The 114,763-nt window shown below is 58.2% G+C and carries 108 protein-coding genes, 1 other RNA gene and 1 pseudogene (2 of these 110 cut by a window edge); 64 read left to right on the forward strand and 46 right to left on the reverse strand.

Annotation, left to right across the window (positions count from 1 at the left end; translation table 11 throughout):
* From hfq to atpC, 9 genes are all read left to right on the forward strand, one after another.
* Positions 1-117: the end of an RNA chaperone Hfq gene (gene hfq, locus P4G45_RS03885; protein WP_348268365.1), read on the forward strand. Its footprint begins 231 nt before the window's first position; 117 of the gene's 348 nt are visible here — the last part of the coding sequence; its start codon lies off the left edge, out of view; the stop codon is at positions 115-117.
* Between the two features lie 74 nt (positions 118-191).
* The gene (gene hflX, locus P4G45_RS03890; protein ID WP_348269210.1) at positions 192-1,583 is read left to right on the forward strand and encodes a GTPase HflX; all 1,392 of its coding nucleotides are present in this window, start codon (positions 192-194) and stop codon (positions 1,581-1,583) included.
* Between the two features lie 343 nt (positions 1,584-1,926).
* Positions 1,927-2,397, forward strand: coding sequence for an ATP synthase F0 subunit B (locus tag P4G45_RS03895; RefSeq protein WP_348268366.1), 471 nt, complete (start codon positions 1,927-1,929; stop codon positions 2,395-2,397).
* 23 nt (positions 2,398-2,420) lie between these two features.
* Positions 2,421-3,128 carry an ATP synthase F0 subunit B gene (locus P4G45_RS03900; protein WP_348268367.1) on the forward strand — a complete coding sequence of 236 codons (708 nt, stop codon included), beginning with the start codon at positions 2,421-2,423 and terminating at the stop codon, positions 3,126-3,128.
* Entirely contained in the window at positions 3,128-3,667 is a 540-nt protein-coding gene (gene atpH / locus P4G45_RS03905; protein ID WP_348268368.1) for an ATP synthase F1 subunit delta, read from the forward strand. Before P4G45_RS03900 ends, atpH begins: the two co-directional genes overlap by 1 nt.
* A gap of 58 nt (positions 3,668-3,725) precedes the next feature.
* Complete coding sequence (gene atpA, locus P4G45_RS03910; RefSeq protein WP_348268369.1) at positions 3,726-5,282, forward strand: F0F1 ATP synthase subunit alpha; 1,557 nt, start codon at positions 3,726-3,728, stop codon at positions 5,280-5,282.
* A gap of 3 nt (positions 5,283-5,285) precedes the next feature.
* The gene (locus tag P4G45_RS03915) at positions 5,286-6,377 is read left to right on the forward strand and encodes a FoF1 ATP synthase subunit gamma (RefSeq protein WP_348268370.1); all 1,092 of its coding nucleotides are present in this window, start codon (positions 5,286-5,288) and stop codon (positions 6,375-6,377) included.
* Positions 6,378-6,429: 52 nt separating this feature from the next.
* A complete protein-coding gene (gene atpD / locus P4G45_RS03920; protein ID WP_348268371.1) occupies positions 6,430-7,872 on the forward strand; it encodes a F0F1 ATP synthase subunit beta in 1,443 nt (480 codons plus the stop codon).
* Between the two features lie 2 nt (positions 7,873-7,874).
* Positions 7,875-8,309: an ATP synthase F1 subunit epsilon gene (gene atpC / locus P4G45_RS03925; protein WP_348268372.1), complete on the forward strand. Its 435-nt coding sequence runs from the start codon at positions 7,875-7,877 to the stop codon at positions 8,307-8,309.
* A 130-nt stretch (positions 8,310-8,439) separates the two neighbouring features.
* Here the strand turns inward: atpC and aroE are convergent, their stop codons facing one another.
* Positions 8,440-10,026, reverse strand: a complete 1,587-nt coding sequence (aroE, locus tag P4G45_RS03930; RefSeq protein WP_348268373.1) for a shikimate dehydrogenase — start codon at positions 10,024-10,026, stop codon at positions 8,440-8,442.
* Positions 10,027-10,161: 135 nt separating this feature from the next.
* Here aroE and pgeF point away from each other — a divergent pair, with 135 nt between their 5' ends.
* The 4 genes from pgeF (at position 10,162) to dxs (ending at position 14,360) form a co-directional block, all read left to right on the forward strand.
* On the forward strand, positions 10,162-11,010 hold the full coding sequence (gene pgeF / locus P4G45_RS03935) for a peptidoglycan editing factor PgeF (protein ID WP_348268374.1): 849 nt from the start codon (positions 10,162-10,164) through the stop codon (positions 11,008-11,010).
* 196 nt (positions 11,011-11,206) lie between these two features.
* Positions 11,207-11,779, forward strand: coding sequence for a TIGR03118 family protein (locus P4G45_RS03940; RefSeq protein ID WP_348268375.1), 573 nt, complete (start codon positions 11,207-11,209; stop codon positions 11,777-11,779).
* 94 nt (positions 11,780-11,873) lie between these two features.
* Positions 11,874-12,182 (forward strand): hypothetical protein, encoded by a 309-nt coding sequence (locus P4G45_RS03945; RefSeq protein ID WP_348268376.1) that lies wholly within the window; start codon positions 11,874-11,876, stop codon positions 12,180-12,182.
* Positions 12,183-12,461: 279 nt separating this feature from the next.
* Positions 12,462-14,360: a 1-deoxy-D-xylulose-5-phosphate synthase gene (gene dxs, locus P4G45_RS03950; RefSeq protein ID WP_348268377.1), complete on the forward strand. Its 1,899-nt coding sequence runs from the start codon at positions 12,462-12,464 to the stop codon at positions 14,358-14,360.
* A 47-nt stretch (positions 14,361-14,407) separates the two neighbouring features.
* On the opposite strand, the gene P4G45_RS03955 is transcribed toward dxs, so the two are convergent.
* Both P4G45_RS03955 and P4G45_RS03960 read right to left on the reverse strand, forming a co-directional pair.
* The gene (locus tag P4G45_RS03955; RefSeq protein ID WP_348268378.1) at positions 14,408-14,956 is read right to left on the reverse strand and encodes an SRPBCC family protein; all 549 of its coding nucleotides are present in this window, start codon (positions 14,954-14,956) and stop codon (positions 14,408-14,410) included.
* A 96-nt stretch (positions 14,957-15,052) separates the two neighbouring features.
* Entirely contained in the window at positions 15,053-15,610 is a 558-nt protein-coding gene (locus P4G45_RS03960; RefSeq protein WP_348268379.1) for a fasciclin domain-containing protein, read from the reverse strand.
* 284 nt (positions 15,611-15,894) lie between these two features.
* Between P4G45_RS03960 and P4G45_RS03965 the strand changes: the two genes are divergently transcribed.
* From P4G45_RS03965 to murG, 12 genes are all read left to right on the forward strand, one after another.
* Positions 15,895-16,398: a DUF2127 domain-containing protein gene (locus P4G45_RS03965; RefSeq protein WP_348268380.1), complete on the forward strand. Its 504-nt coding sequence runs from the start codon at positions 15,895-15,897 to the stop codon at positions 16,396-16,398.
* 335 nt (positions 16,399-16,733) lie between these two features.
* Positions 16,734-17,174: a division/cell wall cluster transcriptional repressor MraZ gene (locus P4G45_RS03970; protein ID WP_348268381.1), complete on the forward strand. Its 441-nt coding sequence runs from the start codon at positions 16,734-16,736 to the stop codon at positions 17,172-17,174.
* A gap of 46 nt (positions 17,175-17,220) precedes the next feature.
* Positions 17,221-18,105, forward strand: coding sequence for a 16S rRNA (cytosine(1402)-N(4))-methyltransferase RsmH (gene rsmH / locus P4G45_RS03975; protein WP_373694157.1), 885 nt, complete (start codon positions 17,221-17,223; stop codon positions 18,103-18,105).
* Positions 18,106-18,328: 223 nt separating this feature from the next.
* Positions 18,329-18,853 (forward strand): cell division protein FtsL, encoded by a 525-nt coding sequence (locus P4G45_RS03980; RefSeq protein WP_348268383.1) that lies wholly within the window; start codon positions 18,329-18,331, stop codon positions 18,851-18,853.
* Between the two features lie 49 nt (positions 18,854-18,902).
* On the forward strand, positions 18,903-21,245 hold the full coding sequence (locus P4G45_RS03985) for a penicillin-binding protein (protein ID WP_348268384.1): 2,343 nt from the start codon (positions 18,903-18,905) through the stop codon (positions 21,243-21,245).
* Positions 21,246-21,289: 44 nt separating this feature from the next.
* Positions 21,290-22,783 carry a UDP-N-acetylmuramoyl-L-alanyl-D-glutamate--2,6-diaminopimelate ligase gene (locus tag P4G45_RS03990; protein ID WP_348268385.1) on the forward strand — a complete coding sequence of 498 codons (1,494 nt, stop codon included), beginning with the start codon at positions 21,290-21,292 and terminating at the stop codon, positions 22,781-22,783.
* Complete coding sequence (gene murF, locus P4G45_RS03995; RefSeq protein WP_348268386.1) at positions 22,780-24,156, forward strand: UDP-N-acetylmuramoyl-tripeptide--D-alanyl-D-alanine ligase; 1,377 nt, start codon at positions 22,780-22,782, stop codon at positions 24,154-24,156. Before P4G45_RS03990 ends, murF begins: the two co-directional genes overlap by 4 nt.
* Positions 24,157-24,199: 43 nt before the next feature.
* Positions 24,200-24,844, forward strand: coding sequence for a hypothetical protein (locus P4G45_RS04000; protein ID WP_348268387.1), 645 nt, complete (start codon positions 24,200-24,202; stop codon positions 24,842-24,844).
* Between the two features lie 126 nt (positions 24,845-24,970).
* Positions 24,971-26,107, forward strand: coding sequence for a phospho-N-acetylmuramoyl-pentapeptide-transferase (gene mraY, locus P4G45_RS04005; protein WP_348268388.1), 1,137 nt, complete (start codon positions 24,971-24,973; stop codon positions 26,105-26,107).
* Between the two features lie 507 nt (positions 26,108-26,614).
* Positions 26,615-27,970, forward strand: coding sequence for a UDP-N-acetylmuramoyl-L-alanine--D-glutamate ligase (murD, locus tag P4G45_RS04010; protein ID WP_348269211.1), 1,356 nt, complete (start codon positions 26,615-26,617; stop codon positions 27,968-27,970).
* Between the two features lie 35 nt (positions 27,971-28,005).
* Complete coding sequence (gene ftsW / locus P4G45_RS04015; RefSeq protein ID WP_348268389.1) at positions 28,006-29,097, forward strand: putative lipid II flippase FtsW; 1,092 nt, start codon at positions 28,006-28,008, stop codon at positions 29,095-29,097.
* Position 29,098: 1 nt separating this feature from the next.
* Positions 29,099-30,199 carry an undecaprenyldiphospho-muramoylpentapeptide beta-N-acetylglucosaminyltransferase gene (murG, locus tag P4G45_RS04020; RefSeq protein ID WP_348268390.1) on the forward strand — a complete coding sequence of 367 codons (1,101 nt, stop codon included), beginning with the start codon at positions 29,099-29,101 and terminating at the stop codon, positions 30,197-30,199.
* 99 nt (positions 30,200-30,298) lie between these two features.
* Here the strand turns inward: murG and P4G45_RS04025 are convergent, their stop codons facing one another.
* The 10 genes from P4G45_RS04025 to P4G45_RS04070 form a co-directional block, all read right to left on the reverse strand.
* On the reverse strand, positions 30,299-31,279 hold the full coding sequence (locus tag P4G45_RS04025; protein WP_348268391.1) for a YXWGXW repeat-containing protein: 981 nt from the start codon (positions 31,277-31,279) through the stop codon (positions 30,299-30,301).
* Positions 31,280-31,404: 125 nt separating this feature from the next.
* Entirely contained in the window at positions 31,405-31,716 is a 312-nt protein-coding gene (locus P4G45_RS04030; RefSeq protein WP_348268392.1) for a hypothetical protein, read from the reverse strand.
* Between the two features lie 46 nt (positions 31,717-31,762).
* Positions 31,763-32,755, reverse strand: a complete 993-nt coding sequence (locus tag P4G45_RS04035) for an NAD(P)H-dependent glycerol-3-phosphate dehydrogenase (RefSeq protein ID WP_348268393.1) — start codon at positions 32,753-32,755, stop codon at positions 31,763-31,765.
* Positions 32,752-33,363 carry a glycerol-3-phosphate 1-O-acyltransferase PlsY gene (gene plsY, locus P4G45_RS04040; protein ID WP_348268394.1) on the reverse strand — a complete coding sequence of 204 codons (612 nt, stop codon included), beginning with the start codon at positions 33,361-33,363 and terminating at the stop codon, positions 32,752-32,754. Before plsY ends, P4G45_RS04035 begins: the two co-directional genes overlap by 4 nt.
* Before the next feature lie 50 nt (positions 33,364-33,413).
* Complete coding sequence (locus P4G45_RS04045) at positions 33,414-34,670, reverse strand: competence/damage-inducible protein A (protein WP_348268395.1); 1,257 nt, start codon at positions 34,668-34,670, stop codon at positions 33,414-33,416.
* Positions 34,671-34,943: 273 nt separating this feature from the next.
* Positions 34,944-36,263 (reverse strand): Gfo/Idh/MocA family oxidoreductase, encoded by a 1,320-nt coding sequence (locus P4G45_RS04050; protein ID WP_348268396.1) that lies wholly within the window; start codon positions 36,261-36,263, stop codon positions 34,944-34,946.
* Positions 36,264-36,415: 152 nt separating this feature from the next.
* Positions 36,416-37,468 carry a gluconolaconase gene (locus P4G45_RS04055; protein ID WP_348268397.1) on the reverse strand — a complete coding sequence of 351 codons (1,053 nt, stop codon included), beginning with the start codon at positions 37,466-37,468 and terminating at the stop codon, positions 36,416-36,418.
* A gap of 50 nt (positions 37,469-37,518) precedes the next feature.
* A complete protein-coding gene (locus P4G45_RS04060) occupies positions 37,519-38,028 on the reverse strand; it encodes a phosphatidylglycerophosphatase A (protein ID WP_348268398.1) in 510 nt (169 codons plus the stop codon).
* 189 nt (positions 38,029-38,217) lie between these two features.
* Positions 38,218-38,433, reverse strand: a complete 216-nt coding sequence (locus tag P4G45_RS04065; RefSeq protein WP_348268399.1) for a DNA gyrase inhibitor YacG — start codon at positions 38,431-38,433, stop codon at positions 38,218-38,220.
* 86 nt (positions 38,434-38,519) lie between these two features.
* Positions 38,520-40,832: a GH92 family glycosyl hydrolase gene (locus tag P4G45_RS04070; protein ID WP_348268400.1), complete on the reverse strand. Its 2,313-nt coding sequence runs from the start codon at positions 40,830-40,832 to the stop codon at positions 38,520-38,522.
* A 178-nt stretch (positions 40,833-41,010) separates the two neighbouring features.
* On the opposite strand from P4G45_RS04070, the gene P4G45_RS04075 reads away from it, so the two are divergent.
* Complete coding sequence (locus P4G45_RS04075) at positions 41,011-41,802, forward strand: CAP domain-containing protein (RefSeq protein WP_348268401.1); 792 nt, start codon at positions 41,011-41,013, stop codon at positions 41,800-41,802.
* A gap of 136 nt (positions 41,803-41,938) precedes the next feature.
* Here the strand turns inward: P4G45_RS04075 and P4G45_RS04080 are convergent, their stop codons facing one another.
* From P4G45_RS04080 to P4G45_RS04100, 5 genes are all read right to left on the reverse strand, one after another.
* The gene (locus P4G45_RS04080) at positions 41,939-43,261 is read right to left on the reverse strand and encodes a VWA domain-containing protein (RefSeq protein WP_348268402.1); all 1,323 of its coding nucleotides are present in this window, start codon (positions 43,259-43,261) and stop codon (positions 41,939-41,941) included.
* 112 nt (positions 43,262-43,373) lie between these two features.
* The gene (gene rimO, locus P4G45_RS04085; protein WP_373694178.1) at positions 43,374-44,948 is read right to left on the reverse strand and encodes a 30S ribosomal protein S12 methylthiotransferase RimO; all 1,575 of its coding nucleotides are present in this window, start codon (positions 44,946-44,948) and stop codon (positions 43,374-43,376) included.
* Between the two features lie 181 nt (positions 44,949-45,129).
* Entirely contained in the window at positions 45,130-45,696 is a 567-nt protein-coding gene (locus P4G45_RS04090; RefSeq protein ID WP_348268403.1) for a PEP-CTERM sorting domain-containing protein, read from the reverse strand.
* A gap of 293 nt (positions 45,697-45,989) precedes the next feature.
* The gene (locus tag P4G45_RS04095; protein ID WP_348268404.1) at positions 45,990-47,129 is read right to left on the reverse strand and encodes an FUSC family protein; all 1,140 of its coding nucleotides are present in this window, start codon (positions 47,127-47,129) and stop codon (positions 45,990-45,992) included.
* A gap of 91 nt (positions 47,130-47,220) precedes the next feature.
* Positions 47,221-48,222 (reverse strand): pectinesterase family protein, encoded by a 1,002-nt coding sequence (locus P4G45_RS04100; RefSeq protein WP_348268405.1) that lies wholly within the window; start codon positions 48,220-48,222, stop codon positions 47,221-47,223.
* A 107-nt stretch (positions 48,223-48,329) separates the two neighbouring features.
* On the opposite strand from P4G45_RS04100, the gene ffs reads away from it, so the two are divergent.
* Together ffs and P4G45_RS04110 are read left to right on the forward strand one after the other, a co-directional pair.
* An RNA gene (gene ffs / locus P4G45_RS04105) (signal recognition particle sRNA small type) lies at positions 48,330-48,427 on the forward strand.
* A gap of 146 nt (positions 48,428-48,573) precedes the next feature.
* Complete coding sequence (locus P4G45_RS04110; protein WP_348268406.1) at positions 48,574-49,590, forward strand: beta-ketoacyl-ACP synthase III; 1,017 nt, start codon at positions 48,574-48,576, stop codon at positions 49,588-49,590.
* Positions 49,591-49,607: 17 nt separating this feature from the next.
* On the opposite strand, the gene P4G45_RS04115 is transcribed toward P4G45_RS04110, so the two are convergent.
* Together P4G45_RS04115 and P4G45_RS04120 are read right to left on the reverse strand one after the other, a co-directional pair.
* Positions 49,608-50,351 (reverse strand): VTT domain-containing protein, encoded by a 744-nt coding sequence (locus P4G45_RS04115; protein WP_348268407.1) that lies wholly within the window; start codon positions 50,349-50,351, stop codon positions 49,608-49,610.
* A 66-nt stretch (positions 50,352-50,417) separates the two neighbouring features.
* Positions 50,418-51,278: a menaquinone biosynthesis protein gene (locus P4G45_RS04120; protein ID WP_348268408.1), complete on the reverse strand. Its 861-nt coding sequence runs from the start codon at positions 51,276-51,278 to the stop codon at positions 50,418-50,420.
* A 56-nt stretch (positions 51,279-51,334) separates the two neighbouring features.
* On the opposite strand from P4G45_RS04120, the gene P4G45_RS04125 reads away from it, so the two are divergent.
* The 5 genes from P4G45_RS04125 to P4G45_RS04145 all read left to right on the forward strand — a co-directional run bounded on the left by P4G45_RS04125 (position 51,335) and on the right by P4G45_RS04145 (position 56,825).
* On the forward strand, positions 51,335-51,547 hold the full coding sequence (locus tag P4G45_RS04125; protein ID WP_348268409.1) for a DUF3565 domain-containing protein: 213 nt from the start codon (positions 51,335-51,337) through the stop codon (positions 51,545-51,547).
* Between the two features lie 151 nt (positions 51,548-51,698).
* Entirely contained in the window at positions 51,699-52,886 is a 1,188-nt protein-coding gene (dprA, locus tag P4G45_RS04130) for a DNA-processing protein DprA (protein WP_348268410.1), read from the forward strand.
* A gap of 212 nt (positions 52,887-53,098) precedes the next feature.
* Positions 53,099-55,918: a type I DNA topoisomerase gene (gene topA / locus P4G45_RS04135; RefSeq protein WP_348268411.1), complete on the forward strand. Its 2,820-nt coding sequence runs from the start codon at positions 53,099-53,101 to the stop codon at positions 55,916-55,918.
* Between the two features lie 29 nt (positions 55,919-55,947).
* Entirely contained in the window at positions 55,948-56,373 is a 426-nt protein-coding gene (locus P4G45_RS04140; protein ID WP_348268412.1) for a hypothetical protein, read from the forward strand.
* A 167-nt stretch (positions 56,374-56,540) separates the two neighbouring features.
* Positions 56,541-56,825 (forward strand): DUF427 domain-containing protein, encoded by a 285-nt coding sequence (locus P4G45_RS04145; RefSeq protein WP_348268413.1) that lies wholly within the window; start codon positions 56,541-56,543, stop codon positions 56,823-56,825.
* A gap of 53 nt (positions 56,826-56,878) precedes the next feature.
* Here P4G45_RS04145 and P4G45_RS04150 read toward each other — a convergent pair whose 3' ends face one another.
* From P4G45_RS04150 to P4G45_RS04205, 12 genes are all read right to left on the reverse strand, one after another.
* Positions 56,879-58,363 (reverse strand): ATP-binding protein, encoded by a 1,485-nt coding sequence (locus P4G45_RS04150; RefSeq protein ID WP_348268414.1) that lies wholly within the window; start codon positions 58,361-58,363, stop codon positions 56,879-56,881.
* Positions 58,364-58,503: 140 nt separating this feature from the next.
* Entirely contained in the window at positions 58,504-59,532 is a 1,029-nt protein-coding gene (gene ilvC / locus P4G45_RS04155; RefSeq protein ID WP_348269213.1) for a ketol-acid reductoisomerase, read from the reverse strand.
* 86 nt (positions 59,533-59,618) lie between these two features.
* On the reverse strand, positions 59,619-60,227 hold the full coding sequence (gene ilvN, locus P4G45_RS04160; protein ID WP_348268415.1) for an acetolactate synthase small subunit: 609 nt from the start codon (positions 60,225-60,227) through the stop codon (positions 59,619-59,621).
* Positions 60,228-60,236: 9 nt separating this feature from the next.
* Complete coding sequence (locus P4G45_RS04165; protein ID WP_348268416.1) at positions 60,237-60,734, reverse strand: hypothetical protein; 498 nt, start codon at positions 60,732-60,734, stop codon at positions 60,237-60,239.
* Positions 60,735-60,745: 11 nt separating this feature from the next.
* Positions 60,746-61,021 (reverse strand): hypothetical protein, encoded by a 276-nt coding sequence (locus P4G45_RS04170; RefSeq protein ID WP_348268417.1) that lies wholly within the window; start codon positions 61,019-61,021, stop codon positions 60,746-60,748.
* 13 nt (positions 61,022-61,034) lie between these two features.
* Entirely contained in the window at positions 61,035-62,789 is a 1,755-nt protein-coding gene (gene ilvB, locus P4G45_RS04175; RefSeq protein ID WP_348268418.1) for a biosynthetic-type acetolactate synthase large subunit, read from the reverse strand.
* A 105-nt stretch (positions 62,790-62,894) separates the two neighbouring features.
* On the reverse strand, positions 62,895-64,592 hold the full coding sequence (gene ilvD, locus P4G45_RS04180) for a dihydroxy-acid dehydratase (RefSeq protein WP_348268419.1): 1,698 nt from the start codon (positions 64,590-64,592) through the stop codon (positions 62,895-62,897).
* Positions 64,593-64,668: 76 nt separating this feature from the next.
* On the reverse strand, positions 64,669-65,307 hold the full coding sequence (gene leuD / locus P4G45_RS04185; RefSeq protein WP_348268420.1) for a 3-isopropylmalate dehydratase small subunit: 639 nt from the start codon (positions 65,305-65,307) through the stop codon (positions 64,669-64,671).
* The gene (leuC, locus tag P4G45_RS04190) at positions 65,307-66,743 is read right to left on the reverse strand and encodes a 3-isopropylmalate dehydratase large subunit (protein ID WP_348268421.1); all 1,437 of its coding nucleotides are present in this window, start codon (positions 66,741-66,743) and stop codon (positions 65,307-65,309) included. The genes leuD and leuC overlap by 1 nt, the downstream gene beginning before the upstream one ends.
* Positions 66,740-67,432, reverse strand: a complete 693-nt coding sequence (locus P4G45_RS04195) for a hypothetical protein (RefSeq protein ID WP_348268422.1) — start codon at positions 67,430-67,432, stop codon at positions 66,740-66,742. The genes leuC and P4G45_RS04195 overlap by 4 nt, the downstream gene beginning before the upstream one ends.
* 128 nt (positions 67,433-67,560) lie before the next feature.
* A complete protein-coding gene (gene leuB / locus P4G45_RS04200) occupies positions 67,561-68,670 on the reverse strand; it encodes a 3-isopropylmalate dehydrogenase (protein WP_348268423.1) in 1,110 nt (369 codons plus the stop codon).
* A 78-nt stretch (positions 68,671-68,748) separates the two neighbouring features.
* Positions 68,749-69,924 carry a 2-isopropylmalate synthase gene (locus P4G45_RS04205; RefSeq protein ID WP_348268424.1) on the reverse strand — a complete coding sequence of 392 codons (1,176 nt, stop codon included), beginning with the start codon at positions 69,922-69,924 and terminating at the stop codon, positions 68,749-68,751.
* Positions 69,925-70,044: 120 nt separating this feature from the next.
* On the opposite strand from P4G45_RS04205, the gene P4G45_RS04210 reads away from it, so the two are divergent.
* The 3 genes from P4G45_RS04210 (at position 70,045) to P4G45_RS04220 (ending at position 72,371) form a co-directional block, all read left to right on the forward strand.
* Positions 70,045-70,968: a LysR family transcriptional regulator gene (locus P4G45_RS04210; protein ID WP_348268425.1), complete on the forward strand. Its 924-nt coding sequence runs from the start codon at positions 70,045-70,047 to the stop codon at positions 70,966-70,968.
* Positions 70,969-71,073: 105 nt separating this feature from the next.
* Positions 71,074-71,574: a Spy/CpxP family protein refolding chaperone gene (locus tag P4G45_RS04215; protein WP_348268426.1), complete on the forward strand. Its 501-nt coding sequence runs from the start codon at positions 71,074-71,076 to the stop codon at positions 71,572-71,574.
* Between the two features lie 191 nt (positions 71,575-71,765).
* The gene (locus tag P4G45_RS04220; protein WP_348268427.1) at positions 71,766-72,371 is read left to right on the forward strand and encodes an outer membrane beta-barrel protein; all 606 of its coding nucleotides are present in this window, start codon (positions 71,766-71,768) and stop codon (positions 72,369-72,371) included.
* Between the two features lie 146 nt (positions 72,372-72,517).
* On the opposite strand, the gene P4G45_RS04225 is transcribed toward P4G45_RS04220, so the two are convergent.
* A complete protein-coding gene (locus P4G45_RS04225; RefSeq protein WP_348268428.1) occupies positions 72,518-73,222 on the reverse strand; it encodes a hypothetical protein in 705 nt (234 codons plus the stop codon).
* A gap of 76 nt (positions 73,223-73,298) precedes the next feature.
* Here P4G45_RS04225 and P4G45_RS04230 point away from each other — a divergent pair, with 76 nt between their 5' ends.
* The 10 genes from P4G45_RS04230 to P4G45_RS04275 all read left to right on the forward strand — a co-directional run bounded on the left by P4G45_RS04230 (position 73,299) and on the right by P4G45_RS04275 (position 84,738).
* Positions 73,299-75,791, forward strand: coding sequence for an LptA/OstA family protein (locus tag P4G45_RS04230; RefSeq protein ID WP_348268429.1), 2,493 nt, complete (start codon positions 73,299-73,301; stop codon positions 75,789-75,791).
* Positions 75,788-76,516, forward strand: coding sequence for an LPS export ABC transporter ATP-binding protein (gene lptB, locus P4G45_RS04235; protein WP_348268430.1), 729 nt, complete (start codon positions 75,788-75,790; stop codon positions 76,514-76,516). Before P4G45_RS04230 ends, lptB begins: the two co-directional genes overlap by 4 nt.
* A 152-nt stretch (positions 76,517-76,668) precedes the next feature.
* A complete protein-coding gene (locus P4G45_RS04240; RefSeq protein WP_348268431.1) occupies positions 76,669-78,387 on the forward strand; it encodes an RNA polymerase sigma-54 factor in 1,719 nt (572 codons plus the stop codon).
* A gap of 29 nt (positions 78,388-78,416) precedes the next feature.
* Positions 78,417-79,043, forward strand: a complete 627-nt coding sequence (gene hpf / locus P4G45_RS04245) for a ribosome hibernation-promoting factor, HPF/YfiA family (protein ID WP_348268432.1) — start codon at positions 78,417-78,419, stop codon at positions 79,041-79,043.
* Between the two features lie 43 nt (positions 79,044-79,086).
* Positions 79,087-79,992 (forward strand): RNase adapter RapZ, encoded by a 906-nt coding sequence (gene rapZ, locus P4G45_RS04250; RefSeq protein ID WP_348268433.1) that lies wholly within the window; start codon positions 79,087-79,089, stop codon positions 79,990-79,992.
* Positions 79,993-80,078: 86 nt separating this feature from the next.
* Positions 80,079-81,953, forward strand: coding sequence for an ABC transporter ATP-binding protein (locus P4G45_RS04255; protein ID WP_348268434.1), 1,875 nt, complete (start codon positions 80,079-80,081; stop codon positions 81,951-81,953).
* Positions 81,950-82,855, forward strand: a complete 906-nt coding sequence (locus P4G45_RS04260) for a YicC/YloC family endoribonuclease (RefSeq protein ID WP_348268435.1) — start codon at positions 81,950-81,952, stop codon at positions 82,853-82,855. Before P4G45_RS04255 ends, P4G45_RS04260 begins: the two co-directional genes overlap by 4 nt.
* A gap of 44 nt (positions 82,856-82,899) precedes the next feature.
* Complete coding sequence (gmk, locus tag P4G45_RS04265) at positions 82,900-83,559, forward strand: guanylate kinase (RefSeq protein WP_348268436.1); 660 nt, start codon at positions 82,900-82,902, stop codon at positions 83,557-83,559.
* A 95-nt stretch (positions 83,560-83,654) separates the two neighbouring features.
* Positions 83,655-83,864 (forward strand): DNA-directed RNA polymerase subunit omega, encoded by a 210-nt coding sequence (gene rpoZ / locus P4G45_RS04270; RefSeq protein WP_348268437.1) that lies wholly within the window; start codon positions 83,655-83,657, stop codon positions 83,862-83,864.
* A 22-nt stretch (positions 83,865-83,886) separates the two neighbouring features.
* Positions 83,887-84,738 carry a uracil-DNA glycosylase gene (locus P4G45_RS04275; protein WP_348268438.1) on the forward strand — a complete coding sequence of 284 codons (852 nt, stop codon included), beginning with the start codon at positions 83,887-83,889 and terminating at the stop codon, positions 84,736-84,738.
* 425 nt (positions 84,739-85,163) lie between these two features.
* Here the strand turns inward: P4G45_RS04275 and P4G45_RS04280 are convergent, their stop codons facing one another.
* Positions 85,164-85,628: a hypothetical protein gene (locus tag P4G45_RS04280; protein WP_348268439.1), complete on the reverse strand. Its 465-nt coding sequence runs from the start codon at positions 85,626-85,628 to the stop codon at positions 85,164-85,166.
* Between the two features lie 193 nt (positions 85,629-85,821).
* On the opposite strand from P4G45_RS04280, the gene P4G45_RS04285 reads away from it, so the two are divergent.
* From P4G45_RS04285 to P4G45_RS04295, 3 genes are all read left to right on the forward strand, one after another.
* The gene (locus P4G45_RS04285) at positions 85,822-87,162 is read left to right on the forward strand and encodes a Gfo/Idh/MocA family oxidoreductase (RefSeq protein ID WP_348268440.1); all 1,341 of its coding nucleotides are present in this window, start codon (positions 85,822-85,824) and stop codon (positions 87,160-87,162) included.
* 40 nt (positions 87,163-87,202) lie between these two features.
* Entirely contained in the window at positions 87,203-88,507 is a 1,305-nt protein-coding gene (locus tag P4G45_RS04290; protein WP_348268441.1) for a VCBS repeat-containing protein, read from the forward strand.
* A gap of 136 nt (positions 88,508-88,643) precedes the next feature.
* Positions 88,644-89,156 carry a hypothetical protein gene (locus P4G45_RS04295; RefSeq protein WP_348268442.1) on the forward strand — a complete coding sequence of 171 codons (513 nt, stop codon included), beginning with the start codon at positions 88,644-88,646 and terminating at the stop codon, positions 89,154-89,156.
* A 67-nt stretch (positions 89,157-89,223) separates the two neighbouring features.
* Here the strand turns inward: P4G45_RS04295 and P4G45_RS04300 are convergent, their stop codons facing one another.
* Positions 89,224-89,658 (reverse strand): VOC family protein, encoded by a 435-nt coding sequence (locus P4G45_RS04300; protein ID WP_348268443.1) that lies wholly within the window; start codon positions 89,656-89,658, stop codon positions 89,224-89,226.
* Positions 89,659-89,701: 43 nt separating this feature from the next.
* Between P4G45_RS04300 and priA the strand changes: the two are divergent.
* Positions 89,702-92,186, forward strand: a pseudogene (gene priA / locus P4G45_RS04305) (primosomal protein N').
* 39 nt (positions 92,187-92,225) lie between these two features.
* Here priA and P4G45_RS04310 read toward each other — a convergent pair.
* Positions 92,226-92,495 carry an HU family DNA-binding protein gene (locus tag P4G45_RS04310; RefSeq protein ID WP_121472085.1) on the reverse strand — a complete coding sequence of 90 codons (270 nt, stop codon included), beginning with the start codon at positions 92,493-92,495 and terminating at the stop codon, positions 92,226-92,228.
* Positions 92,496-92,724: 229 nt separating this feature from the next.
* Between P4G45_RS04310 and dcd the strand changes: the two genes are divergently transcribed.
* The 8 genes from dcd to P4G45_RS04350 all read left to right on the forward strand — a co-directional run bounded on the left by dcd (position 92,725) and on the right by P4G45_RS04350 (position 100,643).
* Positions 92,725-93,279, forward strand: a complete 555-nt coding sequence (gene dcd, locus P4G45_RS04315) for a dCTP deaminase (RefSeq protein ID WP_348268444.1) — start codon at positions 92,725-92,727, stop codon at positions 93,277-93,279.
* 76 nt (positions 93,280-93,355) lie between these two features.
* Positions 93,356-94,003: a response regulator transcription factor gene (locus tag P4G45_RS04320; protein WP_348268445.1), complete on the forward strand. Its 648-nt coding sequence runs from the start codon at positions 93,356-93,358 to the stop codon at positions 94,001-94,003.
* A 293-nt stretch (positions 94,004-94,296) separates the two neighbouring features.
* Positions 94,297-94,995 carry a lipid-binding SYLF domain-containing protein gene (locus tag P4G45_RS04325; protein ID WP_348268446.1) on the forward strand — a complete coding sequence of 233 codons (699 nt, stop codon included), beginning with the start codon at positions 94,297-94,299 and terminating at the stop codon, positions 94,993-94,995.
* An 86-nt stretch (positions 94,996-95,081) separates the two neighbouring features.
* Positions 95,082-96,026 (forward strand): lysophospholipid acyltransferase family protein, encoded by a 945-nt coding sequence (locus tag P4G45_RS04330; protein WP_348268447.1) that lies wholly within the window; start codon positions 95,082-95,084, stop codon positions 96,024-96,026.
* 8 nt (positions 96,027-96,034) lie between these two features.
* A complete protein-coding gene (gene lpxD / locus P4G45_RS04335; protein WP_348268448.1) occupies positions 96,035-96,943 on the forward strand; it encodes a UDP-3-O-(3-hydroxymyristoyl)glucosamine N-acyltransferase in 909 nt (302 codons plus the stop codon).
* Between the two features lie 19 nt (positions 96,944-96,962).
* Positions 96,963-97,580 (forward strand): hypothetical protein, encoded by a 618-nt coding sequence (locus P4G45_RS04340; protein WP_348268449.1) that lies wholly within the window; start codon positions 96,963-96,965, stop codon positions 97,578-97,580.
* A 131-nt stretch (positions 97,581-97,711) separates the two neighbouring features.
* Positions 97,712-98,902: a heparan-alpha-glucosaminide N-acetyltransferase domain-containing protein gene (locus P4G45_RS04345; protein ID WP_348268450.1), complete on the forward strand. Its 1,191-nt coding sequence runs from the start codon at positions 97,712-97,714 to the stop codon at positions 98,900-98,902.
* Positions 98,903-99,011: 109 nt separating this feature from the next.
* Complete coding sequence (locus P4G45_RS04350) at positions 99,012-100,643, forward strand: hypothetical protein (protein ID WP_348268451.1); 1,632 nt, start codon at positions 99,012-99,014, stop codon at positions 100,641-100,643.
* Positions 100,644-100,710: 67 nt separating this feature from the next.
* On the opposite strand, the gene P4G45_RS04355 is transcribed toward P4G45_RS04350, so the two are convergent.
* The 9 genes from P4G45_RS04355 to P4G45_RS04395 all read right to left on the reverse strand — a co-directional run bounded on the left by P4G45_RS04355 (position 100,711) and on the right by P4G45_RS04395 (position 108,587).
* Positions 100,711-102,057, reverse strand: coding sequence for an MFS transporter (locus P4G45_RS04355; protein WP_348268452.1), 1,347 nt, complete (start codon positions 102,055-102,057; stop codon positions 100,711-100,713).
* Positions 102,058-102,065: 8 nt separating this feature from the next.
* Positions 102,066-102,851, reverse strand: a complete 786-nt coding sequence (locus P4G45_RS04360) for a DUF2470 domain-containing protein (RefSeq protein WP_348268453.1) — start codon at positions 102,849-102,851, stop codon at positions 102,066-102,068.
* A gap of 84 nt (positions 102,852-102,935) precedes the next feature.
* Positions 102,936-103,148: a DUF5357 family protein gene (locus P4G45_RS04365; RefSeq protein ID WP_348268454.1), complete on the reverse strand. Its 213-nt coding sequence runs from the start codon at positions 103,146-103,148 to the stop codon at positions 102,936-102,938.
* 9 nt (positions 103,149-103,157) lie between these two features.
* Positions 103,158-103,916, reverse strand: a complete 759-nt coding sequence (locus tag P4G45_RS04370; RefSeq protein ID WP_348268455.1) for a hypothetical protein — start codon at positions 103,914-103,916, stop codon at positions 103,158-103,160.
* Between the two features lie 14 nt (positions 103,917-103,930).
* Positions 103,931-105,172 (reverse strand): VWA domain-containing protein, encoded by a 1,242-nt coding sequence (locus tag P4G45_RS04375; protein ID WP_348268456.1) that lies wholly within the window; start codon positions 105,170-105,172, stop codon positions 103,931-103,933.
* Between the two features lie 70 nt (positions 105,173-105,242).
* Positions 105,243-105,917, reverse strand: a complete 675-nt coding sequence (locus P4G45_RS04380) for a methyltransferase domain-containing protein (protein ID WP_348268457.1) — start codon at positions 105,915-105,917, stop codon at positions 105,243-105,245.
* Positions 105,918-106,005: 88 nt separating this feature from the next.
* Positions 106,006-106,629: a hypothetical protein gene (locus P4G45_RS04385; protein WP_348268458.1), complete on the reverse strand. Its 624-nt coding sequence runs from the start codon at positions 106,627-106,629 to the stop codon at positions 106,006-106,008.
* Positions 106,630-106,673: 44 nt separating this feature from the next.
* Positions 106,674-108,209, reverse strand: a complete 1,536-nt coding sequence (locus P4G45_RS04390; RefSeq protein ID WP_348268459.1) for a sigma 54-interacting transcriptional regulator — start codon at positions 108,207-108,209, stop codon at positions 106,674-106,676.
* Positions 108,210-108,278: 69 nt separating this feature from the next.
* A complete protein-coding gene (locus P4G45_RS04395; RefSeq protein ID WP_348268460.1) occupies positions 108,279-108,587 on the reverse strand; it encodes a tetratricopeptide repeat protein in 309 nt (102 codons plus the stop codon).
* Between the two features lie 134 nt (positions 108,588-108,721).
* Between P4G45_RS04395 and P4G45_RS04400 the strand changes: the two genes are divergently transcribed.
* The 6 genes from P4G45_RS04400 (at position 108,722) to P4G45_RS04425 (ending at position 114,048) form a co-directional block, all read left to right on the forward strand.
* Positions 108,722-109,243: an acyl-CoA thioesterase gene (locus tag P4G45_RS04400; protein WP_348268461.1), complete on the forward strand. Its 522-nt coding sequence runs from the start codon at positions 108,722-108,724 to the stop codon at positions 109,241-109,243.
* 50 nt (positions 109,244-109,293) lie between these two features.
* Positions 109,294-110,127 (forward strand): Mrp/NBP35 family ATP-binding protein, encoded by an 834-nt coding sequence (locus P4G45_RS04405; protein ID WP_348268462.1) that lies wholly within the window; start codon positions 109,294-109,296, stop codon positions 110,125-110,127.
* 44 nt (positions 110,128-110,171) lie between these two features.
* Entirely contained in the window at positions 110,172-111,257 is a 1,086-nt protein-coding gene (hrcA, locus tag P4G45_RS04410; RefSeq protein WP_348268463.1) for a heat-inducible transcriptional repressor HrcA, read from the forward strand.
* A gap of 97 nt (positions 111,258-111,354) precedes the next feature.
* A complete protein-coding gene (locus tag P4G45_RS04415; protein ID WP_348268464.1) occupies positions 111,355-111,924 on the forward strand; it encodes a nucleotide exchange factor GrpE in 570 nt (189 codons plus the stop codon).
* 78 nt (positions 111,925-112,002) lie between these two features.
* The gene (dnaJ, locus tag P4G45_RS04420; protein ID WP_348269214.1) at positions 112,003-113,124 is read left to right on the forward strand and encodes a molecular chaperone DnaJ; all 1,122 of its coding nucleotides are present in this window, start codon (positions 112,003-112,005) and stop codon (positions 113,122-113,124) included.
* A gap of 273 nt (positions 113,125-113,397) precedes the next feature.
* Positions 113,398-114,048, forward strand: a complete 651-nt coding sequence (locus P4G45_RS04425) for a hypothetical protein (RefSeq protein WP_348268465.1) — start codon at positions 113,398-113,400, stop codon at positions 114,046-114,048.
* 103 nt (positions 114,049-114,151) lie between these two features.
* Here the strand turns inward: P4G45_RS04425 and P4G45_RS04430 are convergent, their stop codons facing one another.
* A protein-coding gene (locus P4G45_RS04430) for an RsmE family RNA methyltransferase (RefSeq protein WP_348268466.1) crosses the window boundary here: on the reverse strand, positions 114,152-114,763 show its 3' portion. Its footprint extends 114 nt past the window's final position; the window shows 612 of its 726 coding nt (coding positions 115-726); the start codon falls outside the window, past its right edge; it ends in the stop codon at positions 114,152-114,154.

Here is a 114,763-nt window from a genome sequence, read left to right on the forward strand (position 1 = left end):
TCGGACAGCAGGCCCGAGTCCCGACCTGAACCGAGGACGGGCATCCCCCACCCATCGCCGGCTGCCAGCGCACCTTCGCCAGAGGCAACTGGAACCCAGGGTACTGTTAATCGTTGATCAAAACTGGAAGTAAAGACGTAATCGCAGCCAAGCCTGCGCGGCGTAGTCTCGTTGCCGCGCAGGAGGCTGCGATGGTTGCCGCGCGCAGCTCGCAGGGCGCAGGCCAGAACGCCGAACGCGCCATACTTGTGGCGGTGGAGTTCACCGGGGAGCGGCGTAAGCTGACCTCGGCGGCGCGGCTCGCTCGCAAGGCAGCTGCGGTCTCTGCGGACTCCGGACAACTCGGCTTCGATGAAGGCGAAGTGGCTAAGGTGGCTTCGGTGCGCGCTGTCGATTTGGACTTTGACGCTTCGCTGGCGGAGTTTGAAGAGCTTGCCCGCAGCGCTGGGGCTGAGGTAGCGGCGACGCTGATTCAGCGGCGTGCACGGCCCGATCCGGCGACGCTGGTAGGGCAGGGCAAGCTGGAAGAGATTGAAGGCGTTCTGGCCTCGACGGGCGCGGACCTGGTGCTGTTTGACCATGATCTGACGCCTTCGCAGTTGCGCAATCTTGAAGCAAAGCTGCCATGCCGGGTGATCGACCGGACACAGTTGATTCTGGACATTTTTGCGCGTCATGCGCGTACTCGTGAGGGCCAGTTGCAGGTGGAACTCGCGCAACTGGAGTATCAGCTTCCGCGGCTTGCGGGCAGGGGCAAGGCGATGTCGCAGCTTGGCGGCGGCATCGGCACAAGAGGGCCGGGCGAGACCCAGCTCGAGACCGATCGCCGCAAGATCAACCTGCGCATCGACCATGTGAAGGAACAACTGGAGGCGGTGCGACGGATTCGGCGGCAGCAGCGACAGCGCCGGGAGGCGGTTCCGGTGCCAGTTGTGGCGCTGGTGGGCTATACGAATGCCGGAAAGAGTACGCTGTTCAACGCGCTAACGGAAGCAGGGGTGCTGGAATCATCCCGCATGTTTGCAACGCTCGATCCGAAGCTGCGGCAGTTGCAGCTTCCCTCGCGGCGCAAAATTTTGCTGTCGGACACGGTGGGATTCATTCGCAACCTGCCGCACACGCTGGTGACGAGCTTTCGGGCAACGCTTGAAGAGGTCGAACGCGCGGAGATTCTGTTGCACGTCCGGGATGCCTCCAGTCCTATGATGGATGAGCAGAAAGCGCAGGTAGAAAAGGTTTTGAGCGAGTTGGACATCACGAAAAAGCCCGTGATTGAGGTTTTGAACAAGGCCGACCTGCTGACTGTGGCGGATCGGGAACAGCTGACGGAGGGAATTCTGGTCTCGGGATTAAAAAAGCAGGGTCTGGAGGAGTTACTGGCGGCGATCGACGATGCGTTGGTTGTCGATCCGCTGATTCGGGTGCGACTTCGCATACCGCAATCGGAAGGCTCCATATTGGCAGCGCTGGAGGCTGGGGCTGTGCTTGAAAAAAAGCGGTTTGAGGGCAATCTGGCCTATATTACGGCGCGTGGGCCTGCATCGTTGCTTAATCGCTTCAGCAGATTCACGGAGCGTATTTAACTAGCATAGGTCGCCTGAAGGGGAGCGGAGGTGGTGTCCCAGTCACGCGACCTATGTGACCCAGAATATAGGGTCCGGGTGGTATCTTTCAGTTTAACCCCTTCGGGGCAAAAGTCAAAGGCCGATTTTGAAAAGTCGCGCCATCGTGAGACGAAAGATTTTGCAGGTTGAGGAAATGGCAAGATTGGCTCCTGCTGGTTTGACACTGTTGTAAACGCTTTGCTAGAACTAGATGTATCGCATCGAGCAAGTCAACCGCACACTCAACACCAAGTTGAATAAGATCAGTGTGGAAAATCAGACTGCGACAGGACTTCTGAGCGGCTGCTGCCGACCCTAATTCATGGACGAGATACTCAACCAACTCGGTGGACTTGTGCTCGGCTCCGTGCCGACCATGATCTTTTTTATTTTGCTCGTCATCACCTATGGGCTTCTGGTGAGGCGTCCGCTGGACCGCATTCTCGCCGAGCGGCGCGCTCGTACGACCGGAGCGGTCGAACAGGCGCGAGGGGCCATTGCCGCCGCGGAGGCAGAGACCTCTGTCTACGAGGACAAACTGCGCCAGGCCAAGGCTGAGATCTTCCACGCCCGCGACCAGAAATTGAAGCAGTGGAACGCGGAGCGCGATTCAGCTATCGAGGAAGTCCGCCGCGCCACGCAGCAACGGATCCTCGCGGCAAAGCAGGACATCGAGCAGAGCGCCACAAGCGCCCGAGCGCAGATCGAGGGCATGAGCGCTGAACTCAGCTCGCGCATTCTGAGCGCGGTGCTGCCCGCTGGCATAAGGCAGCCGGAAGAGGTTGCCCAGTGAAATTTCAGGCCAGACTTTCCCCAATGAAGCGACTTCTCCCCTCACTGATTGTGGCGACGCTGCTTTTCGCCCCCGCCTTTCACGCAGTCGCACAGCAGGCCACGGCCTCTGCCGACGGCGGCCGCATGAGCACGCCCGAGGCGCAGTCTCCGGAGAAGAACCAACAGGAGAAGGACGAGAACGACGAGTATCGCCACTCCCCCGCGGTACGGGCTCTGGGCGCTAAGCTGGGCATGAACGCCGAGCAGGCAGCGACAGCGTTCACAGTTGCCAATTTCATTGTGCTCGCAATTCTGGTCGGCTGGTTCCTGCTCAAGACGCTGCCCAAGACCTTCCGTGACCGCAACACCGCAATCCAGAAGCATCTGGTCGATGCGCGCACTGCCACCGAAGAGGCCAGCGCCCGGTTGAATAGCGTTGAGAGCCGCCTGGGCAAGCTCGACGAACAGATTGCCGCTATGCGCGCCCAGGCCGAGAAGGATTCGGCACTCGATGAACAGCGCATCAAGGCCTCGGTTGAGGAAGAGAAGCAGAAAATTCTGCGCGCTGCCGAGCAGGAAATTTCCGCAGCAACGGTCACTGCCCGCAAGCAGCTTCAGCAGTACGCTGCCGACCTGGCCATTGAGCAGGCTGCACGCAAGCTTGTGGTCACGGCAGAGACCGACCGCCTGCTGGTGCAGGGTTTTGCCCGCCGTCTGACTGGCGAAGACTCGAAGGGCGGAGAAAACTAATGTCCGCTCTTACTCTTCGTTATGCCCATGCATTCGCCTCGGTGGCGGCATCCAACCATCTGGATTCAAATGCCGCCCAGCAACAGCTGCGCGACTTCAGCGAAACCCTCGCCGACAGTCATGAACTGCGGGAAGTCCTGATGAATCCGTCGATCGTCAATGAACAGAAGTTGAAGATTCTTGATGCTATTGTCAGCCGCATTGGCATGATCCCGCAGGTGCGGAACTTTCTCGCCGTCATTATGAATCACCAACGTCTTGCCGAGTTGGACGAAATCATTACGGAATACCACGAGATTGCAGATGAACAATCCGGTTTGGCGGAAGCCGAGATCACGAGCGCGCGTCCGCTGAATAACGAAGACCGCGTCGAGCTTGAGGCACAGGTGGCCAAAGTGGCCGGAGGCCGCGTTCGAGCAACGTACCGGGAAGATGCAGCCTTGCTGGGCGGGGCTGTGGTGCGCATCGGATCGACGGTCTACGACGGCTCGCTTCGGGGACAATTCCAGCAATTGAAGCGAAAACTGGTCAACGCCTGAGTTTCGTCAGCAACGACATCAAATTTTGAGATAGATACGAATCGAGTAGAAGGAAGACATGGCAAAGATCAAGGCTGATGAGATAACCGAACTGCTTCGCCAGCAGATTGAGAACTATGAGCAACGCATCCAGGTAGACGAGGTCGGCACGGTCATCTCGCTCGGCGACGGTATTGCGCGCGTCCACGGCCTCGACAAGGTCATGGCTGGCGAACTGATTGAATTCCCCCACGGCGTTGCTGGTCTCGCGATGAACCTCGACGAGGATCAGGTCGGCGCGGTGCTGCTCGGCGACTATACCGAGATTAAAGAAGGCGACCAAGTCAAGCGCACCGGCCGCATCATGTCCGTGCCCGTCGGCGAGGCCCTCATCGGCCGCGTGGTCAACGCGCTCGGCGAGCCTATTGACGACAAGGGCCCCATCAACACCGACAAATATCTCCCCGTCGAGCGCCTTGCTCCCGGCGTCATCGACCGCCAGTCCGTGCGCGAGCCCATGGCCACCGGCATCAAAGCCATCGACACGATGATCCCAATCGGCCGCGGCCAGCGCGAATTGCTGATTGGCGACCGCCAGACCGGCAAGACCGCCATCGCGCTCGACACCATCATCAATTCGGCGAAGAACAACCTCATCTGCATCTATTGCGCCGTGGGCCAGAAGCGTTCGTCGGTCGCGCAGGTCGTGCAGACGCTCGAAGAGTACGGCGCCATGGCTTACACCATTGTGGTCGCTGCCACTGCCTCCGAGCCCGCGCCCATGCAGTACCTCGCTCCCTTCGCCGCCACTGCCATGGGCGAATACTTCCGCGATAGCGGCAAGCATGCACTGATCATCTATGACGATCTCTCGAAGCATGCTGCCAGCTATCGTGAAATCTCGCTGCTGCTCCGCCGTCCGCCAGGCCGCGAAGCCTACCCGGGCGACGTCTTCTATCTCCACTCGCGCCTGCTCGAACGCAGTTCCAAGGTCTCGGACAAGCTCGGCGGCGGCTCGCTCACCGCGCTGCCCATCATCGAAACCCAGGCGGGTGACGTTTCGGCTTACATTCCGACCAACGTTATCTCCATCACCGATGGCCAGATCTTCCTCGAAACCGACCTCTTCAACTCGGGTGTTCGTCCCGCCGTCAACGTCGGCCTGTCGGTCTCGCGTGTCGGATTTTCTGCCGCCACTAAGGCGACCAAACAGGTAGGCGCCACGCTGAAGCTCGACCTCGCGCAGTATCGCGAGCTTGCCGCCTTCGCGCAGTTTGGTTCGGACCTCGACAAGGTAACGCAGCAGCAGCTGAACCGCGGTCAGCGTCTGACGGAGCTTCTCAAGCAGCCGCAGTTCCAGCCACTTTCGGCGGAGAAGCAGGTGGCAATTCTCTTCGCTGGCGTGAATGGATTGCTCGACGACGTGGAAGTGAGAGACCTTCGCGCCTTCGAGGACGGCTTTTATCCGTATCTCGAATCGGCGCAGGCGTCGATCCTTACCGATATCGCAACGAAGAAGGCACTCGATGACGATCTAAAGGCACGGCTCACTGTGGCCATCAAGGATTACAAGTCGAACTTTCTCGCCGGGATCAAGGATCAGAGAGAGCAGAAGGAAGCGGTCGCGGCTAAATAAATCATGGCAAACGTACTCGATTTACGGCGTCGCATCCGCAGTGTGAAGAACACGCGGCAGATCACGAAGGCCATGAAAATGGTGTCGGCGGCCAAGCTGCGCCGCGCGCAGGAGCGTGCCATGCTGGCGCGACCCTATGCGCAGATGCTGTCGAACGTATTGGAGTCGCTGGTACGCCGCACCGATCTCTACAACCCGCAGACCGGCGATGTGGTTCATCCGCTACTGGTCGAGCGGGAAGAGAAGAATGTTCTCGTCGTGGTCGTCGCCGGCGACAAGGGATTTGCCGGTGCCTTCAACTCGAACATCGTCAAGGCAGCGCAGGGCTTTATCGATGCTCGCCGCGCACTGGGGCAGACCGTCGATATCGAGCCGGTGGGGCGCAAAGCGCGCGATATGTTCCGCAAGCGCTATCCGGTGGCCAACTACGAGAAGAAGGAAGAGCACTACGACAACGATCTTGCGACCCACTTTGAGGTGATCCGGCATCGTGCGGCACCGATCGAGGTGACGGGCGACCATCCTACGATGCTGCTGAAGATCGAGATCGACGAAGTATCGGACATGGCCCACTCCATCATCGACCGCTATACGCGTTCGGAGATTGACTCGGTCTACGTGGTCTATAACGAGTTCAAGTCGGTCATCTCGCAGCGTGTCGTGGTCGAAAAGCTACTTCCGATTCGCAAGCTCGGCTCGCACGAGATTACTGTGGCCGAGGTCATGAGCGAAGAGCAGCGCGATGCGGCAGCTCATGCAGCGCGCACCGCGGGCATCACCATCACCGATCAAGGTGAGTCGGCGCTCGACGCCGAGGCAAAGAAGTTCGGCACTGCCGAGGTGGACTACATCTTCGACCAGGAGCCAGCACGGCTGTTCCGTCATCTGATGCCGCGCTATGTCACCACGCAGATCTTTCACGCGCTGTTGGAGTCGGTCGCGGCAGAACATGCCGCCCGCATGACGGCGATGGATTCAGCGACCAGCAACGCCGGAGATATGATCGACGCGCTCTCGCTCACGATGAACCGTGTGCGGCAGGCGGCGATTACGAAGGAAATTATTGAGATTGTGAGTGGCGCAGCCGCTCTGTAGACAACAGGCAATTTCTGTAACCAACAGGCAACTGCGGAAACGAAAGAGACTTATGGCAGACAACATTGGAAAAGTAATCTCGATCAGCGGCCCGGCCGTTGACGTTCAGTTCGAAGAGGCGCACATGCCGCCCATCTTCCAGGCGCTGCGCATCGTCAGCGAGGGCTTCGACGTTCCCACCCCGCTCGATGTCGTCGTCGAGGTACAGCAGCATCTCGGCGAAGGCCGCGTGCGCTGCATCGCGATGGTCGCCACCGAGGGCATGGTTCGCGGGATGAAGGCGATCGATACCGGCGCAGGCATCATGGTGCCGGTAGGCCGCGAGACGCTGGGCCGCGTGCTCAACGTGCTCGGGGAGCCAGTCGACGAGCTTGGCCCGGTCAACGCGAAGGTGCACATGCCCATCCATCGGCAGGCTCCCGCGTTCGACGAGCAGTCCACCAGCGAAGAGATGTTCGAGACCGGCATCAAGGTCATTGACCTCATCCAGCCCTTCCTTAAGGGCGGCAAAATCGGCCTCTTTGGCGGCGCTGGCGTCGGTAAGACAGTCATCATTCAGGAGCTCATCAACAACGTTGCGACCAAGCACGGCGGTTTCTCTGTATTCGCTGGCGTCGGAGAGCGTACGCGCGAGGGCAATGACCTCTGGATGGAGTTTCAGGAGTCCGGCGTTATTGACCTTAAAGACCTGCCCAAGAGCAAAGCAACGCTTGTCTATGGACAGATGACCGAGCCCCCAGGGGCGCGTCTCCGAGTGGCGCTCACCGGCCTCACCGTTGCGGAAAACTTCCGTGACGAAGAGGGTGCCGACACGCTGCTCTTCATCGACAATATCTTCCGCTTCACCCAAGCCGGTTCCGAGGTTTCCACGCTGCTTGGCCGTATGCCGTCCGCCGTAGGCTACCAGCCGAACCTCGCCACTGAGATGGGAGAACTGCAGGAGCGCATCACCTCGACCAAGAAGGGCTCGATCACGTCCGTTCAGGCCGTTTACGTACCTGCCGACGACTTGACCGACCCTGCGCCGGCGACGACGTTTGCCCACCTTGACGCAACTACGGTGCTCTCGCGTCCGCTGTCGGAGCTTGGTATTTATCCTGCTGTGGATCCTCTGGCCTCCACCTCGCGCATCCTCTCTCCGCGCATCGTCGGCCAGGAGCATTACGATGTCGCCCAGGGCGTCAAGAAGATCCTCCAGCGCTACAAGGACCTTCAGGACATCATCGCCATCCTTGGCATCGACGAGCTTTCGGAAGAGGACAAGATTACCGTCGCGCGGGCACGTAAAGTCCAGCGCTTCCTGTCGCAGCCCTTCCACGTGGCTGAGATCTTCACCGGTATTCCCGGTGCCTACGTCAAGGTCGAGGACACTATCCGAAGCTTCAAAGCGATCATCGAAGGCAAGCACGATGACATTCCGGAGCAGGCCTTCTATCTCAAGGGCGGAATCGAAGATGTGCTCGCCGCAGCAGAGAAGATGAAGCAGACGGCATAACCATGGCAGAGACAATCAGCAATACGGGGCAGTTAGCGGTCAGGCTGGTAACGCCGGACCGCGTCCTGCTGGACGCAACGGCAGATGCAGTCGAGCTGCCGTCCATGTCAGGCTATCTGGAGGCGCTTTACGGAGCGGCTCCGTTGCTTGCGGAACTCGGTGCAGGCGAGGTTCGGCTACACGGAGGCACCTCCGGTGATCAGAAGTTCTTCGTTGCGTGGGGATTTGTCGAGGTATTGCCGGAGCGTGTGACAATTCTGGCTGAGACTGCTCTTCATCCGGATGAGATCGATCGCAATGAAGCTCAGCAGGAGCTGGCTGAAGGCGAGAAGCTCTGGCAGGAAGCCGGTGACGACGGCGAGAAGTACGACGAAGCGAATGCCGTTACCCGCAAGGCCGAGGAGAAGCTGGCGTCAGCCGAGGGCAAGAGCCTTTAGCTTTCCGTCATTTCAATCGAAAAAGCCACCTCAAGACGAGGTGGCTTTTCTGTTTGTATTCTTTGGACGAAGGTCGCGTAAACAGCAGACCGATTAATCGAGGTTTCTCTCTTTCCTGAAAAATGCAATTTCAGGATGTTTTTTTCTTCGCTTTGGTGGGCGGCTCCGGGGCTTCCGGCGTGGCTTCCGCCTGCTGCCGCAGCGCGTGGATGACCACCCGCAGCATCTCCTCTTCGGGAGCCGGTTTGCCCGTCCAGATCTCGAACTGCCGCGCGCCTTGCTGCACAAACATCTCCACGCCAGTAATGATGGGAATACTCTGTTGCCGAGCCATTCGCAGCAGTGGCGTTTCGACCGGATTGTAGACAAGATCGAAGACCAGCTTGGTATTCAGATCTTTCGCTTCCAACATCTGCGCACCCTTCTGTCCGGCCATTCCAAGCGGGGTCGCATTGATAATCACGTCGAAAGAGGTCTTGGGCAATGCGTCTTTCTTGATGGTTTTGGAGCCGGACTGACGTGCCAGTTTCTGTGCCGTCTCCGGAGTGCGATTGAGGATAAACACGTCGGCACCCTTGTCCCGAACGCCGAAGACAGCAGCGCGGGCAGCGCCGCCCGCTCCCACAACCAGCACTTTGGCACCTCGGAGAGACAGCCGTTTTTCAAGCGGCCCGGTAATGCCGGCAACATCTGTGTTGAAGCCGTAAAGCTTGCCATCCGGCGCTCGTAGAACGGTATTGCAGGCGCCGATTTTCGTGGAAAGCGGATCGGTCTTCGCCAGGTGGGCCATGATCTCCTCCTTCAGCGGCATGGTCACGCTGATGCCCTGAATGGGGATCTCCTGCACAAGTTTGAGCAGGTCCGTAAGTTTTTGCGTTTGCAGAGCGAGATAGACGGCATTTACCGTTTCGCGGCGAAAAGCCGCATTCATCATGGCGGGAGAGAGCGAGCTGCCAATCGGATTGCCGGCCACTCCGTAGACCTTGGTGGCTGCATCTACCTGCTCGATGCGGTAGGTGTCGATGAGGGTGCGCGCGGCGATCTGGCCGGGACCAGTCTCTTCGCCAATCGTCGCGGCGGCAAAGGTAAAGGCGCTGCCAGCCCGGACACCAAGCACGCGGGAGATGATTCCAGCATCTCCCATGCAGATGCCGATGATGTTCGAGTGATCCTCCATGCGCTCGATGAAGCGCATGAGGGTCACATTGTCGTTGAGGGTCTTGGCAGTAGGAACGATCTTGTAGAAATCGGGATGGAACGGCTCAATGCGGTGATAGATGCCTTCAAGATCCTTGGTAGCGGAAAAATCGTGATGGCTGACAATGATTGCAATGCCTGTGTCGCGCAACTTCTGAAATTCGCCCTTCTTGAGGGCTTCTGCCGATTCTAGTTCGAGATCGACGATATGGAAGCCGCTTTCGGCTGCCTTCATGAGGATTTCGAGTTCGGCGGCGAGTGCGCCAGGGAACTTCCCTCCATTGGCTGCGCGTCGACAGGTTGCGATGCCAGTAGCGGCGGTATTTTCAGTGAAGAAATGCTTGAATTTAGGGAGAGCAGCAAGTGGCTTTTCGAGATAGTCGAGACGAAACTCGATAAAAGGGGTCTCTTTTACGACAGCGCTGGCTTTTTCAAGCATTTCGGCGGGCGTGGAGCCGGTTATAGCTACGCAGACTTTGCCGATACGGGAGCGGAGAAATTGGGGGGGTACGGTGGGCACATTCACTCTCATGTCTACAATCGCGGTATATTACAGTGCGATGGGTCAGGATGCAACTTTTGTTGAAAGAAAAGGGAGTTATCCGCGGTATGTTGCTGGTGCTTTGGACGCTGCGGGCAAAAGAAAGGTTATCACATGGCTGTTGGGAATAAAGAGGTAAGGATTGTGCAGGTTCAAGGGTGGAATTCCTATGAGTGGCTGCGGCATGGTTTTAGCAGGCGGGAGGGTGGCGTTTCCACGGTTTATGGCGGAAGCTCACTGAATCTTGGGTGGACGAAGGAAGATGATCCGACATTTATTGCAGAGAATAGACATCGTTTTTATGGTGCTTCTCAGGGCGATTCGAGGGGGAGAGATCAGTTTGAAGTGGTGACTTTGAAGCAGGTTCATTCAGTGGTGGTCCGGCCAATCCGTAAAGAGGATGGAGTATGGGAAGGGAAGTTGCAGACGACCGACGGAAGAGCCGTAATGGAGGGCGATGGGGCGGTGACCGACCTGCCGGGGGTGATGCTGGGGGTGCAGACGGCGGATTGCGTTCCGGTGCTGGTGGCGGATCTAAGCAAGCGAGTGGTAGGCGCGTTCCATGCGGGGTGGAGGGGTACCGTGGCACGGATCGTAGAGCGGGGAATTGAGACCATGCGGCTGGAATACGGATCGCGCCCAGAGGACCTGGTGGCAGCGGTGGGACCGTCGATTGGATCTTGCTGCTACGCGGTAGGGGAGGAGGTACGGTCTGGGTTTGAGTCTGGGTTTAGTTATGCTCGGGAGTTATTCATGGTGATGGGTGAGGGGCAGATGCATCTCGACCTCTGGGAGGCAAACCGGCGCCAGTTAATGGATGCCGGGGTGTCAGCAGAACGGATTACGGTGGTTGGGGAGTGTACGGCGTGCGCAGTTTCCGATGGGGGGAGGAAGTACTTCTCGCATCGAGCGGAGCATGGATTTACCGGACGAATGATGAGCGTAATTGGAGTAGTTGGGTAACGGAGGCGTGGGCGAGCAGGTGGGAATGAAATGACAAGCTGCTGACAAAGGGATGACATTTGCGGGTTGGATGTGAGCTTACTCTCGGTGTGTGACGCTGGGGTTACCGGATTTCGGCACCCGATTGGCGCACGAGGAGAACTCCATGACCAGCCTTCATAAGTCACAGTAGGCCTACGCGTCAGCCATATTGGGCTTGGCGCTCGCCATCGCGTGCTTCGGACAGAATGCGACTGCACAGACCACACAGCACTATAAACAGACGAACCTGGTGTCGAACCAGGCGTCGCTGGCGCCGACGATGGATGGCGCCCTGGTCAATTCGTGGGGCTTGGCCCGCAGCTCGACGAGTCCGTGGTGGGTGGCCGACAACGGAACCGGATTGTCGACGCTTTATAACGGTACCGGGGTGAAGCAGGGGCTTGTCGTAACCATCCCTACCGGTGACAATACGCAGTCGCCGACGGGCACACCCATGGGCGTCGTTTTTAACGGGGACAGCACGGCCTTTCTTCTGGCTCCGGGAAAGGCGGCTGCCTTCCTGTTCGTTACCGAAGATGGGATGATCTCCGGATGGAATCCAGGGGTGAACCTGAGCCAGGCTGTGATCGAGGTGAACCACAAGAGTGCATCGGTCTATAAGGGCGTGACGATTGCAACGGCGCAGACCGAGAGCGGGCCACAGGCTTACCTGTATGCGGCGGATTTTCGCCAGGGCCGGGTCGAGGTGTTCGATTCAACGTTTAAAGCGGGTGCAACTGCAGAGTGACAGGGACGACGAGAACTGGGGCAGCTTCGACCATCAGAAGGGAGAGGGGGAGGATGCAGGCAGTTTCGACGATCCGCGTCTTCCCAAGGGATAGGTGCCATTCAATGTGCAAAACATCGGCGGCAATATCATCTACGTGACGTTTGCGAAGCAGGACAGCGCCAGTTCGGAAAGCGGGGCAATTCTGGCGTTCGATCAGGTGACCGGCAAGTACAAAGGGATGCTGACAGGGACGGACAACAATCCGATCAACATCGATGGCCTATGGGCAATTGGCTTTGGCAACGATGCGAGCGCGGGGACGGCTACAACGCTTTACTTCATAGCCGGGCCGGACAATGAGGCCAATGGGCTGTTGGGGACACTGACTGCCGTGGAGAATGTACAGGGCAACCACCAGTAAAGGATCTACCGATGATGCCCGGCGCTCTTTGCGAGTGCCGGGCATCTGTCTTTAGAGCGCAGGAGGACATTTTGTTTGGAATGAGATGAGCTGACGGCGCTAGGAGCAGGCAGGTGAGCTGAGGGTTTTCGGCCGGCGGACGGTGACGGTGTAATCAGGGGCCCGGGGTTGGTATACTTAAGGGCTGCCGCAGTTCCTGCGAACTTCGATTGCGGTTAGGTGTCTATGTAGTGTGGCAGGGCGTCGCGCTCGGTGCGTGGCCTTGCAGAAACGGTTGGGATGAGCAACATTCTTGAGACAATCGAATCCCCGGCGGATGTAAAAAAGCTGACCATCCCGCAACTGACGGAGTTGGCTGAGGAGATTCGGGAGCGCCTAATCGTCGGTGTCTCCAAGACGGGCGGCCATATCGGGCCGAACCTCGGCGTGGTCGAGCTGACGCTGGCAATGCACTATGTCTTCGATACCCCGAAAGATAGCTTTGTCTTCGATGTGAGCCATCAGGCCTACGTTCACAAGCTGCTGACGGGGCGAGAGAAGCTGTTTCACACCATCCGGCAGCCGGGTGGCCTCAACGGCTTTATGCTCCGTACGGAGAGCGAGCACGACAGCTATGGCGCGGGCCATGCCGGAACGGCTTTAAGCGCGGCGCTGGGGATGGCCGTGGCGCGCGACATGTCCGGCGGAAGCGAGCATGTAATTGCGCTGGCCGGGGACGCGGCGTTTACCAACGGGATCTCGTTTGAGGCGTTGAACAATATTGCCGCCCAGACTCGACGAATGATTATTGTGCTGAACGATAATGCCTGGTCGATCGACAAGAATGTGGGGGCCATCGCCGAATACTTCCACAAGATTGTGACTAACCCGACGGTATCGAGCCTGCACAATCGGGCAGCGGATTTGCTTGAAAAGTATGGCGGCAAGACGGCGCGGCACGTTGTTCGCAAGGCCGAGGAAGCCGCGAAGGGATTGATTGGACCGGGTATGTTGTTCGAAGAGTTCGGGCTGAGTTACTTCGGACCGCTCGACGGGCACAATCTGCCGCTTTTGATTGAAACCTTCAAATTTCTGAAGACGCAGAACCGGCCGGTAGTGCTGCATGCAATAACGCAGAAGGGTAGAGGATTTCAGCCAGCGCTGGAGAAACAGAAGAAGTTTCATGGATTGGGACCGTACGACGCCGAGACAGGTGAGACCAAGTCGGCGGGGCAGAAGACTTATTCTGAGATATTTGCCGAGTCGTTGACGAAGCTGGCGGATGGCAACGAAAAGGTAGTCGCGATTACGGCGGCGATGCCCAACGGTACGGCGCTCGATCTTTTCCGACCGCATCATCCGAAGCGGTACTTCGATGTGGGCATCGCAGAAGAGCACGCTGTGATCTTTGCCGCCGGAATGGCGACGAAGGGGTACAAGCCTTTTTGCGCGATCTACTCGACGTTTTTGCAGCGGGCTTTTGACCCGATTGTGCATGATGTCTGCCTGCAGAATTTACCGGTGGTCTTCTGCATGGATCGTGGCGGCCTGAGCGGAGACGATGGGCCGACGCACCATGGGCTATTCGATATCAGCTACCTGCGCAGTGTGCCGAACCTCATCCACATGGTTCCCAAGGACGAGGACGAGCTGGCGGACATGATGTACACGGCGATGCTGCACGATGGGCCGTCGGCGATTCGCTACCCGCGAGGGACGGGCCCGGGCGTAGCTGTCAAAGCGCAGCCGGTGGCGCTCGAGATTGGTAAGGCCGAGGTAATTCGAGATTCGGGTCATGCGGATGTAGCGATCTTGGGCCTGGGCGCGATGCTGCCGGAGGCGATGCGACTGGCTGAGATGCTGGAGCGTGAAGGCTTTGCTGCTGCGGTGATCAATCCGCGATTTGCCAAGCCAGTTGACCGAGAGTGCGTTGCTGAGTTTGGCGGACGCTGCGGCCTGTTAATTACGCTTGAGGACCATGTGCTGGCTGGTGGCTTCGGGTCTGCCGTGCTTGAGACACTGAATGGGCTTGAGGTTCAGATTCCGGTGGTGCGGGTGGGATGGCCGGATGAGTTTATCGAGCACGGCAGGGTTGAGGCTTTGCGGGCGAAGTATGGGCTGACTGCGGAGGCGGCGTTGGAGAAGGCAAGGCCGTATCTGAGCAGGATGATGGAGCAGATTCTGGCGAAGCACTCGTAGTTTTTTGCATAAGGAGCAAAGGGCCGCATATAGCGACCCTTTGCTCTTTATGCAAGAGAGTTGACTGCGAGCAGTTCGCGAGTGCGGCGATGCCTGTAGCCGAAGGTTCGGTGGAGTTGCCGGGCGATAAGTGCATTGGCGAGATTGCCTAATTTGCCGAGGGGGAGCCGGTATTGAACTTCGTCCTGCACCAGCGTGCCTGGGATGGGGTTGCCGGATTCGTCGCTGCGAGTTTCCGGGGTGAGGGTGTGGGTGTGATGCCAGTGCGCGAAAGGGCCGCGGAGTTGGGTGTCAGAAAAGTGATGATTCCATAAGAAGGAATCGATCTCAGCCACCCATCGAAGGCGGATAAATGAAAAGGGTATAGGCCGGAAACTTAAGGTGAGGCGGGTGCCCGCGCCGGCCGCAAGGACAGAGAAGACATTGTTGAGTGAGGAAGGTTTGAGCAGAGGGGGTGGAGAGACGATCGAGGCCTCTTCGATGCGAGCCTGCTGCCACGTCGGCATGAGGCGAGGAAGATTAGCGGGATTGGCAAAAAAGACGAAGACGAGTTCCGTGGGGACAGGGAGCCATTGTTGGGAGTGGAAGGTATGCATTTGCCGCCATGAGTTGTCGCTAATGTAGTGGATGCAAAAAACGAGGTGCCCGGTGAGGCACCTCAAGAGTTGCAGTTGGGCGAACCTGGCTTGTGATTAGCTGGGCATGAGAACTGTGTCGATGACGTGGATGACGCCGTTGGACTGGAAGACGTCTGCTGTCGTGACGGTCGCCATGCCACCCTTGGCGTCGGTGAGCATGATGTGGCCGCCCGACATGGTAGCGGTGAGGTCTTCACCTTGCACGGTCTTCAACATGGCTTTTCCGTGGCCCTTTTTGATCATCTTCATCAGATCTTTGGAGCTGACGCGACCGGGAACGACATGGTAGGTGAGGATCTTGGTGAGTTCCGCTTTGTTCTCTGGTTTGACCAGGTTGTCGACGGTGCCTGCGGGTAGTTTGTCGAAGGCCTCGTTGGTCGGTGCGAAGACGGTGAAGGGACCGGGGCCGCTCAGTGTGTCGACCAGGCCAGCAGCCTTGACAGCGGCGACAAGTGTGGTGTGGACCGGCGAGTTCATGGCGTTCTCGACGATGGTCTTGGTTGGATACATCGCTGCGCCGCCGACCATGGGATCCTTCATCTGGGCGTATGCGCTGAACGAGGTAATAGCCAGGGCTGCTGCAGCTATGGTGGCGAGAATGGTTTTCTTCATGGGTGTTGTCCTTTGTCGTTTCGATTTCTTGAGCTCGTCCCTGCAGGGCACTCATTAGCATCTACGCGGGCTTGTAGGAAGTGGATTGCACCCGTATCCATCGGATGCGCGGGAAAATGAGATGCGGAGGGGCTGATTGAAGGGACAGCAATCTCATTGTGTGTTTGTTGATACAGCGAAAGAGAAGTGAAAGGGAGGGCTACGTTGACAATTGCGGCGTGCCACCGTCAACTTGAAATTAGATGGCAACGCAGAGCGAGTCCCAGCGCGGGCAGCGAACGGTAGTGCAGACGCAGGGACAACCGCGTCGCGGAGGACGCAAGCACCATGATCGCGGACTACTGCTGATTGGGTTGTTCAAGCTGGGCAAGTCGATCCTGTTCTTCTGCATCGGGATGGGCGCAATTCATATGCTGCATAAGGATCTTGGCGACGTCGTGATGCGGGTGGCCATGGCACTGAAGTTCGATCCCGAGAGCCGCTTCGTTGCGCTCGTGCTGAATAAAGTTGATCTCATTGACGTACATAAACTTAAGATGATCAGCCTGGGTACGTTTGCCTATTCGATGGTGGCGCTGACGGAAGGCGTGGGGTTGGTGCTAGAGAAAGTTTGGGCCGAATATCTGACCTTGATCCTGACAATCTCGTTTTTGCCTTGGGAACTGTATGAACTGGTGCGACGGCCAAGCTGGTTTCGCTTGAGTCTTCTGCTCATCAATCTGGCGGTGCTGGCATATCTGGTGTGGCTGCTGCGTCGAAAGAGGCTGGCGGTTCCAACCGAGGTTTAAGCGAATCTCTGGACTCTCTTTCGCTTTTAATTCGCCTAGCAGATGGATTTTGGGTCTGCAAGTAGTGTCCTTGGTATGAACCAGCCAAGTTAACACTATATGTAGGGGTTTTATTTCTAAAATATACAATTTGCCGAGTTTTCCACATTTCATTGTGGGAAATGCACTATTTTGCGCAATTTAGTGCTTTACAGCAGATGGTCACTGGGTAAGGATGGTGGAGCGGAGTGGTAGAAAGTGGACCAAAAGGGATGAACCTGAGCGCGATCTGAGGGATTTTACTCCGCTGGACTGATTCAAGAAGAGATTGAGCTGGGCCGGGTACCGAGGTTGATATGTTTCGCGGAAATCACCCAACACGCGTGGACGAGAAAGGCCGGCTAAAGCTGCCGGCTGAGTTCAAGCGCCGTGTGGATGAGCTGTATGGGCCGCAGTTCTATATCACCAGCAAAGACGGGAAGCGGGCTGAGATCTATCCGCTGAAGGAGTGGGAAAAGATCGAGGAGAAGCTGGCCGCGATCCCTTCCATGAACCCGGCGAAGAAGAAGTTTCTGGACGTGACGAACTATTACGGCCAGATGGCGGAGATCGACGCACAAGGCCGATTGCTTATTCCGCAGTTGCTGCGGGAGACGGCGAAAGTGACGGGCGATGTGGTTGTTTTCGGCGTGCAGACGTTCCTTGAAGTTGTAAACCACGATTCGTTCAAGGCTGAGCTTGAGGCGACGCCGATGACGGAAGCGGATCAAGTGGCTTTGTCAGAGTTTGGATTGTAGGCAGCAGATGGATGAGACTCCCCAGGGAGAGCGCGTGGTGCGAAAGATGCAGCATGTGCCGGTTCTTTTAGATGAAGCTTTGAAGTATTTGAATGTGCAGCCGGGCGGCGTTTATGTAGACGCAACGCTGGGGCTGGCTGGGCACTCTTCAGCAATTGCGAAGAGGCTGGGCGCGAAGGGCAGGTTGATCTGTTTTGACCGCGACCCGGAGGCGATGGAAGCAGCCAAGGCGAGGCTCGAGGAAGTGAGGGCCGAGATTGGCAGCGAGATGCCAGAGTTGGTGTTTGAGCCGAGGGCGTTTTCGGAGGCTTCGAGCCTGATTGAGCCGGGAAGTCTGGACGGTCTGCTTGCTGATTTTGGCGTGAGCAGCCTGCAACTGGACGAGGCGCACAGAGGATTCAGTTTTCGGTCCGAGGGTCCACTGGACATGCGTATGGATACGCGCAGTGGAGAGACGGCCGAGCAAGTGGTAAATCAGGAGGACGAAAACGAGCTCGCCGACCTGATTTACGAATTCGGAGAGGAAAGGAGGTCGCGGAGAATCGCCAGAGCCATTGTGAGGGCCCGGCCGATTACAACGACGGCGGAGTTAGCCAGAGTGATATCGGCCGCGGCCCCATCAATGAAAGGCGACAAGATTCACCCCGCTACACGGACCTTTCAGGCGCTCCGGATTCGAGTGAATGATGAGCTGGGAGAGATCAGGACGCTGCTCAAAAGCGCGCCGTCTCTGCTGAAGCCGGGAGGAAGGCTGGTGTTGATCAGCTTCCACTCGCTGGAGGACAGGTTAGTAAAGGACGCGTTCCGTGAGGCTGGCCGGGACAAGATTTTTGAGGTTTTGACGAAGAAGCCGGTTGTAGCCGGCGAGCAGGAAGAGATGAGAAACCCGCGGTCGAGAAGCGCAAAGCTGCGGGCAGCTAGGAAGATTTAGTAACAGGATTAGTTGCTTATTTGGGAGAACGATGCCAGATATGTAACGGCAAGTGATCGGGTCGGGGTTGTCCCACCTTCTTTCAGGCGAAAGACAACTTGTAACAAAAAGTCCCTTCCTTCAAATAGCAATCCCGGCCCGGTTCGTACGTTTTGAAGAGATGGTAAAGAATTCAGCCCCGGACATGAAGAAGCCGGGCAGGTAAGAGCAAAAGAGGTGCGCGATGGCAGCGACGGCGATAGCAGGACAACAGATTGAGATGATGGGCACGCGGCGGCAGTCGCAGAGCCGTGCAGCGACGCTGGCAGAGCGGAACCGTGAGCTGTATGAGGCCCAGCGCAGGGCGCGGCGTGGTCCTACGCCCGAGGTCTTTTTTACGAAGCACCTTGACAACAGCCGGCTTGTGAAAGCGGACGATCCCGAGCGGAAGCGCGAGATGCGCAGCTTCGCCGCAGTGATGAGCGTCTTGTTTGTGCTGGTGATGGTATATGTGTGGCAACACTTCTCGGCGATCGAGATGGGCTACAACATCGAAGCGCAGAAGGTGCAGGTAGAGCATCTGAGCGAGCAGAATCGGCAGCTTCGGCTGTCAGAGGCTGAATTGACTGATCCTCAGCGGATTGACCGGATCGCGAAGCAGCTTGGACTTGACGCTCCCCAGCCTGGTCAGGTGGTGCGGCAGGACGGAAGCGATTTGAATGCTCCGGTGCTGGCGCAGGCCCATGCTCCCAAGTTCGTTGGGCAGTAGGATAAGAGCAGGGAAACAGTAGCGACACGAAATTGGAGTTGATCGAAGTATGAAGCAGGCGCCACGGCAGACGTTGACGGCTCCGATACGGAGAATCCGTTTCGTCTACGTGACGCTTTTTTTCTGCCTCTGGGTGGGATTGATTGTATTGCGGCTTGGCTGGGTGCAGGTGGTGCGGCACTCCGAATTTGTGCATCGCGCGGCGCAACAGCAGCAGCGGACCTTTGAAGTGGCTCCGCGACGCGGAATGCTGTACGACCGCAACCTGCGCGAGCTGGCGATGACGGTGCTGGTCGACAGCGTCTATGCAGTCCCGTCGGAGCTGGGGGACAACAAGGAAAATGCAGCGCAAATGCTGTCGGAGATTGTGCATTCCGATCCGGCGGACAGCTACACCTCCGAGAATCGGATACTGGCCAGACTCAATGCGTCGAGAAATTTTGCGTGGATTGCGCGAAAGCTTGATCCGGAGACGGCAAAACGTGTACGTGAACTGAATCTGAAGGGCGTTTATTTTCAAAAAGAATTCAAGCGGTTCTATCCGAACAACGATCTGGCGGCACAGGTGTTGGGCTATGTAGGCACGGACGATGAAGGACTGGGCGGGCTGGAACTTGAGTTTGACGACGACATGCATGGCACGCCGGGGCATATGCTGACGGCGCTCGATGCGAAGCGGCACGTACTGGGGAGCGAAGAGAGTCAGCCATTGCCGGGCGAGAACCTGGTGTTGACGGTCGATGCGAATATTCAGTACATCGCCGAGAAGGCGCTGGATGCGCAGATGGAGAAGATGAAGGCGCTCCACGGAACGGTGGTGGTGCAGGACCCACACACCGGGCAGATTCTTGCACTGGCTATCTCTCCACGGTTCAATCCAAATGATTCCCGGCACATGCAGCCTGGCTCCTTGACCGACTTGGCGGTGAGCGATGTGTATGAACCTGGTTCGACTTTTAAGCTAGTGACCTATTCGGCGGCGCTTGACGCGGGCGGGGTCGAGCCGACCGATATTGTCGATTGTCAGGGCGGTGCGATGACGCTGTTTGGCCGCACCATGCATGATGATAAGTCCGATCATTTTGGCCGTGTGACAGTGCAATACGCGCTGGAGCATTCGAGCGACGTAGGCGCTGTGAAGATGGTGCAGAAGATTGGGAACGAAAAGTTCTACCACTACATGAAGGCCTTTGGCTTTGGTGAGCGGACCGGTATTGAATTGCCTTCCGAAACGCGTGGGCTTTTGCGTCCTCCGCAAAAGTGGGGAGCCACCAGCTTCATGTCCATGGCGATTGGGCAGGAGGTTGCCGTTACGCCGATCCAACTCGTCACGATGGTCAGTACCATTGCAAATGGCGGGATGTATCTGCCGCCCCATATTCTGTTGAATTCGACTGATGAAATGAAGGGCGATCCGCGGCTAAAGGCGGTTGCATTTCATCCGGAGAACGAGTTGCCTGATCCTCTGCCGGATGGAGCGCATCGTGTGATCTCCGAGCTAACGTCGGCGAAGATGCGAAAGATGATGCAGGGAATCGTAGAAGAAGGAACAGGTAAGATTGCTGCGTTGAATGGGTACAGTGCGGCTGGAAAAACAGGCACGGCGCAGAAGATCGATCCCGAAACGCACACCTACTCGCACACCAAGTTGGTTGCCAGCTTCGCAGGATTTGCTCCGGTAAGCAATCCGGCCATCTCCGTAACGGTAGTGATCGACACCCCGACAGTCGGTACACGATACGGAAGCGAGACCAGCGGTCCGGTATTTGCCGAAGTAGCCCAGCAGGTGCTCGAGTATCTCGGCGTACCCCACGACCAGCCGCTGAAGGCGAAGAAGGGGGTACCGGTGCTGACAGCGAAGGATTTGGTCGACGATGCTCCGGCGGATAGCACGGCTGATCTAACTGCAATGTTTGATGATGCGAATAACCTGCCTGCGGACGACCCGTTGCGGAATCCGACCGCTACCGCTGCGGCCCAAACGGTTGCGGCGGACAAGGCCGCCGCTGCGGAGACAAAGGCTACTGAAAAAGGGAAGTCGCCGGGAATTGTAGACCTGCTGCCTGCGAAGATACTGTCTGCGTTCAAGGCCAGTGGGGGGACGAGTTCGTCTATGCCGGATGCCGCAGCGGGAGAAACTACGCGGCTGTCGCCCGTGAATAACACACCCATGGCTCAGACAGGCAGCGGAAACAATGTTCTGGTGGACGCCAGTAAGCGTGTGGCGGTGCCTTCGTTTACAGGAGTGGGCCTGCGTGCTGCCTTGGAGCAAGCAGACGCCGTCGGATTGCGAGTAAAGCCCATGGGAAGTGGCCTGGCAAGGGAGCAGGTGCCAATTGCAGGGACGATGGTGCCGAGCGGGACGGAGATTGTGGTTCGTTTTACGCGGTAAAGAATAGAGAACAGGCTTATGCTGTTGGCGGCTTAGAATTGTTTATGCGGTGGACGGATCTTCTTGCGAACCTTGGGGTGGTGGAAAGTGCGACAGCGCCGGTGGAGATTACCAGCGTCGAGTATGACTCGCGAAGGATAAAGGCCGGCGATGTATTTGTCGCGATGCGCGGCGGGGCCACGGATGGGAACCTATACCTAGAGGCAGCCATAGAGCAGGGCGCGGCCGCGGTAGTGACAGATTCGCGCGCGGCTTATGAGGTATTGCGGCGAGAACATACGTCGGTTGGTGCGGCTCTGGTCGAGCATGGGCGGCGGTCGTTGGCTGATGTAAGCGCGGCTGTGATGGGGCACCCTGAACGGCGGCTGGCCTTGAGCGCGGTTACGGGGACAAATGGGAAGACGACCACGGCGTTTCTGTTGGAAGCCATGCTGCGGAGCGTTCGACGGACCTGCGTCTTGATTGGGACGATTGAGATGCATGTAGGGGATGAAGTGCGAGTGTCTCCGCATACAACGCCGGAGAGCCGGGATGTGTTGGCGATCTTTGCCGATGGGGTGAAGGTTGGCGCGACAGAGGCAGTGATGGAGATGTCGAGCCATGCGTTGGAACAGGAGCGGGTCTGGGGCCTTCCGGTCGACGTTGCCATCTTTACCAACCTGACGCAGGACCATCTGGACTATCACGGAACGATGGAGGCTTATTTTGCGGCGAAAGCTCGGTTGTTTGCGGGCGTAGGCACTCCGCCGCCGCGGGTCGCAGTGTTGAATGCGGATGATCCGTATAGTGAACGGTTGATCGTCGACGCAGAGCACTCGCAGATGTTGTTGTATGGGATGGAGGGCAAAGGGGAATTTCGTGCCGAGTCTGTGCAGATGCTTGCGGGAGAGACGCGATTTCGTATGGTGACTCCTGCTGGCGCGGTGGAGGTGCGGTCTCCACTGAGCGGTCGGGTCAATGTTTACAACCTGTTGGCAGCAAGCACGGCGGCCTGGGCTCGCGGATTGACGCTGGACGAGATTCTTGTCGCGGCGGCCGCAGGTGCACAGGTACCAGGACGATTCGAGGTAGTACCTGGGGGCGATACGGGGATCACGGTGGTGGTGGACTACGCGCATACGGAGGATGCTTTACGGAACTTAATTGCGCTGGGACGTGAGTTGGTGAAGGAACATGGTGGGCGGGTAATTACGCTGTTCGGTTGTGGCGGCGACCGGGACAGGACGAAGCGGTCTCGGATGGGACAGGCTGCAGGCGAAGGAAGCGATCTGGTCGTGCTGACCAGCGACAATCCACGTACGGAAGAGCCTATGGCGATTATTGAAGAGGCTCTGGCCGGGGTGACTGCGACGGGTACAACCTGCATCGTAGAAGAAGACCGTGCGGGAGCGATTGAAATTGCGATCCGCTCGGCGAGCGCTGGAGATATTGTGCTGCTGGCAGGCAAGGGCCATGAGAAGGTGCAGATTCTGCGGGACGGGACGGTGCCGTTCGATGATGTGGCCGTGGCTGCCGCGGTTTTGAAGGAGATTGAATGAAATTGACACTGGGTCAGGTTGCGGATTGGATTCACGCTGACGGGGAATTCGATACATCGCTGGAGGCGTTGGGGTATTCAATTGATTCTCGAACCGTTGGGGCTGGCGAGCTGTTCTTTGCCGTCAAAGGAGAGCGGCTGGATGGGCACGATTATGTCGCAGGCGCGCTTGCCGCAGGGGCGCTTGCCGCAGTGGTCAGCAATCGTTGGGTGGTGCCTGCAGAAGTAGATGAGACAAAGTTGCTGCGCGTCTCCGACTGCGAAGACTGCGTGTTGCTGGCGTTGCAGAAGCTGGCCCATGCGGTGCGGCGGCAGTGGGGCGGCCGAGTGATCGGAGTGACCGGATCTGCGGGGAAGACGACGACGAAGGATGCCGTGGCGCTCGTTTTGGCGGCGCGGTTCAAGGTGCTGAAGTCGCAGGGAAATTTGAACAACGGGTTCGGTCTGCCGTTGCAGTTGTTGAAGCTGGAGCGGGACCATGAGGTCGCGATCATCGAAATGGGCATGAACCACGCCGGTGAGATTGCCGCTCTCGCGAAGATTGCGGAGCCGGATTGGGCTGTCGTCTCGAATGTGGGGCCGGTACATCTGGAGTTCTTTCCGGACGGCATGGCCGGGATTGCGCGGGCAAAGTATGAGCTGATCGAGGGGCTTCCAGCGGATGGTGTTGCCGTACTAAATTTTGATGATAATTACGTGGCATCCTTTGGACGAGGATTGGGCGAACGTGCAGTCTTCTATGGGGTAAATGAGGGCGCTGAGGTTCGTGCCGTGCATGTGGCCGAGGTTGGAGCTGAGGGGGTGGTGTTTACCGTAGAAGCGTTTGGCGAGCGGGCCAGCGTGCAGTTGCGAATGCTGGGGCGGCATAATGTTCCAAATGCGCTGGCGGCGATAGCGACAGGGCTGCAAAGCGGCATATCGCTTGGCGAATGTGCCGCGGCTGTGGGAGAACTGCGGGCAAGTGATAAACGCGGCGAAGTGGTGCAGTGGCGAGGTGCGACGCTCATTAACGATTGTTACAACTCCAATCCGCGGGCGCTGGACGCAATGGTGGATGCGTTGATGGCCATGCCGGGCGAGCGGCATATTGTGGTGGCGGGAGAGATGCTGGAGCTTGGGCCGGAGGGCGAGGCGCTCCACGCCGCCTGCGGGCAGAGGATGGCGGAGCGTGGCGTGACGAAGGTAGTCGGAGTTCGCGGCGCTGCGGAGGCGTTGGTGAAGGCTGCCCGCGAGGGCGGAGCGGACGCCACATTTGTAGCGGACTCTGAGACGGCGGGTAAGTGGCTGCAGGCGAACGTGCGGGCTGGCGACGCGGTATTGCTGAAGGCGTCGCGGGGTGTGATGCTGGAACGGGCTTTAGCAGGCCTGACCTAGCCTTTCCGGCGACGGGGATGAATCCGCTTGCATCCAACCATGCATGGCAAATGAAATGGTAAGACGTGGCGGCGAGTCGCTGGCGAAACGTAATGAGTCCGTGGTCAAAAAGCATGCAAAGAAGTCGGTCAAGCATGCTGCAAAAAAAGCGGCGAAGCACGCGCCTAAGAAAGCCGCGAAGCATGCAAAGAAATCGGCGAAGCACCTCAAGAGAGACAAAAAAAGCGACGCCGCTTTGGAGAAGGCGTTCCACCATCTACAGCGAGCAGCGGCTGTTATCTCGCTTATTGAGAAGGATGCCGGTGGAGATCTTCGGATGCTTCTAAGCCAGGGAGTAGAGATATATAGCGTTGCCACAGATTCAGTGACCAAGCAGAACGCGAAATCGGCCTTAGGGTTGCTGCGGGCAGCGGAACATCTGGCAATGGCGGGGTTATATTCGGCACGCGAGAAGTACAGACCGGCGGCGGCTCCCTCCGGCGCTCTGGAACCTGAAGGTTTTGCAGAATTACGCTCGCGTTTCAGCAAGGTGACCGTGGTAGAGCGAAAAGGCTATGGAGGGCGGGTGCAGTCGATGGGGCTCGAGTTATTGAAGCGATCCGAGGGTGCGGACCATGATCCTCACCTGGCATGGGAGTTGCGGATGGCAGCGGATGGTCTTTGCTTAGCTCTGGAGGCCGGCTTATGAAGTCTCTTTGGTGCCGCAAAATTGGCGCGGCTGAAGTGGGCGGACGCCTGTCCTGTTAAGATAGCGATTAGTCTGGGCTCGTCATGGCCCGTTGATTCCTGATCGTGATTCAAAGGCGGAGACGTTTTGCTCTATTGGCTGCTCTATCAGAAGTTGTTTCCCTACTATCGTCTCTTTCGCATCTTTCGCTACCTTACGTTTCGCACGGTATTCGCAAGCCTGACGGCGCTGCTGATCGGCCTGCTGATTGGGCCGTATGTGATTGAGAAGCTGCGCGAGTTTCAGATTGGACAGTACATCCGCGAAGAGGGGCCGCAGTCGCACCAGAAGAAGAGCGGAACGCCCACGATGGGCGGCGTACTCATCCTTATATCGATCCTCGTGCCAACGCTGCTGTGGTCGGATCTATCGAATCCGCTGGTTTGGCTGGTGATGCTGTCGACGCTGGCCTTTGGGGCCATCGGGTTTGCAGACGACTACATCAAGGTGGTTCATCGCAGAAACAAGGGCCTCACTGCGCGGGCCAAGCTGGGATTGCAGCTTCTGGTGAGCGGCGGAGTGGCCGTGGCACTGGTCGCACTGGAGACGCGCGGCAACTATTCGACTCGATTGATGGTGCCGTTTGCGAAGCGGTTTCGCCCCGACCTGGTAATCGATAGCCTGTTGCATATGCCGCATATCTGGTGGCTGGCATATGCAGGTTTTGTCGTATTTGTAATGATTGTGATCGCAGGTTCAAGTAATGCGGTGAACCTCACCGACGGTCTCGATGGCCTGGCGATTGGCTGCACAATTATTGCAGCAGGCGCGCTGACGGTGCTGACCTATGTGAGCGGGCACGTTGTCTTTGCCGACTATCTGGAGCTACAGCGGATGCCGTTGGTTAGCGAGTTGACGGTCTTCTGCGGGGCAATGGTGGGAGCGAGTATCGGCTTCCTTTGGTACAACGCTCATCCGGCGGAGGTCTTCATGGGCGACGTGGGAAGCCTTGCGCTGGGCGGAGCGATCGGCACGGTGGCTGTGGTCATCAAGCAGGAGCTGTTGCTGCCATTTATCGGCGGGGTGTTTATTCTGGAGGCAGTGAGCGTAATGCTCCAGGTTGGGAGCTACAAGCTGCGCAATGGCAAACGCATCTTCAAGATGGCTCCGCTGCATCATCATTTTGAGTTGATGGGGTGGTCGGAGTCTAAGGTGATTGCGCGGTTCTGGATTATGGCGCTGGTGTTTGCACTGTTTGCTTTGACGACTTTGAAGTTGAGGTAAGGAGATTTATGGAATTATGGCTGCCCTGGCTCTACATCACAGCGGCTGGCTCACTATTCGTAGGCAGTATCTGGTTATTTTGGAGAAAGAAGATAAAGGGAAATCCGGAGCATCTTGCCATTCGGATAGTAGGACGAATTACATCACCGGTACTTTTTCTAACAACAATGTTTCTTCTGTTAGGTGTTGGTTGTGAACGCCATTCGCAGCTAATTGGTTCGCCCGACGGGCAGCACGTTGCGAGGGTTTTGGTGACACTTGGAAGTGCGGTAGATCAGGATTATTCGACAGTAATTGTCCGTCGGAGTTGGAATCCGGTGTGGACAAAGGCTTATTTCGGAATAGGGCTTATTGATAGAAGAGGTTCTATAGAACCTCAAGTGAAATGGTTGGACGATACACATTTACTTATCAAACATTCTGAGACTAATGGCCATCCACTCGATTGCGCGACTAAAGTTGGAAACATAGTTATAACGTGTCAACCTCATAGATAGTGAGTGAATGATGGAACTGAAGAACAAGCGGGTTTTGGTGGTGGGGCTGGGGAAGAGCGGTCTGTCGTCTGCGCTGTTTTTGCGCGGGTTGGGAGCGCAGGTGACGGTGAGCGATACGCGGAGCGCCGAGGCGCTGGCGAAGGAGATTCCTGCGCTGCTGGAAGCGGGGATTATGGTCGAGTCGGGCGGTCATGGGCTGCTGACCTTTCGGCGGCAGGATCTGATCGTGGTGTCACCGGGAGTGCCGATGGATACTCCCGAGGTGAAGCAGGTGAAGGCGTTCGGCTTGCCGGTGATTGGGGAGCTGGAACTAGCCAGCCGCTTTCTTAAAGGCAAAGTGGTGGCGATTACAGGATCAAATGGCAAGACAACCACGACAACGCTGGTGGGCAAAATCTTCGAGGATGCTGGCGTACCGACGCTCGTGGGCGGCAATATCGGGTTGCCGGTGATCGATCTGGTGGCGAAGAGCACGGCGGATACGGTGAGCGTGCTGGAGGTGTCGAGCTTTCAATTGGAGACGGTGGAGGAGTTTCATCCGTGGATCTCGGTTGTGTTGAACATCACGCCGGACCATCTGGATCGCCATGGCAACTTTGAGAATTATGCCGCCGCCAAGACCAGAATTACGGAGCGGCAGGAGGCTGACGACTTTCTGGTTCTGAACGCTGAAGATAAGCCAACCCAGATGGTGGCGGCGAAGACGCGGGCGCAGATTTACTGGTTTAGCCCTCGTAGGCCCATTAAGCAGGGCGCGTTCGTTCACGGTGAGAGCATCTTCTTTGTCGCCAAAGAGGGCGGCAAGACAGAGCCGGTGATGCCGGTGGCGGAGATTGCGCTGAAGGGTGCGCACAACGTGGAGAATGTGCTGGCGGCGGTATGTGCGGCGCGGCTGGCGGGGATTCCGGCAGAGAAGATTCGTGCTTCGGTTGCTGGATTTAAGGGCGTAGAGCATCGGTTGGAGTTTGTGCGGCTTCTGCGCGGCGTCGAGTTCTACAACGACTCCAAGGCAACCAATGTGGATGCGGCGATGAAGGCAGTGGCGTCCTTTGCGGGTGGAGTGCATTTGATTCTGGGCGGTAAGGACAAGAACTCTGACTATGGAGCCATGGCCGAATTGTTGAAGGAGCGGGTGAAGATTGTTTATACGATTGGTTCAGCCGCGCAAAAGATTGAGCACCAGTTGCAGGGAGTGGTGAAGATAGTCTCAGCGGAGACGATGCAGGCTGCCGTGACCGAGGCGGCGAAGACCGCCGTTGCCGGAGACGTGGTTCTGCTGGCGCCTGCCTGTTCTAGTTTCGATCAGTTCGAGAACTATGAGCATCGCGGACAGGTCTTTCGGCAGTTAGTCAATGAATTGAGCTGAATCAATAACAGCAGCAGAGGCAGGAAGCGGACGGAATGGCGAAGAGAGTAGGGGTGGACAAGTGGCTCTTCGGAGTAGTGCTGCTGCTGGTTCTATTTGGGCTGGTGATGGTATTTTCGGCGTCCGCCGTGATGGCCAAATCGCAGTTCGGGTCGGCTTACTTCTTCATGGTGCGGCAGTCGATCTGGGCCGGGGTTGGCTTGGTTGCTATGGTCCTGCTGATGCGGGTCGACTATCGCCACTACAACAATCCCAGAGTCGTCTTTCCGATTGTGGCTGTAACGATGTTGCTGCTGATGGCTGTCTTCGCAATGCGCGACTCGCATAATACGCACCGGTGGTTCCGCTTCGGGGCGCTCAGCTTTCAGCCATCGGAGTTGGCAACGCCCGCGTTGATTCTGTTCCTCGCTTATTTCTTGCAGACGCGAATGCACAAGATGGATGACTGGCGCGGAACGGTTTTGCGTGCTGCCCTGCCGCCGCTGTTATTCATCGGACTCATCCTGAAAGAGCCAGACCTTGGCACGGCAATTGTCTGTGCAGCGGTGACGATGCTGATGCTTTACCTTGCAGGATTGCAGGTGCGCTATATCGGCATTGCACTGGCGTGCGCGTCCCCCGTGCTTTATTACATGTTGTTTCGTGTGCCGTGGCGGCGGGCTCGCATGCTGGCTTTTGTCAATCCCGAGGCGGACCCGAGAGGGACGGGGTTCCACATCCTGCAGTCGCTGATAGCGGTGGGAACGGGCGGCATTCGCGGGCTGGGGCTGATGGAGGGACGGCAGAAGCTTTTCTATCTGCCCGAGCCGCATACGGACTTCATCTTTGCAAATATCTGTGAAGAACTTGGACTGATCGGCGCGGTGCTGGTGATCACCATGTTTGTCATCTTCGGCTACCGAGGTTTGCGGGCGGCGTTTCTTTCTACCGATCCATTTGCAAGGTTTCTCGCATTCGGCATTACGACGGCGGTGTTGATTCAGGCGTTCTTCAATATGAGTGTCGTGGTCGCGCTGTTGCCGACCAAGGGAATCACGCTGCCTTTCATCTCGTTTGGCGGAACGTCTCTGTTCGTGACACTGGCCTGTATGGGGATATTGCTGAACGTAACTCGAGAGATCGACTGACGTGCAGGAGAACAGTGGGACGCGATTGCGGATATTGATCGCCGGGGGTGGAACCGGAGGTCATGTAATTCCTGCACTGGCCATTGCGCGAGAGCTGCGGGATGCGGCGGGTGCCGAGGTTCGATTCGTAGGGACAGCGCGCGGGCTTGAGACGCGACTGGTGCCGGAGGCGGGATTTCCGCTGGAACTAATCCACGTTGGTCAGTTGAAAAATGTGAGTTTGGCTACACGGCTGCGGACACTGATGGACCTGCCGTTGGGTATAGGTCGATGCATAAGACTCCTGCGCAGCTTTCGACCGGACGTTGTCGTAGGCGTGGGAGGCTATGCCTCCGGTCCGGCGATGATGGCGGCCATCCTGCTGCGGGTACCGACGCTGGCCTTTGAGCCGAACGCCGTTCCCGGGCTGGCGAATCGGTTGGTCGGAAAGCTGGTCACGGCTGCTGCGGTGAACTTCGAGGAGACTCGCCGCTTCTTTCACGGAGCACAGGTCACGGGTACGCCGGTACGGCCGGAGTTCTTCGACATTGGCGCAAAGCCGCTGGTTGGAAAGAAGAGGTTGCTGGTTTTTGGCGCCAGCCAGGGAGCCAGGGTATTCAACGAACGGATGCCGAAGATTATGAAGCGGCTCCTGAACGCCTTCCCCACGCTGGAGGTGGTGCATCAGACCGGTGGACGGCACGGCGATTCGACGCTCGCGCAATACCGCAGCGCCGAAGTCGGCTTTGAAAGGGTAAAGGTCGTGCCATATCTGGATGATATGGCGGCCCAGTTTGCAGCGGCTGACCTGATCTTGTGCCGAAGCGGCGCAAGCACAATCGCGGAGCTGTCGGCGGCAGGCCGGGCCTCTGTCCTGGTGCCGTTTCCGCAAGCTGCCGATGACCATCAGCGAAAGAATGCCGACGCATTCGTAGCTGTCGGAGCGGCCGAGATGATATTAGAAGCTCAGTTGAGCGAGGAGCGCCTGTTGGAAGTGCTTTCGAAATTGCTGGCGAACGATTCACGACGACAGAATATGGGCGAGCGGGCTCGGGCCTTGGCGCATCCTGCTGCTGTGAAAATGATCGCAAGGACGGTATTAGAAATAGCGGATCGAGGATGAGCGCGAGTTGGTGAAGTTGAAATGATTGGACAAAGAATGGGCTGGGGATAATCTCCCCAGCCCATTGCTTTACCTTGTCAGCAGTGATTGAAGTAGCTCTTACCGACGGCCACCCCCGCCACCACCGTGGGATCCACCACCACCGCCGCCATGGTATCCACCACCGCCTCCGCCGCCGTGGTATCCACCACCACCGCCGCCGCCGTGGAAGCTGCCGCCACCGCCCGCGTTTCCATGGAAGCCTCCGTTGCCGCCGCTAAAATTTGAGCGCGCTACGGGAGCCTGGGAATAGCCGCGGCTACCGCCACTATATCCGCGACTGGGTTGCGCATAGCTTCGAGGTGCTTGTTGCGTAAAGCTACGTCCAGCGTAGTTGCCTCCACTGTAGGAGCGAGCTCCATTGAAGGACTGATGGTTGCTTACATTGTTGTAGGCCTGGCGATTTCCGCTGGCGAAATTACGCTGTCCCTCGGCGGCAAAACCGCGGTTGCTTGCGATGCCGCGGTTGCCGAAATTACGGCCACCGATGCTCGCCTCGCGATTTCCCGCGAAGCCATGCTCGTCTCCATGCCTTACAAAGCTCGAACCGCCTGGTCGCCCGTCGAATCCGGCAACCCGCCGATCATAGACGTTTCCGAAGTGACGGCCACCGAAGTTGTTGTAGCCACGGTTGTAACAGAAGCGGCCCCCGCGCCAGTAACCGCCGTAGAAGCCGGTGCCGAAGTAGCCGAAGCCGTAATTGATGCCGCCATAATAGCCAATGGACGGACCCCAGTATCCTGCGTTCCAGAAGTAGCCGCCGCCGCCCCAACCCCAGTACCCGGGGGTCCACAGCGCATTAACATATGGTGGCTCAACCCAGGCTCCATCGACCCACTCGTAACCCTCGCCGGTCCAGGCCCAATAGCCCGGCGTCCAGATGTAGCCGTCGCCAGGGATGGGTGGTTGCGCATACACGGGTATCGCCGGAGGAGCGACTGCGACAGAAACAAAGACTCCTGCATGTGCCGCGCGAGGAGCAGCCAGTAGCAGCATTGCTACTGCGATGGTGCTGATGGAGCCTTTAATAAGATGAATCATCTTCATAATCAACCGTCCCACCTGTTCTTCGTTTTGTCCGGCCGTGTCAGGCTGCGCCGGAGTTCGAGATCAGCAGGTTTTGAGCCCAAGTCCGACAAGAATCACCGGGTGAAGCTCTCGATTTATTAGACACTGTGCCGGATTTTTTGTTGCGCGAATATGAACGGCGATTCAGTAGTTTTGATTCCTCCGATGGAGGAGTCCTTTGTTGCAGGTGCAGCGAGTTGAGAGGTAGGGTGCGGAGCGTGCCGGCCCGGAACAATGTGTCTTCCAACACCCTTAATTATGAGGAAGGCGGCGATCAGTCCTATGAGCAGAAATATCCCCGCATAAATCACAACGTGCAGGAAGGTGTCCTCATCCTTTAATTCATGGGGGTCGGCGGTAGGCTTCTTCGATTCGCTCATATCCGATAGGATGCGAGTCCTGCGGCTCAAGGATATCTCGCGGATCTGGGGCATAGCCGCGGGGCAGGATGCGGCGCTACTCTTCGCGTCCGGGTCGGGTCATCAGGTCACGAATTGCGTCTTTCGGTGATTTGTTGTGATGCAGAATCGCATCCATTTGTTCTGTAATCGGCATCTCGACTCCATAACGAGCGGCCAGACCAAGCGCGGCAGTAGTGCTCTGGATGCCTTCGGCTACTTTGCCGTTAAGGCCAGCGAGGATATCGGGAAGATGGCGCCCCTTACCCAGTTCGATACCGACAGAGCGGTTGCGGGAGAGGTTTCCGGTGCAGGTGAGGACAAGATCGCCAATGCCTGAAAGGCCAGCCAGCGTCTGGCGCCGGCCCCCGCAGGCTACCGAGAGTCGGGTGATCTCGGCGATACCTCGGGTAATGAGTGCTGCGGCGGAGTTATGCCCGAGATTGAGGCCATGGACTACTCCAGAGGACAAAGCGATTACGTTCTTCAGCGCGCCTCCCAACTCGACGCCTGTGACGTCGTTGTTGGTATAGATCCGAAGTAGCGATGAAGAAAATTCGCGTTGAATAATCTGAGCGAGCGTAGATGTCGCGGCAGCGGCGACGATGGCGGTGGGATAGCCAAGCGCCACCTCCTGGGCGAACGATGGCCCGCTGAGGACGGCACAAGGATTGTCAGTGATGGAGGCAATAACCTGCGACATTCGCAGAAAAGTGCTCTCCTCGAGGCCCTTCGACGCGCTCACGAGGATCTGGTCGCGGGTTAGCAAGGGGGCAATATGGCTGATGATGCCGCGAACATGCTGAGAGGGTGTCACGCAGAGCAGAATGTCGGCTTCAAAGATTGCGCCCGGCAGGTCGGAGGTCACCTGAATGTCGGCGGGCAGAGTGAAGCCGGGAAGATAGGGAAGGTTTTCTCCCAGATCGTTCAGCTGGTCCGCAAGGGGAGCAGAGTGCGACCACAGGACGAGCTCGTGGCCGCCGCGACGGGCGAGCGCGAGCGCGAGCGCAGTCCCCCAGGCGCCTGCGCCGAGAATCGCTATCCTGCTCATGCTGACACCTTGGAGGAGCCGAAGCGGTTCTCCGTGCCGGTGAGCAGACGGCGAATGTTCTGGTGATGCTTGACGATGATAAGCAGAGGAATGAAGAGAAAACCAGCGATCACGATCGGCGTTCTCAATGGCACGAAATGGAGGGCAAAGAGAGGGAAGGCTGCGGCCGCGATGATTGAAGCCAGGGAGACATAGCGGGTGAGGAGGAAGATCACGACAAAAACCGCGAGTGTGGCGAGCGCGCTTGGCCAGGTCAGCGCTAGGAAGACTCCAAGGGCACTGGCAACGCCTTTGCCTCCACGGAAGCGCAACCAGACGGGAAACACATGGCCGAGGATGGCGGCAACTGCCGCGAGTACGGCAAGATCGTAGTTACCGGGCAAAATGTGTTGTGCGATTTTGACGGCGACGAACGCTTTGCCCAGATCGAGCAGGAGCGTGGCAATGGCGAGACCCTTCGCTCCGGAACGGGCTACATTGGTGGCTCCGATATTGCCACTGCCTGTGGCGCGAATATCCTGCTTGCGAAATGTTTTCACCAAAACATAGCCAAACGGAATGGAGCCAAGGAGATAGGCCAGCGAGATGGAGAGGAACCAGGGAGTCATTGTCTTCCCGATGAGTTTATCAAGTGAACGTTATGAAGCGGGTTGGCACGTTAGAGCAAGTGGCGGCGAATCATTTCAAGAGCATGTTGTGTGGCCCAGAAACGGATGCGCATTCGGTCGCCTGTCAGGTTGAGTTCACGCACCTGCGTTTGCTGCCCGTCGGCCAGGCCGATATAGACGCGGCCAATGGGCTTTTCCGAGTCAGGGCCGGAAGGCGCACCGCCGGGACCGGCGAGACCGGTAACGGAGATCCCAAGTGCCGCGCCGGTGCGTGCACGAATGCCTTGGGCGAGCTCTCGTGCAACCTCTTCGCTCACCGCACCCTTGCTATCGATCGTCTCTTTCGAGACACCAGCAAAGATCGTCTTGAGTTCGGTTGTATAGACGACCGCGCCACCGATGAACGCGCTGGAACTATTGGGAACGGCGGTGAGACGCTGGGCGAGCAGGCCGCCGGTGCAGCTTTCGCCAACCGCGAGCGTCAGGTGCCTCATGCCCAGCATCAGCAGCACCACCTCTTCGAGGCTCTCGCCGCGGGACGAAAAGATACTATCGTCCATCTCGCGCTCGATCTTTTCTGCGAGTTCGTCGACCCGGGCCTGCGCCTCGGCAAGAGTCGGCTTGGCCGATAGGAAGTGAAGTTGGATTTCTGCGTGTCCGGCGAGGATGGTGGTCTCAACATCCGCATATTGTTTGTAGATTGGCGCAGTGCGGGTATCTACCTGCGATTCGGGAATCAGCGCCATCCGGAGCATCCGCCGGGCAAGGTGACGAGAGGGAAGAGCAGCAGCCAAACGAGGTTTGCACACGTCATCGAAGAGCGGCTTCAATTCACCGGGAGGTCCGGGGAGAAGAATGACGATCTTGCGATCTCCGTTGACCGTCGTGTCGAGATACTGACCCGGAGCGCTGCCATTTTTGTTGTTGAGCAGGATAGCTTCGTCGAGCACGTCGGCCTGCTTGGCATTGTTCGGCGGCATGACGATCTGTCGCGCTGCATAGCGCTTATAAAGGTCAGTGAGAACTGCAGGATCGCGGTTGAGTTCGATGCTCAGAGCAGCGGCGACAGCCTCACGCGTGAGGTCGTCCTCGGTGGGCCCGAGGCCGCCGGAAAAGACAACGATATCGGCGCGATCAATGGCGATCTTTGCAACGCTGGTCAGGTGACGGAGGCTGTCGCCAACAATGGTCTTGAAGCCCACTTCGACGCCCAGGTCGTTGAGTCCCGCCGTGAGGTACAGGGAGTTGGTGTCCTGCCGATGAGGCGTAAGCATCTCGGAGCCGACAGCAATGATTTCAGCAATCATGGTCTAGGTGGATTTCTGTCTCTAAATAACTTTCTCTTTGGATGTTAGCGGTTTCTTGTCATGTGTGCGCGAGACTGAATCGAAGGCGCAAAATTTAGCCTCGCCAGCCAATCGGGTAGATCCTCGATGTCATAAACCTGCTGCAAAACCAGGGTGTTCCCAGAGTTCAGGCTCCGTAGCACCCAAGCAAAAGGCTTCTTAAAGACTATTGGCGGCCTCAGGTGCAAGAGGCCGCCAATGTCTTATCGCATGGAACCTGACTCCAATCCCGGTTTACAGGTGAGGAGCCCAGCCCTTCTCGTACTCGCGGCCCCAACCCTTCATCGCTTCGGGGTCATTGAGAATGTGGCCGTTTTTCGGGTTTAGTTTCAGTTCGCGCTGAACCTCCCAGGCGATGTTCGAGAGTTGAAGCATCGTCACTGAGATGTTGCCTGATTCGATCGGCTGATTCAGTTTTTCGCCGGTGCGGATGGCGGCGATAAAGTTGGCGAAGTGGAGGTCGGTCATGTTGTCCGCTCCGGTCAGGTCGGAAGACGAAGCTGCCTTGCCTTCCTTGACGTCGTTGATCTTTTTGCCTTTCAGGTCATAGACCTCATAGCCGCCGGGGTCGAGGACGACGCTGCCCGTTGTACCGACGACGACCGCGCCGCGGTCACGATCGTAGAGCTTCATCCCGTTGCAGCTCTGGTCCTGCCAGGAGATGAGCTTATCGTCATATTCGAAGCTGGTGTCGAGGGTGTCATAGAACTGCCAGTCGTCCTTGAACTGATAGCGTCCGCCGGATGCGGTGACGCGGTTGGGCAGATCGACTCCGAGCGCCCAGCGGCAGACATCGACTTCATGCGTTCCATTGTTGAGCGCTTCGCCGGTGCCCCAGATCTTGAACCAGTGCCAGTTGTAGGGCTGGACGTTGTCCTTGTAAGGCTGGCGCGGCGCGGGTCCCTGCCAAAGATCCCAGTCGAGAACGGCGGGAACTGGCGCGGGTTTACCGACGCCAATGGATTTGCGGGTGTTGCTATACCAGGCCTTGGCATAGTAAGCGCGGCCAACCAGCCCGTCTTGAATCTTCTTGATGACATCGATGTAGACAGGCGAGGAACGACGCTGGGTTCCCATCTGTACGTGCTTGCCATACTTCCGCTGAGCTTCGACGAGCAGCGCGCCTTCGGCGGGGTTGTGGCTGCATGGCTTCTCGACGTAGACATGCTTGCCCGCCTGCAGTCCAAGGATGGCCATGGGAGCGTGCCAGTGATCGGGTGTCGCGATGGTGATCGCGTCCACGTCTTTAAGGGCGAGGATCTTGCGGAAGTCTTTGTCGGTCGCCGGGGCATCGCCCATCTTCTGCTGGACGGCGCCTGCGAACTTGCTGAGAGTGTTGCTGTCCACGTCGCAGACGTGGGTGATCTTCGCATGCTTCTCGTTTGCCTTGAGAGAGGCGAGGTGGGCGTAGGCGCGGCTGTGGAGGCCGATGACGGCGAAGTTAAGGCGGTCATTGGCTCCAAGGATCTGGGCATAACTTTTTGCGGTCGAGCTGACAGCGAGGCCAGCCGCCCCTACTGCAAGAGTGTCGAGAAATTCACGTCGAGAGATCACATCTCCTCCTTGGGAGTTAGTTCTGATAGCAGTTCATATGCGCCTGGCGGGTGCAGATGGGTTGCGGGATAACTTTACACGACCAAGGCCTGTTGGTTCAAAGTAAAAACTAAATAGGCCTGACGACATAGAGTTAGACCGCAGATGTCTGATTAAGTGAGAGGGCGGCCTTCAATGTCGAGGGCCACATGATAAAGCGCGTCTCGTGTAGCCAGAGCGGCGCAACCATCTTCGAGGAACGCCAGACCTACGAGGTTCTGGCCGGAGACGGCGAGACTGGCTTCACGCTGCGGCGTGATGCGGACGATTCCGCGCTGACCGTGGAGACTGGCGGCAACATAGAGGTTGCCGTCGACATCGAAGGCCATGCCCTGAGCACGGCCGAGACCCTGATAGAAGACGGTTGTATTGCCGTCGCGGTCAATGGCGTGGACGGCTTGATTACTGGAGGTCGTTGGACCGGTGACGAAGAGCGTCCCGGCGTCGTTGAAGGCGAGATGATAGGCTGCGATGCTGGGTTCCAGCGTGGCATAGACGAAGATCTCGCCACTGCTGCCGCGTGCGTCTCCGCGGGCAATCTTGAAGATGGTGCCGGAACGATCGCCGACGAAGAGATTGCCGTCGCGGTCGAAGGCGATGCCGGTGGCGACGCCCATGCCCTCGGCGTAAGTCGAGATGGCCCCTTCGGGAGAGATGCGGTAGACCGTGCCCTCGGCGCGGGAACTGGCGTAGAGATAGCCGTCGGGTGAGAAGGCCAGTCCTGTGGGGTTGAGCAGGTCGCGGACAAACGGTGTCATCTGAAAGTCGCGCTGGATTTTGAAGATTGAGACGGGCGTCGCCTGGCCGCGGGAGCCGGAGAGGGTGGCATAGACGTTGCCGTCGGCGTCGACGGCTGGATTGGCTACAGGATGAAGATTTTCCGCCATAGGGACCGCGATGCGGAGAGTCAGAGGGTTACTCGCCGCTCCGTTGCGATGCAGGATGAGATCTCCGGTGATGGTGCCTTCGGGAATTCGGACGATAGCCCGTGTCGGCCGGCTGAGAATGACGGACGCTGAGATGTCGCCGATCGTGGCTCGTGGAATGTTGTGCGCAGCAGGGTCCAAATTGGTGCCCCGAATTTCTGCTTCGCCTCCGGGCATGGCTGCGCGAGGAGAGACTCGGTCAAGATGAGGGGCGGCGGTGCTTGGATGGAAAAGGCTCATGGGTGTGTCTCAGGGTATGCGCTGCGCCGCGGGAGTGCAAGGTTGCGGCGTTAGAAGAAGAGATGCACGAACTGCGCTACAAGGAGAGCCAGAATTCCTGCGGCCACGTCATCGAGCATGATGCCGGTGCCTTCGGGCAGTCGCTCCAGTTGTCGGACGGGCGGCGGTTTAAGGATGTCGAAGAAGCGGAAGAGCAGGAGGCTCAGGGCGGCGTGCTTCCAATCCGCGGGAATGGCGATCAGGGCAATAAGCTGACCAGCGACCTCATCGATGACGACATGACCGGGATCTTCGCGGCCAGACTCGCGGGCGACGATGGTAGCGGCGGGAATGCCGATGAGAGTGACTACGACGGCGGCAATGATCGTGCCGATGGTCAGCGCGAGCGCGCTGACTGGGAAGACGTGGGCGGCGATGAACCAAAGGATGATGGCGGCGATGGAACCGTAGGTTCCAGGACCGGGCTTAAGCAGGCCGGCGCCGAAGAAGGTGCCGATGAGCCAAGCCCAAAGAGTCTTCTTTTTGGCAGGAGGGCGGAGTTGGATTTTGGAGTTGGCCATTGAGATTCAGGGATTAGTTTAGTTTGGCACGTTTCACTGTAAGTACCCCCACCCCCGTACTTAATACGCCAAAGTCTTGATTCCATGGTGCTTAAGTCTGGACTTCAGGGCGAAAAGGTCCCGATTTCATGGCAAAGTCTTGATTCTGCAGGGCTTGACCTTAACACGGGCCGCACTTTTTTGATGGGCTTATTCTTCGTCGCTGGAGTTGGGATGGCGGTGAGCCCGAGAGCGGGCAAGCTCCTCGAGGTCGTCGGGGTCCTGAATGGGAGAGGAGATTTTATAGTCTCCACTGGCCCACTTGCCGAGGTCCAGGATGCGGCAGCGGTCGGAGCAGAAGGGGAAGTCCTCGTCGGTGGCGAGGACTACTTTGCGACAGGTGGGGCAGAAGAGTGCTTTTGACATGGCATCTCCGATTGTAAATTTTTAGACGGTGAAACGCAGCAGACGACTCGCCGCTGAGTGTTGCGAATCGGTCGACGAAGCTTGCATCATCTGTCTGACATCGAAGGAGGTGCGCCGCCTGTGTCCCAATGTGTGGGTTTGTCTGTCATCGTCAGCTTGAGTTCGCCGCCCGCCATCAACTGATCATGTGTAAACCATGAGCGGAGATACGGCCTGCCATTCCACATCGCTTTCGCGATGTAAACGTTCGTCGGAGAAGAGTTCTCGGCTACGACAGAGAAGGTCTTTCCGTTAGCCAGGAGGATGGAGGACCGGGGAAACGTCGGCGAGCCAATGAGATAGAAATCCTGCGCTGCCACCGGGAAGAAGCCGAGCTGGTTGAAGACAAGAAACGATCCCATCGCGCCTGAATCGTCATTTCCCGGTAAACCGCCCAGACCTGTGTGATAGCTCGCGGGAAGGATGGCCCGGATGGTCTTCGCTGTGCTGCTTTGGTCGCCAATCCAGTTGTAGAGATATGGCGAAAGGAACCCAGGCTCGTTGCCGACGTCGTAGCGGTAGCGTCCTGGTACATCGGCTACAAAAAAGAGATCGAGGCGTTTCTTGAATGCAGATGCTCCTCCGGCGATCTGAACGAGTCCGCGAACGTCCTGCGGAACGTAGAGCGAATAAGTCCAGGTACTGGCTTCGTAGAAATTATCCTTATACCAGGTGCCAACGAGATGAGAATTGAAGTTTTCCTTCCATCTTCCATCCTCATGACGCATCCAGATGAAGCCCTTCACGTCACCGCGCTCTGTGTGGTCCACGGCATTGGCATCCCACAATTTTTTCCAGTTCTCCGCGCGGCTCATAAACAGCTTCGCATCGGCGTCATGATGCAGATCCTTCGCCATGAGACCGACAGCATAATCGTTGGCGGCGTACTCCATGGAGCGCGAGCCCGGCCGATCGGCTCCTCCCGCAGGATCGGAGTGCTCTAAGGACAGATATCCAAGTCGTTTCCACTCGTCCATGTCGCCTCGTCCGAAGCGTATGGGGTCGGTCGACTCAGCCTCGGCATCATGCACCATTGCCCGATAGACTCGCTCCCAATCCAGTCCAGGAAGATGCTTGACGAATGCGTCGGTGAACATCATCTCGGCATTGGACCCGCCCTGAGTTCTACCGGCAAAGTTGCCGGAGCGCCCGTCCAGGAAGAAGTGGTCATGATCCTGAATCTCCAGCAGGGACTGCAGGATGCCGGTAACTCGTTTCGGATCGAGGAGCGTCAAGAGGGGAGTGGAAGATCGGAACGTATCCCAGATGCAATAGAAGTCGTCATAGTACGGGGTCGCGCTCTGCCACAGCGGATTCTCGCCGGTGCGGTCCACTGGCATGAGCATCGAGTGGTAAAGACCGGTCGCAAACTGCTGGCGATCACCGGGCGTGCCGCCTGTGATCTTCACTGTCGAAAGCTCTTTGTTCCAGGCCGCGACAGCAGCCTTGCGCGTTCCGTCAAAGTCGAACCCGGCCACCTCACTTAACGCGTTCTTTTTTGCCTGGTCGATTGAGACGAATGACACGCCCACCTTCACCTTCACTGGCTTCTCACCGGCAGCAAATGTCAGGTAAGCTCCAGTGCTTACGATCGGCGGGGAGGACTTGGGCAGCGTGCTCATTGTGAACGGCATTTTGTAGCTTGCCCTTTTCGTTCCCGGTTGAACGCTCTTGCCGTCCTGCCATGTTCCGCTTACTACCGCAGGCGTGTCAGTCACGAGGTAAAAGTAAACCCTCATGGGTGTGGTCTGGATGTTCCATCCCATGACGGACGCCTGCATTCCGGCGATCTCCGTCGGCGACAGTACCTGCACGTCGGTGGAGTAGACGATCTGGCTTTCCGGATAGCGGTGCGGCGAATCATGCCTGCGCATGAGCAGGTGTCCTACATCTACAAGCAGCGTGCGCTGACCAGTTCCGGGGTAGGTAAATCGATAGACAGGCGTTCGTCGCGCTGTTGTAACCTCTGCACGAATTCCCGATCCGCCCAGCCTGACGGTGTAGTATCCAACCTCCGCATGCTCGTCCTTCCGCGGTGCGGAGCTGTGCGCAGGATCGGCTTTGCCCATCATTGGCTGCACCAGGATGTTTCCGTACTTCGGGCCGCCACCTGTGCCCGAGACGTGCAACTGGGAGAAGCCGTTCAGGTTGCCGCTCGCCTCCCATCCCGAATTGGCTTCATTGTCTCCGTAGTCCGGCCCGGGCTTCGCCATTCCAAAGGGAAGCGTTGGGCCCACGAAAACATTTCCACCCTTGTCTGCGCCCAGCATCGGATCAACTTCCGATGAGTTCTGAGCATGAGCAAGAGCGGCCGTGGTCAAGACGAGAAACGAAGCAGCGCAGACAAAAAGTTTTCGCATATCAATTTAAATCTTTATACCCCACGGAGAAGCCGGCGTGTTAATTTGCGGCCCTGGTGCATGGCAACTGCTGTCCCGGCTAGCTGGGCCCCAAAGATTTTGCGAAGATTCATGGCACTTTTTGTAGGAGATTAAATAAAGTGGGCTCTCCTTCGGGCAGACGGTTGCGAAGGGTTGGGTGATACTGGTTCTTCATGTGGAGGGCGACGTGAGTGTGATCCGAAGATTTGTGGTCGTTTTACTTGGTGGGCTGATGGCGGTGTCTACGGGGATGGCGCAGGTGGATGCATCGCCTGCGGAGAAGGCACTGTTGCAGATGGCCAACCAGTTTCGAGCAGAGCATGGAGTGGCTCCGCTGGCGTGGGATAGCGCGTTGGCACGGGCGGCGAGGCTGCACGCCAAGCGCATGGTTGTGGCGGCGGGCGACATGGAGCACCAGTATCCGGGCGAACCGGATATGATTACGCGGGCGGCTCAGCAGGGTGCCCACTTCGGCGCAATCGCTGAGAATCTCGCGGGGCAGGGACAGAACCCGGCGCAGCTTCATCATATTTGGACGATCACCCAGTCACACCGGACAAATCTTCTAAATCCGAACATGAATGTTGTCGGCATCGGCGTGATCGAGAGCGGAGGACTGTTGTACGCGGTAGAGGATTTTGCGCACGATGTACCGGCGCCGAGGCAGGATGAGGTAGCGGGTCAGGTGGTGGCGGCGTTGCAGAAGATGGGGATGCAGTCTGTGAAGTCGACAGAGGAGGCACGGTCGAACTGCGAAAGCCAGAGCAATACATCGCCGGGTGCAATGCTTGTCGTGCATTGGGAAGGATCGAATCCCAGCCAACTCCCGGACGTTCTGGTGCAGCGGATAGCGCAGGGGACCTATCACTCGGCTGCGGTGGGTGCTTGCCCGAGTGCGCAGTCGGGGCAGGGATTCACGACTTATAGGGTGGCTGTGCTGCTGTATTAGCGGAAAAGCCTGATTGGACTTTCTCAGTATTGTCATCCTTCGCCGATGGCGGAGGATGACAGCTATGTGCCGGGGGAAAAGGATACGACATCGTAACTGTGGGACTCGATGATCTCTGAACGGTAGAAGCTGAAAGCTATTTCTTGGTTTTCGCGGGCTTGGGCAAGATGTAGCCACTGCGTGCCTGTACCTGCACACCGTTGCGATCCACTTTCACCTTCAAGCGGTGGTAGGCGCCATTGGGCTTGATGTTGTCGAGTGGCAGCTCGAGAAGATATACGTACTCTGGTGTCTCTGTGAGGCTCCTGAATCCCGCGCCAAGATCGTTGTTGTTGTGAAAGAAAGTACCGCCGGTGCCGTCGGCGAGCTCAGCCATCACGTTCTCGACCGCCCTCATGGAGCTTGCGTGGAATTCCGCCTTTGACACCAGGGGAATCCCCTGGACATCCTCGCTGGCGGTCAAGGATGTTGTGTACAAGCCGCGCGCATCCAGAGCGCTGATCGTTACATTGGACTGTGCGGCGAAGTCGATAACCCGTGATTCCGCAGCAAGCGCGTCTGGTTCAACGGTAAGGAAGCCGGGCGATACCAGAATCAGGGTGCTTTGTCCTGGCAAAGTGGCCATCCTGCGCACAATCTCTCGGATCGTAGCGAAGGATGTTTGAACATCCTGATGTCCAATCGAAAGAATTCGCCTGGCTGCGGATTCGGCCAGCCTCTCGGCGATGGGAAGGTCGCGCTGAGGATCCAGGCCGGGGTCGCAACTGAACACCTGCGCTATCGCGTCCTGGATTGCCACGTCGTTATGCTTGTTCTCCATCAGGTCGGCCTGGTAGTAGTCGATGTTTGGGCAATCGGAGTTGCTGGACCGATAGAGAATCTGTGGTTTCAGGCTCGTGATCGCGTCCTGCAGCTTCGCTCGATCACGGGTCAAGCCGCTGTTGATTTGTCCGGAGAGAGAGACCACGGCAGCGATATCCGAGTCGACCAACGACCCCGAGAGTAACGTGGCGCCAGCCCTTTTTGCGCGCACAATGTCTTCGGCGCTCAGGTGCAGATCGTCGAAGAGGAAGACGATGAAGCGCGGGTACACGGTCGATGATTGCGAAGGGGTGGGGGAGAGGGTGCCGTTTTCGGAGTTGCTGGCGGGGCGGCTTTCTGCTCCCACGCGCTCTTCAACCATGAATGCGGAGAGAGGATGGGGCTTGCCATTATCAAAGACCTGAAAGTCTTCTCTTTTTAAATCACCCACCGAGTGGCCCTGCTTGTCGCGAACCACAACCGGCACTAACAGTTTCTTGACGGTTACTTCGATGTTGTAGGGGGAGCTGGGAGGTTTTGCTTCCTGTTGAGCTGCCGCGTATCCGCAAGAGGACAGCCCCACACAACACAGGACAAAAACCTTGCGCAACGGCACGCATAACTTCATCGGCATGGCTTTGACGACTTCGTCGGGCATATCCCTCCCAGCCGCTGCGTCGTGCTCGAAGGTGCAAAGTAACCCGTAAGGAGAACAGCTCTTCTGATGGACGTCATTCTAGTCCAGGCAGGGCAGATGAATGCTGGAAATTTTAGTCGAGGATGCGAGCGACTACGTCGTAGTCGTGGGACTCGGTGATTTCGGCGCGGTAGAAGGTGCCGGGGACGAGGGCTTCGTGGGGGCCGAAGTCGTTGATGAAGACCTTGCCGTCGATCTCGGGGGCGTGCAGCGGAGTCCGGCCTTCCCAGAGGAGGTCGGTCTCTTCGCTGGGTCCTTCGACCAGCAGGTCGATCTCGCGGCCTATCCATTGGGACTTGGACTTCGCGCTGATCTTTTGCTGGAGCTTCATCAGCTTGCGGCGGCGCGCTTCGATGGTGCGTTTGGGGACCTTCAGCTCGGAGGCTAGCTCGAAGGCGGCCGCGCCCTCTTCGTCGGAGTAGGTGAAGACGCCGAGCCAGTCGATCCGGGCGGTGGTGATGAAGGCTTCGAGTTGATTGTAGTCCTCTTCGGTCTCGCCGGGGAAGCCGACGATGAAGCTGGTACGGAGGACGATGCCGGGAACGATGCTGCGGGCCTTCTCGATGAGTTTGAGGAAGACTTCAGGGGTTCCGCCGCGCTTCATGCGCTTGAGCACGGAGGGGCTGGCGTGTTGGAGGGGCACGTCTAGGTACTTGGCGATGTTGTCGTGGCGGGCAATGGTCTCCAGCAGGCGCGTGGTGACCTTGTTGGGGTAGGCGTAGAGGAAGCGCAACCAACGCAGGCCGGGAAGCACGGCAAGGGCTTCAAGGAGCTGGGCAAGGCCATCCTTGATGCCGAGGTCTTCGCCGTAGCAGGTGGTGTCCTGGCCGATGAGGGTGATCTCGCGGACGCCCTGAGCTATCAGGGCGTCCGCCTCGGTGATGATCGAGGACATACGGCGCGAGCGAAACTTGCCGCGAAGCTGCGGGATGATGCAGAAACCACAGGGGTGATCGCAGCCTTCGGCGATCTTGATGTAGGCGCTGGCGCGGGGTGTGGTGAGGATGCGCGGCGTGGTGTCGCTGTAGAGGTACTCGGGGAGAGCGGCGGTGGCGCCGTCCCAGGCGGCGCGTGAGAAGCGGCCCTGCTGCTCGCGTAGGTCGCCCTCGGGGCGGCTGGCGAGGTGGCCCTGCTCGATCTGGAGCTGCGGAGAGGATTCTTCGGGGCGGCTGTGCTGGTTTACGGCGCTGGGAGCGCGGTCGATCTGTGCCTGCGTGAGGATTTGGAAGGGAGAGTTGTTGGCGTGGCCCGTGGGAGAAAGACCTGCGGCGGCTAGGATGGCTTCGAGTTCGCCTGTGCCCACGACCGCGTCTACTTCGGGAATATTTTTTTGGATCTCGTCACGGTAACGCTCGACGAGACAACCTGCGACGATGAGGCGCTGGGCGCGGCCGCCGTTGGCCTTCTTGTGCTGCACCATCTCGAGGATGGTGTTGACGGACTCCTGCTTGGCGGAGTCGATGAAGCTGCAGGTATTGACGACAAGGATTTCTGCGTCTTCGGCTTGCGGGGTGAGCTCACCGCCAGCATGATGGAGCATGCCCATCATGACTTCAGAGTCGACCAGGTTTTTAGGGCAGCCGAGGGAGACGAAGCCGATTTTGGGGCGGGGCTTGGCCGAGGATTGGTCAGGGGCTGACGAAGTCAGCTCTTCGAGAATGGCGGGGGGAGTCACTGACTTCCATTATAGCGATTTTCTTGGGATTTCTGGCTGGCTTACTGCGGAATTCCGGCTCTCGGGTGGTTACAGAGAGAATTAAAGATGTCGGGCATAGGGGACGGATGAGGTCTTTTTCCCTATGCCCGACATCTTGAGTGCGATGGAAAGATTATGCCAAGCGACGCTTGACGAGGCCGGCGAGGCCGACCAGGCCGGTGCCGAGCAGCGCGAGGGTGGACGGCTCAGGAACTGCGGAGGGGGCGGCCGCATTGGTCGTAGCCGAGAACGTCACAGTTCCGTTGCCCTGTGTCGAGAACAGCAAGGTACCGTCGGTGTTGTCATAACCGGCCGCATTGGTGGAGAGCATGCCATTGCCGGTGAAAAGCGTGAAGCCACCAACAACCTGTGCCGTGAGCGTGTCGAGGGTGTAGTTGACAATCGTTCCGTTCGTGTTCGTCAGCGTGATGACGCCGCTGCCGGCAGTATAGGGGCTGTAGTCAATGTTCTGGGTGATGGTGCCGGCTTCGTTGGAGGAGAGTAGGGTGGCGAACGATCCATTGAGCGTGTTTGCCGCGCCTACGGCAATCGAGTCGGGCACAAAACTTAGGGAGGTTCCGTTATCTGTAACGGAGGCGCCCGTGATGGAAAATTGACCGGTGATCGGGGTTGCGTGAAGGACGGAAGGTGCTACTGCAAGAGCGGCCATAACGACGAGGGAAGAAAGAATGTTGCGCACGGTGGAAGTCTCCTAAGTGAATCTCTGCTAATAGATGCAGATGGTGTCGGATTTATTTTCATGAAATAGTTTGCTCAGGTAGGTGCAATAAAGTGCACACCTAAAATGCTTAGCAAATCACATCCAGATGTTCGTTTTTTGCCCGTTAGGGTTCAGGATTTCCCGAATCCCACTTGTATTCAGAGTGCAAAATATTGCAACTTCTGGCGCGTTCATTGAGATGGGAAGTGTCGTTTCCGAGGCGGGAGAATTGTTCAAAGGGGGAGGAGACCCTATTTGTCGGCGATGCGGATCTATTCCTGCAAAGGAGCGGTGCTCGGGCGATTGCGTCGACGCCGGATTGCGTCGAGGTGAATAACGAGGGCGATGAGTCCCCCGGCGGTGGTGCAGAGGGCGCGGCGATGGGCGATGACGGGGCCGGGAAGTGCGTTCAGGGAGAGCAGGAAGACGATGTAAGAGGTGAGGAAGAGCGTGTAGAGACCATAGTTGACGGTGTTGGTGGCGTAGGACCAGAGCGCAAAGAAGGTTGCCAACCCTGCGAGATAGAAGGGGTTTGGGTGAATGTGCACGAGAAAAATGGTTGAGATGACGGCCCCGGCAAGGGTTCCGCCGACGCGGAGGAAGGCGCGAGAGAAGGTCTCCGAGAATGCGGGCTTTTGAACGAGGAGCGCAGTCATAGGTATCCAGTAGCCGCTCTGAATGCCTAGGCGTCGATAGACTTCTGCGGCGATGCCTACGGTAAGGGCCATGCGAAGGGCAAACGGAAAAGTTGGAATGCGTAGAAGGTCTTCGGGCATGGCGCGAAGACGCACGAGCATACGATAACGGGCGAAGTTGCTGTTGAGCAGATGATTCAGCTCTTCGCTGCTGGTTTGGCGTATGGCGCGCAGGTTGGCGGCGAGTTCGGGAAGGAGGCGAAGGCAAAGGCTGGTGATGAGGATTTGCAGTGCTCCCCCGCCGCCGATGAGCAGCGCGCGGAGAAGCGTTGCGTGAAAGTTAGCTGGGAAGGCTGACGCTACGAAGAGGGTGATGGCGGATTGCTGCCCGACCCAACTGATTCCCGCGGCGCGTGCGGTGAGAATGCCGTAGATGAATCCCCAGATTACCGCGGCGAGGACGAGAGTGAAGCCGCGATGTCCGACCAGCATACCGATCATCGTCGAGAGGAATACTGCGCCGGTGGCGGCGATCATGGGCCAAAGGCGGGAGTCGGCGATGCGTTGGTTGACGCCAAAGCCAATGGTGAAGGCGCCACCTCCGGCGATGAGGCCGGCGGAGGGATGCCCGACGGCGACTCCTATGAAGAGGCAGAGGCCGATAGGAATGATGCCGATGAGTGGGATTCGGAAGGAGAACTGCTTCCAGTCGAAGGTGTAGATATCGGCGAGGTAGCCGGGGTGCGCTGGCGTCGTGAGATTGGTAGTGGTCGGCATTCTTTGTCTCTTTAGGATGCCGCGTTCGGGGAGATGTTCGTTGTTCCCGGACGTTAGTTCATGGAACTGCAGAGACATCTTGTGTCGAATTTTAAGGGAGTTTCTTCGCGTCAGCTTCTGGATTCCAACGGTCTTTGCCGCTCAGGAAATTTGCGGGCAGGAACTGTTTGGTTTGGGCAGAGGTGAGTTGATGCGACCAGGGAACGCGGGCCGCCGGGTTGGCGCCGGGCCCGGTGCTGTTGGATTCGGCGTAGAAGGCGGTTTGCTCGTTGGATGTTTTGCCCCAGTTGTTCCAGCCTGCAGGATTGATGTCGCTGGGCAGTTCGGTTTTGATGTAGACGACGCGCGAGTAGGGACGCCACGGACGGCCAAGGCCAATGCCGCCTTGAATCGAGGGATCGAGTCCGCTGGTGACTTTGCTGTTCAGGATGACGTAGCCGGTGGTCTGATCGGCTGAGGTGCGGGACTGCGCAGTGAGGAAGCCGGGGCCGTTTGCGTGAAGTTCGGTGTGGTCGAAGACGGCGGTGGCGTTGCCGAAGATGAAATCGACGCCGCCTTCGATGTAGGAATCGACGTAGTACTGGCTACCGTAATCGGCGAAGAGCGTGTCCTGATGGCCGAGGAAACGGCAGTGCTTGAAGATAGAGCGGTCGCTGCGGTTAGCTACGGCGACGGCCTGGCCGGTGTTGCCTGCGGTGTTCTCGAAGGTGATGTTGTCGGCTTCGAATCCGGGGCCGTTGATCTCGATGGTTTCGGTGAAGAAGGTGCCACCGGCTTGTTTGGCGTTGAGGGAGTTGGTGATGATCACGTCTTCAGGTGACTTGCCCATGCCGATGAAGGTGATGTTGGAGTGGTTCTGCGTGACGATGACGCGCTCGTGATAAGTGCCCGGGGCGATCTCGATGTAGACGCGGGCAGGTCGTCCGTCTTTGCCGGGGCCGGCGAAGGGGTGATGGTCCATCGCCATCTGGATGGTGGGGAACTCGGTTGTGCCTTCGATGCCGGTCTTGACGTCGTGGGAGACGCGGACGTGGACATCTTGTGCATGGCCGCAAAGCGAGAGTGCGAGTAGAAGTGGCAGGACAAATCGCATGAAGGACAAGCGTATGCGGCGAAGCGGCTTGATGGCAATTTTCTGTGTGGAGTACGCTGCGACAGGCGAGTTTTGGCATACGGCCCGGCAATGTTAGGATAGTGCTGTGCCGGGTCCTACGCGACGTAATCCCGCCAACCCCGCCAGGTCCGGAAGGAAGCAACGGTAACGGGCTAGTATGGGCGCAGTAGGTCGCCCGGTACACTTTCTCTCTTCTTTTCCCTTTGAAAATCTGAAAAATCCATATTGAGGGAGAGTTGCGTCCGTTGGTCGACTGGAATACGTCACAACGAATAGTGGTTGATCTGTAATAGTTTTGTATTCTGATTGAGTGATGGACGAGGTGATGAATTGAGTTTGACGTTGAAACCGCAGGTGCATGTGAGAGCGAAGATTAGTTCGGTGGGTGCTTATGTTCCGCCACGGTTGTTGACCAATGCCGATCTCGAAAAGATGGTAGAGACGAACGACCAGTGGATTGTGGAGCGCACGGGAATTCGTGAGCGGCACATTGTGGATAAGGGAGTTGGAACCAGCGATCTTGCGGTCGAAGCAGCGAAGCGATGCCTGGCGGCACGGGGCATCGAGGCCACCGAACTTGAAGTGATTATCGTGGCCACCGTGACTCCAGACATGTTATTTCCGGCGACGGCGTGCCTGGTGCAGGACAAACTAGGCGCGAAAGGCGCGTGGGGATTCGATCTTTCGGCGGCCTGCTCGGGCTTTCCTTATGCGCTGCAGGTGGGCGCGAAGCTGGTCGAGAGCGGAATGCACAAGAAGGTAATGGTGATTGGAGCGGATGTGATGAGCTCGATCATCGACTACACGGACCGGGCTACATGCGTGATCTTCGGCGATGGAGCCGGGGCGGTTCTGCTGGAGCCCTGCGAGAAGGGTGAAGTGGGACTCATCGACTACTGGCATGAGATCGATGGTTCGGGCGCGTCGGCGTTGAATATGCCCGGCGGCGGCAGCCTGCATCCGTCGACGGCTGAGACGGTGGCTGCGAAGATGCATTATGTGCATCAGGATGGTCAAGCGGTGTACAAGTTTGCTGTGAGAAAGATGGCGGAGGCGGCCGAGACTGTGTTGACGAGGAATGGCGTTACCGGCAAGGACCTGAGCTGCTTCATCCCTCACCAGGCGAATAAGCGGATCATTCTGTCGACGGCAGAGCGGCTGGGAATGCCGGAAGAGTGCGTCGTCATCAATATCGACCGGTATGGGAACACGACGGCGGCCACGATTCCCATGGCTATGCAGACAGCTCTTGAGGACGGACGGTTGAAGAAAGGCGATCTCGTGCTGCTGGCAAGTGTCGGCGCCGGGTTTACAGTGGGGTCCACGCTGTTGCAGTGGGAGATATGAGCGTGGCCACAGCCGACTCAGTTGGTCGTGTTGGGTTGGTCGGCGAGCTGGGCTGAGTGCGCGCCGACCGTTTTGGATGTTTTATAGAGCTTCCAAAGGGCGACGGCGCAACCGATAAGGATGCCCGTCCATAGAACGATGAGGATAGTCGTGGCCCATTTGGCGGAGAAGCGGCTCCAGAGATGGAGGACGTGCCTGCCGTACGCGATGCCGAGCCATACGGCGAATGCGTGGCGTGCCGCACGGCTCACGGTGAAGATGATAAGGAACTTCTTCTTCGACATCTTGAGCGCGCCCGCGGCCAGAACAAAGGGCGAGAGCGGCATGGGTGGCGGCAGGATAGCAGGGAGAGCGATGGCGAGAATGGCGTGCTTTTCCATCCAGCCACTGATCCTCTTGAAGATGCGTGCAGGGACGTGTCTTTCGAGAAACTGCATTCCGCCAGCATGTCCGACCTGATAGCTCAGGTAACCGCCTATCGCGGAGCCCGCAGTGGCAAGTAGAACCAGCAATATCCAGTTGGATTTCTGAGCGGCGAAGACGACGAGCATGATGTCGGTGACGCCGGGGACGGGAAGCGGCACGAAAGACGAGTCGACGATCGAGACGAGAAAGATGCCGAAGATGCCGAAGCCGGCAAGTAGGTGGAGGAACTTGCTGGAATGATGCTGAGGGGCGGCGGCGAGAAGGAAGGCGAGCGGGTGCTTCGCCGGTTCTGTTGCGGCTGCGGTGGTTACTCCAGTGCCGGCAATGGACTTCATCGTCACTATGACGCTAACAGAAGTCTGGAAGTCTCAGTGGGATATCGGGGGCAAGTGAGGGTGGCGCTATAGAAAGCGGAGCGCGGGCAGCGGCGGAAGAGCGTCGATCTCGGTGGCGTAGCGGCGGAAGATCTCCAGGGAGCGGATGCAGTCAGGTGTGAGGGTGTAGTGGATATTTTGGGTGAGATAGTGGCGAATGGTCTCGGCTGGAATGGGGAGACGAGGGGCCCATTGTTGGACGAGGTCGTCTGTGTGGACCAGTCCATGATCACGTGAGGCGGTGAGGTCTTCCGTGAGTTGGGCGGCGGTAATGTGGCTCACGCTCAAGGCTTCAGGCCGGACGGCCCAGACGGCTGCGACCCAAGGGAGGCCGGTGCGGATGTGCCACTCGTGGGCGAGGTCAATCCAGAGGCAGGGGCCGACGACCTGCTCGATTTGATTGCGGGATTCGAGTGCCAGCAGCGCCGGATCGCCGATGAGCAGGGCGGCATCTGTCTGCTGGAGCATGGCAATCGGGTCGGCGGGATGTTGGAGGAAGGCGGGGTTTGTGCCGAGAAACTTGCGGAAGAGGATCTCGGTATAAGCGAGCGAACTGCGCGAGGCGGTGTCGGCCGCGATGGTGCGAACAGCTTCGAGGGAGCAGGTTTGTTTGACTATTAGCTGGATGGAGCGGACGCGGTCGAGCGAGGCGATGGTGCATCCGGGGACGATCGCGAGATCGGGCGTAAGAGAAGCGATGGGGATGAGGCCAAGGTCGGCGCGGCCGCTGAGGAGTTCGTCGGCGCAGAGGGCGGGCTTGGTGTAATGAAGGCTATAGCGCTCGGCGAGCTTTGCCGCGAGAGGCGGATGCTCGAAGTCCCACATGAGAGGGGCTGGATTGAGAAAGTTGATGGCGGCTACGCGGACGGGATGGGATGATTTAGGCAAACTGAGTTGATCGAGGCAGCAACACTAGCTTAATAGATGTGGGCGGGAGGCTTTCGATGCAGCGTGCGATTGTTGGGTTCTATCAGGATGAAGAGGGCCACTGGGCAGCGAAGCTTGAGTGTGGGCATGGGCAGCACGTGCGGCACGATCCGCCGTGGATGCTGCGGGAGTGGGTGTTGCACGAGGAGACGAGAGCCGAGCGGATCGGGCGGTTGATGGAGTGTAAAAAGTGCGATGAGGAATTAAGTCATTCGCAGCACCGGCCGTAGGGTAGGATTCATGACGGTCGCAGAATTGCTTTGATTTGCCGTCTGGAGATAGGACTGGGGACGGATGAGCAGGTTGGGCCGGATATTATTTAGCGCCGCGATGACTGATCGTTGACAATGTGTTTCAAGGCTTGAGGGCTCGGAGGATTGGATGGGCTTGTCGCAGCAGAGTGCAGTGAAGGAAATATCACAGGAGCAAGCAAGGCTGGCGTGGATGGCGTTGACCTTGACGCCGGGATTGGGGCCGACGCGGATTGCAAGAGCAGTAAAGGCGTTGGGGGCGGCTGAGCGACTGTTTGAGATTTCGCTGACGGAGTTGGAAGCGACGGGGATGCCGGCGCAGTCGGCGCAGTTTATCTTCGACGGCAAAGCGAGGGAAGCCGCTGAGAACGAGATGCAGCGTGTGGCCGAGGCGGGTGGAAGTATTTTGACTCAGGCGGATGAAGCCTATCCGGAGCGACTGCGGGAGATCTACGACCCGCCGTCTGTGTTGTGGATTCGCGGGAATGTGGATCTACTGGCGCGACCGGGGATCGCCGTGGTGGGGACGCGGCATCCTTCGCCCTATGGTGCGGGGATGGCGGAGATGTTGTCGCGTGACCTGGCTAACCGTCGGCTGGTGATTCTGAGCGGAATGGCTCGCGGGGTGGACACGGCGGCGCACAAAGGGGCGATCGAGGCAGGCGGCAAAACGGTTGCGGTCTGGGGAACAGGGATCGACGTGATTTACCCGAAGGAGAATAAGAAGCTCGCGGAAAATATCGTGGCGTCGGGTGGAACGATCGTAAGCGAGTATCCTCTGGGGACGTTTCCCGCTCCACAGAACTTCCCGATTCGGAACCGGATTTTGAGCGGCATGAGCATCGGAGTACTTGTTATCGAGGCAGCCGAGTACAGCGGGACGCGCATCACGGCGCGGTGTGCGATGGAACAGAATCGCGATGTCTACGCCGTGCCGGGGAACGTGACCAACAAGAATGCCTGGGGGCCTAACACGCTGATTAAGCAGGGCGCCAAGCTCACGGCGACGTGGGAAGACGTGTGGGAGGACCTGCCTTCGCAGATACGGCGGCAGCTGGAGGATGAAATAGGTGCGTCAGGGGAGGATGAATCGAAACTCGCGGAGAGCGCATCTTTATTTAGCAACAAGCCACTGCCGCAGCATGAGCAGACGGTTCTGGACAAGCTGAGGCATGATGAGTCGATGCAACTGGATGACTTGATCGAGGGCCTGGAGGCGGAGTTGGGATCTGCTGAAATCTTTACGGCGCTGTTTGAGCTGGAGCTTGCCGGCCGGGTGAGGCAGTTGCCGGGCAAGAATTATGTGCGCTCGTTCTAGCGATGAACATTCTAGACAGGCTTCCGTGCTGGTAGGCGAGGCATACGTTATTGAAAAGGAACAGTCTATCGGGATAGCTTCTGCTCGAATTTTAAGTTTTGCAGAACCGCCGGGTTCGCATATTTCTGGCAACTCGTGTTAGGTTCGCATTGGAATCCTGCATCACGGAACGTTTTGTTAGGGTAGTGCTTTTTGGTGGACGAAGGGAACGAATGGCTAAATCACTTGTGATCGTCGAATCGCCGGCGAAGGCGAAGACGATCAATAAATATCTGGGCAGCGACTACGTGGTGGAGGCCTCGATTGGCCACATCATGGACCTGCCGAAGAACGACATTGGCGTTGAGCTGAAGAATCGGACGTTTGAACCGACGCTGATTGTGTCTCCGGGCAAGGAAAAGGTTGTAGAGCGGCTGAAGAAGCTGGCGGCGAAGTCGGACATGGTCTACCTTGCTCCCGACCCGGACCGCGAGGGCGAGGCAATTGCCGCGCATCTATCGATGCAGCTTCTACCGGTGATGAAGGACAGGACGAAGATCAGGCGCGTCACTTTCAACGAGATCACGCAAAAGGCCGTGAAGGCTGCGTTTGCCCATGCCCGCGATGTTGATGAGAACCTGGTGGACGCGCAACAGACACGGCGCGTACTCGATCGATTAGTGGGATATCAGGTTTCGCCATTGCTGTGGGACAAGGTGCGCCGCGGACTGAGCGCGGGACGGGTGCAGACGGTGGCTCTGCGGTTGATCGTGGAGCGCGAACTGGAGATTAACAACTTTGAGCCGGTCGAGTACTGGACGATCCATGCAACGCTGAAGCCGAGCCCGGACGGACAGGAGTTTATCGCGCGCTTTGTCGGGATAGATGGCGTTGCGGCGCGGGTTGCGAACGGCACGGATGAGACTGGGAAAGAATTGTTCATCGCCAGTTCGTTGCCGACGAAGCAGCGCATCGATGATGTCGTTGCCCAGCTTGAGAAGGCCAGTTGGTCCGTGCGTTCGGTCGAGCGCAAGGAGCGCAAGCGGAATCCCACAGCTCCATTTACTACCAGCAAGTTGCAGCAGGACGCTTCGAGCCGACTGGGCTTCAATGTTCGGCGAACGATGGGTGTGGCCCAGCGTTTGTATGAAGGCGTTGAGATCGGTAAGGAAGGTACGGTCGGTCTGATTACGTACATGCGTACCGATTCGACCCGCGTCTCTCCGGATGCGATTGTCGAAGCTCGTGAGTACGTTCAGAAGAATCTTGGCGCGCAGTATCTGCCTGCAAAGCCGAACGAGTACAAGAGCAAGAAGGATGCGCAGGACGCGCACGAGGCGATTCGGCCAACGAACGTTGCGTTTACTCCGGAGGCGATTCGCAAGAACCTGAGTGAGGAGCAGTACAAGCTCTACAAGCTGATCTGGCAGCGCTTCGTCGCTTCACAGATGGTGCCGGCGGTGTTCGATCAGACGACCGTCGATATCGCTGCGAAGGCAGACAAGACCTACGACTTCCGCGTGTCGGGATCGGTGATGAAGTTCGATGGCTTCCTCAAGGTCTATGAGCAGGTCGCGGAGAAGAAAGACGAAGACGAGGGACTCGACACCAAGCTGCCAGCGTTGAACGATGGGCAGGCATTGACGAAGCAGAAGGTCGATTCGGAGCAGAAGTTTACCGAGCCTCCGCCGCGCTATAACGAGGCTTCGCTGGTCAAGGTTCTGGAAGAACGCGGCATTGGGCGTCCTTCGACCTACGCGTCCATCATTAATACAATTCAGGACCGCGACTATGTGAAGAAGATTGGCGCGAAGTTTGTGCCGACGGAGATTGGCACGGTCGTTACCGGGTTGCTGGTGAAGAACTTTCCTTACATCTTCGACACGCAGTACACAGCGACGCTCGAAGGTGAACTGGATGCAGTGGAAGAAGGCGAGGAGCGGTGGACCGATCTGCTGACTGGCTTCTACGACCACTTCGAGAAGGAGCTGAAGGTCGCCAGTACGCAGATGGAAGACGTCAAGCGGATGGAGCAGGCGACCACCGAAGTCTGCGATAAATGCGACAGCCCGCTGATTCTGAAGTGGGGTAAGTTTGGCAGCTTCTTCTCGTGCAGCAACTTCACCAAGGTGAAGCCGATGACCGTGGCGCTGGGCCCGTGGAAGAAGGACGCGAAGGCAGTCACGAAGAAGGTGATGGCTGCATTCGAGTTTCCCATGATCGTGAAGGCGACCACGGAAGATGTGATCGAGTATTCGAAAGAGGTTGACGACGCGAAAGAGTTGGCAGCTTCGATCAATGCGGCGGCGGAGCAGGGCAAGAAGATAACCGTCGAGCCAGTGAGCTGCGACTTTACCAAGGAAAACTTCGCCGCCAAGCCGGACCTCAGCGCGCCGGGGGCGGACGATGTTCCCGAAGAAGAGTTCTGCGACAACTGCGGTCGAGTGATGGTGCTGCGCAATGGGCCGTGGGGGCCGTTCATGGCTTGCCCCGGATACAACGAGGACCCGCCTTGCAAGACGATTCGCAAACTGACGCAGAAGGTGCAGCAGAAGCCGCCTGTCCAGTTGGAAGAGATGTGCCCGAAGTGCGGCAAGCCGCTTTTGTTGCGGAATGGGCAGTATGGCGAATTCATCAGTTGCAGCGGATATCCGAAGTGCAAGTACATCAAACAGGAGCTGCTCGATGTGCCGTGCCCGAAGTGCGGTGGCGACATTGCCGTCCGCAAGACCAAGCGGGGAGATACGTTTTACGGTTGCGTGAAATACCCGAAGTGTGACTTTGCTTCGAATCTGAAGCTGGTAAATCAGGCTTGCCCCAAGGGAGATAGCCCCTATCTTCTGGAGGTTGCGAACGACAAGGGTACGTATCTGGTGTGCCCAAACAATCGCGAGGCGCTGCCGAAGAGACGAAAGAAAAAGGGCGCTCCGGAAGAGGAATCCACTACCCCGGAGTGCAGCTATGAGAAGAAGATTGGCGGCCCTGCTCCAACTCCGGTTGCGGAGAAGCCGGACCCCGAGAAGACCCGTCCTGTGATTGAGAGTGTTGCATAGTTGCAAAAATGAATAGCGATGGAGAATGAATGGCGACTGCGGCGGATGCGGAATTGGTGTTGCGGCTTTATGAGCTTCGGCGGGAAGAGACTTTGAGGAAGGCAAGACAATTTATGGTCTTCGACTTCCAGCCAAAGACTCTGGAAGAGTTACGAGCGGTGTCGAGGGATGTAAATTCGGAGCTCAACGCTGCCTGGCGACAGGTCCTGAGCTACTGGGAGATGACGGCTTCGCTGGTATTGCGCGGCGCGCTGGACGCCGACCTCTTTCTGGATTCTAACGGAGAAGGCATCCTGCTCTATGCCAAGTTTCACCACTTCCACGCCGAAACGGAGAAGCAGTCGGGCAATCCGTTCATGGGGCAGACGGCGGCGTTGATAGAAAAGTATCCGGCGGCCAAAACCTTATATGACGTCTTCTTGAAAAGGTTTGGCCCAGCTTCTTCGCCAGCCTAGCGGCTGGGTTTAGCCGCATCCCGCACAGTCTATCTTTGCTGCGCTTTCCTTTTCGGCATCGCTTCTGTTACAAATAGTTTGGTAGCTTTCAGGGTTCAGGCCCTCGCTCATAAGCCGTAACTGCGGCTATGAGCTGTAACTTCTTGAAAAGAATAAGGTAGCGAACAATGGCGAAGGCAGTATGGAATGGCCAGACGCTGGCCGAGAGCGAGACGTACGAGACAGTTGAGGGGAACATTTACTTCCCCGAAGAGACCGTCAAACGAGAGTTTTTGAGGCCCAGTTCGACGACCTCCAGTTGTCCGTGGAAGGGACAAGCGCGCTACTACACGATCCTCGTGGATGACCAGGAGAATCAGGATGCGGCGTGGTACTACCCCGATCCGAAGCCTGCAGCGCGAAATGTGAAGCACCACATTGCATTCTGGCGAGGCGTGGAAGTTACGAAGTAATTTGGGAGATCATGCGAGGGGAGAGGCTCCGGCTTCTCCCCTTTTTGCTTTAACTAATAAGCTTGTGCCTGGTCGAGCGGAAGGCGGACCTGGAAGCATGTGGCTCCGGGGTTGGATTCGACGGTCAGGAAGCCGGAATGGCGGCTGACGATGCGCTGGGCAGTATCGAGCCCGAGGCCAAGCCCGTGGCCGGGGGCTTTCGTGGTAAAGAAAGGCTCGAAGATCCGGGACTTGATGGCCGGATTGATCTCCGGGCCATTGTTCCAGACTTCGACGCTGGCCATGGTTCCGGTGAGGCAGGTACGGAGTCGAAGGACGCCGGGCTCGCCGCTCGATCGCATAGCCTCGATCGCGTTTTCGATGAGTGCGGTCCAGACCTGGCTGAGCTCGCTGCCGTAGGCGCTTATGGGTGGCAGCGCAGGGTCGAAGTCGCGCTCGACGGTGATGCCCTGCAGCCGCGAGGCGAACATCGCCAGGGTGGTCTCAAGGGACTGCGCAAGGTCGATGTCCTGAATGGGCGCCTGGTCCATATAGGAGTAGTCCTTGATGGCGCTGATGAGGTCGAAGATGCGCACCGTTGAGTCGACAATGGCCTCGGTCATGCGCTCGACGCGCAGGGAGCTGGCGAAGGTACTGATGGTGACCGGGACAAGCTCCGCCGGAGCGTGGCGCGCGAGATCGTCGAGGTGTTCGAGGGTAAGGCGCGTCTCGGAGAGCGAAGGTGCAATCGTCCAGGGATCGGGAACGTTGTGAGCGGCGAGCCATTTGGTGATCTGCTCCTCCCGATCGGAGGAGGCCAGCGGGTTCTGCGGCGCAACGGTCTCAGGGGAGTAGGCGGCCATGCTGGCGCGGGTGCGGATGACCCAATCTTTATAGCCCTTGGACTGCTCGGGGGTAAGACAGAGCGATCCCATAAGATACTTCTGGTCGCCGTACTTGCGCAGCTCGCCGAAGAGGCTCGCTGCCGAACGCTGCGCCGCCGACGCAGGATTATTAAGCTCGTGCGAGAGATTGGCCGCAAGTTTGCCCAGCGCGGCGAGTTTCTCGGCCTGCTGCTCCATGCGTGTCACTTCACGCACGCGGTCGAGCAGCACGGAGACACAGCGCTGTGCCATGGAGGGGATGGCGGCGAGCATCTCGGGAAATAGGGACTCGTGGATGTCGAGAACCCAGGTAGGTCCGATGGTGTAGCCGTCTCCGCCGTAGTTCTTCATGCGCGAGAAGGGCAGCTTGCCAGTCATCTGGCCGGCGCGGCCGATGAAGAGGGCCATAGGGCCGGAGTGCCGCCGGCGCACGTGGATCTCCCCGCGCAGGATGAAGACGAGGTGTGAGGTTGGCTCGCCCTCACGGAAGACGAGAGCATCGCTGTCGCTGATGCGCTCGGAGCCGTGCGTGGCAAGCCACGTGTATTCTACGTCCGAGAGCCCCGCGAGAGGACCGATGGTGCGCATCGCATCGAGGATCTGAGGCAGCGGCGTGGGAGTTGCAGGTGTGATGGGAACCAGGTATGGCTCGGCTTGGAGGGTCGCGGTTTCCATAGGGCGGGACTCCAGTTCTATTGTTATGGTAAGTCGATGCTGTAAAGTACGCGAGTCTTTATGTGCGGGTTCCCTTATTGAAATGTAAAGACGAAAGGCGGAGCAGTCAGCTCCGCCTTTCGTGTAATTGCGAACGGCGGTCAGGCCTTAACTACGGCTCCGTCTTTGACGACGACGGGGTCGAGGAACGGCATGGACTTACGAAGTTCCGCGCCGACCTTCTCGATCTGGTGTGCGGCTTCCTGCTTGCGGATGCGGGCAAACTCGTGACGGCCGGTCTCGTTCTCTTCGATGAACTTCTTGGCGAAGCTGCCGTCCTGAATGTCGTTGAGTAGACCCTTCATCGCCTTCTTGACCTCAGGAGTGACGATGCGTGGTCCGGCAACGTAGTCGCCCCACTCTGCGGTGTCCGAAATAGAGTGACGCATGTATTCAAGGCCGCCACGATACATCAGGTCGACAATGAGCTTCAACTCATGCAGCACTTCAAAGTAGGCAAGCTCCGGCTGATAACCAGCCTCGACCAGCGTCTCAAAGCCAGCCTTGACCAGCGCGGAGGTGCCGCCGCAGAGAACGGCCTGTTCGCCGAAGAGGTCAGTCTCGGTCTCTTCGGTGAAGGTGGTCTCGAGCACTCCGGCGCGGGTGCAGCCGATGCCCTTGGCATAGCTCAGAGCCAGCGCGAGCGCGTTGCCGCTCGCATCCTGCTCGACAGCTACCAGGGCGGGCACGCCGCCGCCTTCGGTGAAGACCTCGCGGACGCGATGGCCGGGAGCCTTGGGAGCGACGAGGGACACGTCAACACCAGCGGGGGGAGTGATGGTGCGGAAGCGGATGTTGAAGCCGTGCGCGAACATCAGCGTCTTGCCGGGGGCAAGGTTTGGCTCGATGTCGGCGTGGTAGACCTTGGCCGCGGTCTGGTCGGGCGTGAGGTTCATGATGACGTCGGCCCACTTCGAAACTTCGGCGACGGTGCCGACCTGGAGGCCCGCCTTGCGGGCGCGCTCGACGTTGGGGCTATCGGCGCGGAGACCGACGCGCACATCGACGCCAGAGTCCTTGAGGTTGAGTGCATGGGCGTGGCCTTGCGAGCCATAGCCGATGATGGCGACTTTCTTCGCCTGGATAAGAGAGAGGTCTGCGTCTGCGTCGTGGTATGCCTTAGCCATGATTGTGTTCGTTCCTTTAGGTTAATGGTAGCTCAGTGAATCAGTTGACGACTACGAATTGGGTGGATTTATTCGGTAATCGGGAAGTTTTAGTGCTCGTCAAATTCGTTGGGGATGATATCGCTCGTCGGCACAAGGGGAATATCGGCTTCGCCATTGCCGTTCGGCGTGCCCAGCGCCTTGAGCACGCGGCTGGTGTGGTGGCCGCGCCGCATAGCCATGCGGCCGGTGCGCGAGACCTCGAGGATGGTGTAGCCGCTCTCGCGTAATACCTGAAGCAAGCCTTCGATCTTCGACGAACTGCCGGTCATCTCCAGCATGATGGACTCTGGAGCGAGGTCGACGACGCGGGCGCGGAAGACCGTGGCCAACTCGAAGATCTGTGAACGGGACGAGAGTCCATTGGGCTCGCGTGGGCCTGCGGAGACCTTGATGAGGCAAAGCTCGCGAATAACGGCCTCGCTACGGCCCACCTCGTCGACATCGACGGTGATCTCCAGCTTGTAGAGGCTGGCACGAATTCGGTCGGCGGCGTGCTCCGGCGCCTCGCAGACGATGGTCATGCGCGAGGTGTCGGTGCGCTCCGACTCTCCGACCGTCAACGAGACAATGTTGATGTTGAGGCGGCGAAACAGCGAGGCGACGCGGGTCAGCACGCCGGGTTTATCTTCAACGAGGGCTACAAAGGTGTGGAGCATGGAGACCTTTCAGTTCGGGTTCTGATCTGAGTGGGGCAAGGAGTTAGCGGGCGGTTTGGGATAAGTCGGAATATAGGTTTTGGGAATCTCGAACAGGATGAGTTCGCCTGGTTTGGCCTTTGGCCGGGCGTCGCTGCAACGGTTGCCGGTGGTGATTCCATTGCTGTGAATTTCGGCGATGGAGTAGTTGGTGTAAAGCTCGCCACGCGAACGGCAGTCCGCATACATGTTCGAAAGGATACGGATGATGGTCGCGTTTCCGGTCTTCACGTCGATAATGCCGTTTTTGTCGGTGGGCATGGCGACTGATCCGATCTGGTCCACTCTGAGGGCCACGTTGAGCTGCTCGTCTGTGACGGGGCGGTTCGTCTTTGCGTTGATAATTTTGATTTTGACACTGTGCGTTTGTGTCTTTGCGAAGGCCGGTGCCAGCGCGAGTAGGAGCAGGAGCGCGGCTGCTCGGATAGGTTTGCCGGATTTAGTGTTTACTTGACCTGGGATATGCACATGAATGCCTTTTAGTGGGGCAGCGATTTCTTGGATCGCATTCGGAAAACAAGTAGGGCAAATAAAGCAAACAACACGCAGTCGAAAATTGTGGCAAAAACGAGAAATGCAATACCGTGAGCCGACTCTATACCTTGCGGGAAAAACAGCGCCGCGAGAAGTGCGCCTGGCAACAAAACCATGGCGATGCTGCTGAATCGCTCTATTGAAGCTATCGCTGCAAGGATCGTTACAGAAGCTATTCCAATAAGAGAGGCCCAGCCGAGTTCTGCCCTGTTGACGGACATAATTTTGATCTAGCTACTCATCCTCCGCAGTCTCAAGCAGTGGATCCTTTGTCGGCCTGCGAACCATCTCATGCAGAGCAGCGCCCGGCGCGATCATCGGATAAACCCCATCCTCTTTCTCGACCTGAAAATTAATCAAAAATGCCTTACCGCCGGTTCGAGCTTTTGTAACTGTGGGGATTACATCCTTGCGCTGGCTCACCGTTGCACCTGCAATCCCATGTGCTGCGGCCAGCGCAACGAAGTCGGGCGATAGGATGGGGCTGGCGGCGTAGTTCTTCTCGTAGAAGGCCTCCTGCCACTGCCGCACCATGCCGAGGAAGCCATTGTTGATCACCGCAATGTTGATGGCCAACCCCTCCTGCGCGATGGTCGAAAGTTCAGAGGCCGTCATCTGGAAGCCGCCATCACCAGCGATTACCCAGACGTCTTTCTCAGGGCAGGCTACCTTGGCGCCGATTGCTGCGGGCAACGCAAATCCCATCGTGCCCAGGCCGCCGCTGGTGACCAGCGTGCGCGGAGAATCGTGCTTGTAATACTGCGCCTCCCACATCTGGTGCTGACCTACGTCGGTCACGATGATGGTCTGGTCGGTGCGACCAGCGGCCTGCGCCTCGCGCCAGATATCGTTGATGACATGCGCGGCGTACAAATGGCCATTGTCGGGCAGGTTGATGATGTCGCGCACAGAAGCGTCGCCCTTCATGGCGTTGACGGCCTTGATCCAGCTTGCATCGGACTTCTTCGGCATCAGCGGCAGCAACAGCCCAAGCGTCTGGCGAAGATCGCCGATCAGCGCCACGTCTACCTTGACGTTCTTGTTAATCTCGCTGGGGTCGATCTCGATATGGATCTTCTTCGCGTTGGGGGCGTAGCTGGCGAGGTTGCCGGTAACACGGTCGTCGAAGCGCATGCCGAAGGCGAGCAGCAGGTCGGCCTGCTGAATCGCGTTGTTCACCCACGACTCGCCGTGCATGCCCATCATGCCCAGCGACAGGGGGTGGTGCGTCGGAAACGATCCAAGGCCAAGCAGCGTGCTGGCCACCGGAATCTGCTGGCGCTCGGCAAAGGCGAGCACCTCGGCCTCGGCTCCCGACTGCGTGATTCCGTGACCTGCGAGAATGACTGGACGCTTGGCCGATTGAATCAGTTCGATGGCCTGCTTGATCGACGAGCTTTCGGCGCGGAGCATCGGATGAGGACGATGCGGTGCTGGCGCGGCAGCTTCGAAGTCGAAGGTGGCCGTGGCCTGCTGCGCGTCCTTGGTGATATCGACCAGTACCGGACCGGGGCGGCCCGACTGCGCGATCTGGAACGCGGCGCGGATCGTGGGCGCGATATCTTCGGCGCGCGTCACCAGCCAGTTGTGCTTCGTGATGGGCATGGTGATGGCGGTGATGTCCACTTCCTGAAACGCGTCGGAGCCAAGCACCTTCGAGGAGACTTGTCCCGTGATGGCCACCATGGGAATGCTGTCTAGCATGGCCGTGGCGATGCCGGTGACGAGATTGGTCGCACCGGGCCCGCTGGTGGCGATGCAGACGCCGGTCTTGCCCGAGGCGCGGGCGTAGCCGTCGGCCATGTGCGACGCTCCCTGCTCATGGCGCACGAGCACATGGTGAATGCTGGGAAACTTACGCAGGGCATCGTAGACGGGAAGAATCGCTCCGCCGGGATAGCCGAAGACTTTATCTACGCCTTCGCCAGCCAGCGTGGCCCAAACGATCTCGGCTCCGGTAAGTTGCGGGTGCTGATTTTTGTCTGCCATGTTGCCCTCCATAAGTTTTGTTGCCCTGTGAAACGATCCCAATAAAAGATTGCTAAATTTCAGCTTTGTTACGGGCACGGTCTCAGCCGTGCCCATAACAAAGTGCTAGGTCGTGACAGCGCCTTTCGATGCGCTGCTTACGGTGTTGGCATATTTGGCGAAGACTCCGCTGTTGAAGTGTGGCACCGGAGCTTTGACAGCTTTGAGACGAGCAGCAATCTCCTCCGCTGGAACTTCAAGCCGCAGTTCGCGGTTCGGAATATCGAAGGTGATGGTGTCGCCTTCGTGAACTGCCGCAATCGGTCCGCCGAGCTGAGCCTCAGGCGCAACGTGTCCCGCCATCAGGCCGCGTGTAGCACCGCTGAAGCGTCCGTCGGTAAGCAGTGCGACCGTCTCCGAAAGCTCGGGAATGCCTTTGACCGCAGCCGTAACCGCCAGCATCTCGCGCATTCCCGGCCCTCCGCGTGGCCCTTCGTAGCGAATGACGAGAACATCGGAAGGATTGATCTTGCCCGACTCAACCGCGGCAAAGCAGTCATCTTCGGAGTCGAAGACACGCGCCGGACCCTGATGAAAGAGCCGCTCGTGTCCAGCCACCTTGATGACGCAGCCTTCAGGAGCAAGATTGCCCTTGAGGATGACCAGGCCTCCGGTCGGCTTCAGCGGCTTGTCCCAGTTATGAATCACAACCTGGCCCGGCGTCTCGTGCGCAGCCTTGGCCTCTTCATGCAGCGTCTTGCCGGTGACCGTGATGGTGTTGTGCAACTGTCCGCGCTCCATCAGCCGCTTGGCCAGCAGGCGCGATCCACCTGCCTCCTGATAGTCCTTCGCGTTGTATTTTCCGCCCGGCGAGAGATCGCAGATGAACGGAGTGTGCTCGCTGATCTTGTCGAAGTCCTCCATCGAGAGAGGAATGTTCAGCTCGTGAGCGATGGCGATCAGGTGCAGCACAGCGTTGGTCGATCCGCCCGACGCACAGACGGCGGCGATGGCGTTCTCGATGGACTTGCGGCTCATGATCTGGCGGGGTGTGATGCCCTTGCGTGCAAGGTCCATGACCAGACGGCCAGCTTCACGCGATGCCTCGTGCTTCTCCGGCGACAGGGCGGGAACGCCGGTGATCTCGATGGGCGAGATGCCGAGGAACTCGCCAGCCATTGCCATGGTGTTGGCGGTGAACTGGCCGCCGCAGGCCCCGGCGCCGGGACAGGCCGCGGCTTCGAGGGCTTCTAGCTCGTCGTCGGTGATCTTGCCGGCTGCGTGGCTGCCCATGCCTTCAAAGACGTTGAGGATGGTGATGTCCTTGCTCGTGCCGTCGGGTTGCTTGAGGTGGCCGGGGGCGATGGAGCCGCCGTAGAGCATGAGGCCGGGGATGTCCAGCCGCGCGAGCGCCATGATGGCGGCGGGCATGTTCTTGTCGCAGCCTGCGATGCAGACGAGGCCGTCGAAGCTGTTGCCGCGCGCGACGAGTTCGATCGAGTCGGCGATGACCTCGCGGGAGATGAGCGAGGCCTTCATGCCTTCGGTGCCCATGGTGATACCGTCGGAGATGGTGATGGTGTTGAACTCCATCGGCGTGCCGCCGGCCTCGCGGATGCCCTGCTTGACGGCCTCGGCGATCTTGCGAAGATGGAAGTTGCAGGGGCCGATCTCGGTCCACGTATTGGCGATGCCGATGATGGGCTTGTGCAGGTCTTCCTTGCTGAAGCCTACGCCTCGCAGGTAGGAGCGCGCGGCGGCGCGGGACGGGCCTTCGGTCAGGGCGATGGAATTTTTCTTTGCGGGATCGAGTTCGTTGCTCAAGATGTCAGCCTTTCAGGGGTATCGAGTTAGCGAATCGGCTAGCCAGCGAACCGGCGAGTCAGCGTTATGGTGACTATTAGGAAACGGTTGCGGCCTTGGGTGCGGACCAGAAGTCTTTATTGTGTTTGGATTCGAAGGCGTCCAGTTCGGATTCGTGGCGCAGGGTGAGGCCGATGTCGTCGAGTCCATTCAGCAGGCAGTATTTGCGGAACGGGTCGATGTCGAAGTGCGCGTGGAAGCCCTTATCGTCAGTGACGGTCTGGGCTTCGAGGTTGATGGTGAGCTTGTGCTCAGGGTCTTTGGTACAGCGGTCGAGCAGCGTCTGTACATCCTCTTCGCTGAGGCGGACGAGGATGATGCCGTTCTTGCCTGCGTTCGAGAAGAAGATATCGGCAAACGTGGGCGCGATGACGGCGAGGAAGCCGTACTGGTTGAGCGCCCATGCAGCGTGCTCGCGCGAGCTGCCGCAGCCGAAGTTCTTTTCGGCGATGAGGATCTTTGCGCCCTTGTGCTCGGGCTTGTTGAGGACGAAGTCAGGCCGCTCCTTCACAACATCGGGCGTTTCGGAGTCATAGCGCCAGTCGAAGAAGAGGAACTCGCCGTAGCCGGTGCGCTCGATGCGCTTGAGGAACTGCTTAGGGATGATCTGGTCCGTGTCGATGTTGGGCAGCGGCAGAGGGACAGCCTTCGAGGTGAGGACGTTGATGGGTTCCATTAGCGGGAGCCTCCTTCGCTCTGCTTCCACTTGCGGATGTCGGTGAAGTGGCCGGTGATGGCGGCTGCGGCGGCCATCTCGGGGCTTACGAGATGGGTGCGGCCACCGCGACCCTGGCGGCCTTCGAAGTTGCGGTTGCTGGTCGAGGCGCAGCGTTCGCCGGGTTGCAGAATGTCGGGGTTCATGCCGAGGCACATGCTGCAGCCGGGCTCACGCCATTCAAAGCCTGCGGTCTTGAAGATGGCGTCGAGACCTTCCTGCTCGGCCTGATGCTTGACCGCCTGTGAGCCGGGGACGACCAGGGCGCGTACCTTGGTGGCAACGTGATGGCCCTTGACGATAGCAGCGGCGGCGCGAAGGTCTTCGATGCGGCCGTTCGTGCAGGAGCCGAGGAAGACGGTGTCGATCGCGATCTCTTCCATCGGCGTGCCGGGCTTGAGCGCCATGTACTCGTACGCTCGCTCGAAGGACTTACGGTCGGCGTCGGTCCTGGCTTCGTCGAGCGTGGGAACGCTGGCGTTGATGGTGGTGGTCATGCCGGGGGATGTGCCCCAGGTGACTGCCGGTGCCAGTGAGGCTGCGTCGATGTGAAGCTCGCGGTCGAACGTTGCGCCTTCATCGGTGGGAAGCGTGCGCCAATGGGCGACGGCCTCGTCCCACGCAGCGCCAGTAGGAGAGAAGCGGCGCCCTTTGAGGTAAGCGAATGTGGTCTCGTCGGGAGCGATCATGCCTGCGCGAGCGCCGGCCTCGATGCTCATATTGCAGATGGTCATGCGGCCTTCCATGGAGAGGGCGCGGATGACGGAACCGGCGTACTCGACGGCGTAGCCTGTGGCTCCGTCGGTACCGATCTTGCCGATGATGTGGAGGATGACATCCTTGGCAGTGACGCCGAAGGGAACCTCACCGTCTACGGTGATGCGGAAGGTCCTGGGCTTGTCCTGCGGCAGGGTTTGCGTAGCCATGACATGCTCGACCTCGGAGGTGCCGATGCCGAAGGCCAAAGCGCCGAATGCTCCGTGGGTGCTGGTATGGGAATCTCCGCAGACGATGGTCATGCCGGGCTTGGTCGCTCCCAGCTCGGGCCCGATCATGTGAACGATACCTTGCGAGGCGTCCTGCACGTCGAAGAACTCGATACCGAACTCGGCGCAATTTTTGCGCAGCGCGTTGACCTGCGTGGCGGAGATCTGGTCGACGATGTGAAGCCGGTCATATGCGCTTGTGGTCGGAACGTTGTGGTCCACCGTCGCGATGGTGCGGTCAGGACGGCGCAGCTTGCGGCCAGCCATGCGCAGCCCATCGAACGCCTGCGGCGATGTGACCTCGTGGACGAGGTGCAGGTCGATGTAGAGGATGGTAGGCTCGCCCTCGGGCTCGACGACAAGATGCTGCTGCCAGACTTTTTCGAATAATGTTTTGGGTGCTGTGCTCATGATTTGGCCTTTGCTTCAGGTTGTTGCTCGATGGTGTTGGCTCCGATGGCCGTTGGCTTGATCTGATGCGGCTTGCCGTCGGGGTCTACAAGAATGGCGTTGGATATGGTTTGAAGAATCTTGCTGCCAAGTGGTGGCTCGGCTGTCCAACGAGCGATGCTGTGCGTCAGCGCAGCAGGAATATGGTCGGGGTCAATTGCATTGTTGCTGAAAACCCAAAGAGTGTATTCGGCGCCGGGCTGGTCAGGGGTTTTGTTCTGCTGAATCCAATTAATGGCGGCGAAGACAACGAGCGGATGAGGAGCGCCGAGATCAACCCAGAGCAGGCCGCGGTCCGCGCAGAAGCGGAAGACGCAGCCAGTGATGGAGAGGTAGCGGTTCTGGTCGGCGATAACTTTGCCGGGAACGGAGAGGAAGTCGAGGGCGGTTTCGGCGAGTGACTTGGGCTTCGGTCCGGTCTGGCTCCAGAAAGTCTGTGGTGCAGTGAGATATTGGGCCAGGAAAGGTTCGAAACGTGGATCGAGGACGAGAGCGTTTTCGCGACCTTCTGCTGGCGGCGGCCCGTATTGCCAGAGCCATTCGACATTTGCTTTGGGCTTCTTTTCTTTGTGTTTGAATATCTGCGCGTTCGTGGCCACTGCTCCCGTGATGAGGAGGAGAGTGGTGGCGAGTTGGAGGTGACGGCGCATTGGTTGCGAACATACCTTAGGGCTAAGCCCTCGATCTGTGCTGGCTTGACTGCCAGGGCTGAAGCCTTGGCGTACCCAGAAGTAAAAGCAGCTACAAAGAACTCTCGTCAGGATAAGAGAGCGCGGTTCTATACACCGTGCATGGACTGGCGGCGGTCGATGGATTCAGCCAGTGCCTGATGGACCCGTTTGCCCATCTCCTGAGTGGTGACGGTTTGCTGGCCGGACATGTGGCCACGGGCGATGTCTGCGGTGCGGTAGCCGGCGTCGAGCACCCTGTGGACGGCCTGCTCTATGGCTCGGGCGTCCTGCTCGAGGTTTGCCGAGTAGCGCAGAATCATTGCGGCCGTAAGAATCGCGCCAAGCGGGTTTGCCTTGCCGGTTCCCGCGATATCAGGAGCGCTGCCGTGGACTGGCTCGTACAGATTAACGGCGCCGCCGATCGTGGCCGAGGGCAACATGCCGAGCGAGCCTGTAATGACTCCAGCCTCGTCGGAGAGGATGTCGCCGAAGAGGTTTTCGGTGAGCACAACATCGAAGTTACGCGGGATGTTCATGATGTGCATCGCCATCGAATCGACCAGCTGATGCTCGAGGGTCACGTCGGGGTAGTCCTTGGCCACTTCAGTAACGGTGGCGCGCCAGAGTTGGGAGACTTCGAGGACGTTCGCCTTATCGACGGAGGTAACTTTCTTGCGGCGTTTGCCTGCAAGCTCGAAGGCAACGCGAGCTACCCGGACAACTTCGTCGCGAGTGTAGCGCATGGTGTTGACAGCTTCGTTGGTTTCTTTATTCCAGGAGCGCGGCGTGCCGAAGTAGAGACCGCCGAGCAACTCGCGGACGAAGAGGATGTCTACGTTCTCTGTGACCTCGGGGCGCAGCGGAGAGCTGGCGCTGAGTGCCTTGTAGGCGATGGAAGGGCGCAGGTTAGCGAAGCCGCCAAGGGCCTGGCGAATCTGCAGCAGACCAGCCTCAGGGCGCTTGTCGGGAGTCAGCGAATTGAACTTATTGTCGCCTACCGCGCCCAGCAGCACAGCGTCGGAGTCCAGGGCAGCATCGAGCGTGGCTGTGGGAAGCGGGGAGCCGGTCTCTGTGATTGCGATTCCGCCGATGAGACCGTCGACGAAGGTGAAGTCGTGGCCGCCAAGTTCGGCTACTGCTCGCAGAACGTTCGTCGCTTCACGGGTAACTTCGGGGCCGATGCCATCGCCGGCGAGAACTGCAATTTTGAGACGCATACTTTGTACCTCAGGGGCTAAAGCCCATCGTTGTTTGAATAATTTTGGCCCAGCTGAATCCGTGCCTTTTAACACAACTTAGTGCGTAGCAACTGCGGATTTTTCCGGTTGCAGCAGACCCAAGAGGTCCTGGTCGTAGATAGATTTTTTGCGGTCAGCCAGCTCCGTAAAGCGGTGATAGACCTCGTCGAGTTGTTCGCGAGTGAGCGGATGCCCCAGCTTCTCAAAGCGTTCTACAAGGGCGCGGCGGCCGCTGTGTTTGCCCAGGACAAGGTTGGTGTTGGCAACACCAACTGAAGCTGGCGTCATGATCTCGTAGGTCAGCGGATTGGCCAGCATGCCGTGCTGGTGTATGCCGGACTCGTGCGCGAAGGCATTGGCTCCCACAACGGCCTTGTTTGGAGAGCAGCCAAAGCTGATGACCTCAGCGAGCATCTGGCTGGTCGGGTAGAGCTGGGTCATGTTGATGTTATGGCTATAGGGGAAGCGGTCGTGGCGCACCATAATCGCGGCTGCGATCTCCTCGAGAGCGGCGTTTCCGGCGCGCTCGCCGATGCCGTTGATTGTGCACTCGACCTGCCGCGCTCCGCCCTCGATTCCAGCGAGTGAATTTGCCACGGCCATGCCGAGGTCGTCGTGACAGTGAGTAGAGAGAACTACCTTTTCGATGCCGGGAACCTGGGCTTTGACCGTGCGGAAGATGTTGGCATATTCCTCGGGCGTGGTGTAGCCGACGGTGTCTGGAATATTGATGGTGGTGGCGCCAGCCTGGACTGCGACGGTGATCATCTTGAGCAGAAACTCAGGGTCGGTCCGGGTCCCGTCTTCAGTGGAGAACTCGACATCGTCGGTGAAGGTAAGGGCGAGGCGAACGGCTTCGGCGGCTTGTTCAAGCGCCTGCTCGCGGGTGATGCGCAGCTTGTATTCGAGATGGAGGTCGGAGGAGGCGAGGAAGAGGTGGATGCGGTTGCTGGGAGCGGGCTCGATGGCGCGGCCTGCCGCTTCGATGTCTTCGCGCTTACAGCGAGCGAGAGAGGCGATGCGGGTGCCTTTGACCTCGCGGGCGATGGCCTGGACGGCCTTGAAGTCTCCGTCGGAGGCAATGGCGAAGCCGGCTTCGAGGATGTCGACGCCGAGGGCCACCAACTGATGCGCCATGCGCAGCTTTTCATCGTGATGCATGGTGCAGCCGGGCGATTGTTCGCCGTCGCGGAGGGTGGTGTCGAAGAAGACGATCTTGTTTGGGTCAACCATAGAAGTTGGCACTCTCAATCTGGACTTGATCATAATGCAGGCTTATGATGACTTCCACTGGTATCAGTAATTCTAATCGAAGTATTCAAACTGGGTAATTGTGTTGCAGCTGGGAGAGCCATGGATCTGGTACAGATGGAGACGTTTCTGGCAGTGGCAGAGGAGCGCAGCTTTTCACGGGCGGCGGCACGTCTTCATCGTACTCAGCCTGCGGTGAGCCAGGCAATCGCCAAGCTGGAAGGGGAGCTTGGAGAGGTGCTGTTCGAGCGTTCCTCGCGCGATGGAACGCTGACCGACGCGGGAGAGTTATTGCGGGAGTATGCCGCTAAGCTGTTGAATCTACGGAGTGAGGCGGCAGTGGCCCTGACGGAGCTGCGGTCGCTGCATCGGGGGCGGTTGAATCTTGCGGCGAATGAGTACACCTGCCTCTATCTGTTGCCGCTGCTGGATGAGTTTCGGCGGCAGAATCCACGCATCAAACTGGCGGTGCAGCGGTCACTGGCAAGCCGGATTTCGGATGAGGTGTTGATGCATTCGGTGGAGATTGGTGTGCTCTCGTTCCGGCCAGACGAGGCACAGGTGAAGTCGATGGTGGTTTACCGCGATGAGCTGGTATTTGTGGTGAATCCGCGGCACCCGCTGGCGAAGGAGGAGACGGTTTCGATCCGTCAGCTCGGAGCGCAGAACTTTATCGCGCACAATATTTCGTCGCCGCAGCGGCTGAAGGTGATTCAGGCGTTCAAACGGCATAAGACCGTTCTGCATATGGGCGTGGAACTGCCATCGCTCGAGGCGATCAAGCGGTTTGTGGAGATGGGCAATGGCGTGGCTCTGGTTCCGGGATTGACGGTGCGGACTGAGCTGCAGAGCGGCGCTCTGGTGAGGGTGCAGATTCCGGAGCTCCAGATCGAGCGTAAGTTAAGGCTGGTGTATCGAAAGCAGGCCAGCTTGTCACATGTAGCGCTCGCGTTTTTGAAGGTGGTGGAGGCGTATGCGGCGGCGCATGGCGATCCTTACTGTTTTCAGCCGGAACGGGGTATTTAGGTTCGGCGGATAAATCGAAACCTTTGGCTGGGAAGCGCGTTTGTATGGATAGACTCACGCGCCGGAGACGACCTCTCCGGTGGATGGACACGAGAGAGGTATCCGATGAAGATGACGATGTTTCGTAATCCGTTTTATAAACCGATGATGCGGGCGGGCGTGTTGGCGCTCTGTGCCGCTACCCTGAGTGCGGCACCCATGATGGCGCAGGACAACACCGCTCCACCGCCGCCGCCACAGCAGCAGGACAATATGGCACCCCCGCCGGGCGGTCATGCTGGCAGACGAGGCGGACACCAAGTCGAGATGCTGACCAAGCGGCTGAACCTGACTCCCGATCAGGTGACACAGGTAAAGGCCATCGACGCCGACACCATGAGCCAGATGAAGGCCCTGCGTGAGGACACCACAACGGCGCAGGCGGACAAGCGAAGCAAGATGATGGAGATTCGTCAGGCATCGCAGGACAAGATTCGCAATGTGCTAACCGACGAGCAGAAGACGAAGTATGACGCCATGCTGGCGAAGATGAAGGAGCGCCGGCAGAATCGTCGAGGTGGCGAGGATACCGCACCGCCTCCACCTCCACCTTCCGCGCAACAGTAACGGGAATCTCAGAAGAAAGAGCCGGGGGACGTGCTGTCCTCCGGCCTTCTTGCGTTCGAGGCCGTTCTGCGGGCCCGGGTGCGGTTACAATGAAGGACAATGACTACGGCGCTTCGTGACTGCTTTCGAAACGCGTTGCCTGTGGGACAGCGTAGAAGGTCACGGACGAATTCGAAGGGATCTAGCGAAGAATGAAGAAGACGATATTGTTGCTGGGAGCATTGATGCTGACAGCAGTTGCCGGTTATGCACAGGAGAGCCGGCAGGACGTAAGCATTAGTGCTTCAGGAATATTTGCGCCCGAAGTACACGGAAATGCCATTCAGAAAGATACGACCACGACCCTGGGCCTGCTTGCCAGCTACCGCTACATGCTGACGCCGCGCAGCGCGCTCGAAGTGAACTACGGATATGCGCAAAATACGGAAAAATACATCGTCTCCGGCAAGGCGCAGGGTGGGATTCATACGCTTCAGTCGGAGTACAGCGCGGCGTATGTTTACAGCTTGAACTTTGGAAAATTCAATCCGTTTGCCGAGGCTGGTCCGGGTGTGATGATTTATCACCCGCTGCTGGACAACGGGACTTACCAGATCGACGCTAAGTCGAACACAGAGATCGGCGGGCTGTTTGGGGCGGGTCTGGCTTATGAGATCAGCCCGAGCTTCGATATCCGTGCCGAGTATCGCGGCTTTGTGGCCAAGACGCCGGATTACGGTCTCCCGGGAAATATCTTTAAAACCGATCGGTATCAGGTCAGTTCGTCACCCTCGATCGGTATTGCGTATCACTTTTAGGTGAGGCGTCTTTCATGAATAAGGCCCGGCGATTATCGCTGGGCCTTTTTATTTCACTCCGCGCAGGGGATGCCAAAGACAAAACAGGTCATCCACTTCCGGCAAAGGACGACAATATTCTGGGTATAGAGATTCTCTGGAGCTGCTTAGTTAAGCCGCTGTAGCCGGGCTATCAGCTTTTCGGCGAGAGGCTCGCCCGACTCGGTCCATAGGAGGCGGCTGCTGATGCCGCAGTGCTTTTCTACGGAAAGGGTGAAGGCCAGCAGCATCTCGATGTTTTGCTGAATACGCTTCTGCGCCACCTCATCGAGTTCTGTGTCTTCGACGGTGTCGTCCATGATCCAGGGGGTGTCAAGGCCGAAGTCGATGCGTATATGGCCGTTCTGCCCGTAGCTGGCGTCGTCGAAGTTGGGGCCGAAGCCAAGGATGCGGACGGTAGCGGGCTGGAGCTTCCAGGTGGTGTCAAGACGACCAAAGGCCGCGGCGGATTCCGAGTCGGGGCCGAGATCGAGGCGGTTGTGGAAGTCGTCATCATGCAGGGGGGTCCAGAGCTTCCACTTCATCTCGAACTCGTAGGCCATGTCGTCGTGGAGTTGCTCTGTGGCCTCGGCGACGGCGTTTTCGATGATGGAGGCTTCGGAGTCTTCGGCGCGGTCGTCGTTGACGTAGATGCGCTGGTAGGTGGGGGATTCGGTAAAACTGATGGGATAGACAGAGGCGGCTGCGACACGCTTGCCTTCGGGGCCTCCGCTGATGAGCGCGAACTGGCGCAGGACCGAGACCATCGCGGCCGGGAGAGCCTCGAAGCGGAAGTTCGGGAACCAGAGGCTGAGGTAGAGCTGATCGGCCATAAGAGTAGTTTACAGGGCTGGAGCGCAGATAACGCATTTTGGTGAAGGTGAATGAGAAGATAGATGGGGCGGGTTGATGCGTATTTCGGTGTCCATTGAAAGGCTGAGAATCTGGTTGCTGGTGGGCGCGGGCCTGCTGGTAACGGTGATTATCGCGTTTCTGGGCTATGCGCACTATCGGGCGCACCGGTTTCTGGCGGAGTTGCCGGCGAAACTTGGGATTGACGTGACGCGAGAGACGGACGCGTTTACGTATTCGCAGTCGTTAGGCGGCAGAACGATATATACGATTCATGCTGCCAAGGCGTTGCAGCACAAGGATGGCAAATACACGCTGCACGATGTTGGGATTGTGGTGTACGGGCACAATTCGGACAGAGCCGACCGCATCTATGGCAGCGAGTTCGAGTATGACCAGAAGGAGCAGGTGGCGACGGCCACGGGCGAAGTGCATCTTGACCTGCAGGCTCCGGCGCCAACCGACGCCAAGGAAAGACGGGATTATGCGGCTGGAGGTGAATTGGCAGGTGCTAAGGAGGCTGGGCCGGGCGACCACATCATCCATGTAACGACGAGCGGACTGGTCTTTATGCAAAAGCTGGGGGTTGCGGCGACGGACAAGGAGATCGAGTTTGAGTATGGCGGGATGACGGGCCATGCGGTCGGCGCCGACTATGACTCGGATACGGGCGTGGTGGTGCTGCACTCGGCCGTGAAGGTGGTGGGATTACAGCAGGGGCAGCCGGCGACGCTGACGGCGGCTCGGGCAGAGTTGAATAGACCCGCCAAACAGGTTGTGCTGACGCAGGCGAAGTATGCGCTGGTCGGCGGAGCGAAGGCAGGCGTCGGGCAGACGGCGGAGGCGCAGCAGATGGTGGTCCATCTGCGCGACGACGGATCGGCGGAGCGGATGGAAGCTCAGGGCGCGGTCACACTGACAGATGGCGATGGCGGCAGGGTGGTGGCTCCGAATGGAAGCATTTTGCTGAATGCTGAGAGCAGGCCGCAGTCGGCGGTATTGACGGGTGGAGTGCGGTACATTGCAGACGGAGCGTTACGCCAGGGCCGCGGAGAGTCCGCTGAGGCGAAGGCTGCCTTCGATAAGGCGGGTCGGCTTCAGCATCTGGTGCTGACGGGTGCGGTGCAGTTACATGAGAGGCTTCGTGCTTCGGAGGCGTCAAGTGCGCCTTGGAGCGAGCGGGATCTTGGAGCGGCTAAGGTAGAGCTTGCCTTGATTTCGGACCAGGCGGGGAAGGCCCAGTTGCAGGAGGCTACGGCGACTGGAGATGCTCGTTTGCAGGTGGTGAGTCCGACAGGTAAACCGGGACATCTGGCGATGGCGAGCAGCGATCTGGGTGGGGATGTCTTGACAACGCATTTTGTGGCGCTGGATGGCGTGCGGCGGCTTTCGGTGGTGAATGGGACCGGGCATACGATGGTGCGACGAGTGAGCGATGCCGGTGCCGTCAACACAAGTTCGGGAGATGCGCTGGAGGTTCATTTCAAGACGGGGGCGGGGCACGGTAGCAGCACGACGGACGAGATTTCGACCGCTGTGCAGGAGGGGAATGTGGTAATGACGCAGACGCCGGTGAAGAAGCCGGAGGATGCGAACGTACCGCAGCAAGAGAAGGCCATCGCCGCGCGGGCGGCCTACGACGGGGCGACGCAGCGGCTGACACTGACGGGTGGAGTTCAGTTGACGGATGCGGGAAGCCTGCTCTTGGCAGACCGCATTGCGATGCAGCAGCAGACGGGGGACGCCGAGGCGGATGGTGCGGTGAAGGCCAGCTATAAACTCTCCGGAGGTGGGAGCGAGCCGGTGCATGTGCTGGCTTCACGCGCTGTGTTGAAGCATGATGCGGGACAGGCGACCTTTTACGGCGTCGCTGGACATCCGGCTCGTCTTTGGCAGGGCGGTTCTCAGGTGGAGGCCCCGATGCTTCAGTTTGATCAGAAGGAGAAGCGACTGCTGGCTCATGGAACTGGACAGGAAGCTGCGATGCCTGTGCATACGGTGCTCGTGAATGCTGGGAATCCGAAGGCTGATGCGGGAAAGCTAGGCCCGGGGAAGGCTGAAGTTGTGCGGGTGGTGAGTAGGGAACTGACTTATTCGGACGCGACGCGGCAGGCGGATTTTAGCGGAGGAGTAGAGGTTGAGAACGCCGACGGCCATATGCGAGGGCAGGAGGCCGTGGTTTACTTGCAGGCGGCCAAGGAAGCCGGGAAGAAAGCAGCCTCCAGCAATGCCCTGACGGTTGGACAGAGTGGATTTATGGGGGGCAGCGTAGAGCGGGTGGTGGCAACCGGGCATATTGAGATTGACCAGCCTGGGCGCCGTGCGACCGGCGAGCGCGTGGTCTATACGGCGAGCGATGGGATGTTTGTGATGACGGGTACGGCGGCTGCTCCGCCCAGGATTATGGATGATACGCGCGGAACAGTGACGGGGACGTCGTTGCGATTTCATGCCGGGGATGAGAGTGTCATGATTTCTAATGGTGTTTCGAATGGTGTGGAGGGTAAGCAGAGGGTGCGCACAGAGACGCGGGTGAAAAAGGATCGATGAAGATTTTATCGACGGAGGAGATCGGCAAGTCGTATGGCGGACGCCAGGTCGTTCGAGGCGTAAGCCTGCAGATCGAGCAGGGCGAAGTCGTGGGACTTCTGGGACCGAACGGGGCGGGTAAGACGACGAGCTTCTACATGATTGTGGGGCTGCTTCGCCCGGACGCGGGACGGGTGTTGATGGATGGGGAGGACATCAGCCGGTTGCCAATGTACCTGCGCGCGCGAAACCATGGCATCAGTTATCTACCCCAGGAGCCTTCCGTCTTTCGCAAGCTGACGGTGCAGGACAATATTCTGGCAGTCCTGGAGGCGCAGCAGTTGAGCTGGGAGAGTCGGAGGACGCGCACTGAGAAGTTGATTGAGCAGTTGAATCTCGGCCATGTTCGCAAGACACGGGGCTATGCGCTGAGCGGAGGCGAGCGCAGACGTGTAGAGATCGCACGCTGCCTTGCGATCGAACCGGCGTTTATTTTGCTGGATGAGCCGTTTTCGGGGATCGACCCCATTGCTGTGCTGGATCTGCAGGAGATCATCTTCGACTTGAAGAAGAGCGGGATTGGCGTTCTGATCACAGACCATAACGTGAGGGAGACGTTATCGGTGACGGACCGCGCCTACATCATCAATGAAGGTAGGATTTTTCGTACGGGTACGCCAGGAGAGCTGGGCCGGGATGCCGAAGTGCGGCGGATCTATTTGGGCGAGAATTTTTCAATGGCTTAGTGCGGTACAACTTCTGTTGTAAGGGCGAGTACTATAGGTGCGTCATACATAGCCGTCCGCAGCGTTAGACTACAGCGAGAATGATTTAAGGCGTGTAGACTGTGGCCGGAAGCATGAGAGGTTAAGATTTGCTGCTGCAACCCAAGCTGAATATGAAGGTTTCGCAACGCCAGGTGCTGACGCCTGGATTGGTGCAGATGGTTAGCGTCCTGGCGCTGAACAAGCTTGAGTTGAAAGAGATGATCAACACCGAGATGGTGGAAAATCCGGTGCTCGAAGAACTTGAGGAGTCCGCCGTCTCGCTGGAGGAGCGGGCGGGGATTGAGGGCGATCGGGAACGTTCAGCGGAAGAAGTGGTGGCGGCGAGCGAGCGGGAAGAGAAGGACCCCTTCGACGAGATCGACTTCGGAAGTTACTTTCAGGACTATCTCGATCCCGGGTTTCGAACGGCCTCAAACTTTGAGGAATATGACAAGCCCTCGTTCGAGAATTTTCTTTCGCAGCCAAGCACGCTGAGCGACCACCTCGCGTGGCAGCTTGGGTCATTGACGCTATCGCCGGAGGTGCGTGCGGCGGCGGAGTTGGTGGTTGGAAACCTCAATGAGAACGGCTATCTCACAGCCACCGATGAGGAACTCGTCGATGGCTTGATGTCGTTGGAGCGCAGGGTCAAGACTGTTCCGATTTCATTTGATCGGCGCGCCAAGGCTCAGCCTTCTGATTTGCAGATGCAGCCCCCGGCAGCCGAGATTGCCAGCGGCGGTGCGCAGGACTCGATCGAGATTGCTGCTACTGCCACAGAAACCACGGAAAAGGATGAGGGACGGACTGCACTCCTTGCGGTAGTTCAAGAGGCGCGCTCGATCGTCAATTTTCTCGATCCTGTTGGTGTTGGAGCGAGAGACCTACGTGAATGCCTGCTGATTCAGATTAACGCGCAACAGGGCGAGGCAGCCCTTGTGCTGCGTCGACGGCAAGCAACGCCGGCAGACGATGCCGGCAGCAGCGATGAAGACTATGGAGAGATCGAGCAAGCTCATCCTGTCACTGACGAAGCTGGCCGAGTAGACATCTTCAGTATCGCGACCCATGTGGTGACCCATTGTCTGGCGCTGTTGCAGAAGAAGGACATGCGCGAGTTGACGCGGAGTTGTGGACGCACCGCGGAAGAGGTACAGGCCGCCGTTGAGTTTATACGGACGCTCGATCCTCGTCCCGGGCAGCGTTACAACCAGAGCGAAGCGCGGCTGATTGAACCGGATGTCGCGTTTGTGAAGCGGGACGACAAATACATCGTTCTGATGAATGAAGAGGACATGCCTACGCTTCGGCTCAACCAGAGCTATCGCAAGATGCTGCAACAAAAGCAGACGGAAAAAGAAGTGAAGGAGTACGTGAAGGAGCGGTACAAATCCGCGATCCAGCTACTGCGAAATATCGAACAGCGAAAAAATACCATTGTGCGGACCTGCGATGTGATTGTCAGGCGACAGACGGAGTTTTTGGAACATGGCGTCAATGCTCTGAAACCAATGATGATCAAGGAGGTCGCCGAAGAGATCGGCGTGCATCCTTCCACGGTGAGTCGCGCGGTGGCCAACAAGTACGTGCATACGCCTCAGGGCGTGTTTGAACTGCGCTTCTTCTTTTCGGAAGGCGTGAATGGCCCGGAGGGTGGCGACTTGCCGCTGGTCCTGTTGAAGCGCAAGGTGAAGAAGTTGATCGAAGAAGAGGATGAACGGAAGCCGTTGACGGATGATCAACTGGCGGCTGAGTTGCAAAGGCAGGGAATTCAGGTGACGCGGCGGACGGTGGCAAAATATCGCGAGGACATGCAGATTCCAAGCACGCACCAACGCCGGGTCCGTTGATCGCATCGAAGGTATACGAGGTAATCGATATGGATGTTGAGTACACCGGCAGACAGGCAACCATTACAAAGAAGTTGAAGACGCAGACCGAAGTCGGGCTGGCCAGGATTGCAAAGATCCTCGGCAATGCAGGCAATGTGCATGTGATTCTGGCCACGGACAAGTACCGGCAGATCGCCGAAGTGACGGTTCTGACGCGAAACCAGAAACTGGTGGCGACGTGTGAATCGACTGAGATGGTAATTGCCTTGCGCGATACCCTGGACAAGATTGAGCAACAGGCGATTCGCCACAAAAAGAAAAAGATGACCATCAAACGGCACGGCAAGTCCGATACGGTTCTCGGGGGTGAAGCGGTCGAAGAGGAAGTAGCGGCTGCCAAGCCCACCGCCGGCAGGGTCGCGGCGAAGAGCAGTGCAGGGCGGAAAGCCGTGCCTATGCTGGTGCATTCGTTTCCATCAACCTCGCCGTTGTCGGAGCCGCATGTTGCGCGCTCGACCGACGGGGTGGCGCTGCGACCAATGACGCTGGAGGAAGCCGTCAAAGAGGCGGCCTTTCGCGATCGGGACGTTTTTGTGTTTCGGGATCACGACGGACAGGCAATGGTTCTACACCGGAAGCGCGATGGAAAGATGGAATTGATCGAAGTGCCATAAGGTGGCTCGCACGGAAATCCTAAGAATGCTTTAGGATTTGTTCATGCCACGCAAGATAGCGAAGAAGGCTGCAAAGAAAATCATCGGGGCGGTGAACACGGGCGAGCTCGTGATTCTGACGGGCTTGTCCGGATCGGGGAAGCTCTCCGCTCTGAAGGCCTTTGAGGACCTCGGATATTATTCCGTGGATAACCTGCCGCTTGAACTGGTGCCACAGTTTGCGGATCTGGTGCGTCAGTCCGCTGAGATACAGCGCGCAGCCTTGGTAGTCGATGTTCGCGAAGGAATGGGGCTGGACGAATTTCCAGCGATCCTGAAGAGAGTCCGCCGGACACTGCCGACGCGTGTTCTGTTCTTGGAGGCGAGCGAGGATGCCCTCATCAGACGCTTCTCCGAGACTCGGAGACCGCATCCCATGGGGCGCACAAATACCGTTATCAAGTCGATACGGGCGGAACGCAAAAGGCTGGACCCAATCCGGAATGTCGCGGACATTGTGCTGGACACAACGAAGTTCAACGTCCACGAGCTGCGGGCACACATCAACGCCCAGTTTGAGCGTGAGGCGAGCGATCAAAATCTGACGATCTCATCGGCGAGTTTTGGCTTCAAAAATGGCGTCCCCTCAGAAGCAGATCTTGTGTTCGATGTCCGGTTTTTGCCGAACCCCCACTTTGTGCCGGAGTTTCGCAAGTTGACCGGAAAGCACCCGAAGGTGGCGCAGTACGTCCGCCAGTTCCCGCAGACGGCGGAGTTTCTGGATAAGACGACGGACATGCTGAAATTTCTCTTGCCGCACTACATCAAGGAAGGCAAGAGCTATTTGACAGTAGCTTTCGGTTGTACGGGGGGGCAGCACCGCTCGGTGTTTATTGCCGAAGAGATGAAGAAGCGGCTGACGGCTGCGGGCTATAGGGTGAAGACGTCGCACCGGGACATGCCCCGATAAAAAGATAGCTAGTAAGGGATAAAAAGAGATAGCCAATAGAATAGTGAGATGCCGAAGGCGATGACGATGACCGGGAGAGTGGTGGCTTGAGGCGTATCTGGCGATTACTGCTCTACGTGCGGCCCTATGCGCTGTATTCGGTGGTATCTGTTGCGTTGATGGCCGTTGTGGGAGCCATGACTGCCTTCAGGCTTCTACTGGTTAAGCCCATCTTCGATAATGTGTTGAGTCCGCAGGAATCGAAGAGAGTTTTGAATTTTCCGGTGCCGCATACGGGCTGGACGCTTGACCTGAATTTTCTTGTCCCCAACCACTTTCACAATTCATGGACCATTGTTGCCTATGCTCTGGTGGTCTCTGCGCTGCTGAAATCGGTCTGCGATTACGCGGGAACGTACCTGGTGAACTATGCCGGGTTCGGAATGATTACGGACCTGCGCAACGACCTTTACGATGCGATTTTGCGACGCTCTGTCGCGTTCTTTCAGAAGCACGCGACCGGAACCCTGCTGTCGACTTTGATCAATGATATTGAGCGCGTGCAATATGCAATGTCGACGGTGTTGAGCGATTTTCTGCAGCAGTTCTTTACGCTGCTTTTCACGATCGGTGTGGTGATTGTCGTCGGTGGAAAGCTGGCGTGGGTGCTGCTGTTGTTTGTCCCCATTGTCATCTCATCGGCCCGTCGGATTGGCCGGGGTGTGCGGCACACCACACGCAAAGGGCAAGATAAGCTGGCGGAGATTCAGAACATTCTTCACGAGACGATAACAGGCAATCGCATCGTGAAGGCCTTTGGAATGGAGTTGTGGGAGACGGACCGCTTCCGCAGGGCGGCGAAACGGCTCTTCCAGGCGAATCTGAAATCGGTGAGCGTGCAGGCGATCAGCTCACCTTTGATGGATGCGCTTGGATCGGTGGGCATTGCATTATTGCTATTGTTTGGCAGGGATCGAATTCTGCACCGCGAGATGACAGCGGGATCATTTGTCACATTTCTTATCGCGGTGTTTACGCTGTACGATCCTGTGCGCAAATTTGCGCTCTTTTATAACAGCTTCCAGCAGGCACTTGGAGCCAGCGAAGACATCTTCAAATTTATGGATGCGCAGGACGATGTGCAGGAGAAGAAGCATGCGCATGTGTTGAAGGGATTCAACAAAGAGATCCAATTCGAAGATGTGGGCTTTGCTTATGAGAGCGAGGGAGAGACGAAGCAGGTACTGCAGAACATCAATTTCACTGTGCGTCCGGGCGAAGTGCTGGCGTTCGTCGGGCCGAGTGGAGCAGGCAAATCTTCGCTGGTAAATCTAATCCCGCGCTTCTTCGATGTGAATGAAGGACGGATTCTGTTGGACGGCCATGACCTGCGGGACGTGACCATTGTTTCGCTGCGAAAACAGATCGGAAAAGTGACGCAGGAGACTGTGCTCTTCAACGACACCGTGCGCAACAACATTGCGTATGGCCAGCCGGATGTTCCGATGAGCAAGGTGGAAGAGGCCGCACGCATGGCGTTGGCACATGAGTTCATCATGAAGATGCCCGAAGGCTACAACACCATGATCGGTGAGAAGGGCGTTCGCCTGAGTGGCGGTGAGCGGCAACGATTGGCGATTGCGCGCGCGATCCTCAAGAATGCGCCAATCCTGATCCTCGATGAAGCAACGTCTGCTCTGGATATGGAGAGCGAACATCTTGTGCAGGCCGCGCTGGCCAATCTGATGCAGGGACGGACGGTATTTGTGATCGCGCATCGGCTTTCGACGGTTCGCCGGGCAACGAGAATTGCAGTGATCGAGAACGGCCGAATTACAGAGATGGGCACGCACGATGAGCTGTTATTGCAATCGGGAACGTACCGGCGACTCTATGATTTGCAGTTCAGCGGACATGAGGGGAACGTCGCGGGCAATGGTGAAGCTGCTCGGGTGCAGACGGATTTGGAGGGAATTGCATGAGCGCTGTGTATTCGATGACTGGGTATGCGAGTGTGCGCGGCTCCGTGAAAGAGCAGCTTGGCTTTACGCTGACGATCAAGAGTGTGAACCACAGATTTCTCGATCTGCAATTCCGGTTGCCGTCCTCCTGCGATGGGCTGGAGATACAGTTGCGGCGAACGCTGAAGGAGAAGCTGCGGCGTGGGCACATTGACGTTACGTTGCAGTTGGAGCGCAAATCAAATGTGCAGATCCAGTTGAACGCCGGGCTGCTCGATGCTTATGTGAAGGCGTTCCGAGAGGCTTCAGCACTACACGGACTGGCGGGCGAACCGGACATGAATGCCTTGTTGCGTCTTCCCGGCCTGATGAGCGCTGAGAGCAACGTGAGCGAAGAGGCGATGCAAGGGCTCGATGAGGCGGTTCTGTCGCTGGTGGATGAGCTGGTAGTCAAGTTGAATGAGGGACGCGCGCAGGAAGGCGCAGCGCTGGCGGTCGAGTTGCGTGCATCGATGCTGCGATTGCAGGCGTTTGCAACGGAGGTTGCAGCGCTGCGCGGCGGAGTGCGCGATGCTTTATTTGAGCGGCTTCGCTCGCGGTTGGCCGAGTTGATTCAGGGGACTTTGGTGAGCGAGGAACGCCTGCTTGCCGAAGCTGCGGTGTTGGCAGAGAAGAGCGATGTTGACGAGGAGATCGTTCGACTGCGCACGCATGTCGAGCACTTTATAGCGATACTCGATGCAGGAGGAGAGCTTGGCAAACGGCTGGATTTTCTGCTTCAGGAGTTGAACCGCGAGGCGAATACGATGCTGTCAAAGACGAGCAGCGCATCAGGTGTGGATGGTTTGCGGATCACCGAGCTTGGGTTGGAGATGAAGGCGGAGATCGAGAAGGCGCGCGAGCAGGTTCAGAACCTGGAGTAAAGATAACGTGCAGATAGATTGCATAGACAGGGTGTTACGAACGGATGGCAGGCATACTTTTTATTATTTCGGCACCCTCGGGGTCAGGAAAATCAACGCTGGTGAGCCAGTTGAGGACGTTGGTCGCGGGATTGGATTTCTCGATCTCGTATACGACGCGCTCTCCGCGAGGTTCTGAGGAGGATGGCCGCGAGTATCACTTCACCAGCCGGGAAGAGTTTGAGCGGATGGTCGCGGCGGGTGATTTTCTGGAGTGGGCCGAGGTCTTTGGCAACTACTACGGAACGGCGGTTTCGGCGCTGGCACATGCCAGAGATGCGGGGAAAGACCTGCTGCTCGATATCGATGTGCAGGGCGCGGTGCAGGTGATGAAGAAGCTGCCCCAGGCGGTGTCGATCTTCATTCTGCCGCCAAGTCCGGAGGTTTTGGAGATGCGGCTGCGCAACCGCAGCGAGGCGGAGCAGGTGACTTCGGAGGCCGTGATTGAAGGCAGGCTGGCTGAGGCTCGGAATGAGTTGAAGCGCATTGGCGACTACAAATATGCGCTGGTGAATGACGTTCTCGACCAGGCAGTGGCGGAGATGCGGGCGATTGTTTTGTTTGAGCGCGGGGCACGCGATGGAGTGCAGGCAGTGGCCGAGAGTTGCAGAACGGATGCTGCTTCGCCCCGGCTCAGCAGCGCGCTGGGCACTTTTGGCAGATAATGGACGGCACCCACTACGAATTGTCCACGATTGGCTCCGAATTATCTGGGACATTGCGCGGTGCTGAGGTAGATTCTGCTTACGGGGTGAAACGCATGACGATTGAGAATGCTTTCCACAACAAATACAGTCTGGTCAAAGGTGCGGCGCGACGGGCGCGTCAGTTGCAGTCCGGCGCGGTTCCGCTGATCGATGCCAAGTCGACGAAAGCATGCCGCGTGGCTCAGGACGAGATCAGGCAGGGGCATGTGAAGTTCGTGCTGATGGAGAAGGTTGTAGCGCCGACGCTCGACCCCACGGTTTAGCTGCGCGCGATAGCATAGAACCATGGCAGGAGATCGAGAGCAGCAATTGCGGGCGTACGTCGAATACTTCCGCGACATGGGGATTCATGATTTCTACCGTCGCGGCGAACCAGTTGCGATAGAAGCGATTGAAATGGCTGCCGCGGTATCTGCGACGGATCCGTCGCCGATCGCTTTGGAAGTCGCGCCCATTCCTGCTGATACTCCTCCAATCCGTGGTTTTCAGGAGCCGGTCATTCCCAAGCTGGTTAGTTTCAATGATCTTGCACCCATGCCTGAGGATCGCATTCCTGCATCGGAGCGAGTTGCGGCGTTGCAGGCTATTCGGGAGGAGATTGGGGATTGCACCCGTTGTCCTCTCGCCTATGCAGGGCGGCGCAATATTGTCTTTGGCGATGGCGACCCAGGGGCGCGGCTGATGTTTGTAGGTGAGGGGCCGGGGGCGGACGAGGACGCCTCGGGTGTTCCTTTCGTGGGCAAGGCCGGACAGTTGTTGAACAACATGATTGGCGCGATGGGGCTGAAGCGGGAAGAGGTTTACATCGCCAATATCGTGAAGTGCAGGCCGCCGGCGAACCGCGTTCCGGAGCCGGTCGAGGCCAACACCTGCACCCAATTCCTGGTGAAGCAGATCGACGTGGTGCAGCCGGAGGTGATCGTGGCGCTGGGTGCTACGGCTGCAATGTATCTGCTCGGCGTGAAGCAGTCGCTGGCTTCGCTGCGTGGCCAGTGGCATAGCTGCCGAGGGGCGAAGGTGGTGGTGACCTATCATCCGGCGTTTCTGCTTCGCGATCCCCGGCAGAAGGGCGAGGCCTGGAAGGACCTGCAGATGGTGATGGCGGAGATGGGACTGAAGGCTCCCCCCAAAGGATAGGTCTGCGCGCATCCTGTATTCCTTTCTGGAGGGTATCCCCCTCCTGTACTTAAGGTCCTAAAGTCTTCGAAGTAGATACTTTAGGTCCGGACTTCGGTATCGACCTTTGAGAAAATGAAAAGCCCCGGCAATTTTGCCCGGGGCTTTTTGGATTTCTGCTTTCATTATTATAGGCGGTTGGAGAAAACTCTTTTGCAATTGATATCGTGTTTGTTTTGAGTCGGTTAGATGATTTCGGGGCTTGACAAGATTTTTGCCGGTATTTTTGAGGTTTGTGGCGGGTGGCGAAACGCAACGGCAATAGATCAGTCGTTTCGGCTTCGCCTTCACTCCGGCCTTCCGCAGAGCGGAGGCTGCTTCGCAGCGGGTTTGAGAAGCGGGGCTGAAGGCTCGCTGTACCCCTGGCTGCATTGGCGGACTAGCTCTTAGCGAGGGGGCGGGATGCGAACGGTGTTGGCGCGGCAGGTGCGAATCGCTCCGCAGGCTATGGGTTGGAGAGTTTTGCTCATGCAGACTTCGATGGCGGTAAGGTAGTTGTTGCCGCAGCTGAGAGCGAGGCTTTCGGGAGGGAACGATGGGTTGGTCTTTGCGAAGAGATCGAGGATCTGGTAAGGGCCGGTGTTGTTTTGAGGCCAGAGGCCATGCAGGGTAAAGGCACGGTGCTGGGCGCACTCGGCTGCGGTGGTATGGCTGTGGCAAAACTCGGGCGACCAGGAGAGATTGAGCAGGTAGTAGTCGAAGGGCTGACTGGTGGCTCCGGCTTGAGTGGTGCGGGCCTGTTGTCGGGATGACTGTTGTCGAATGTTAGACGAATGATTTGGTACTTGAGATGAATTACAGCCGAGTGCAAAAAAGATGAGAACGCAGACTGCACTGGATAGGTTCTTCATGGACTATGCCTCGGGTGCTGGACTGCATCGAGTTGATGTTTATCGATGCGGAAACAGCCATTGATTTGACTGGCATCGTATTCTCGCGCTGCTCCTCATTTGTATCGCACTGGACAGCACGGCTCATATGACATAACTTTTTTGTTGGAAACTGAAAGACCATTTTTGTGTTGTGAAAGAGATCGAACTTACCATGATGAGTCTGGATCGTAGAGCCTTCTTGAAGGCCGCAGGTATTGCCGCGGCTGGATCCGGGTTGAAGATGATTGCCCAAGAGCCGCGTGAAACGGGACAAACGATATCCGCTAACGACCATATCCAGATTGCGCTCATCGGCGCAGGGATCCAGGGCCAGGGAGATACGGGATGGGCAGTCCGGGTTCCGGGAGTGAAGCTGGTTGCCGTTGCCGATTGCTACGATGGTCGGCTGGCGCACTGCAAAGAGGTGTGGGGCGATGACGTGTTCACGACGCGTGATTACCGCGAGATACTGGCGCGGAAGGACATTGACGCCGTGATTGTCGCCACGCCGGACCACTGGCACAAGCAGGCTGCGGTGGACGCGATGACGGCGGGCAAGGACGTCTATTGCGAGAAGCCTATGATCCATCTGTACTCGGATGGGCCGGAGATCATCGAGACAGCGCGGTCGACGAAGCGGATTATTCAGGTGGGGAGCCAGCGGGTCAGCTCCATCATTTATGCAAAGGCGAAGGAACTGCTTGCCTCGGGTGCTATCGGCCAACTGAACATGGTGACGGCGCGGTGGGACAGGAACTCCGCCATCGGCGCGTGGGACTACTCGATTCCGCTGGATGCGAGCCCGGAGACATGCGACTGGCCGCGCTTTGAGGGAACGGCGCCGAAGATTCCTTTCAACGCGGAACACTTCTTTCAGTGGCGCAAGTGGAAGGCCTATGGCAGCGGCGTGGCTGGCGATTTGTTTGTTCATCTTTTTAGCGGGACGCACTTCATCACCGGGTCGCATGGGCCGACGCGGGCGATGGCTACGGGTGGCATCCGCTACTGGAAGGATGGGCGTGACGCGCCCGATGTGATGCTGGCGCTGTTTGATTATGCTGAGGGCTTTAATTTGAGCCTGCACGTCAACTTTGTCGACGGCGGGGAGGAGAGCGAAGGACTGCTCTTTACCGGCTCGGAAGGCACGATCGAGATTGCGGGCAACTCCGTCATCCTGAATCGCGTGCCGCGTGAGAAGGAGCCGGGATATACCGTCAGCACGTTCACCAATGCGATGCAGAAGGAGTACATCGCGAAGTACCGGCAGAAGTATCCGCTGGAACCCTTGACGGAGATGCACCAGACGGGCCTGGAGCGGTTTGTCGCGCCGAAGGGTTATAGCGACAGCTACGACCACTTCCACAACTTCTTCGACTCGGTGCGTACGCGCAAGCCGGTGGTGGAAGATGCGGAGTTTGGCTTCCGTGCGGCGGGCGCAGCGCTGCTCAGCAACCTGAGCATGGCGAAGGGAAATGTCGTTCATTGGAATCCCACCACCATGAAACTGGTGTAATCGCAGGTTCTACAAAAGAAAGTTCGGGTACAAAATTTTTATGAGAATCACTGCTCTTTCGCTCGCTTTTCTTCTTGTCGTGGGCGCCGGTGCTGCCGCTCAGGCGCAGGACCCGAGTCATGCCACGGAGTTTCGCAAGCCGACTCCGGGTAATGGACCGGATGGCAAGCCGCGGCTGGCATTTCTGACGCACCGCCTGGGCACCGACCATGCGGAAGGCATCACGACGCTGGATATGAATGGCGACGGATTTAAGGACCTGGTGAGCGGCGCTTACTGGTATGAAAATCCGGGTCCGCATGGTGGCGAGTGGAAGCAGCATCAGTACAGGACGGTCGGGGTGCACAACGAGTTTGTCTCCGACTGCGGCGAGTGGACGATTGATGTGAACCACGACGGCGCGCCTGACATAGTAACGACAGGATGGATTTCGAATGGGCTGTGGTGGTACGAGAATCCGAAGAAGCCGGGTGCGATGTGGCAGAAGCACTTCATCACGAATAGCTATGACACTGAAGGTGGCGCCGAGGGAGATATCAACGGCGATGGCAAGCCGGATATTGCGCTGGCCCACTATAACCATTCGGGTGTGATCTGGGTTGACTTTTCCGGAGCTACGCCCAAGGTGCATCACGTTGGCGGCAAGGAGCAGGATGGTCACGGCATCGGTGTCGCCGATATCAACGGTGACGGTAAGCCGGATATCCTGACGCCGTCCGGATGGTTTCAAAATGTGGATGCAGACCATGACAAGTGGATATGGCATCAGGACTGGCGGCTTGGCGACGCTGGGTTTCCGATTCTTGGGTACGACGTCAACAATGACGGCAAGATCGATTTGATCTACGGGCAGGGGCATGGCTATGGTGTCTACTGGCTGGAGCAGACGGGCACGACGGCGCACCGTGTCTGGAAGCGGCATACGATTGACGAATCTTTCTCGCAGTCTCATGCGCTGAAGCTGGTCGACCTCGATGGCAATGGAGTGCCGGTGCTGGTGACTGGGAAGCGGTATCGCGGCCACTCGGGGAACGATCCGGGGTCTTATGATCCTTTGGTCATCTACGCTTACCGGATCGATCGCAAGACGGGCACGTTTACGCGGACGGCGATTTCAGTCAATGGTACGGCGGGTATCGGGACGCAGATTGTGGCGGAAGATCTGGACCATGATGGCGATATTGACCTGGCCACTGCAGGTAAGCTGGGTGTTCATTTCATAGAGAATCTCAAGGTTTCCACGAACGTTCCCAAGGCGACTCGTGAAGCGCAGCAGCCGATTGAGCGCAAATGGCCGTTCCCCGGCGAAGGTCAGGAAGTTCCGCAGGAGGATGGGCCGCGCTGAGGTTGGCGGGGATTTCAGAGTAAGAACCTGTATGAGCACAGTTCACCGGTTACAAGGATGTCTCTTGTAGCCGGTGAACGCATTTAGGTGGCAACAATGGTGGCGCGAACAGCTCGGATATGATTCACTTTTTTGCATGGCTAACGTACAAACTCGCCGCAACTTCCTCTGGACGGCTCCCCTTGCCGCCGCAGTCGCTCTCCCCCTAACGGATACGCTGCTTCATGCCGCGCCTGCCGAAGCCGAGCCGCGTGCGACCTTCAAGGTGTTTCCGGCGGCGACGCTCGAAGGCATGGTGAAGAGTCTTGAGGAAGCGCCTGCCGCCAAGGACATTGTTCAGGGCAACGTGGGCATTTCGATCACGATCAGCGCGGAAGAGAAGAAGGCGGCGAAGGAGTTTGAATACCACCAGCACCGCGACCACGTATTCCAGGTGCTAGACGGCTCGACGCAGTATGAGATTGGCGGTACGCCGAAGAATGCGCGGCAGACCAAGCCGGGGGAGTGGCTTGCGCCGGAGTCGGAGGGGCATACGACGATCACGCTGAACAAGGGTGACATGCTGGTGGTGCCGAGAATGACGCCGCATAAGCGGACCACCGAAGGTATGGTGAGTTTGCTGTTGATTAACGCTGCGACCCCGGCGTAGGCACCGGTTCAATCTGCATCTGCAAAGCTGGGCAGCTTCTGTTCCGGATTCGTGGAGATGGAACTGCTCAGCTTTTGGCTATGGTCGCTCCCCATTCGCTGGGGCTGATATCACGAACGTGTTGAGAAAAGAGCCAGTGGTGGCCATCCAGATCTTCTGCGCCATACTGACGTTCGCCGTAGATGGTCTCCTGAAGATCTTCAATGATCTTTGCTCCGCTCGCTTTGGCTTGGAGGAGGTGAGCATCGACATCGTCGACAAAGATGGTTAAGGTCTGTGTTCTGTGGCCAAGTTGCGATGGAGACGCGCTTCCTTCGCGTACTCCCCTGAGCATGATCCAGGCATCACCGAGATGCATCTGAGCGCCGCTGACGGGATCTCCATAGCGATAGTGTTCTTTGAATCCAAACACCCTGGTCAGCCAATCGATTGCGTCGGGAATGTTCCGGTAAACGATGTGCGGTAACACTGTATTTACCGGGACTGAACGGTTATCCAGCATACCCGGGAGCGTACCACACCGCCGAAGCGGTTAAGCTGGAGGGATGCCTCTGTTTTGCGATGTCGCGCTGCCGGTTCCTCTGGACCAGACCTTTACCTATGCGGTGAACGGTGTGATGCCGGTGGTGGGGGCGCGGGTGCTGGTGCCGTTCAGCGGGCAGCGGCTGATGGGGGTTGTGGTGCGGGTGCATGAGAATGCACCTGCGGATGGATTTGAGATTAAGCCGGTGCAGCAGGTGCTCGATGATGCAGCCCTGCTGCCGGATGAGTTGATGCGGCTGGCTGAGTGGATTGCGCAGTACTATGTCGCTCCGCTAGGCGAGGTGCTGCGGGGAATGCTGCCGCTGGCCGCGGAGGTGAAACGGCACTTTTTCTACAGGATTGCCGAGCAGGGGCGGAAAGTGCTCTATGAGGGCGCGGCGAAGGGATCGTCGCGGCGGTCGAAGCTGTCGCCCGAGGAGCAGAACCGCGAGTACGCTGTGTTGAACTATCTGGAAGGTGGCGAGCAGGCGAAGATGTCGGCGTTGCGGTCGGCTACAGGCGCGAATAAGGCGCTGCTCGAAGGAATGGTCCGCAAGAAGTGGCTGACGCGGGAGGCGGTGGCGGAGGAGCGCGATGCGCGTCGACTGGAGAAGGTCGCAGTGCTGGCGGTGGATGTGCGTTTGCCAAAGCTCAATGAGAATCAGACAGCAATTCTGGCGGAGTTGGCTGCGGTGGGTGGGCGGATGCGCGTGAGAGATCTGCGGCAGACGTTGCCAGCGATGCCGGAGTCTACGCTGGGGACGCTGGTGAAGCGTGGGCTGGTGACAGTTGAAGAAGTCGCGGAAGATTTTCACATGGGCGGCGTGGGTGCGAATGGCAAGAAGCATGCGCATGAGCACGCTCTGAATGAAGCGCAGATGGAGGCGCTGGGTACGATTGCAGCGGCGATGACGAAGGGCGGGTTTGCGCCGCATCTGCTGTATGGCGTGACGGGCTCGGGCAAGACGACGGTTTACTTTGCGGCGATGCAGCGAGCGCTCGATGCGAGGAAGTCTGCGCTGCTGCTGGTGCCGGAGATTGGGTTGACCCCGGCAATGACGGGGCAGATGGTGGCGGCGTTTGAGTGAGGTGGCGCTGCTGCACTCTCAGTTGACGCCGGATGAGCGGGCCGAGCAGTGGCACAGGATTCGCCGGGGCGAAGCGCGGATTGTGGTGGGAACGCGGTCGGCGGTGTTTGCGCCGATGGTGAATCTGGGGCTGATTATTGTCGATGAGGAGCACGACTCGAGCTACAAGCAGGAGGAGACGCCGCGCTACCACGGCCGCGATGTTGCCGTGATGCGGGCGAAGTTCAACGATGCGGTAGTCGTGCTGGGATCGGCTACGCCTTCGCTCGAGAGCTGGGCGAATGCGGAGAAGGGTCGGTACGTGCGCGTCGAGATGAGACAACGGGTTGCCGACCGTCCGCTGCCTGCGGTGGAGCTGGTGGACATGCGCACGGAGTTCAAAGAGACGGGGCAGGAGCAGATTTTTTCGCGCAGGCTGATCGAAGAGACGCAGGCCACGTTGGACCGGGGCGAACAGGCGATTATTCTGCTCAATCGGCGGGGCTACTCGTTTGTGGTGATGTGCAGGAGCTGCGGCGACAAGATTGAGTGCGAGAATTGCGCAATCTCCATGACGTATCACAAGCCGGTGAGCGGCAACGAAGGCATAGCGCAGCCGGGGCAGCGGCTGGAGTGCCACTACTGTGGGTTTCGGCGGTCGGTACCTAAGACTTGCCCGAAGTGTGAGAGCGAGCACCTTTACTTTTTGGGTGCGGGGTCGCAGCAGGGCGAGGAGCGTTTGCAGGAGATTTTTCCGGCGGCACGGATAGGCCGCATGGACCGCGATACGGTGCGAGGACGCAGCGATATGGAGCGGCTGCTGTCCCGGCTTCATGCAGGGGAGATCAACCTGCTGGTGGGCACGCAGATGATCGCCAAGGGGCATGACATTCATGGGGTGACGCTGGTTGGCGTTGTGGGCGCGGACTTTGCGCTGGGGCTGCCGGACTTTCGCGCGGCCGAGCGGGTGTTTCAATTGTTGACGCAGGTCTCAGGAAGGGCAGGTCGGGGCGATCTTCGCGGGAAGGTGCTGGTGCAGACCTATCATCCTGACCATTATGCGATTCAATTTGCTTCGCAGCATGACTACCCGGGGTTTGTGGCCAAGGAGATGCAGTACCGGCGGTGGATGCACTATCCGCCGTATGCTGTGCTGGCGAATGTGGTGATCCAGAGCGAGAAGCTGGAGGAGGCTACAGCTTGGTCGGCGGCGCTTGGGCGCTGGTTCGAGAGGACGCGGCTGGATAAAGTTCGCGTGCTGGGGCCTGCCGCCGCGCCGATTGTGCGGCTGAAGCGGATTTACCGGTATCACTTTGTGCTGAAGGCAGAGCGGAGGCAGACGCTGGGTGCGGCGCTGCGGGCGATGCTGGCATTTGCGGAGACACAAGGGATTGCGCGCCGAAATTTGGTGGTCGACGTGGATGCTGTGCATCTAATGTGATGCGGTGAGTTAGGGCTGAGTGAGTTGGCTCTCGACGAGCTACTCGAGCAGGTGAAGCTCTTTGCCGGGCTTGAAGCGGACGGCTTTGCCCGGAGCGATGGTGACTTCAGCGCCTGTCCTCGGATTGCGCCCGATACCGGTTTTGCGCGGTTTTACGGTGAAGACGCCGAATCCGCGGAGTTCGATGCGGTCGCCCGCGATCAGGTTTTGTTTCATGCTATCGAAGATAGCGTCAACGGCAGCCTCTGCTTTTGTTCTCGGCAGGCCGGTACGCTCAACCACCCTTTGTATAAGATCTTGCTTAATCATTTGGGGCCGCCGTCCTTGGGCTGTAATTTTTAATCAACACAGATTTTTCTTTAATGACCGGGTTTAGTACCGTGATAGTAGAAAGTCGACACGAGATTGTCAATGTAAGAACGCTACCGTAAGATGAAGAATCTAATGAGGCAACGGAAAATGGGTGTTCCTGCCCGGTTGCCCGTGCCGCCTCCAGGGTAAGAGACTCGAATAGGAAGACGAAGGGAAGCAGACTAGCGTGGCCATTAAAAGTGACCGCTGGATTCGCCAGCAGGCGATCGAGCACGACATGATTTCTCCGTTTAGTGAAAAACAGGTTCGGGAGGGCGTGATTTCGTATGGGCTGTCGTCCTACGGATACGACCTTCGGGTTTCGGACGAGTTCAAGATATTTACGAATGTGAACAGCGCGATTATCGACCCCAAGCAGTTCGACGAACGGTCGTTTGTGACGGTGCAGTCGGACAGTGTGATTGTTCCGCCCAACTCATTTGCGTTGGCGAGGTCGATTGAGTATTTCAAGATTCCGCGGGACGTGCTGACGATCTGCGTGGGCAAATCGACCTATGCGCGATGCGGAATCATCGTAAATGTGACCCCGTTTGAGCCGGAATGGGAGGGGTTTGTGACGCTGGAGATCTCGAACACGACGCCTTTGCCCGCGCGGATCTATGCCAACGAAGGATTGTGCCAGATTCTTTTCTTCCAGTCCGACGAAGTCTGCGAGATCAGTTACGCGGACCGCAAAGGGAAATACCAGCACCAGCAGGGGATTGTTCTGCCGAAGCTGTAGCCCGGCGACAGCTGGATTTTCTGGCTGCAATACACGGCCTGCCTACAAACTTTGAGCAGCAGAGGCTGCAAGCGCGATGAGAGAGACAACGTCGGAAGGATATCTGCGTATCGGCTTGATCGCGACCGACCCATTGCGGATTATTGGCCTGCAGACGATGTTTTCTGAGAGCGGCACCGAGGTGATTGCGCTGTCGATGCCGGGGGCGTTGGATGCTTCGGGGGTATCCCTGATTTTGATCGATGCGGGGTGCACTGACCATTTGTTTGAACTGCTGGCGACGTTTCGCCGACGACGTCCTCGGCTGCGGCTGATCGTGATTGGAGTGCAGGAGGATCACCAATATATTCAGCGGGTGATCGGGGCGGGAGCCAAGGGATATCTGACCCATACGGCGAAAGAGAGTGAGTTTCGGCTTGCTATCCAGATTGTTCAGGACGATTCGGTGTGGGCTCCGCGAAAGGTGCTGGCGCGGCTGCTGGAATCGTCGGCGGCAGACACAGCGAGCGCGGCGATGGAGAGTGCACCGAAGTTTACTGAACGGGAGGGACAGGTGCTCCGATTGCTGGTCGCTGGTAGCCCAAACCGGGAGATTGCGAGCGCCCTCGGCATCGATGCGGTTACGGTGAAGGCCCATGTAGGGCGGATTATGAGGAAGGTTGGAGTGGCAAACCGTATCGCGCTGACGGTGGAGACGCTGAATCGGAATCTTTTAGAGAAGTAATTCTTCTGTTATCTAAGTAGTTAACAAGAACCGCTCAAAGGTATATAGACCTTCGTACCGTTGTGGTGCGGGAGGATGTGAGTCAGAGTGTCATATAGCAACACAGACCTGGGAGAGGGGTTGTAGAGATCGTGTCGGGGCTACCCTGGCGCTATCTCTACAACCCCCATTTTTTTGACGTTTTGTCATTTGCGATCCCACTAGTACAACTCGTTTTTCGATCCACCCATCTCAATCAGTGTTGCAAGTGGGCCACCTACAATAAAGTTTGGAAAGCGAAAGGCAAAAAAATTATGAAGCGGATAACAACGATTGCATGTGGATTGGCCATAGTGGCAAGTTCTGTCTCGGCATTTGCAGCATCAGATAAGGCCAAATTGACGGAGCGTTTGACGGATGCTCAGAACGTCGTGAGACAGATTATGGCAACGCCCGACAAGGGCATCCCGCAGAGCATTCTTGCAGGCGCGTCCTGCGTGGTGGTAGTTCCCAGCTACAAGAAGGCAGCGTTCGTTGTGGGCGGCCAGTATGGCCAGGGTGTCGCGACCTGCCGCACGCCACGTGGCTGGAGCGCTCCAGTATTTGTGCAGCTTGCCGGGGGCAGCTTCGGATTTCAGATTGGCGGACAGTCGACTGACCTGGTTCTGGTTGCGATGAACCAGCAGGGGCTTCAGGACATGTTGAAGAACAAGTTCAAGATCGGCGGAGACGCTGCTGCTTCGGCGGGCCCGGTTGGCAGAAACGCACAGGCCGGAACGGACTGGAAGCTGAATGCGGAGTTTCTGACCTACTCGCGGAGCAAGGGGCTTTTCGCAGGCATCAATCTGGATGGCACGGTTCTCTCGCAGAACCAGGACGATACGCGTACGATGTACGGCTCCGATCTCCCGTTTGAGACGATCTTGAAGGGCAATCAGGCGACACCGGAAGCTGCTCGTCCATTCGTCCGGACCGTAGCTCATTACTTCGTGGTGTCGAAGAATAACCAGTAATTGTGAGCAGGGCTTATCAGGGGCGGCCTACTTGGCCGTCCCTGTTTTTTGTAAGTAAGAAGGCAAGCGACTAGTAGACTGGATGCTTGAGCGACGGTGCACAGCGAAATTCGCGGCGGCCAGGCGTGACTGCCCGGGAATGGGTGGAGTTTTGCGTTGTCCGGATGTTTGTCGGCTGCCTGGGAATTCTTCCGCGACGGCTCGCACGCGCAGTGGGTGCGGGCATTGGCTGGCTTGCTTTTCAGCTGCTGGGCCGATTGCGTAAGGTAGGCCTGCGCAATCTGGAGTTAGCATTTCCGATGAAGCCGGCCTCGGAACGCGAGACGATTCTGCGGGCTGTCTATCGGAACCTTGGATATCTGCTGGCCGAGTTTTGCCAGATGCCGGGTTACACGCGAGAGCAGGCGAGCCGGTTCATTCACTATGACGGGCTTGAGAACTATTTGACCGCGCGCGAACGGGGTAAAGGCGTATTGGTGCTGACCGGCCACCTTGGAGCCTGGGAGCTATCGAGTTTTTATCATTCGCTGATGGGCTATCCCATGGGGATGGTAATCCGTCGGCTGGACAATCCCCTGGTGGATGAGTTCGTGAACCGAATCCGCTGTCTGCATGGAAATCGCGTGATTCACAAGGATGACTTTGCGCGGGGCTTGATCGCTACGATGCGTGCGGGCGAGACGGTGGGAATTCTGATGGATACGAATATGACTCCGCCACAGGGTGTTTTTGTGCCGTTTTTTGGAGTGCAGGCTTGCACTGCATCGGGTATGGCGCGGATCGCGCTGAAGACGGGCGCGGCGGTGGTGCCCGGGTTCCTTTTCTGGGAGCAGCGGGAGCAGAGATACGTTTTGCGGTTTGGAGAAGAGTTGAACCTGGTTCGGACGGCCGATTCTGAAGAGGACGCGGTGGCCAACACAGCGCTGTTCACCAGTGTGATTGAACGGTATGTGAGGGAATATCCGGAGCAGTGGCTGTGGATGCATCGGCGATGGAAGACACGGCCGCCGGGCGAGACGGGGATCTACTGATGGCTAAGATGAGCGAAGTTGCTGATTGGGTTGGGGTGAGTTCTCCAGCTGTGGATGGGGAGATTACCGCAGTTTCGAGCATCGAGGCGGCGACTTTAACGTCGCTGGTGTTTGCGGTTGACCCTGCCGCACTGGCGGCTGCCGTGGCATCGCCGGCAGGTGTGATTCTGGCTGGTCAAACATTGAAGGGGACGGAGGATTCCCGGGTCTGGCGCGTGGCTGACCCCCGCTATGCTTTTGCTATCGTCGCAAAGAAATTGAAAGGGAAGGGGTTCGAGGCTGGCATTCATCCTTCGGCAGTGGTGGGTGAAGGGGTGGAGATTGGCACGGGAACCAGCATCGGTCCAGGGGCGGTGATTGGGGATGCCGTGCGCATCGGCAAAGACTGCAATATCCTGGCGCGGGTGACGCTCTATCCGAAGACGGTGCTGGGAGATCGCGTGGTGGTGCAGGCGGGTGCGGTACTGGGGTCAACAGGGTTTGGCTATGTGCGAAATGCGGAGACCGGCGAGTATGTGGTCTTTCCGCAACAGGGAAGTTTGCATGTTGAAGATGATGTTGAGATTGGTGCTAACTCGACCATCGATCGAGGAGCGCTGGGAGAGACGCGCATCGGCAGGGGTACAAAGATTGATAATCTGGTGCATATCGGCCATAACTGCGTGATTGGAAAGAATGTGATCATCGCGGCGCAGACCGGGATCTCTGGGTCGAGCGTGGTGGAGGACGGTGCGATTCTGGGCGGGCAGGTCGGGATCGGAGAACACGCGACCGTGGGAGCGGGAGTGATTCTGGGTGGAGGCGCAGGGGTATTGAGTGGGAAGAAGATGCGCGGGCCGGGACAGGTCTTCTGGGGGCGGCCGGCGCGGCCTTTGAAGGAGTATCTTCGAGATCTGGCGCGGTTACGGAAGGGTTGATTGAGTTGGGTAAAAGACGATGGCAATTCTGGTTGTAGGCGGCCATAGCCGCAACATCGGGAAGACGAGCGTGGTTGCCGGGCTGATCGCCGCGCTGCCGGAGATGCGATGGACGGCGTTCAAGGTGACGCAGTTCGGCCATGGGGTTTGCTCGGCCAATGGAGAGCCGTGTGACTGCGAGACGGCCGACCACACCATCGCTGTGACGGAAGAGCGGAGAAGAGCAAGTGGAACTGATTCTGCGCGATACCTTGAGGCCGGGGCGGTGCGGTCATTCTGGGTGAGGACGCGGCAGGGCCAGTTGGCGGAGGCGATGCCGAGGATTCGCAAGGAACTGGAGCGAGCGGAGAATGCGGTGATCGAGTCGAACAGCATTCTGCGCTTTCTGCGGCCGGATATTTACTTGAGCGTGCTCGATCCGGCGGTCGCAGACTTCAAAGAGTCGGCACGGCTTTACCTCGACCGAGCGGATGCGGTGCTGGTGCCGGAGGGTGTGCTGGGCAAGCCGGAGTGGAAGGGAGTTTCATTGAAGCTGGTGGCGGGGGTTCCTGTGCTTGCGATGCGGCCGCCGGTGTATGTGACGGAAGAACTGGTGCAGTTTGTGGCGGCACGGATCGGTTGCGGGCTGGTCCGCTGACCTCAAGGACAACGGAAAAAGCAGGATCCGAGATAACCTGTTGACGCAATATACTGCTACATCGGAAGGCGAATAGGGGTGCCGACGTGCTGAAGTTTGCGCGAACGGCATTCTGACGCAGGGAGAATTGAATGGCGGTTGACGCGAAGACGGCGCTGGTTGGTTGCGATGAAGTGGTTACTCGGGTGAAGCCGGGACGATTGATGTCGATCGACCTGCTGCGTGGGCTGACCATCGGCTTCATGATTCTGGTTAACAACAACGGCAGCCGTGAGGCGTACGCGCAGCTGCAGCACTCGGTGTGGAACGGCTTTACGGCGACCGATCTTGTGTTTCCTACGTTCCTGTTTCTGGTTGGCGTCTCGACGGTGTTTTCCACGGCATCGAGGCTGGCGCGAGGAGACAGCAAGCAGTCGCTTTTTCTGCATACGCTGCGGCGGGCAGTGATCCTGTTTCTGCTGGGACTGCTGGTTAATAGCTTTCCGCACTTTCACTGGCATACGCTGCGGTTTTATGGCGTGCTGCCGCGGATCGCGATCTGCTACTTCGTTGTGGCCACGCTTTATCTGATAAGCCCGAAGTGGAAAAACATGGCGGTACTCGCGGTCGGGCTGCTGGTTGGCTACTGGGCGTTGATGCGGTTCGTTCCTGTGCCGGGATATGGCGTGCCCGTGCGCGATGTTCCTTTGCTCGATCCTGATCGGAATCTGGTGGCGTGGCTCGACCGACATATCTTTGCGGCGTCGCATCTGTATGAGCGGACGCGCGATCCAGAGGGCCTGCTGAGCACGCTGCCTGCATTGGCGACGACGCTGATTGGGTTGCTTACGGGTATCTGGTTGAGGACGCAGCGGGCACTGATGGAGAAGGTGCGTGGGATCGGTTTTGCGGGTGTCAGTTGCCTTGTGCTGGGATTGCTATGGAACTTCTCGTTCCCGATCAATAAGAAGCTCTGGACGAGTTCGTTTGTATTGTTTGCGGTGGGATGGAGCCTTTTGCTGCTGGCAGTGTCGATCTGGATGTTCGATGGCGGGACGGAAGGAGAGACGAAGCCGGTGAAGCGGTCGCGATGGTTTACTCCACTTCTTGTCTTTGGGACCAATGCGATTACGGCGTATGTGTTTTCGGAGCTGCTGGCTGGCGGGATTGGCAGCATCCACATACAGCCTGGGATTAATCTTCAGCGTTGGCTCGCTAACGGGATTCTAAGTGCGGTACCGTATCCGGCGTTCGCTTCGTTGCTGTATTCGCTCGGCTTTGTTGCGGTGTGCTGGCTGCCAGCTTATGTGCTGTATCGGCGACGGATCTTTATCAAAGTCTGAGGGACGTGACCGCTTAACGCCGATCTTTCACCGATGGCAGCGATGGAGCCACGGATGCGCCCGCACGTGCTGATGCTTTTAACGGTTTTGGTGCATCTGAAATGTTTGCATGGAATTTGACTGGAGAAAGAAGAAGCGTGTGGACGATAGCGGAAAGAAGAGGCGCAGGCGCGGGGTGTGGGGATGGATCGCTATCTCTGGTTTGCTCGCCGTCATTGTGCTGGTGGTAATTGCCGACGTCATGCTGCATCGCGCTGGGCCGATTCTGAAGGGGCGCGTAATTGAGACGTTGAGTACAAGGTTCAGGAGCCGGGTCGAGCTGGATCAGCTTCAGGTGTCGGTGTTGCGGGGGCTTGAAGTTTCAGGGGATGGGTTGCGGATCTTTCCGCCGGACGATGTAGTTGCCGCCGGGGCGACGAAGCCACTGATTTCGTTGACGCATTTTTCGTTTCACGCGCCATTGTCCGGGCTGTTTATCAAGCCGATGCATGTTGGCACGGTGCATGTGAGCGGTATGGCAATCAATATTCCTCCGCGTGAGATGAGGCAGCAGGGGCATGGGCCGAAGCGAAAGCTGGGGAAGATCAAGATTGTGGTCGATGAGATTGTCATCGACGATTCGCGGCTGGTGATAGGGACGGAGAAGCCGAATAAAGATCCGAAGAATTTTGAACTGCAACAGATCGTGATGCATGATGTCGGGCCTAACAGTCCGTGGCGCTACGATGCGACGTTGGTGAATGCGATTCCGAAGGGCGACATCCATGCAGTTGGGACGTTTGGGCCGTGGAATGTGGAGAGTCCGGGGGACTCAACGGTAACGGGACACTATACGTTTGACCATGCGGATTTGAATACGATCAAGGGCATCAGCGGGATGCTCTCTTCCGTAGGAGACTTCAAAGGGCAGCTTGATCGCATCGAAGTCGATGGGACAACGGAGACGCCGGACTTTTCGATTGATACGGCGAATCATGCGATGCCGCTGCAAACGAAGTTTCATGCAATTGTGGATGGGTTGAGCGGCGACACATATTTACAGCCAGCGGAAGCGAAGCTGGGAGGCTCGGAGTTTTCGTGCAGCGGAGCCATTGTGAATGTGAAGGGGAAGGGGCACATCATCGACTTGGACGTAAATGTGCCGGATGGGCGGATTCAGGACTTTCTGAAGCTTGCGGTGAAGACGGAACCAGTGGTGATGACGGGGCGGGTGGCAATGAAAGCGAAGCTGCATATCCGTCCGGGCAAAGAGAGCGTTTCGAAGAAGCTGGGATTGCAGGGTGAGGCTACGCTGTGGCAGATTCATTTCACGAATCCCGAAGTGGAAGATAAGGTGGACATGCTGAGCCTGCGGGCGCAGGGCGATCCAAAGGACGCGAAGCCGGGCGCGGAGGATGTTCATTCGCGGATGCAGGGCAAGTTTGTGATGGAAGAGAGGAGGCTGCGCTTCTCCAACCTTTTGTATACGCTGCCGGGTGGCTCGGTGCAGTTGAGTGGTGTGTACTCGCTCGACGGGGAAGAGTTTGATTTTACCGGCAAGGTGAGGACGCAAGCGAAGCTCTCGCAGATGGTGGCTACGAAGTGGAAGTCATGGCTGCTGAAGCCAGTGGATCCATTCTTCAGCAAAAATGGCGCGGGGACAGAGGTTCCGGTGAAGATTACGGGCACGAAGGGCGATCTCAAGTTTGGGCTAGACTTTGGACATAAGGACAAGAAGGGGAAAAACAAGTCTTCCTTCTAAGATTCCTGTGAGAGGTATTCTTCCATCGCCTGTTGTTCGCACCTCCACGGGCTCTAGCAATGGGTTGTCAATTGCTGCCGGCGCGGTCTTCCATTGCGGGCTCCAGCGGACTTTGCACGATACCCATTTCGATATAGATGGGGCGAATGATGGCGCGGATGGACTTGAGTCGGGTGGAGAACCAGAGTGCTCCAGCGAGGCAGAAGGTCCCTGTGATCATGATGGCGTGGGGCGCGCCGAAGCGGTGTGCGAGGGCGCCCGCGAGCAGGCTGCCGAAGGGCGCCATGCCGACAAAGGCCATGGTGTAGTAGCTCATGACGCGGCCACGCTTGTCTTCCGGCACGAGAGTCTGAATGACGGTGTTGCTGGCCGCCATACCCTGCATCATGCCAAAGCCAACGACTGTCATGAGAAGAAGGGAGAGCAGCAGATTGCGGGAGAGACCGAAGAGGACAAGTGCGGCGCCGAAGACCGCTGCTGAGATCTGGATCATGGTGGTGAGGCCGCGGACGGTTTTGCGGAAGGCGAGTGAGAGGGCAGAGACAAGAGCGCCTACGCCCGAGGCTCCCATGAGGAAGCCAAGCGTGTGCGGTCCGCCGTGGAGCACCTGCGAGGCGAAGATGGGCATCAGGATGACGAAGGGCATCCCCATGAGGCTGAGCAGCGCGAAGAGCGTGAGGATCGTGCGGATGGGAGGGAAGCCGGTGACATAGGACCAGCCTTCTTTGAGCTGCTCGAGCATAGGGGCTGAGGCGGATCGAGGGGAGGCGAGCGGGATGACCATCATGAGCAGCGAGACCACGACGGCTATATAGCTGAAGCCGTCGATGGCGAAGCAGTAGCCTTCGCCTACTGCGGCGATGACGATTCCGGCGAGCGCGGGGCCGATGAGACGGGCCATGTTGACCATGGACGAGTTAAGAGCGATGGCATTGCCGAGATCCTGCTTGTCGGGATTACCCTCTCCCTCGGAGACCATCTGGACGAGGAAAGCCTGGCGGCCGGGCATGTCGAAGGCGTTGATAAGACCCTGGAAGGCGCTGAGGGCGATGATCTCGTGGATGGTGATGACTTTGGCGAGTGTAAGCGCGGCCATGGCGAGGGATTGAACGCCCGCGAGGACCTGCGTCCAGACGAGGAGGTTGCGGCGGTTGAGGCGATCGACGAGGACTCCTGCGAACGGCGCGAGGAGGAAGGTGGGAATCTGTCCGGCGAAGCCGACGACGCCGAGCAGGAGTGCCGAGCCGGTGAGCCGATAGACAAGCCACGCGGTGGCGATGCGCGTCATCCAGGTGCCGATGAGCGAGATGCTCTGTCCGGTGAAAAAGAGACGGAAGTTGCGATGGCGTAGCGCTCGCCATGCGTGGGCGTAGCGGCTGGTTTTGGAGGCTGTCGGCTCGGTGGTATTCCCCATGCTCTCCGTTAGATGTCTCGCCGGGCGTGGCGGACCATCTCGACGAGAGCGGTGCGGGTTTCGGTGGGGGTTCGGACCTCGGTCGGAAAATTAATGCGGGTGCCTTTCATGCCTTCGGCGGTTTTGAGGCGGAGGTGAAAGCCGAGGCGATCGACGGCGGTCATGGTGGCCTCGGTGGCTTCGAGCTGGGAGTGGGTGCGCGCGAGGAGAATCATGGCGTCGATGTGGTCGACGTTCATGTGGGCGAGGATGCCTTGCGCGGAGTCGGCAAGGGGATCGGGTGCGGCCAGGGCGTAGTCGGCTGCGGTAACCCAGCCCATGACGCCGAAGCCGCCAACATAGTAGAGGTCGAGGATGTCCATGCGAAAGAAGGAGAAGTCGGCGAAGTCGACCCAGTAGCGGGAGTTCTCGTGACGGGCGAGGTAGAGTTCGCGGACGGCGGCCTTGTCTTCATCGGGGACTTGCAGGATGTTGCCGATGAGGGTGGCGCGAGCGGCTCCGAGGGGGTCGCCGTCTGCTGCGGGCTGGGTGACGAACAGGCTGGCCCGAGGGTCGGTCTTGAGGTTCTGCGTATGCATGGCCATGTTGCTGATAAGAAAGAGGGGGCGGCCAGTATCGTCGAGCGCGTAGGGCATGAGCGAACCAAAGGGAAAGCCGGGCTGCTTGCGCGAGAGAGTGGAGAGGGTCGCGAGGGAATTGAGGTGGAGGAGAGTGCGGGTGCGCTCGGCGTGAGTGGGCTCGGGAATGACGGGGAGGGCGGGGCCGGTGTAGGCGTGTTGCGGGCGTGTGGACATGGGCTCCGTGTTTGTTACGTGGTTAGAAGGATTGCTCCAAAAGTTTAGAGAGCTTGTACCTGGAATATCGTCTCTTGCGCGACTCTATCTCTTGTGCCGGGCGTAGCGGGTGGTGCTTTCAATGAGGATGAGAGCGAGTCCGGCGAAGAGAATGATTCCGATGATAGCGGACGAGAGAGCCAGATGAGAGGTGGCCCAGCGCACGAAGCTCAGCCAGATAAGAATAGCGAGGGCGAAGGCGCCGTCGTCGACGAAGAGGCCGAAGATCTCGCGGAAGATGTTTTTAATCCACTTCATTCTGGTCTCCTATGTATTCGATGTGACGGCTTGCGATCGGCTGCGGCAGAGAGGCACCATGAGCAGCGCGATGGCTAGATAAGAGGCGATGAGAGCGAGAATCGACCAGTCGGCTGCGGGCCATGCGAGGTGCATGCCTTCCCCTACCCAGAAGGTTCCGAAGGCTGAGAGTAGAACGCCGACGATGAACTTGAACGTGTTCTCCGGGACGCGGGCCAGTGGGCGATGAAGGATGAAGCCAAGAGCGATGACGACGAGCAGTGCAGCTACGGCACCGAGGCTTGCCGGGAGGAGTGCACCGGTGCGGCCCGCTCCGATGGCGATGACGATGAAGACTACTTCTGTACCTTCGAGCATGGTGATGTGGAAGGTGGCCGCGAAGGCAATTTTGTCCCATGTGGTGTGGCCGGTGCCGAAGTAGCGCATCAATTCAGTGTTCTTTGCGAAGGCAGCCTGTTCGTCGTGGAGCGGGATGAGCCCGGCGGATCGGAGGATGGCTTTGCGCAGCCAGCGAAGGCCGAACAGCAGCAGCAGTGTGCCTACGACAAGCTGGATGATGCGTAGGGGAATGTGGGTGAGCACAGTTCCTAATGCCGCGATGATGACGAGTAGCACTGCGATGGCTGTGGCACAGCCGATCAGTGCAGAACGCCAGCCGCGCACGCTGCCCACGGCGAGGACAACCGTGAGCGCTTCGACGCACTCGACGAGCGAGGCGAGGAAGGATGCAATGACAGAGGTGCCTGTATGTGCCCAGCTTATGTCCATGCTTCTCTCTATGTTTAGTGAACGGTCTTCATGCGGCGCGACATGAAGTCCATGAGGAGATAGTTGCCGAGGGTTTGGGGCGTGGTGAAGTAGGCTTTGCCGCGGCACATGGCTGAGACCTGCTGAACGAACTGAACGAGGGTGAAATCGCTGGCCAGCATGAAGGTGTTGATCATGATATTGCTGCGTTTGCAGCGGCTCACCTCTTGCAGGGTCTCTTCGATGACGAGTGGGTCGAGGCCGAAGGCGTTCTTGTAGATGCGTCCGTCGGGAAGGGTTAGCGCGCTGGGCTTGCCATCGGTGATCATGACGATCTGCTTCATGTCTTTGGTTTGCCGCGCGAGGATGCGCTGCGCGAGTCGCAGGCCCTCGCGGGTGTTGGTGTAGTGCGGGCCGACTTTGACGCGGGAGAGCTGAGAGATGGGGATCTCTTCGGCCGTGTCGTGGAAGAGGACGACGTTGAGCGTGTCGCCGGGGAACTGGGTGCGGATGAGATGCGAGAGCGCCATGGCGACTCTTTTTGCAGGAGTAAAGCGATCTTCCCCATAGAGGATCATCGAGTGCGAGCAGTCGAGCAGAACGACGGTGGCGCAGCTTGAGGTATAGTCGGCCTGCTGGACGTGCAGATCGCTGTATTCGATGTTGAGGGGCGTGTTTTCTTCGCCTTCGACGGCGGTGCGAATACCCTCGCGGGCGAAGACGCTGGAGAGTGTGGCGGTGAGGTCGAGGTTGAGGGTGTCGCCGAACTCGTAGAGCTTGCTGCTGCCGTTGGTCTCGACGCCGGAGGCCTCGTGGCGGGTGTCGTGGCGGCCGAGGTTGGATTTGCCAAGTGGGCCTAGAAGTTCGCGGAGGGCTTTGTAGCCGAGGAAGTCCATGGACTTGTCGGTGACCTCGAAGCGAGCCTCGGTGTTGCCTTCGCCTAGCTCGCCCTGGCCCTGTTCGGGCATCTCGGCGTTGATGAAGTTCTGTTCCTGCATCTTCTGGATGATTTGATCGACTAATTCTTCGACCTGGTCGGCGTTGAGCTGGTCGAACTTTGCTTGTGCCTCTTCGTCGAAGAGGTCGCCGGATTCGAGGGCCTGCTTGATGGCCTCGCGCAGGTTGTCGAGGGTCTGGTCGCTGAACTCCTGAAACTGTGAGTAAGGATCGTGGTAGCCGGAGTCGAGCAGGAAGTCCGAGAGGGCCTGCATGAGGTCTTCTAGCCCGAAGCTGGAGGAGAGATCGCCGGTGAACTTGGTATAGCGAATGCGCTTCATAGGGCTGCCTCTTAGTTTAGACGCGATGGAGCGGCCCGCGGTCGCGGAATTCGCGGCTGCGGCACCCTGTTTATAAGCGCGTGCCTGCCATGACGGCGAAGCGGTTGTCCTTGAACCAGCAATCGGCGTCGGCAAAGCCAGCTTCGCGGAGCCAGAGGATCTGGTCTTCGACGGAGGAGCAGCGGTCCTCCTGCTGGCGATAGAGAGAGGCTTCGATCTGCTGCTCGGTGGCTCCTGCGGCGCGGACCTGTTGGAGCCAGAGAGCTTTGTAGCGCGCTTCGAGCGCAGAAGTTGGCCCGGCGACCTGATCGGCATTGACGAAGACGCCATTGGGTTTGAGTGAGGCGTAGGCCTTCTTGAAGACGGTGCGCTTGTCCGCGTCGTCGATATGGTGGATGGAGAGCGAGGAGACGATGGAACAGAGATTTTCCGGAAGCGGCTCGGTGACGTAGTCGAGCTGATACCAGGTGATATTGCGATCGTTGCCCAGGCGCGCCTTGGCAAGGTCGAGCATGGGGGCGGAGAAGTCGATGACGTAGAGATGCGCGGTGGGGAAGCGGTCGCGGAGCAGGCGTGTCATCAGGCCGGAGCCGGCACCGAGCTCACAGATGGTCATGGAACGCGGATGGATGAGATCGAGTGCCCAGCGATAGAAGCTATCGTAGCCGGGAATGAGTTTGGAGCGGTCTCGGTCGTAGGTAGAGGCGGTGGCATCGAAGACGGCTTTAGTCTTGTTCTCACTCATGTCTTGAGCATAAGACAAATCAATAATATTGGTGCTTTATATAAGCAAGATCAATGTGTCTATTGAAGATGATTTACCTGCATCTGGGTCAGAGATGGCTGGCCTTGCAGAGTGGTTCTTTACGGACCTGGTCGAGGAGCGGGGTGGTGAGAAACTCGGCTGACTTTCCGGCGTAGGTGAGCCGCAACGTCGGGAGAGCCTTGAGATATTGAAGGTAGAAGGTGGAATCCTCCATATTGGAGGAGGCTCCGGAGGGAGGGTTATAGCGAAATTGCCCCGCGGGAGCGTCTAATTTTTCCCACTGGCGTGTGACTGGCTTGACGTGGGTGTAGCCGAGAAATTCCATGGTGATCTTGACTTTGACGGTTGTGGGCGCGAAGACGCCTCCATCGCTCGGCTGCCAGGGACGGTGAAATGCGGTGTCCTCTACACCGCCGTAGTTCGCGAAAAGTTCAAAGAAGAGTTTGCCGTTGGGCTGTTGGGTGCATTGCGCGGTCAGCGTCGGTCGTGGCTTCGGCTGCTCTTCCGCGGAGGACAGCAGCTTGCCCTCGAGCAAGAGGCGAGCGTAGGCGATTCCGCTTGCTGGATCGGTTCCTGCGATGCGGCTGAGGCCGGGCACGAGCGTTGAGGTCTGCGCGTCGGCGCCTGGCGAGAAGCACAGCAAAAGAAGCGCTGATACGGATGCGACCGAGCGGAGGCGAAGGGATTGCATGGGATGGCAGCATAGCAGGAGAGGCGATGCCGATGCGCGGAATTCTAGTTGAAGCCGCGCCGAGTGCGATCTTTGGACATTGAGTCGAGTTCCTGTTGGCGGTTGCGCGTCTTTTCAGCATAGTTTGCCGCTTGGTCGTTGCGGGACTTCTTTTCTGCGGCGGAGAAGACCCGTTCTTCAGCGCGGCTTATGCGTTTGTGCGCATACATGCCTTCGAGCAGAAATTCGGCGGCGCTCACGGCTGTTTCGGGTCCCGTCTTTCCGTTGACCTCTAACGGCGAGAGCTTTTCAAAGAGACCCTGTATCTGCTGGAGTTCAGCAAGAGAACCGGCGGCGGGCTGGGCATCGTTGAGTTGAACTGTGCCGCCGAGGTTGAACCATTCCTCGATCTGCTGGGTGTTGGTGGCGGCGAAATACTGGTCAAACACATAAGCGACCGACGCGCGGATGATCTCGCGAATGACGGCGTCGGCTCCGCGCATCTCGCCCTCGTATTCAAGCTCGATCTTGCCGCTGATACCGGGCAGGGCGGCGTAGATATCGCCAACGCGGGGGACGGCGATTGTTTCGTCGTGAAGCAGGGCACGGCGTTCGGCGTTGGAGACGACCAGCTCCATGGTGCTGATGGGCAGGCGCTGCGAGACGCCGCTGCGTTTGTCTACTTTTTTATCTTCGCGGGCGGAGAAGGCGATCTGTTCGACGATCTGGCGGATGTAATGGGGGATTTCGATGTTGCTGGCGGCGCGTTGCGACCATGCTTCCTGCGTGGTGATGGTGATGGCTTCGTCGATCGATTCAGGATAGTGAGTGCGAATCTCGCTTCCGATGCGGTCTTTGAGCGGGGTGACGATTTTCCCGCGAGCGGTGTAGTCCTCGGGGTTGGCGCTGAAGACGATGGCGACGTCGAGCGGCAGGCGAACGGGATAGCCCTTAATCTGCACGTCGCCTTCCTGCATGATGTTGAAAAGGGCTACCTGAATCTTGCCGGCGAGGTCGGGGATTTCGTTGATGGCGAAGATGCCGCGGTTGGCGCGCGGCAGGAGGCCGTAGTGCATGGTGAGCTCGGAGCCGAGGTCCTGGTTGCTGCGGGCGGCTTTGATGGGGTCGATATCGCCAACGAGATCGGCTACGGTGACGTCGGGGGTGGCTAGTTTTTCGACGAAACGGTCGTTGGGGGTAAGCCACGCGATGGGAGTTTCGTCGCCGAGCCTGGCGATAAGGTCGCGGGCAAATTTGGAGATGGGGGCGTAGGGGTTGTCGCGGGTTTCCGCTCCGGCAACGTAGGGGCAGGCTGGATCGAGCAGCGTGGTGAGGGCGCGAAGGATGCGCGATTTGGCCTGTCCGCGAAGGCCGAGCAGGATGAAGTTGTGCTTGCTGAGGATGGCGTTGACGATCTGGGGAACGACGGTGTCTTCGTAGCCGACGATGCCGGGGAAGAGCGGTTCTTTGGTCTTCGCAGAGTCGCGGAGCTTGGCGATGAGGTTTTCGCGGAGCTCGTCCTTGACACTGCGGGCGAGGCGTTCGGGGGTGAATTCCGATTTGCGGAGTTGGCCTAGTGTGGTGGGGAGTGCGGTCGCCATGTCTAAGTATAGATGTTTGCTGAAAGCGAAAGGATTTGTGAGTCTTCCTGCCACGAGTGTGGTCTTGTGTCAGGATATCTCTTCACGCAGTGCTTCCATCTCGGCGAGGGCGTGCTGGTTGTTGGTGCGGTTTGCGGCGGCGATGCCTTCGTGGAGACGCGTGGCGGCTTCCTCGGTGCGGCCTAGTTTGACGAGGGTTTGAGCGGACATCTGGTAAGCAGGGACATAGTCGGGGTTGTGGCCGATGAGGGTGTTGAACTCGGTGAGGGCCGCGTCGGTGTTGCCTTCGGCTGCGTAGGCCATCGCGAGACCGTAGCGGGTAAAGGCGTCGGCGGGGTTTTGCTCGAGGATCTGGGTGAAGAGGGCGATCTTGTCCATGGCTTTATGGTGCGGTGTTTTGTGCGGCTTGGCAAATTGGAAGCCGCCCACGGACTTATGCGGAGGACGCGGATTAAAGTTGCGCCGGATGAAGTCGCGGCGCTGGAGGGGCGGCGGCGGTTAGACTTGTAGTAATGAGCGATATGGCCTTAGAACGGACAGTGGAAGAGTCGCAGTCGGAACGGAGCGAGATTGTTTTTCCGGCGGATGCGAATGCGCTGGGGAATCTGTTCGGCGGACGTCTGATGCAATACATTGACCTGGTTGGCGCGATGGCGGCGAGTCGTCACGCCCGCGCGATCACGATAACGGCGAGCATGGACCACCTGGATTTTGTAGCTCCAGTGCGGGTTGGCGATCTGCTGATCCTAAAGGCCAGCGTGAACCGGGCCTACAAAACCAGCATGGAAGTTGGCGTGAGAGCCATGGTGGAGGATGTTCGAGAGCAGCGGCTGCGCCATGTCTCTTCGGCCTATCTGACCTATGTGGCGGTGGACCGGGATGGAAAGGGAATCGCAGTTCCGAAGGTGGTGCCGGTGACGGAGCACCAGAAGCGACGATTTGAAGACGCGGGAAGACGGCGCGAGATGCGTGCGGAAGAGACAATACGGAAGAAGGAGATGCGGATGGCGCTGGGTGAAGGCTGGCATCTTTAGGACAGGGAACAGGAATCGCGGAACAGGGAATAGAACGACAGGAGAAGACGATGGGACACGCAGGAGCAGGAGCACCGCAGGGGCCGCAGCCTTTGCCCGGAGTGGAGTATGTAGTTGCCGTTGGAAGTGGCAAGGGTGGGGTGGGCAAGACGACAGTGGCGGTGAACCTGGCTGTCTCGCTGGGCAAGTTGGGGTATAAGGTCGGGCTGCTCGACGCCGATATCTATGGGCCGAATGTGCCGATGATGCTGGGCGTAACGCGGCAGCCGAACATTGTCGGCGAGAACCGGATTGAGCCGATCCTGTCGCATGGAGTGAAGTTTATTTCGGTGGGACTGATCTCGCCGGGCGATAAGCCGATGGTGATGCGTGGGCCGATGCTGCACCAGATCATCCGCCAGTTTTTGCAACAGGTGGAGTGGGGCGAACTGGATTTTCTGATCGTCGATCTGCCTCCGGGAACGGGCGATGTCGTGATCTCGTTGGTGCAGACCGTCCCGCTGACTGGAGCTATCGTGGTTTCAACCGGCTCGGGCGTTGCGTTGCAGGATGCGCGGAAGGCATTGGAGATGTTTCACCAGGTGAAGGTCGAAGTGATCGGAATGGTGGAGAACATGTCGCAGATGACGCTGCCCAGCGGAGAGGTCATCGACGTCTTTGGCGCGGGTGGCACGGAGCGGACGGCGGCGCAGTTTGGGCTGACGTTCCTTGGAGCGGTCGAGCTTGATCCGGCGATTCGCGAGGGCGGCGACACGGGACTGCCGGTGACGCTGGCTGGCCCGGATTCGGCGAAGGCGAAGGCGTTTTATGAGGTCGCAAAGAAGGTTGCGGCCAAGGCGGAGGAGATTGCTGATAACAGCGAGGATGTGCTCGAAATCAGCTAGTTGACTGCCAGCGTAAACTTAAAGGCAGCGGGAGGTAGTCAGGAATGGCGGATGCGGTTACGGCGCGGCAGCGAGCCATTCTGACGGCCGTGGTCGAGAGCTATATCGAAACCGGCGAGCCGGTGGGTTCGGGAACGATTGCGCGCCTGCAGCATGGCGATGTCTCAGGAATGAGTCCGGCGACGATTCGCAACGAGATGGCGGAGCTTGCCGATGTAGGTTTGCTGGAGCAGCCGCATACCTCGGCGGGACGCATCCCGACAGCGCGGGCGTTTCGGATGTATGTGGAACAATTGAGCGGCGGCGCGAATCCCCGCATCGATGCAGCGCGTTTACCCGCACGGTCGCGGCGGCAGATCGATTCGAGCTTTGTTGGACTGGCGGGGATACAGGCCGTGTTGGAGCGTACTTCGCATGTGCTGGCGACCTTGTCCAGTGGTGTTGGCGTAGCCCTTGCGGCGGCTACGGAAGGCGACATGCTGGAGCATGTGCATTTTTCGCGCCTGGCTGCGGCCAGGGTGTTGGCTGTTGTTGTGACGCGCAGCGGCTTGGTGCGCGACCGGGTGCTGGCGCTAGATCGGGATCTGACGCTGCGTGAGCTCGAGACGGCGGCGAACTTCCTGAATGAGAACTTTCGCGGATGGAGCGTGGAGCGCGTTCGCGCCGAGATTGCCCGCCTGCTGGAGCAGGAGCGGAGTGAGTATCAGCGGTTGCTGAATTCCGTACAGCAGCTTTGGGTGAAGGCTCTCCCCGAGAGCGATGTGTCGATGCAGACGGTCTATGTGGATGGTGTGGCTAACCTGCTGGGCAGCCAGGGGTTGGGCAGCTTTGAAGACCGGGAGCGGCTGCGGGAGGTGCTGGCGGCGCTCGAAGCGAAGCAGCGGCTGGTCGAACTGCTGAATGCCTATATCGATACGCGACAGGAGAGCGTACGCGTTGTGTTCGATCTGGAGGAGCATGCCCCCGAGATGGCTGGGCTGGTGCTCATTGCCGCTCCCGCGCGGATGGGTGGTGAAAGCCGCGGGACCGTCGGCGTGATCGGGCCGAAACGAATGCACTACGAGAACACCATGAATGCGGTTGGCTATATTGCACAGGTATTCGACCGGATGCTGCATCCAATAGAGTGACGGATTTCTGCTGGTGGGGTAGACGATGACAGTAGAGCGGCAGTGGGGTCGACTCGCGCGATGGGCTCGAATGGGCAACAATAGAAGAGGTAACGATATGAGGAGACACGAACACATGCAGGACGAGATGACTGTAGAAGCTGTGCAGGAAGGCGACGTTGTGCCAGGATCGGCGGTTGAGCCGGTAAATGAGATGAGCACGGCACAAGCGGAGCTGGAGCAGGTGAAGGGCGAGCGCGACCAGTTGATCGATCGTTTGGCCCGGCTGCAGGCTGAGTTTGAGAATGCCCGCAAGCGTGAGTCGAGGGAACGTGCCGATGCACGGGATTATGTAGTTTCGAGCACCGTGGAGCCGTTTCTGGGAGTGATGGACAACTTTCAGCTTGCCATGAAGTCCGATGGGACCGTGGAGCAGTTGCGGAACGGCGTGGGACTGATTCTAAAGCAGATGGAGGACGCTCTCCGCGCAATGAACGTGGTTCCTGTCGAAACCGTCGGGACGCAGTTCGACCCTCGAATCCATGAGGCTTTGGGCAGCATCGAAACTAAAGAGTTTCCCGATCATCAGGTACTGGAAGAGGTTCGCCGCGGGTACAAGATCCGCGAGAAGCTGCTGCGGCCCGCGCTGGTAAGGATTGCCGCGAATGCGGAGCAGGTATCGGACTAGGGCTACGGCATGCGCCAGTATGCGCGACCTATAGCAAGTTATTAGAAGAGAGACTGTGGAATGAGTGCGACGGCAAACGTGACGAAGATCGATTTTTATGAAGTGTTGAGTGTTTCGCGGGATGCGAGCGACCAGGAGCTGAAGACGGCTTACCGCAAGCTGGCGATGCAGTATCATCCCGACCGCAATCCGGACGATCCGACGGCTGAGGAGAAGTTCAAAGAGTGCAGCGAGGCTTATCAGGTCCTGAGCGACCCGGAAAAGCGCGCGGCCTATGATCGTTATGGCCATGCCGCGTTCAATGGTGGTGGCCCCGGCGCGGGTGGTAATCCGTTCGGCGGTGCACAGGATCTTGGCGACATCTTCGGCGACTTGTTTGGCGAGATGTTCAACATGGGCGGCGGCGGCCGCAAGGCCTCGCGCGTACAGCGCGGGCGTGACTTGCGCTACGATCTGACGCTGGAGTTCGAAGAGGCGGTCTTCGGCAAGGAGAAGGAGATCACCATCCGCCGCATGGAGACTTGCATCGATTGCAAGGGCTCGGGTGCGGCAAAGGGTAAGGCTCCCGTGACCTGCACGCAGTGCGGCGGGCGCGGTCAACAGCGGTTCCAGCAGGGCTTCTTTTCCGTGGCGCGGACTTGCTCTGTCTGCGGCGGCACAGGAACGCTGATCGTCGATCCCTGCCAGACTTGCCGGGGCGAGACGCGAGTACAGACGGAGCACAGCATTCTGGTCAAGGTTCCCGCTGGCGTGGAGCAGGACACGCGAATTCGCTACCAAGGCGAGGGCGAGGCCGGAAAGTTTGCCGGGCCTGCGGGCGATCTCTACGTCGTGCTGAACGTGAAGGCCCACAAGTTCTTCGAGCGCGAGGGCGACGACCTGCATTGCGTGATGCCGATCTCATTTCCGCAGGCAGCGTTGGGAACCGAGTTGGAGATTCAGACGCTCGAAGGGGAAGCGACCATCAAGATCCCGGAGGGAACGCAGAGTGGCAAAGAGTTCAAGCTACGCGGCAAAGGCGTGCCTCACCTCAATTCTCATGGCAAGGGCGATTTGATCGTCGAGATTCGCGTGCAGACGCCGGGCAAGCTGACCAAGCAGCAGAAGGAGTTGCTGCGGCAATTAGGCGAAACGATGGTGGTGGAGAACACGCCGACTTCGCGCGGACTCTTCGACAAAATGAAAGAGATCTTCAGCTAGATTGAACTACAGGTCTGAGTCCGAAAGGATGAGCTAAACACCAGTGTATTTACTGGTCTGATTTATGAAAATGCCCCAGTATTTTGCTGGGGCATTTTCATTGCAATTTTGGCTTTCGAAAGATATCAGAGTGATTAAAATTATGTAAAGAGAATTTTAATGTTCTTCAAACTTTAGCCGAGGAGGACGCATCTACTACAGTAGCGATCCTTCGCTAAATGACGCTGCTTCAAGGTTTATCGAACATATACCTTCCAGCAGCGCAGGAGAACTATGGTTAAAATTTTACTCGCATGTTTGCTGGTTATACCTGTCGGGCTTCAGGCTCAGAGTTCCAACAGCAATAGCTCATCAATCGTCGCACCGGATAGCTCAGCCGGCGGAAGCCCTTCTGCCCAGCAGCCACAAGCCACCTCTGGAGGATTCTTCAGTCGGGGAGTGTTTACCCCATCGATGCATGATGCGCCAGTTGGTTCGTTCACAGCAAGCTATGTGTATCAGTACGCACCGGACCTCGCAGGCGCAAATCGCAGCCTGATGGGATGGTCGGCAACGCCGGAGGTGAACTTCACAAAGTACCTCGGGTTGCAGGCGGAGTTTACCAGTCTCTACATGCGCAGCGTCTATCCCGGACAGGACAGGCTCATGATGGCTGCGGGTCCGAGGTTCAACTTTGCGCCGCACTCGAGGTTCAGCCCCTTCGCATTTGCCGAGGGCGGAGAGATTCGAGCCACACGGAAATTGAGCGATGTCTCCGATTGGAACCCGGTGGCGACAGGCGGAATCGGGCTCAACTACAAGATCTCGCGCGGTATTTCGTTTCAGTTGATTCCTGGCGAATATGTGGGACAGCTTCAAGACGACAATAGCTGGAATCACAGCTTTATGTCGAAGGCTGGCATTACCTTCAATTTTTATAAGTAAGAAATGGCTGGAGGTCATTGCGACGCGGATTTTCTGGAGCTGCTTACGGTCATTACCGTGGGCAGCTCTTTTCATTTGGCCCTCAAATAAAGCGAGCTCGAGCTTAGGAGAGATGAGTTGAGGTGATGGCGATCGCGGCGATTGCTGCGGTTTCGGCGCGGAGAATACGAGGGCCAAGCGTAACAGGCGTCCAGTGATGCGTTGTGAAAAGTGCCATCTCTTCCGGCGTCCAGCCGCCCTCGGGCCCTATGGCCAGAGCGACCGTCTCGTAACCCGTAGCTTGCCTCGAGACTGCGAGAGCTGCGGACAGAGTGGTGGCCTGTTCGGTCTCAGAGAGGAGAATGTGGATCGCGCTTTGCTCTTGTTCGAGAGCGGCCTTCAGAGTGGTGGGAGCGGCAATCTCGGGGATGTCGGTACGGCGGGATTGCTTGGAGGCTTCGAGAGCGATGCGTCGCCAGCGCTCGGCGCGCTTCGGGGCGGCAAGTGTTAGATGCTTTTCGGTTCTGCGGGCAAGAATGGGAGTGATGCGCGCCACCCCAAGCTCGGTGGCCTTTTCGATGGCCCATTCCATGTGGTCGAACTTGAAGACGGCGAGTAAAAGATGGAGCGGAAGCGCGGCGTCGGCTTCGAGCTCTTCGTGCAGCGTGAACAGGACATTGTCTTCGGAGACGCTGGTCACTTCAGCGCGGTGGAGGAAGCCTCCCGCGACGACGTC

Source organism: Edaphobacter paludis, assembly GCF_039993895.1.
GTDB lineage: Bacteria > Acidobacteriota > Terriglobia > Terriglobales > Acidobacteriaceae > Edaphobacter > Edaphobacter paludis.

Bases quoted from the DNA above. Each gene is read 5' to 3' on its own strand.
- P4G45_RS04100 (WP_348268405.1), bottom strand. From the start codon at position 48,222: ATGCGATTTGTCCTGCCACTTCTACTCGCACTCTCGCTTTGCGGCCAT.
- P4G45_RS03985 (WP_348268384.1), top strand. From the start codon at position 18,903: ATGAAGCAGGCGCCACGGCAGACGTTGACGGCTCCGATACGGAGAATC.
- P4G45_RS04320 (WP_348268445.1), top strand. From the start codon at position 93,356: ATGAGAGAGACAACGTCGGAAGGATATCTGCGTATCGGCTTGATCGCG.
- ftsW (WP_348268389.1), top strand. From the start codon at position 28,006: ATGGCGAAGAGAGTAGGGGTGGACAAGTGGCTCTTCGGAGTAGTGCTG.
- P4G45_RS04080 (WP_348268402.1), bottom strand. From the start codon at position 43,261: ATGCCCGACGAAGTCGTCAAAGCCATGCCGATGAAGTTATGCGTGCCG.
- P4G45_RS04310 (WP_121472085.1), bottom strand. From the start codon at position 92,495: ATGATTAAGCAAGATCTTATACAAAGGGTGGTTGAGCGTACCGGCCTG.
- P4G45_RS04325 (WP_348268446.1), top strand. From the start codon at position 94,297: ATGAAGCGGATAACAACGATTGCATGTGGATTGGCCATAGTGGCAAGT.
- leuB (WP_348268423.1), bottom strand. From the start codon at position 68,670: ATGCGTCTCAAAATTGCAGTTCTCGCCGGCGATGGCATCGGCCCCGAA.
- atpD (WP_348268371.1), top strand. From the start codon at position 6,430: ATGGCAGACAACATTGGAAAAGTAATCTCGATCAGCGGCCCGGCCGTT.
- P4G45_RS03960 (WP_348268379.1), bottom strand. From the start codon at position 15,610: ATGAAGAAAACCATTCTCGCCACCATAGCTGCAGCAGCCCTGGCTATT.
- P4G45_RS04340 (WP_348268449.1), top strand. From the start codon at position 96,963: ATGGCAATTCTGGTTGTAGGCGGCCATAGCCGCAACATCGGGAAGACG.
- P4G45_RS04380 (WP_348268457.1), bottom strand. From the start codon at position 105,917: ATGAGTGAGAACAAGACTAAAGCCGTCTTCGATGCCACCGCCTCTACC.
- P4G45_RS04405 (WP_348268462.1), top strand. From the start codon at position 109,294: ATGGGACACGCAGGAGCAGGAGCACCGCAGGGGCCGCAGCCTTTGCCC.
- P4G45_RS04230 (WP_348268429.1), top strand. From the start codon at position 73,299: ATGCGTATTTCGGTGTCCATTGAAAGGCTGAGAATCTGGTTGCTGGTG.
- P4G45_RS04300 (WP_348268443.1), bottom strand. From the start codon at position 89,658: ATGCTGGATAACCGTTCAGTCCCGGTAAATACAGTGTTACCGCACATC.
- P4G45_RS04055 (WP_348268397.1), bottom strand. From the start codon at position 37,468: ATGAGCCTTTTCCATCCAAGCACCGCCGCCCCTCATCTTGACCGAGTC.
- hpf (WP_348268432.1), top strand. From the start codon at position 78,417: ATGGATGTTGAGTACACCGGCAGACAGGCAACCATTACAAAGAAGTTG.
- lptB (WP_348268430.1), top strand. From the start codon at position 75,788: ATGAAGATTTTATCGACGGAGGAGATCGGCAAGTCGTATGGCGGACGC.
- P4G45_RS04390 (WP_348268459.1), bottom strand. From the start codon at position 108,209: ATGGCGACCGCACTCCCCACCACACTAGGCCAACTCCGCAAATCGGAA.
- P4G45_RS04385 (WP_348268458.1), bottom strand. From the start codon at position 106,629: ATGCAATCCCTTCGCCTCCGCTCGGTCGCATCCGTATCAGCGCTTCTT.
- P4G45_RS04150 (WP_348268414.1), bottom strand. From the start codon at position 58,363: ATGGAAACCGCGACCCTCCAAGCCGAGCCATACCTGGTTCCCATCACA.
- P4G45_RS03990 (WP_348268385.1), top strand. From the start codon at position 21,290: ATGCGGTGGACGGATCTTCTTGCGAACCTTGGGGTGGTGGAAAGTGCG.
- P4G45_RS04355 (WP_348268452.1), bottom strand. From the start codon at position 102,057: ATGGGGAATACCACCGAGCCGACAGCCTCCAAAACCAGCCGCTACGCC.
- P4G45_RS04035 (WP_348268393.1), bottom strand. From the start codon at position 32,755: ATGAGCAGGATAGCGATTCTCGGCGCAGGCGCCTGGGGGACTGCGCTC.
- topA (WP_348268411.1), top strand. From the start codon at position 53,099: ATGGCTAAATCACTTGTGATCGTCGAATCGCCGGCGAAGGCGAAGACG.
- P4G45_RS04425 (WP_348268465.1), top strand. From the start codon at position 113,398: ATGGTTAAAATTTTACTCGCATGTTTGCTGGTTATACCTGTCGGGCTT.
- pgeF (WP_348268374.1), top strand. From the start codon at position 10,162: ATGGCTGTTGGGAATAAAGAGGTAAGGATTGTGCAGGTTCAAGGGTGG.
- P4G45_RS04070 (WP_348268400.1), bottom strand. From the start codon at position 40,832: ATGCGAAAACTTTTTGTCTGCGCTGCTTCGTTTCTCGTCTTGACCACG.
- atpH (WP_348268368.1), top strand. From the start codon at position 3,128: ATGTCCGCTCTTACTCTTCGTTATGCCCATGCATTCGCCTCGGTGGCG.
- P4G45_RS04345 (WP_348268450.1), top strand. From the start codon at position 97,712: ATGGCGGTTGACGCGAAGACGGCGCTGGTTGGTTGCGATGAAGTGGTT.
- P4G45_RS04400 (WP_348268461.1), top strand. From the start codon at position 108,722: ATGAGCGATATGGCCTTAGAACGGACAGTGGAAGAGTCGCAGTCGGAA.
- P4G45_RS04350 (WP_348268451.1), top strand. From the start codon at position 99,012: ATGGAATTTGACTGGAGAAAGAAGAAGCGTGTGGACGATAGCGGAAAG.
- atpC (WP_348268372.1), top strand. From the start codon at position 7,875: ATGGCAGAGACAATCAGCAATACGGGGCAGTTAGCGGTCAGGCTGGTA.
- P4G45_RS04415 (WP_348268464.1), top strand. From the start codon at position 111,355: ATGAGGAGACACGAACACATGCAGGACGAGATGACTGTAGAAGCTGTG.
- P4G45_RS04210 (WP_348268425.1), top strand. From the start codon at position 70,045: ATGGATCTGGTACAGATGGAGACGTTTCTGGCAGTGGCAGAGGAGCGC.
- P4G45_RS04295 (WP_348268442.1), top strand. From the start codon at position 88,644: ATGGCTAACGTACAAACTCGCCGCAACTTCCTCTGGACGGCTCCCCTT.
- P4G45_RS04280 (WP_348268439.1), bottom strand. From the start codon at position 85,628: ATGAAGAACCTATCCAGTGCAGTCTGCGTTCTCATCTTTTTTGCACTC.
- rsmH (WP_373694157.1), top strand. From the start codon at position 17,221: ATGCAGCATGTGCCGGTTCTTTTAGATGAAGCTTTGAAGTATTTGAAT.
- ilvB (WP_348268418.1), bottom strand. From the start codon at position 62,789: ATGGCAGACAAAAATCAGCACCCGCAACTTACCGGAGCCGAGATCGTT.
- murD (WP_348269211.1), top strand. From the start codon at position 26,615: ATGGAACTGAAGAACAAGCGGGTTTTGGTGGTGGGGCTGGGGAAGAGC.
- P4G45_RS04125 (WP_348268409.1), top strand. From the start codon at position 51,335: ATGCAGCGTGCGATTGTTGGGTTCTATCAGGATGAAGAGGGCCACTGG.
- P4G45_RS04275 (WP_348268438.1), top strand. From the start codon at position 83,887: ATGGCAGGAGATCGAGAGCAGCAATTGCGGGCGTACGTCGAATACTTC.
- P4G45_RS04225 (WP_348268428.1), bottom strand. From the start codon at position 73,222: ATGGCCGATCAGCTCTACCTCAGCCTCTGGTTCCCGAACTTCCGCTTC.
- P4G45_RS03970 (WP_348268381.1), top strand. From the start codon at position 16,734: ATGTTTCGCGGAAATCACCCAACACGCGTGGACGAGAAAGGCCGGCTA.
- hrcA (WP_348268463.1), top strand. From the start codon at position 110,172: ATGGCGGATGCGGTTACGGCGCGGCAGCGAGCCATTCTGACGGCCGTG.
- atpA (WP_348268369.1), top strand. From the start codon at position 3,726: ATGGCAAAGATCAAGGCTGATGAGATAACCGAACTGCTTCGCCAGCAG.
- P4G45_RS03900 (WP_348268367.1), top strand. From the start codon at position 2,421: ATGAAGCGACTTCTCCCCTCACTGATTGTGGCGACGCTGCTTTTCGCC.
- P4G45_RS04145 (WP_348268413.1), top strand. From the start codon at position 56,541: ATGGCGAAGGCAGTATGGAATGGCCAGACGCTGGCCGAGAGCGAGACG.
- hflX (WP_348269210.1), top strand. From the start codon at position 192: ATGGTTGCCGCGCGCAGCTCGCAGGGCGCAGGCCAGAACGCCGAACGC.
- P4G45_RS03915 (WP_348268370.1), top strand. From the start codon at position 5,286: ATGGCAAACGTACTCGATTTACGGCGTCGCATCCGCAGTGTGAAGAAC.
- P4G45_RS04260 (WP_348268435.1), top strand. From the start codon at position 81,950: ATGAGCGCTGTGTATTCGATGACTGGGTATGCGAGTGTGCGCGGCTCC.
- P4G45_RS04285 (WP_348268440.1), top strand. From the start codon at position 85,822: ATGATGAGTCTGGATCGTAGAGCCTTCTTGAAGGCCGCAGGTATTGCC.
- P4G45_RS04365 (WP_348268454.1), bottom strand. From the start codon at position 103,148: ATGAAGTGGATTAAAAACATCTTCCGCGAGATCTTCGGCCTCTTCGTC.
- P4G45_RS04065 (WP_348268399.1), bottom strand. From the start codon at position 38,433: ATGTCAAAAGCACTCTTCTGCCCCACCTGTCGCAAAGTAGTCCTCGCC.
- P4G45_RS04375 (WP_348268456.1), bottom strand. From the start codon at position 105,172: ATGAAGCGCATTCGCTATACCAAGTTCACCGGCGATCTCTCCTCCAGC.
- P4G45_RS04220 (WP_348268427.1), top strand. From the start codon at position 71,766: ATGAAGAAGACGATATTGTTGCTGGGAGCATTGATGCTGACAGCAGTT.
- P4G45_RS04025 (WP_348268391.1), bottom strand. From the start codon at position 31,279: ATGATTCATCTTATTAAAGGCTCCATCAGCACCATCGCAGTAGCAATG.
- plsY (WP_348268394.1), bottom strand. From the start codon at position 33,363: ATGACTCCCTGGTTCCTCTCCATCTCGCTGGCCTATCTCCTTGGCTCC.
- P4G45_RS04115 (WP_348268407.1), bottom strand. From the start codon at position 50,351: ATGAAGTCCATTGCCGGCACTGGAGTAACCACCGCAGCCGCAACAGAA.
- P4G45_RS04240 (WP_348268431.1), top strand. From the start codon at position 76,669: ATGAAGGTTTCGCAACGCCAGGTGCTGACGCCTGGATTGGTGCAGATG.
- P4G45_RS04060 (WP_348268398.1), bottom strand. From the start codon at position 38,028: ATGGCCAACTCCAAAATCCAACTCCGCCCTCCTGCCAAAAAGAAGACT.
- P4G45_RS04290 (WP_348268441.1), top strand. From the start codon at position 87,203: ATGAGAATCACTGCTCTTTCGCTCGCTTTTCTTCTTGTCGTGGGCGCC.
- leuC (WP_348268421.1), bottom strand. From the start codon at position 66,743: ATGAGCACAGCACCCAAAACATTATTCGAAAAAGTCTGGCAGCAGCAT.
- leuD (WP_348268420.1), bottom strand. From the start codon at position 65,307: ATGGAACCCATCAACGTCCTCACCTCGAAGGCTGTCCCTCTGCCGCTG.
- P4G45_RS04000 (WP_348268387.1), top strand. From the start codon at position 24,200: ATGGCAAATGAAATGGTAAGACGTGGCGGCGAGTCGCTGGCGAAACGT.
- P4G45_RS04045 (WP_348268395.1), bottom strand. From the start codon at position 34,670: ATGATTGCTGAAATCATTGCTGTCGGCTCCGAGATGCTTACGCCTCAT.
- P4G45_RS04095 (WP_348268404.1), bottom strand. From the start codon at position 47,129: ATGCCGACCACTACCAATCTCACGACGCCAGCGCACCCCGGCTACCTC.
- ilvN (WP_348268415.1), bottom strand. From the start codon at position 60,227: ATGCTCCACACCTTTGTAGCCCTCGTTGAAGATAAACCCGGCGTGCTG.
- murF (WP_348268386.1), top strand. From the start codon at position 22,780: ATGAAATTGACACTGGGTCAGGTTGCGGATTGGATTCACGCTGACGGG.
- P4G45_RS04140 (WP_348268412.1), top strand. From the start codon at position 55,948: ATGGCGACTGCGGCGGATGCGGAATTGGTGTTGCGGCTTTATGAGCTT.
- P4G45_RS03955 (WP_348268378.1), bottom strand. From the start codon at position 14,956: ATGCATACCTTCCACTCCCAACAATGGCTCCCTGTCCCCACGGAACTC.
- P4G45_RS03895 (WP_348268366.1), top strand. From the start codon at position 1,927: ATGGACGAGATACTCAACCAACTCGGTGGACTTGTGCTCGGCTCCGTG.
- P4G45_RS04370 (WP_348268455.1), bottom strand. From the start codon at position 103,916: ATGGACATAAGCTGGGCACATACAGGCACCTCTGTCATTGCATCCTTC.
- rpoZ (WP_348268437.1), top strand. From the start codon at position 83,655: ATGACGATTGAGAATGCTTTCCACAACAAATACAGTCTGGTCAAAGGT.
- P4G45_RS04205 (WP_348268424.1), bottom strand. From the start codon at position 69,924: ATGGTTGACCCAAACAAGATCGTCTTCTTCGACACCACCCTCCGCGAC.
- P4G45_RS04195 (WP_348268422.1), bottom strand. From the start codon at position 67,432: ATGCGCCGTCACCTCCAACTCGCCACCACTCTCCTCCTCATCACGGGA.
- rapZ (WP_348268433.1), top strand. From the start codon at position 79,087: ATGCCACGCAAGATAGCGAAGAAGGCTGCAAAGAAAATCATCGGGGCG.
- lpxD (WP_348268448.1), top strand. From the start codon at position 96,035: ATGAGCGAAGTTGCTGATTGGGTTGGGGTGAGTTCTCCAGCTGTGGAT.
- gmk (WP_348268436.1), top strand. From the start codon at position 82,900: ATGGCAGGCATACTTTTTATTATTTCGGCACCCTCGGGGTCAGGAAAA.
- P4G45_RS04360 (WP_348268453.1), bottom strand. From the start codon at position 102,851: ATGTCCACACGCCCGCAACACGCCTACACCGGCCCCGCCCTCCCCGTC.
- P4G45_RS04395 (WP_348268460.1), bottom strand. From the start codon at position 108,587: ATGGACAAGATCGCCCTCTTCACCCAGATCCTCGAGCAAAACCCCGCC.
- dprA (WP_348268410.1), top strand. From the start codon at position 51,699: ATGGGCTTGTCGCAGCAGAGTGCAGTGAAGGAAATATCACAGGAGCAA.
- dxs (WP_348268377.1), top strand. From the start codon at position 12,462: ATGAGCAACATTCTTGAGACAATCGAATCCCCGGCGGATGTAAAAAAG.
- P4G45_RS03980 (WP_348268383.1), top strand. From the start codon at position 18,329: ATGGCAGCGACGGCGATAGCAGGACAACAGATTGAGATGATGGGCACG.
- P4G45_RS04215 (WP_348268426.1), top strand. From the start codon at position 71,074: ATGAAGATGACGATGTTTCGTAATCCGTTTTATAAACCGATGATGCGG.
- P4G45_RS04170 (WP_348268417.1), bottom strand. From the start codon at position 61,021: ATGTCCGTCAACAGGGCAGAACTCGGCTGGGCCTCTCTTATTGGAATA.